This is a genomic window from Vibrio sp. 2017_1457_13 (assembly GCF_030851525.1).
GTDB classification, from domain to species: domain Bacteria; phylum Pseudomonadota; class Gammaproteobacteria; order Enterobacterales; family Vibrionaceae; genus Vibrio; species Vibrio metschnikovii.
In genome coordinates this window covers 1-115,343 of sequence record NZ_VHTA01000003.1, presented here as the reverse complement: position 1 = coordinate 115,343, position 115,343 = coordinate 1, and the positions used below count along the sequence as shown (strand labels likewise).

General features: G+C 42.6%; 96 protein-coding genes, 2 tRNA genes, 5 pseudogenes and 1 riboswitch (1 of these 104 running past the window's edge). Of the genes and pseudogenes, 41 read left to right on the top strand and 62 right to left on the bottom strand.

Annotated elements, in window-relative coordinates; genetic code table 11:
* Positions 1–1,285, bottom strand: the 5' portion of a protein-coding gene (locus tag FKN88_RS05000; protein WP_154167776.1) for a methyl-accepting chemotaxis protein. The gene continues 287 nt to the left of window position 1, outside the view; the window shows 1,285 of its 1,572 coding nt (coding positions 1–1,285); it begins with the start codon at positions 1,283–1,285; its stop codon lies off the left edge, out of view.
* A gap of 382 nt (positions 1,286–1,667) precedes the next feature.
* Here FKN88_RS05000 and FKN88_RS04995 point away from each other — a divergent pair, with 382 nt between their 5' ends.
* Positions 1,668–2,813 (top strand): DUF418 domain-containing protein, encoded by a 1,146-nt coding sequence (locus tag FKN88_RS04995; protein ID WP_154167773.1) that lies wholly within the window; start codon positions 1,668–1,670, stop codon positions 2,811–2,813.
* A gap of 164 nt (positions 2,814–2,977) precedes the next feature.
* Here the strand turns inward: FKN88_RS04995 and FKN88_RS04990 are convergent, their stop codons facing one another.
* A complete protein-coding gene (locus FKN88_RS04990; protein WP_004394993.1) occupies positions 2,978–3,100 on the bottom strand; it encodes a hypothetical protein in 123 nt (40 codons plus the stop codon).
* Positions 3,101–3,176: 76 nt separating this feature from the next.
* Here FKN88_RS04990 and FKN88_RS04985 point away from each other — a divergent pair, with 76 nt between their 5' ends.
* Together FKN88_RS04985 and FKN88_RS04980 are read left to right on the top strand one after the other, a co-directional pair.
* Positions 3,177–3,434, top strand: coding sequence for a helix-turn-helix domain-containing protein (locus FKN88_RS04985; protein ID WP_154167767.1), 258 nt, complete (start codon positions 3,177–3,179; stop codon positions 3,432–3,434).
* On the top strand, positions 3,431–3,640 hold the full coding sequence (locus FKN88_RS04980) for a winged helix-turn-helix domain-containing protein (protein ID WP_306690722.1): 210 nt from the start codon (positions 3,431–3,433) through the stop codon (positions 3,638–3,640). Before FKN88_RS04985 ends, FKN88_RS04980 begins: the two co-directional genes overlap by 4 nt.
* Before the next feature lie 320 nt (positions 3,641–3,960).
* Here FKN88_RS04980 and FKN88_RS04975 read toward each other — a convergent pair whose 3' ends face one another.
* From FKN88_RS04975 to FKN88_RS04960, 4 genes and pseudogenes are all read right to left on the bottom strand, one after another.
* Positions 3,961–4,875: an alpha/beta fold hydrolase gene (locus FKN88_RS04975; protein WP_154167765.1), complete on the bottom strand. Its 915-nt coding sequence runs from the start codon at positions 4,873–4,875 to the stop codon at positions 3,961–3,963.
* 64 nt (positions 4,876–4,939) lie between these two features.
* Positions 4,940–5,869 carry a DUF5692 family protein gene (locus FKN88_RS04970; RefSeq protein WP_004394991.1) on the bottom strand — a complete coding sequence of 310 codons (930 nt, stop codon included), beginning with the start codon at positions 5,867–5,869 and terminating at the stop codon, positions 4,940–4,942.
* A gap of 587 nt (positions 5,870–6,456) precedes the next feature.
* Positions 6,457–7,110 (bottom strand): TetR/AcrR family transcriptional regulator, encoded by a 654-nt coding sequence (locus tag FKN88_RS04965; protein WP_004394990.1) that lies wholly within the window; start codon positions 7,108–7,110, stop codon positions 6,457–6,459.
* Positions 7,111–7,415: 305 nt separating this feature from the next.
* A pseudogene (locus tag FKN88_RS04960) lies at positions 7,416–7,874 on the bottom strand (ISAs1 family transposase); the annotation flags it as partial.
* 138 nt (positions 7,875–8,012) lie between these two features.
* On the opposite strand from FKN88_RS04960, the pseudogene FKN88_RS04955 reads away from it, so the two are divergent.
* Positions 8,013–9,368 (top strand): annotated as a pseudogene (locus FKN88_RS04955) (IS66 family transposase).
* A gap of 85 nt (positions 9,369–9,453) precedes the next feature.
* Here FKN88_RS04955 and FKN88_RS04950 read toward each other — a convergent pair.
* Positions 9,454–9,910: pseudogene (locus FKN88_RS04950) on the bottom strand (ISAs1 family transposase); the annotation flags it as partial.
* Positions 9,911–10,605: 695 nt separating this feature from the next.
* Between FKN88_RS04950 and tnaA the strand changes: the two are divergent.
* The 3 genes from tnaA (at position 10,606) to FKN88_RS04935 (ending at position 13,697) form a co-directional block, all read left to right on the top strand.
* Positions 10,606–12,021: a tryptophanase gene (tnaA, locus tag FKN88_RS04945; RefSeq protein WP_004394987.1), complete on the top strand. Its 1,416-nt coding sequence runs from the start codon at positions 10,606–10,608 to the stop codon at positions 12,019–12,021.
* 185 nt (positions 12,022–12,206) lie between these two features.
* The gene (locus tag FKN88_RS04940; RefSeq protein ID WP_154167759.1) at positions 12,207–13,421 is read left to right on the top strand and encodes an aromatic amino acid transporter; all 1,215 of its coding nucleotides are present in this window, start codon (positions 12,207–12,209) and stop codon (positions 13,419–13,421) included.
* A 126-nt stretch (positions 13,422–13,547) separates the two neighbouring features.
* Complete coding sequence (locus tag FKN88_RS04935; RefSeq protein ID WP_238925760.1) at positions 13,548–13,697, top strand: RidA family protein; 150 nt, start codon at positions 13,548–13,550, stop codon at positions 13,695–13,697.
* Between the two features lie 1,216 nt (positions 13,698–14,913).
* Here FKN88_RS04935 and FKN88_RS04930 read toward each other — a convergent pair.
* Positions 14,914–15,753 carry a methyl-accepting chemotaxis protein gene (locus FKN88_RS04930; protein ID WP_154167756.1) on the bottom strand — a complete coding sequence of 280 codons (840 nt, stop codon included), beginning with the start codon at positions 15,751–15,753 and terminating at the stop codon, positions 14,914–14,916.
* Between the two features lie 813 nt (positions 15,754–16,566).
* Between FKN88_RS04930 and FKN88_RS04925 the strand changes: the two genes are divergently transcribed.
* On the top strand, positions 16,567–17,688 hold the full coding sequence (locus FKN88_RS04925) for an ISAs1 family transposase (RefSeq protein WP_154167753.1): 1,122 nt from the start codon (positions 16,567–16,569) through the stop codon (positions 17,686–17,688).
* 177 nt (positions 17,689–17,865) lie between these two features.
* On the opposite strand, the gene FKN88_RS04920 is transcribed toward FKN88_RS04925, so the two are convergent.
* From FKN88_RS04920 to FKN88_RS04905, 4 genes are all read right to left on the bottom strand, one after another.
* The gene (locus FKN88_RS04920) at positions 17,866–18,429 is read right to left on the bottom strand and encodes a chalcone isomerase family protein (protein ID WP_040904219.1); all 564 of its coding nucleotides are present in this window, start codon (positions 18,427–18,429) and stop codon (positions 17,866–17,868) included.
* A gap of 22 nt (positions 18,430–18,451) precedes the next feature.
* A complete protein-coding gene (locus FKN88_RS04915) occupies positions 18,452–19,276 on the bottom strand; it encodes a hypothetical protein (RefSeq protein WP_004394982.1) in 825 nt (274 codons plus the stop codon).
* 62 nt (positions 19,277–19,338) lie between these two features.
* Positions 19,339–20,499, bottom strand: a complete 1,161-nt coding sequence (locus tag FKN88_RS04910; RefSeq protein ID WP_154167748.1) for a DUF5692 family protein — start codon at positions 20,497–20,499, stop codon at positions 19,339–19,341.
* A 67-nt stretch (positions 20,500–20,566) separates the two neighbouring features.
* Positions 20,567–21,469, bottom strand: coding sequence for a hypothetical protein (locus FKN88_RS04905; RefSeq protein WP_154167745.1), 903 nt, complete (start codon positions 21,467–21,469; stop codon positions 20,567–20,569).
* Between the two features lie 422 nt (positions 21,470–21,891).
* Between FKN88_RS04905 and FKN88_RS04900 the strand changes: the two are divergent.
* A pseudogene (locus FKN88_RS04900) lies at positions 21,892–22,605 on the top strand (IS5 family transposase).
* A 271-nt stretch (positions 22,606–22,876) separates the two neighbouring features.
* On the opposite strand, the gene FKN88_RS04895 reads toward FKN88_RS04900, so the two are convergent.
* The 8 genes and pseudogenes from FKN88_RS04895 to FKN88_RS04860 form a co-directional block, all read right to left on the bottom strand.
* The gene (locus FKN88_RS04895) at positions 22,877–23,926 is read right to left on the bottom strand and encodes an iron ABC transporter permease (protein WP_238925759.1); all 1,050 of its coding nucleotides are present in this window, start codon (positions 23,924–23,926) and stop codon (positions 22,877–22,879) included.
* Complete coding sequence (locus FKN88_RS04890; protein ID WP_154167742.1) at positions 23,916–24,092, bottom strand: hypothetical protein; 177 nt, start codon at positions 24,090–24,092, stop codon at positions 23,916–23,918. The genes FKN88_RS04895 and FKN88_RS04890 overlap by 11 nt, the downstream gene beginning before the upstream one ends.
* 150 nt (positions 24,093–24,242) lie before the next feature.
* Positions 24,243–24,428: pseudogene (locus FKN88_RS04885) on the bottom strand (type I restriction endonuclease subunit S); the annotation flags it as partial.
* Between the two features lie 176 nt (positions 24,429–24,604).
* Positions 24,605–25,483, bottom strand: coding sequence for a DUF2220 family protein (locus FKN88_RS04880; protein WP_154167740.1), 879 nt, complete (start codon positions 25,481–25,483; stop codon positions 24,605–24,607).
* Positions 25,480–28,272: a hypothetical protein gene (locus FKN88_RS04875; RefSeq protein WP_154167737.1), complete on the bottom strand. Its 2,793-nt coding sequence runs from the start codon at positions 28,270–28,272 to the stop codon at positions 25,480–25,482. The genes FKN88_RS04880 and FKN88_RS04875 overlap by 4 nt, the downstream gene beginning before the upstream one ends.
* A complete protein-coding gene (locus FKN88_RS04870; protein WP_154167734.1) occupies positions 28,266–28,835 on the bottom strand; it encodes a hypothetical protein in 570 nt (189 codons plus the stop codon). The genes FKN88_RS04875 and FKN88_RS04870 overlap by 7 nt, the downstream gene beginning before the upstream one ends.
* Positions 28,825–30,102: a hypothetical protein gene (locus FKN88_RS04865; RefSeq protein ID WP_154167731.1), complete on the bottom strand. Its 1,278-nt coding sequence runs from the start codon at positions 30,100–30,102 to the stop codon at positions 28,825–28,827. The genes FKN88_RS04870 and FKN88_RS04865 overlap by 11 nt, the downstream gene beginning before the upstream one ends.
* Before the next feature lie 310 nt (positions 30,103–30,412).
* Positions 30,413–30,500 (bottom strand) — tRNA-Ser (locus tag FKN88_RS04860).
* A 218-nt stretch (positions 30,501–30,718) separates the two neighbouring features.
* On the opposite strand from FKN88_RS04860, the gene FKN88_RS04855 reads away from it, so the two are divergent.
* On the top strand, positions 30,719–31,291 hold the full coding sequence (locus FKN88_RS04855; RefSeq protein ID WP_306687346.1) for a UPF0149 family protein: 573 nt from the start codon (positions 30,719–30,721) through the stop codon (positions 31,289–31,291).
* Between the two features lie 75 nt (positions 31,292–31,366).
* Here FKN88_RS04855 and nadA read toward each other — a convergent pair whose 3' ends face one another.
* The 16 genes from nadA to cysS all read right to left on the bottom strand — a co-directional run bounded on the left by nadA (position 31,367) and on the right by cysS (position 46,027).
* Complete coding sequence (gene nadA, locus FKN88_RS04850) at positions 31,367–32,428, bottom strand: quinolinate synthase NadA (protein ID WP_154167728.1); 1,062 nt, start codon at positions 32,426–32,428, stop codon at positions 31,367–31,369.
* Between the two features lie 272 nt (positions 32,429–32,700).
* Complete coding sequence (ybgF, locus tag FKN88_RS04845) at positions 32,701–33,483, bottom strand: tol-pal system protein YbgF (protein WP_154167726.1); 783 nt, start codon at positions 33,481–33,483, stop codon at positions 32,701–32,703.
* 14 nt (positions 33,484–33,497) lie between these two features.
* Positions 33,498–34,037, bottom strand: coding sequence for a peptidoglycan-associated lipoprotein Pal (pal, locus tag FKN88_RS04840; protein WP_004394967.1), 540 nt, complete (start codon positions 34,035–34,037; stop codon positions 33,498–33,500).
* A 47-nt stretch (positions 34,038–34,084) separates the two neighbouring features.
* Complete coding sequence (gene tolB / locus FKN88_RS04835; protein ID WP_202598351.1) at positions 34,085–35,389, bottom strand: Tol-Pal system beta propeller repeat protein TolB; 1,305 nt, start codon at positions 35,387–35,389, stop codon at positions 34,085–34,087.
* 60 nt (positions 35,390–35,449) lie between these two features.
* Positions 35,450–36,529: a cell envelope integrity protein TolA gene (tolA, locus tag FKN88_RS04830; protein ID WP_154167720.1), complete on the bottom strand. Its 1,080-nt coding sequence runs from the start codon at positions 36,527–36,529 to the stop codon at positions 35,450–35,452.
* 17 nt (positions 36,530–36,546) lie between these two features.
* The gene (locus FKN88_RS04825; RefSeq protein WP_004394964.1) at positions 36,547–36,987 is read right to left on the bottom strand and encodes an ExbD/TolR family protein; all 441 of its coding nucleotides are present in this window, start codon (positions 36,985–36,987) and stop codon (positions 36,547–36,549) included.
* A 3-nt stretch (positions 36,988–36,990) separates the two neighbouring features.
* Positions 36,991–37,674 carry a protein TolQ gene (gene tolQ / locus FKN88_RS04820; protein ID WP_004394963.1) on the bottom strand — a complete coding sequence of 228 codons (684 nt, stop codon included), beginning with the start codon at positions 37,672–37,674 and terminating at the stop codon, positions 36,991–36,993.
* A complete protein-coding gene (gene ybgC, locus FKN88_RS04815) occupies positions 37,664–38,074 on the bottom strand; it encodes a tol-pal system-associated acyl-CoA thioesterase (protein WP_004394962.1) in 411 nt (136 codons plus the stop codon). Before ybgC ends, tolQ begins: the two co-directional genes overlap by 11 nt.
* A gap of 175 nt (positions 38,075–38,249) precedes the next feature.
* Positions 38,250–38,561: a cyd operon protein YbgE gene (ybgE, locus tag FKN88_RS04810; protein ID WP_154167717.1), complete on the bottom strand. Its 312-nt coding sequence runs from the start codon at positions 38,559–38,561 to the stop codon at positions 38,250–38,252.
* Positions 38,554–38,661 carry a cytochrome bd-I oxidase subunit CydX gene (gene cydX / locus FKN88_RS04805; RefSeq protein ID WP_010319196.1) on the bottom strand — a complete coding sequence of 36 codons (108 nt, stop codon included), beginning with the start codon at positions 38,659–38,661 and terminating at the stop codon, positions 38,554–38,556. Before cydX ends, ybgE begins: the two co-directional genes overlap by 8 nt.
* Before the next feature lie 11 nt (positions 38,662–38,672).
* Positions 38,673–39,809, bottom strand: a complete 1,137-nt coding sequence (gene cydB, locus FKN88_RS04800; RefSeq protein WP_004394961.1) for a cytochrome d ubiquinol oxidase subunit II — start codon at positions 39,807–39,809, stop codon at positions 38,673–38,675.
* A gap of 16 nt (positions 39,810–39,825) precedes the next feature.
* Positions 39,826–41,412 (bottom strand): cytochrome ubiquinol oxidase subunit I, encoded by a 1,587-nt coding sequence (cydA, locus tag FKN88_RS04795; protein WP_154167714.1) that lies wholly within the window; start codon positions 41,410–41,412, stop codon positions 39,826–39,828.
* A 704-nt stretch (positions 41,413–42,116) separates the two neighbouring features.
* A complete protein-coding gene (ruvB, locus tag FKN88_RS04790; protein ID WP_115152648.1) occupies positions 42,117–43,121 on the bottom strand; it encodes a Holliday junction branch migration DNA helicase RuvB in 1,005 nt (334 codons plus the stop codon).
* A gap of 111 nt (positions 43,122–43,232) precedes the next feature.
* Positions 43,233–43,850: a Holliday junction branch migration protein RuvA gene (ruvA, locus tag FKN88_RS04785; RefSeq protein WP_004394958.1), complete on the bottom strand. Its 618-nt coding sequence runs from the start codon at positions 43,848–43,850 to the stop codon at positions 43,233–43,235.
* A gap of 75 nt (positions 43,851–43,925) precedes the next feature.
* Positions 43,926–44,447, bottom strand: a complete 522-nt coding sequence (gene ruvC, locus FKN88_RS04780) for a crossover junction endodeoxyribonuclease RuvC (RefSeq protein WP_004394957.1) — start codon at positions 44,445–44,447, stop codon at positions 43,926–43,928.
* A gap of 197 nt (positions 44,448–44,644) precedes the next feature.
* On the bottom strand, positions 44,645–46,027 hold the full coding sequence (gene cysS, locus FKN88_RS04775; RefSeq protein WP_154167712.1) for a cysteine--tRNA ligase: 1,383 nt from the start codon (positions 46,025–46,027) through the stop codon (positions 44,645–44,647).
* A 146-nt stretch (positions 46,028–46,173) separates the two neighbouring features.
* Between cysS and FKN88_RS04770 the strand changes: the two genes are divergently transcribed.
* The 4 genes from FKN88_RS04770 to FKN88_RS04755 all read left to right on the top strand — a co-directional run bounded on the left by FKN88_RS04770 (position 46,174) and on the right by FKN88_RS04755 (position 49,294).
* Positions 46,174–46,668 carry a peptidylprolyl isomerase gene (locus tag FKN88_RS04770; protein WP_004394955.1) on the top strand — a complete coding sequence of 165 codons (495 nt, stop codon included), beginning with the start codon at positions 46,174–46,176 and terminating at the stop codon, positions 46,666–46,668.
* A 39-nt stretch (positions 46,669–46,707) separates the two neighbouring features.
* Positions 46,708–47,442, top strand: coding sequence for a UDP-2,3-diacylglucosamine diphosphatase (gene lpxH / locus FKN88_RS04765; protein WP_154170623.1), 735 nt, complete (start codon positions 46,708–46,710; stop codon positions 47,440–47,442).
* A 122-nt stretch (positions 47,443–47,564) separates the two neighbouring features.
* The gene (locus FKN88_RS04760) at positions 47,565–48,776 is read left to right on the top strand and encodes an EAL and HDOD domain-containing protein (RefSeq protein WP_154167709.1); all 1,212 of its coding nucleotides are present in this window, start codon (positions 47,565–47,567) and stop codon (positions 48,774–48,776) included.
* A gap of 59 nt (positions 48,777–48,835) precedes the next feature.
* On the top strand, positions 48,836–49,294 hold the full coding sequence (locus FKN88_RS04755; RefSeq protein ID WP_154167706.1) for a YchJ family protein: 459 nt from the start codon (positions 48,836–48,838) through the stop codon (positions 49,292–49,294).
* 21 nt (positions 49,295–49,315) lie between these two features.
* Here the strand turns inward: FKN88_RS04755 and FKN88_RS04750 are convergent, their stop codons facing one another.
* On the bottom strand, positions 49,316–49,984 hold the full coding sequence (locus FKN88_RS04750; RefSeq protein WP_187985091.1) for a DUF2057 family protein: 669 nt from the start codon (positions 49,982–49,984) through the stop codon (positions 49,316–49,318).
* Between the two features lie 75 nt (positions 49,985–50,059).
* On the bottom strand, positions 50,060–51,019 hold the full coding sequence (locus FKN88_RS04745; protein ID WP_154167701.1) for a porin: 960 nt from the start codon (positions 51,017–51,019) through the stop codon (positions 50,060–50,062).
* Positions 51,020–51,568: 549 nt separating this feature from the next.
* Between FKN88_RS04745 and dinG the strand changes: the two genes are divergently transcribed.
* From dinG to xthA, 4 genes are read left to right on the top strand one after another with little or no spacing between them, the layout of a single operon-like run.
* Positions 51,569–53,641, top strand: a complete 2,073-nt coding sequence (gene dinG / locus FKN88_RS04740) for an ATP-dependent DNA helicase DinG (RefSeq protein WP_187985092.1) — start codon at positions 51,569–51,571, stop codon at positions 53,639–53,641.
* A 2-nt stretch (positions 53,642–53,643) separates the two neighbouring features.
* Positions 53,644–54,276 carry a primosomal replication protein PriC gene (gene priC, locus FKN88_RS04735; RefSeq protein ID WP_154167698.1) on the top strand — a complete coding sequence of 211 codons (633 nt, stop codon included), beginning with the start codon at positions 53,644–53,646 and terminating at the stop codon, positions 54,274–54,276.
* 17 nt (positions 54,277–54,293) lie between these two features.
* Positions 54,294–54,455, top strand: a complete 162-nt coding sequence (gene rsmS / locus FKN88_RS04730) for a pleiotropic regulatory protein RsmS (protein ID WP_040904204.1) — start codon at positions 54,294–54,296, stop codon at positions 54,453–54,455.
* Positions 54,452–55,264 (top strand): exodeoxyribonuclease III, encoded by an 813-nt coding sequence (gene xthA / locus FKN88_RS04725; RefSeq protein WP_154167695.1) that lies wholly within the window; start codon positions 54,452–54,454, stop codon positions 55,262–55,264. The genes rsmS and xthA overlap by 4 nt, the downstream gene beginning before the upstream one ends.
* Positions 55,265–55,373: 109 nt before the next feature.
* On the opposite strand, the gene FKN88_RS04720 is transcribed toward xthA, so the two are convergent.
* From FKN88_RS04720 to FKN88_RS04705, 4 genes are all read right to left on the bottom strand, one after another.
* Positions 55,374–56,051, bottom strand: coding sequence for an ABC transporter permease (locus FKN88_RS04720; RefSeq protein ID WP_154167692.1), 678 nt, complete (start codon positions 56,049–56,051; stop codon positions 55,374–55,376).
* 2 nt (positions 56,052–56,053) lie between these two features.
* A complete protein-coding gene (locus tag FKN88_RS04715) occupies positions 56,054–56,794 on the bottom strand; it encodes an ABC transporter permease (protein ID WP_154167689.1) in 741 nt (246 codons plus the stop codon).
* 62 nt (positions 56,795–56,856) lie between these two features.
* Entirely contained in the window at positions 56,857–57,633 is a 777-nt protein-coding gene (locus FKN88_RS04710) for an ABC transporter substrate-binding protein (RefSeq protein WP_004394944.1), read from the bottom strand.
* A 148-nt stretch (positions 57,634–57,781) separates the two neighbouring features.
* Complete coding sequence (locus tag FKN88_RS04705) at positions 57,782–58,552, bottom strand: ABC transporter ATP-binding protein (RefSeq protein ID WP_004394943.1); 771 nt, start codon at positions 58,550–58,552, stop codon at positions 57,782–57,784.
* Between the two features lie 661 nt (positions 58,553–59,213).
* Here FKN88_RS04705 and FKN88_RS04700 point away from each other — a divergent pair.
* The 5 genes from FKN88_RS04700 (at position 59,214) to FKN88_RS04680 (ending at position 66,266) form a co-directional block, all read left to right on the top strand.
* Entirely contained in the window at positions 59,214–60,758 is a 1,545-nt protein-coding gene (locus FKN88_RS04700; protein ID WP_158138622.1) for a DUF3360 family protein, read from the top strand.
* A 313-nt stretch (positions 60,759–61,071) separates the two neighbouring features.
* Positions 61,072–63,348, top strand: a complete 2,277-nt coding sequence (pflB, locus tag FKN88_RS04695) for a formate C-acetyltransferase (RefSeq protein ID WP_154167686.1) — start codon at positions 61,072–61,074, stop codon at positions 63,346–63,348.
* 219 nt (positions 63,349–63,567) lie between these two features.
* A complete protein-coding gene (locus tag FKN88_RS04690) occupies positions 63,568–64,560 on the top strand; it encodes a lipid A deacylase LpxR family protein (RefSeq protein ID WP_154167683.1) in 993 nt (330 codons plus the stop codon).
* A gap of 190 nt (positions 64,561–64,750) precedes the next feature.
* Positions 64,751–65,491, top strand: a complete 741-nt coding sequence (gene pflA / locus FKN88_RS04685) for a pyruvate formate lyase 1-activating protein (protein WP_154167681.1) — start codon at positions 64,751–64,753, stop codon at positions 65,489–65,491.
* 274 nt (positions 65,492–65,765) lie between these two features.
* Positions 65,766–66,266 (top strand): YfbU family protein, encoded by a 501-nt coding sequence (locus FKN88_RS04680; RefSeq protein ID WP_004394938.1) that lies wholly within the window; start codon positions 65,766–65,768, stop codon positions 66,264–66,266.
* 160 nt (positions 66,267–66,426) lie between these two features.
* On the opposite strand, the gene FKN88_RS04675 is transcribed toward FKN88_RS04680, so the two are convergent.
* Positions 66,427–67,182 carry a MipA/OmpV family protein gene (locus FKN88_RS04675; RefSeq protein WP_154167678.1) on the bottom strand — a complete coding sequence of 252 codons (756 nt, stop codon included), beginning with the start codon at positions 67,180–67,182 and terminating at the stop codon, positions 66,427–66,429.
* A gap of 299 nt (positions 67,183–67,481) precedes the next feature.
* On the opposite strand from FKN88_RS04675, the gene FKN88_RS04670 reads away from it, so the two are divergent.
* From FKN88_RS04670 to FKN88_RS04660, 3 genes are all read left to right on the top strand, one after another.
* Entirely contained in the window at positions 67,482–69,416 is a 1,935-nt protein-coding gene (locus FKN88_RS04670; RefSeq protein WP_004394936.1) for a PrkA family serine protein kinase, read from the top strand.
* Between the two features lie 107 nt (positions 69,417–69,523).
* The gene (locus FKN88_RS04665) at positions 69,524–70,792 is read left to right on the top strand and encodes a YeaH/YhbH family protein (RefSeq protein WP_040904203.1); all 1,269 of its coding nucleotides are present in this window, start codon (positions 69,524–69,526) and stop codon (positions 70,790–70,792) included.
* A 12-nt stretch (positions 70,793–70,804) separates the two neighbouring features.
* The gene (locus FKN88_RS04660) at positions 70,805–72,337 is read left to right on the top strand and encodes a SpoVR family protein (protein WP_154167675.1); all 1,533 of its coding nucleotides are present in this window, start codon (positions 70,805–70,807) and stop codon (positions 72,335–72,337) included.
* A 143-nt stretch (positions 72,338–72,480) separates the two neighbouring features.
* Here the strand turns inward: FKN88_RS04660 and kdsB are convergent, their stop codons facing one another.
* The 5 genes from kdsB to FKN88_RS04635 are packed head-to-tail and all read right to left on the bottom strand — an operon-like array spanning position 72,481 to position 78,422.
* The gene (gene kdsB, locus FKN88_RS04655) at positions 72,481–73,227 is read right to left on the bottom strand and encodes a 3-deoxy-manno-octulosonate cytidylyltransferase (protein ID WP_154167672.1); all 747 of its coding nucleotides are present in this window, start codon (positions 73,225–73,227) and stop codon (positions 72,481–72,483) included.
* Positions 73,227–73,406, bottom strand: coding sequence for a Trm112 family protein (locus FKN88_RS04650; protein WP_154167670.1), 180 nt, complete (start codon positions 73,404–73,406; stop codon positions 73,227–73,229). The genes kdsB and FKN88_RS04650 overlap by 1 nt, the downstream gene beginning before the upstream one ends.
* Positions 73,387–74,394: a tetraacyldisaccharide 4'-kinase gene (lpxK, locus tag FKN88_RS04645; RefSeq protein WP_306687348.1), complete on the bottom strand. Its 1,008-nt coding sequence runs from the start codon at positions 74,392–74,394 to the stop codon at positions 73,387–73,389. The genes FKN88_RS04650 and lpxK overlap by 20 nt, the downstream gene beginning before the upstream one ends.
* Positions 74,395–74,397: 3 nt before the next feature.
* Complete coding sequence (gene msbA / locus FKN88_RS04640; protein WP_154167664.1) at positions 74,398–76,146, bottom strand: lipid A ABC transporter ATP-binding protein/permease MsbA; 1,749 nt, start codon at positions 76,144–76,146, stop codon at positions 74,398–74,400.
* Positions 76,147–76,178: 32 nt separating this feature from the next.
* Positions 76,179–78,422 (bottom strand): DNA internalization-related competence protein ComEC/Rec2, encoded by a 2,244-nt coding sequence (locus FKN88_RS04635; RefSeq protein ID WP_158138629.1) that lies wholly within the window; start codon positions 78,420–78,422, stop codon positions 76,179–76,181.
* A gap of 8 nt (positions 78,423–78,430) precedes the next feature.
* On the opposite strand from FKN88_RS04635, the gene FKN88_RS04630 reads away from it, so the two are divergent.
* Positions 78,431–78,952, top strand: coding sequence for a DUF2062 domain-containing protein (locus FKN88_RS04630; RefSeq protein ID WP_110166641.1), 522 nt, complete (start codon positions 78,431–78,433; stop codon positions 78,950–78,952).
* A 147-nt stretch (positions 78,953–79,099) separates the two neighbouring features.
* Here the strand turns inward: FKN88_RS04630 and lolE are convergent, their stop codons facing one another.
* The 3 genes from lolE to lolC are packed head-to-tail and all read right to left on the bottom strand — an operon-like array spanning position 79,100 to position 82,231.
* A complete protein-coding gene (gene lolE, locus FKN88_RS04625; RefSeq protein WP_158138630.1) occupies positions 79,100–80,344 on the bottom strand; it encodes a lipoprotein-releasing ABC transporter permease subunit LolE in 1,245 nt (414 codons plus the stop codon).
* On the bottom strand, positions 80,344–81,030 hold the full coding sequence (gene lolD / locus FKN88_RS04620) for a lipoprotein-releasing ABC transporter ATP-binding protein LolD (RefSeq protein WP_154167560.1): 687 nt from the start codon (positions 81,028–81,030) through the stop codon (positions 80,344–80,346). Before lolD ends, lolE begins: the two co-directional genes overlap by 1 nt.
* On the bottom strand, positions 81,023–82,231 hold the full coding sequence (gene lolC, locus FKN88_RS04615; RefSeq protein WP_161425121.1) for a lipoprotein-releasing ABC transporter permease subunit LolC: 1,209 nt from the start codon (positions 82,229–82,231) through the stop codon (positions 81,023–81,025). Before lolC ends, lolD begins: the two co-directional genes overlap by 8 nt.
* A gap of 218 nt (positions 82,232–82,449) precedes the next feature.
* On the opposite strand from lolC, the gene FKN88_RS04610 reads away from it, so the two are divergent.
* The 7 genes from FKN88_RS04610 (at position 82,450) to FKN88_RS04580 (ending at position 92,852) form a co-directional block, all read left to right on the top strand.
* Positions 82,450–83,019 carry a PilZ domain-containing protein gene (locus FKN88_RS04610; protein ID WP_040904201.1) on the top strand — a complete coding sequence of 190 codons (570 nt, stop codon included), beginning with the start codon at positions 82,450–82,452 and terminating at the stop codon, positions 83,017–83,019.
* Between the two features lie 14 nt (positions 83,020–83,033).
* A complete protein-coding gene (gene mfd / locus FKN88_RS04605; RefSeq protein ID WP_306687349.1) occupies positions 83,034–86,495 on the top strand; it encodes a transcription-repair coupling factor in 3,462 nt (1,153 codons plus the stop codon).
* A gap of 53 nt (positions 86,496–86,548) precedes the next feature.
* Positions 86,549–87,319 carry a peptidoglycan binding protein CsiV gene (locus FKN88_RS04600; RefSeq protein ID WP_154167555.1) on the top strand — a complete coding sequence of 257 codons (771 nt, stop codon included), beginning with the start codon at positions 86,549–86,551 and terminating at the stop codon, positions 87,317–87,319.
* A gap of 223 nt (positions 87,320–87,542) precedes the next feature.
* Positions 87,543–88,133, top strand: a complete 591-nt coding sequence (locus FKN88_RS04595) for a GNAT family N-acetyltransferase (protein ID WP_154167552.1) — start codon at positions 87,543–87,545, stop codon at positions 88,131–88,133.
* Positions 88,134–88,366: 233 nt separating this feature from the next.
* Positions 88,367–89,899: a nitric oxide reductase transcriptional regulator NorR gene (gene norR / locus FKN88_RS04590; RefSeq protein WP_154167549.1), complete on the top strand. Its 1,533-nt coding sequence runs from the start codon at positions 88,367–88,369 to the stop codon at positions 89,897–89,899.
* A 192-nt stretch (positions 89,900–90,091) separates the two neighbouring features.
* Complete coding sequence (gene hcp / locus FKN88_RS04585; RefSeq protein WP_154167546.1) at positions 90,092–91,753, top strand: hydroxylamine reductase; 1,662 nt, start codon at positions 90,092–90,094, stop codon at positions 91,751–91,753.
* 55 nt (positions 91,754–91,808) lie between these two features.
* Positions 91,809–92,852, top strand: coding sequence for a hybrid-cluster NAD(P)-dependent oxidoreductase (locus FKN88_RS04580; protein WP_154167543.1), 1,044 nt, complete (start codon positions 91,809–91,811; stop codon positions 92,850–92,852).
* Positions 92,853–93,005: 153 nt separating this feature from the next.
* On the opposite strand, the gene FKN88_RS04575 is transcribed toward FKN88_RS04580, so the two are convergent.
* Complete coding sequence (locus FKN88_RS04575; protein ID WP_154167540.1) at positions 93,006–94,295, bottom strand: NAD(P)/FAD-dependent oxidoreductase; 1,290 nt, start codon at positions 94,293–94,295, stop codon at positions 93,006–93,008.
* Between the two features lie 427 nt (positions 94,296–94,722).
* On the bottom strand, positions 94,723–97,395 hold the full coding sequence (gene adhE / locus FKN88_RS04570; protein ID WP_154167538.1) for a bifunctional acetaldehyde-CoA/alcohol dehydrogenase: 2,673 nt from the start codon (positions 97,393–97,395) through the stop codon (positions 94,723–94,725).
* A gap of 628 nt (positions 97,396–98,023) precedes the next feature.
* Between adhE and FKN88_RS04565 the strand changes: the two genes are divergently transcribed.
* Positions 98,024–98,659 carry a YchE family NAAT transporter gene (locus tag FKN88_RS04565; protein WP_158138637.1) on the top strand — a complete coding sequence of 212 codons (636 nt, stop codon included), beginning with the start codon at positions 98,024–98,026 and terminating at the stop codon, positions 98,657–98,659.
* A 96-nt stretch (positions 98,660–98,755) separates the two neighbouring features.
* On the opposite strand, the gene asd is transcribed toward FKN88_RS04565, so the two are convergent.
* Positions 98,756–99,871 carry an aspartate-semialdehyde dehydrogenase gene (gene asd, locus FKN88_RS04560; RefSeq protein WP_110166635.1) on the bottom strand — a complete coding sequence of 372 codons (1,116 nt, stop codon included), beginning with the start codon at positions 99,869–99,871 and terminating at the stop codon, positions 98,756–98,758.
* Positions 99,872–100,258: 387 nt separating this feature from the next.
* Here asd and nhaC point away from each other — a divergent pair, with 387 nt between their 5' ends.
* Complete coding sequence (nhaC, locus tag FKN88_RS04555; RefSeq protein ID WP_004394915.1) at positions 100,259–101,701, top strand: Na+/H+ antiporter NhaC; 1,443 nt, start codon at positions 100,259–100,261, stop codon at positions 101,699–101,701.
* Between the two features lie 116 nt (positions 101,702–101,817).
* On the opposite strand, the gene yejK is transcribed toward nhaC, so the two are convergent.
* On the bottom strand, positions 101,818–102,819 hold the full coding sequence (yejK, locus tag FKN88_RS04550) for a nucleoid-associated protein YejK (RefSeq protein WP_161425128.1): 1,002 nt from the start codon (positions 102,817–102,819) through the stop codon (positions 101,818–101,820).
* Between the two features lie 84 nt (positions 102,820–102,903).
* Here yejK and FKN88_RS04545 point away from each other — a divergent pair, with 84 nt between their 5' ends.
* The 5 genes from FKN88_RS04545 (at position 102,904) to FKN88_RS04525 (ending at position 107,542) form a co-directional block, all read left to right on the top strand.
* Positions 102,904–103,119 (top strand): YejL family protein, encoded by a 216-nt coding sequence (locus FKN88_RS04545; protein ID WP_004394913.1) that lies wholly within the window; start codon positions 102,904–102,906, stop codon positions 103,117–103,119.
* 32 nt (positions 103,120–103,151) lie between these two features.
* Positions 103,152–104,951, top strand: a complete 1,800-nt coding sequence (locus tag FKN88_RS04540; protein ID WP_154167529.1) for a DUF3413 domain-containing protein — start codon at positions 103,152–103,154, stop codon at positions 104,949–104,951.
* 62 nt (positions 104,952–105,013) lie between these two features.
* Positions 105,014–105,090, top strand: a tRNA-Pro gene (locus FKN88_RS04535).
* Between the two features lie 434 nt (positions 105,091–105,524).
* A complete protein-coding gene (locus FKN88_RS04530; protein ID WP_306687351.1) occupies positions 105,525–105,884 on the top strand; it encodes a diacylglycerol kinase in 360 nt (119 codons plus the stop codon).
* Between the two features lie 2 nt (positions 105,885–105,886).
* The gene (locus FKN88_RS04525; protein WP_306687352.1) at positions 105,887–107,542 is read left to right on the top strand and encodes a phosphoethanolamine transferase; all 1,656 of its coding nucleotides are present in this window, start codon (positions 105,887–105,889) and stop codon (positions 107,540–107,542) included.
* Between the two features lie 132 nt (positions 107,543–107,674).
* Here FKN88_RS04525 and mgtE read toward each other — a convergent pair whose 3' ends face one another.
* The 7 genes from mgtE to FKN88_RS04490 form a co-directional block, all read right to left on the bottom strand.
* Positions 107,675–109,033: a magnesium transporter gene (gene mgtE / locus FKN88_RS04520; protein ID WP_306687360.1), complete on the bottom strand. Its 1,359-nt coding sequence runs from the start codon at positions 109,031–109,033 to the stop codon at positions 107,675–107,677.
* Positions 109,034–109,130: 97 nt separating this feature from the next.
* A riboswitch (M-box (ykoK) riboswitch) is annotated at positions 109,131–109,300 on the bottom strand.
* 1,392 nt (positions 109,301–110,692) lie between these two features.
* Entirely contained in the window at positions 110,693–110,890 is a 198-nt protein-coding gene (locus FKN88_RS04515; RefSeq protein WP_306687353.1) for a hypothetical protein, read from the bottom strand.
* Complete coding sequence (locus FKN88_RS04510) at positions 110,890–112,482, bottom strand: hypothetical protein (RefSeq protein WP_306687354.1); 1,593 nt, start codon at positions 112,480–112,482, stop codon at positions 110,890–110,892. The genes FKN88_RS04515 and FKN88_RS04510 overlap by 1 nt, the downstream gene beginning before the upstream one ends.
* The gene (locus tag FKN88_RS04505; protein WP_187985104.1) at positions 112,479–112,952 is read right to left on the bottom strand and encodes a DNA-binding protein; all 474 of its coding nucleotides are present in this window, start codon (positions 112,950–112,952) and stop codon (positions 112,479–112,481) included. Before FKN88_RS04505 ends, FKN88_RS04510 begins: the two co-directional genes overlap by 4 nt.
* Complete coding sequence (locus FKN88_RS04500; RefSeq protein ID WP_306687355.1) at positions 112,940–113,836, bottom strand: hypothetical protein; 897 nt, start codon at positions 113,834–113,836, stop codon at positions 112,940–112,942. The genes FKN88_RS04505 and FKN88_RS04500 overlap by 13 nt, the downstream gene beginning before the upstream one ends.
* A gap of 3 nt (positions 113,837–113,839) precedes the next feature.
* Positions 113,840–114,322, bottom strand: coding sequence for a hypothetical protein (locus FKN88_RS04495; RefSeq protein ID WP_306687356.1), 483 nt, complete (start codon positions 114,320–114,322; stop codon positions 113,840–113,842).
* The coding region (locus FKN88_RS04490) for a hypothetical protein (protein ID WP_306687357.1) at positions 114,322–115,343 on the bottom strand (1,022 nt) is incomplete at its 5' end. The genes FKN88_RS04490 and FKN88_RS04495, both read right to left, overlap by 1 nt.

Genomic DNA, 115,343 nt, shown 5'->3' with positions numbered 1-115,343 from the left:
ACGCCTTACTGGTATCCATGGCATCAACCGCATTTTGGGCTTCTTTTTGCAGTAGATTGATAGTGGATTGAATCTCTTCCGTCGATTTTGACGTCTTAGTGGCAAGGCTACGTACTTCATCCGCAACAACGGCAAATCCTCGTCCGGCTTCACCAGCACGCGCGGCTTCGATAGCAGCGTTGAGCGCCAGTAAGTTAGTCTGCTCAGAGATACCACGAATCACATCCAGAATCGAAACAATAGACTGCGTACGTTCAGCGAGGGAAGTAATCACCGTCGACATATTGTCCATTTCCGTATCAAGTTGATTAATCGTCTGCGTCGCTTCGAGCAGAGTTTGCTTACCTGCTTCAGTTTCATCATTAGCCGACGATGCAGAATCTGCGGCATTCGAGGCACTGTGTGAGATCTCATTAATAGTCGCGATCATCTCATTCATCGAGGTCACCACCAGCAAGGCCTGCTCGCTTTGGGACTCTCCGCGTCTGAGCGATTGTGCCGCCTTATCACGTAAAGCCTCCGCCGACCGTCCAAGCTCTTCACCAGTTTCGACAACATTGCTAATGATGTGATCAATCTTCTCAACAAAAGTATTGAAAGCCACTGAGATACGGGTGATTTCATTGTTACCAGTCACGGGTAAGCGTACCGTCAAATCACCATCCCCTTTGGAAATATCGGCCAATGCATGTTCTAATCCTTTAAGTGGGGCGAATAAACGATCCAATACCCAGATCAGTACCAACATACAAACCACAAAAATCGAACCAATCGCGGTGAGCTGTGCAATCGCGATACCGTTTGCAGCGCTATCCACTTCTGTTATCGGAATACCAACATCAAATGCTCCCCATAAACGTCCGTCAACATAGATTGGCATCATGATGTCGTATACCCACACGTCTTGAACATCGGCGTACCAACGTGAATGTTGAGGCTGACCTCGTCCTGCTCCGGCAATCGTATAATCATCCGTATAAGCACGACCAATCCTCTCTCGGTCACTATGCGCCATTGCTTTAATATTTCTATCAATCACAACCGCGTAACTTATATCACTGCGCTTTCCTAATGATTCAACCATTGACTGCAAATCAGCTTCGGGATTCGTAGAGTGGGATAAAATATAACTGGCGTTTTCAGCCAGAAGTTCAGCCTGAGATTGAGAACGCTCAAGGATAATATGATCTATCTCGTCACGTGAGATAAAAGCGGTGGCGGCTATGCTTGCGATTGCTGCGATCGCAAACATGGCACATACCACGATTAAAATAAGTTTTTTCACTCCATTACCTTATCAATCATTTAAAGTGGATCCATGGTCAAATTGACCTTGCGTCAGCAGTTTACACCACTTAATTTGGTATGAAAGAAAATCACTAATCGAATTGAAACAAAGCTTGTTTTTTGGCACTTTCTGGCTCATTAAATAGTAGATAAACCTTAAAAACTTTAGGCCTATAAGAATATTCATATAGCAGAAAAGCTCGAACTTTAAACTAATATTGATTGGCGTTAACGAGCAAAAGCCGTGATTTAGATGACGATAATTAGGTACGTTTACTCGTATAATAAAAACGATTAAGACCAGTAAAACTTGTAGATTCAAGTAATTAAAATCTCGAAGCTCAGTGCTTTTTCTGTTGGTAGTAGCAAAGGGAAATACAATGGCTGAACGCATTGAAAGCCTAGATTTTATCCGAGGGGTTGCCGTTCTCGGTATACTGTTTATGAACATCATGGCGATGGCAACCCCTATTGAGGCCTATTACAGCCCATTTTGGCGCGAAGGCTTATCAGCATGGGAAGTGCCTGTGTATCATCTGCAAAGCCTGTTGTTTGAGAGCCGCTTTATGTCGATCTTCAGCCTGCTGTTTGGTGTGGGATTGTATATTCAGTATCAAAGTGCGCTAGCAAAAAACCTCCCAGCGCAGGCCAGATTGTCGTCACGGCTACGTTGGTTATTATTGTTTGGCCTTTTGCATGGTTTTTTACTTTTTGAGGGCGATATTTTAACGCTGTACGCCTGCTGTGGATTTTTGCTGATACGCTTACTCGATCTCAGCAGCAAAAAGCAATGGGTTCTGGCATTCGTACTGATGGGTTTAGGCCAACTGGTGATGCTGGGGTTCGTTGCCCTACTGATGTATCACGACATCCCAATTTTCACCGCAGAGCTACCCTTGAGTGGAACAGACCTCACAACACTGCAACAAACATGGACCAGTTACCCAGACCGATTATTGGCACAAACCATCAACTTTGCACAATTCTTACTATTTATTCCATTAACCGTGCTTTGGTATAACACCGGCTTAATGCTGATCGGTATTTTGCTGTACAAAAACGGTTTCTTTCAACAAAGTCGCTGGCTACCTTGGGGGCTTGGTTGCTTACTACTCGGATTAATTTCAGGATGGGGTGTACAGCAGCTACGGATAACATTCGGGCTGAGCTTAGACGTTGGCTTCTCGACGATACTTTTGATGATGTTGACCGGTTTGCTGTCAGCGATTGGCTACTGTTCGCTATTGATGTTATTTACCAACCATCATCATGTGTTGGTTCGCTTATTGAAGCAAGTGGGCAGAATGGCATTTACGCTCTATATATTACAAAGCGTCATGGTTTATCTGATCTTTGTTTGGCTTGCTCCGCAGTTATGGGGGCAACTTGGTAGACCAGAGCTGATGGTATTAGTGATTGTGTTAACCGTTTTTCAAATATGGTTTGCTGATTTCTGGCAACGTCACTATGGGCAAGGCCCGTTGGAAAGAGGCTGGCGATATTTAGCTTATCGACGGTTTAGATAGTAAAAAAACAGGTGGATGTTCAACTTCTCAAGCAAGTCTATAAAGAACATTTACCTAATCAAACGGTTAGACTCAGCGCTCTGTATCCATCACTCTATTTTTTCATCGCTTCGCTATGGCAATACAGGCAGACCTCGCGCGGCAAGAGATGTGCCTTAGTTACTTTATATTTCTTTTAGACGAGCGGTAAAATGACGCAACACTGACGGTTCATAGGTAAAATCTAACCCCTTCATGTTGTGCGCATTGTCTTTCAATTTTTCAAATTCTTCAATAACAAAGTCCATGGCTGTCTGTATGTAATAACAATCTAAATAAAAATATGACCTAATTAACTCCATTCAATATCAGGATGGATTAACCATGGATAGCTTACACAATATCGACTTCAAAAAACTGGAGAGCCAACAAAAATCCATTCAAATGAAAATGAGATTGCTCGCCCTCGCTCACTTTAAAGATGGCCACTCTCACACCCAAATTGCTAAATTTCTTAAAGTGAGCCGTACTAGTGTCAATAAGTGGGTGCAAACCTTCCTTGAGGAAGGACTGGAGGGACTTAAGGAAAAACCAAGAACGGGAAGACCTCCTTTATTAACCCCTGATAAAAAAATCAAATAGATCAATGCATTACAAATCCACAAGGTGGACGACTCATTGTTGCTGATATCCATGCTTATATTGTCAAAGAATTTGGTCAACATAATCATCCTGATTCTATTTATTATTTACTCGACCATATGGGATTCTCATGGATCACTTCTCGGTCAAAACACCCCAAACAATTACAGCAAATCCAAGACGATTTTAAAAAAATTAAAAATTGAAACGATCCTTAAGATCCCAGGCCACATGGGGCTGGAGAATGTCGATGTTTGGTTTCAAGATGAAGCTCGTTTTGGACAACAAAATACCACCACCCGACTTTGGGCAGCACGAGGTACAAGGCCTAGAGCCGTGAAACAACAGCAGTTTGAATACGCCTACTTATTTGGCTGGATATGCCCTGCAAGAGGCATTGGTGAAGCGATGGTCGTGCCTTGGGTCAATAAGAGATTCATTAATTTACCGCCAACCTGAAACACCAAGTAGTTTGTTTAAATGGTTTATCTTTTTGTAGGCAAAGACATGTAAAATTATTTTGAATCTATCTCGTATTTAACCAATTATAGATTTTTTGGTTCACTAATTCAGGATATGAATGCATAAACCAATGGCCACCGGGAACTACTTCAATTTGACCTTTGTTTTTATCAATTACTTCTTGTTCCCATGTTTTTGCATGAAACCAGATTGATTTGTCTTTGCCATAAATAAATAAAAATGGCGTTCCATAATCATCGACTATTACAGGTTGTGTCGTATTACTTGTCAGTACTTCTTTCCATAAATGCCAGTAAGGATAAGTCAATCTAGAATCTGGTCTTAAATCTTCAATAGATTTATGAGGATCAACACGTGGAACTTGTAAGATTTTATCAGCAGTGAAAAGCGCGAGCTTGGTACCAAGATAATCAGGTAGAGTCCACGCAACTGCTAAAGCTAACGTGTATTGAACATTTATTTTAGGTCGCGGCTCATCGGCAAAACTACCGATGTCAAGCAAGATAAGCCTATCAACGAGATCGTTTTGTTTTAGGTAATGAGAGGCATATACTGCTCCCCAGTCATGGGCAATAACGGTAATTGATTGTTGATCTAAATGTTCTATAAATTTATCAATAATGCTTCTCATCTGCTTGATACTGTAGTGTGGGCGTAACTCGCGATCTGTTTGTTCGAAACCTGGTAGAGTGAAACGGACGACTTGATAGTTTTCTTTAAAGAAATCGGCTTGTTTGTCCCACATTTCGAGACTATCAGGATAGCCATGGATAAAAACTAGGGTATGTTCACCTTTACCTTCGATTTTGGTTTCAAGATTATCGACAATACTGGTTAAATTTGCTGAGAATTCATCATCAGGTATAGGATTTTTGAAGATGAAAGTCGACATGACATAGATTGGCAAACTGAGTAGCAGAATGATAATTGTAACAACTATCAAGCGTGCTTTTTTCATAATAGATTCCTTTTTAATAAAGTGATGCCCACATGTAAGTTATTTATTGTGGGCATGTTAAAGATTATTGGCGATAAGCATTAATGGATTTATATTCTTCCTGATCTGAAAAAATTTCATCTCTCATTGGGTTTAAACGTTTTAGTAAAATTCGACGTAGCTGCCAGCTTGCCAAATACAGATTTAATACTAAAGAGAGTAGAGATATGCTCCAGTTAGCCATTGGGTTATAACTGGGAGCGACGTTAAATGTACTACCGATGGCAAAAAAGTAAGGGAAAGTCATTACCCACATCATCCAAAAACTGAGGGTCGCTGCTCGGTTTTGCATCCAAGTCCCTTTTGCCCAAAATAAAGCTGGAATAGTGGCTGAAATATTAAGTGCGACACCCGAATAAAATGCATTTCCGGGAGCACAAGAGTAAACGTAGGCAATATTCCAGATACCATAAGCGATTACCCACAGGCGAATTTGATCTGGCCAGAGCATGTCATAGCGAATTCCGCCAGTTCTTTGCCCTCTATACGCAAAGATGCCTGTCCATCCACAAATCAAGATAATATTTAGTATGCCTGCGAAAGCGTTCACATAGTTCCAGCCACCAGAAATATACTGCATTCCATCGACGATACCATTGAAACCAGCGATACCGACTTGAAATTCCCGCATTACAGCTTCAAAAATATTAATAGCGAGAATTACGGGCACTAAAATAAGATACCAGGGATGCTTTTTGTGAAAATCGGTAAAGCGAATAACTAAATATATAATACTACCGGCTAAAGCGGAATATACCTTTACCCAAGTAAACCAAGAGGTAACATCACTACCCATATATAGCCATATTGGAGTTAGAGCGATAGGCAAAGCAATAAAAATAGCCAAGCTTGCCCATTTGCTAGCACGAATAATTTCATTTAAACCCATTAATGTAACAAGTACAATCAACCACATTATCCAGTTATACCAAGGTATAGATTCAAAGAAAAACATTGGGACCTCACTTATACTGTTCAACAGCACCTAAGATTTAATTACTATCAAACTCATATTGTTAATCGATGAATTTTTGCTTATAGCCCCATTACTAATTAATGCAGAAATAAAGAACAAAATGAGTTTATGTTTGTAACACAACTTTATCGTTATTAGTTTTATCCCCTTCCTACTTGAAGCTGCAGGGGTGTTGGTTACATTCGTTCATCCCAATCACATAGTCTGTCTATGCTCATGGGGATGAACTCACTTGCCGCCTACCTGTAACTCTAAGTTGTTTGGTTATATAAACAGTAAGAGCACCCCCCTTTTTTTTAGAGTTAAAGCTCTTATTTAGAGCTTTAACTCTAGAGCAATGAATGACCAAATGATGTGCAATTAACCACACTTTTCAGATACTGTTTAATTCGACTGCATTTTTTATTAAAAAATGTGATGTGAAATGCAAGATCTAATGGGAGGTTTTTTGCGTATTGATAGTTGTAAAAAGTCAATGAGTCGATCGAATTGCTTGGTGTAGAGTTTAACGACATACCAAGCAATACCGTATCTGTTAAGGATAATTAAAAAGCTGAGTATGGGTATTAGGTAAGAGATTTTTTTGAGCGGGAGAGTTTTTGATATCGTACACGCAAAACTGACAGTCGCTGTTTACCTGTCGGTGTTGTATAAGGCCAAAGTAAATTGATGATTTTGAGAATACCTCGATAGAGTTCGGTTTTGGTTATCTTTCCGTTCAATTTATTGGCCATTAAGTAATTCATCCAAAAGCTACCCACCACTCGCATCAACTCAACAAGATCATCAATGTCTTGCTCATCAATATTAATGATTTGATCATTTTTAAGCCTGATAACTGAATACTTCGCTCTTTCACCTAATACACTGTGGACAGAAAGATAACGCTTATGTAACTCTTTGTCTCGAAGCACAATACCGGGCATGCTACTGTGAAAAAAGCGAAACTGCCAGAAGCTATTGAATACTTGATCACAGTACTGTTGGAGAAATACCTCGGCTGGAGTGTTTTCGTCATCAGCAATGAAGCTTTGTTGCGTATGTTCTATGTATTTTTCGAAGATAGATTTAATAATGTCCTCTTTGTTGCGGAAATGGTAATAGAGATTCCCAGGGCTAATGCCTAAATACTCAGCAATATGGTTTGTATTAACTGCACGTTCTCCTTTTTCATTAAATAATTTTAAGCTTGCGAGTATGATTTTATCATGAGTTTTCATAAGTATCCTGTATCAATGGAACTGCGGCTTTGTTAAATCTGATAGATTAGTTAAACAATTGTAAGATTTGCTCGCATTATATTGATTACTAGCAAAGAGACTATAACCAAATTGGGGTATGCTAAAATATTTCAGCAATTAACTATAGATATCAATATACGCACTCAATATCTTGTATTGATAGAAATAGCATGTGTACTTACGATGGTATGAAATCAATAAGTGTAAAACCAACAGTGCCCTTGAAAATTATCATATTTTTACTTAAAGTTCTCGAATAAAATCCAGGGCGTCCGCATGAATGGTTAGGATTTAGTCATTGACTTAAATCCAGCAACTAAGACATGCTCCAAGAAGCTGGGGGTCATCATGCAACGTTTCCGCTTCATTGGCACACTAATTTTGGTTGGCTCAGCTCTTAGCATGTTAAGCGCCATGTGTCTTAACCCTGCCAAATTTTCAGCCGCGTTTTGTCGATAAATCTGACAAGCATCTTCTCGCATGCCCACATCTAAAATCCAGTGCATCGACTCTATGCCCCAGTGGGCTCGAATGGCATTTCCTGCCTGCTCTGGGGTCAGGTTGTCAGTTGAACTTATGTAGAAGCGGTACTCCAACTCTGGCGCTTTACCTTTGGCTACTCGGTAATTTTCAACCATGACAATACTGGCTAGTCCGCTCCACGTTGAGAAGTCACCCTCTAACTCGCTAGCCTTGAGTACATGACAAGTACGTGCTTCTACGCGGCCCTTTTGTTTCTCGATTTGATAGGTGGTTTTGTCAATTGGGTTCGGCGGTGGTAACTCTTCACCCGCAATGCCTTGACACCAAAATTATGTGACTTAGTTCACTTGATCCCACATTCAACTTGAGTGATCTTTTTGTGGTGGCAATCTGGAGGTATGAATAAGAAAACATTACCTCCACCGCCAGATTTCGATTCGCCTGAAGAGGCGAAAGATATTATCCATTTTTTATGGAACAAACTGGCTGAACTTGAAGACCGCCTAAATCAAAATAGTCGGAATTCTTCTGTACCATCATCACAGCAGCCATTGCATAATAAAGCCAAAAATACTTCGCCGAATAGGAAGAAATCTGGAAAAAAGCAAGGGGCTCAACCAGGTCATAAAGGTCATCGCCGACTGCTTCATCCAATTGAAGACAGTGCCTCGGTTGAGCAATATTTACCAAATAAAACATGCCACTGCGGTGGTTGCGTTATTCCCAATAGAAAGCCTTTCAAACGACATCAAATCTTCGATTTACCTGACATCTCATACACATTAGTTGAGCATCAAGTCTTCAAAGGTGAGTGCTCATGGTGTGGTGATAAGCATCAAGCCGAGCTTCCAGAATATGTTCCTGATGTTCAGATGGGACCAAATCTACACAGCTTTATCGCAATCCAAGCGACACAGCATCATCAAAGCATAGGTAAAATACAATCAATGCTGAAAGATGTCTTTCAGTTGAGCTTCTCTACCGGTGCGATATCAGCGGCTCAAGAGCGAGTAACGGAACACTTAGCGAATACTCATAAGCAAATTCATGAAACAGTTAAAGCGGCTGAACTGATCATGGCTGATGAAACCTCACATCAACGCAATAATGATAAGCGCTGGATGTGGGCTGCACTCAGTAATGACGTTGCTTTTTTCCAAATCAACAGTGGTAGAAACCAACATGCTGCCAAGCGATTGCTTGGTGAGGCAGTTTCACATCTTTTAGTGACTGACCAATATTCAGCCTACAAATATATTGATAGCTCTAAGCGGCAGCTATGCTGGGCTCACATCTTAAGAAACGTTATCGCTATCGAGGAGAGCGTTTGCCCCGAAAACCAAAAAATCGGAGAAAAACTCGGTTTAATCGCTCATAGCGTATTCAGGTGCCACCATCGATATATCGAGAATAAAATTACGGAGGATCAATATTATCGTCGACTTAGGCGATTAAGAAAGAGCTGGCTTCATTAGCTGAAACTGGGTAGTTATCAATGTTCAAAACGATATCGAGGTCGATGCCGTAATCTCATCGCAGATGATGCTATGGTCTGGCGCTTTATGGATGACTCCAAATGTCCGCTAACGAACAACGCAGCGGAACGAGTTCTTCGTAATTACATATTGATGAGAAAGTGCTGTTACGTAACCCGTTCATATCGAGGAGACCTGTTCCGTGAACGGATGTTCTCACTTATCGAGACCGCTAAACTTCAACAGCTATCAACTTATAACTGGCTGCGTGAATCGTAGAGTATCATATGCTCAAAGTGGATTATCAGACGCCAGCGTTTTTAGCATAACCCGACGTCAATAGCTCGCGGGTGAATAGTTACCGGCGGTGTAGGGCGAAGGCTGTATGTATGGCTGCCGACAACTTGCCTTGATTACCCTTTACTACCAACAAGTAATCACCGCCCTTGCTACTGATCGCCTTGGCAATCTTGGTCTGGCAGGCCATCGCAGCAATCGTCACGATAGCTCCTCGCAAGTCAAGCATCTTAATCAGCTCTGGAATCGCGGTAATTTCACTACTTTTATTGTTGGTTTTGAGTTGACCCAGTACCAGTTGGTTAGCACTTGCATAGGCGCTCACCATATATGATGGTGCTTTGCCTGTCGTCTCTATCGTAGGAGTCGCGCAAAGTCTTGCCATCGTCAGTCCAGCCTTGACCTCCGGCTATCACGGCGCAGATAGACCCAAACAAAATATCAAACAGAGAATAGTCAACTTTTGCACACTATCGTTCGTCACGGATAATACTGAAATGCTTTTTGATGGTATTAATATCCATGGTCGCTCCCCAAAAGAAGAGCATAAGATCACAGCACGCGCGTCAGGTCAAATTTAACTTTACGTTATACAAGAAATGTTCATGATCTTACCCTGTCTATCCTCCAATGTTCTCTCACCGCCTGCCTGAAATTCCAAGTTGTTTGGATATAATAGTGTTATCCTTTTTTTGTATCAAAACGAAATTTGTGATTAAGAGTTTATTTTTCTGTTCTATATGTTGATGAAAGTCACATTTGGCGTTGTTTTAAATTTACTTAATTTTATTTTATCTAATAATGGATTTGTTAAATAATCTGCTGTAACTAACGATGGAATTAGATATGCATATTAATCTAAGAAGAATTGATAAGTTATGGTCAAGCTCATTGGCTTGGTATACAAACGACTACAAAATTTCTGTCCTCCCTGTTTTCCCGCACTGATAAATCCATACTGCTAGAGCCTATTTTTAGTTCTAGTTTTCTACTATTTTTCATAGTAAATCTAAAGATTAATTAAAACTATCAATGAGTCCTATTTTATTTTGGGTCTTATTTTTATTTTTAAATAAATACTAATTACACTATTTATTTAGTGCGATGGTTTTCGCTTAAAATAAATATGACGATACCTTTTCTTCTGAAGTTGCTTATAGTTTAGCTGAAACTTAAAGTCGTTTGGGTATGATAAAGATTAAATACAAAAGGATATATCATGCAAAAATTTAAACATTTACCAGAACCATTTCGTATCCGCGTTATTGAACCAGTTAAAACAACAACACGTGAATATCGTGAAGAGGCAATTCTTAAGGCCGGAATGAATCCGTTCTTATTAGACAGTGATGATGTATTTATCGATTTGCTCACTGATAGTGGAACTGGTGCCATAACCCAGAAAATGCAAGCAGCAATGTTGATGGGTGATGAAGCCTATAGTGGTAGTCGCAGTTATTATACATTGGCTAATGCAGTAAAAGATATTTTTGGTTATGAGCTGACTATCCCAACACACCAAGGGCGTGGCGCAGAGCAAATTTATATTCCTGTATTGATTAACAAGCGTGAAAAAGAAAAAGGCCTTGATCGTTCTAAGATGGTTGCATTGTCTAACTACTTCTTTGATACCACGCAAGGTCATACACAAGTAAACTGCTGTGTTGCTAAAAATGTCTACACTAAAGAAGCGTTTGATACATCGGTAAATGCTGACTTTAAAGGCAATTTTGACCTTGAGAAATTAGAGCTAGCGATTGAAGAAGCTGGTCCTGCAAACGTTCCCTATATTGTGAGTACGATTACTTGTAACTCAGCGGGCGGGCAACCGGTTTCTATTGCTAACTTAAAAGCAGTGTATGAGATTGCCAAGCGTTACGATATTCCAGTTATTATGGATTCAGCTCGTTACGCGGAAAATGCCTATTTCATTCAACAACGTGAGCCAGGATATAAAGACTGGACGATAGAAGAAATCACTCGTGAGTCTTACAAATATGCTGATGCACTTGCGATGTCAGCAAAGAAAGATGCGATGGTACAAATGGGTGGCTTGCTGTGTTTCAAAGACGAGACAATGACCGACGTTTATAACGAGTGTCGTACCCTGTGTGTGGTTCAAGAAGGGTTTCCGACCTATGGCGGCCTTGAAGGCGGCGCGATGGAGCGGCTAGCGGTTGGTTTGTATGATGGTATGCGTGAAGAGTGGTTAGAGTACCGCATTGGTCAAGTGCAGTATTTGGTCGATGGACTAGAAGCTATCGGGGTAGTTTGTCAGCAAGCTGGTGGTCATGCTGCTTTTGTTGACGCCGGTAAACTGCTTCCTCATATACCAGCACATCAATTCCCAGCTCATGCCTTGGCTTGTGAGCTTTACAAAGTTGCGGGTATTCGTGCGGTTGAAATCGGTTCGCTATTGTTGGGACGTGATCCTGCAACAGGTAAGCAGCTTGACTGTCCCGCTGAGCTATTGCGCCTAACCATTCCTCGTGCCACTTACACCCAAACACATATGGACTTTGTGATTGAGGCATTTGAAAAAGTGAAAGAAAATGCACACAACGTAAAAGGTTTAGATTTTACCTATGAACCACCAGTGTTACGTCATTTTACCGCTCGTCTAAAAGAAATATAAACTAACTAATGCACATCTCTTGCTAGCGGGAGGTGTGCCTTTACGTCTAAAGACTTACTTAATAATAGCTTATATAGAATTTCATTCTTATATAACTTTGTCAGATCATGATACATGAGGTGAAAGAAATACTTTAATGCTAATTAAATACCTAAAATATTAAACTATTATGGCGAGAAATAATTATGGAAAAAAGCCCATCTTTAATCGGCGGGGCTTGCATTATTGCAAGTGTATGTGTCGGCGCTGGAATGCTAGGGTTACCTAGTGCAGGGGCTGGAGCCTGGACATCGTGGTCACTGATAGCTATTTTATTAACTATGATCATGATGACAGTTTCTGGTTGGATGCTATTAGAAGCATTTAAAAGTTACGAATTAAAAGTCTCATTTAATACTGTAACTAAAGATATGCTAGGTAATAAAGTTAATGCTATTAACAACATTGCTGTATATTTTGTCGGTGGAATCTTACTCTACGCTTATATTACTTCTTCAGGGCTAATAATAGAGGGAGTAATTGGTGTTAATAATAAAATTGCTTCTATTCTATTTGTTGCTATATTTTCCCTTTTTGTCTGGCACTCTACACGAGCAGTAGATAGAATTTCTGTTGTCTTGATCGTATTTATGGCATTGAGTTTTATTTTTGGTGTTTCTGGTCTGGCTGCCAATATTGAGGCGACTGTGTTGTTTGATCGTATTAATGAAGAGTCAAGTTATGCCCCTTACGCTATGGCAATGCTCCCGGTTGCCTTGACCTCATTTGGTTATCATCATTCAGTGGCTAGCATGCGTTGTTATTACGGTTGTGAACATCGCGCCAAGAATGCAATTTTTGGCGGTACAGCGATTGCCCTTACACTTTATTTTCTATGGATAGTGAGTATCTACGGTAACTTGCCTCGCCACGAATTTGGTCCGGTGATTGAACAGGGTGGTAATGTTGAAGTGTTGCTAGCAGCGCTTGATAGTGCTATTGACTCAAATAAAGTGGCGAATGCGATTAATGCGTTCTCGATGGCGGCTATCTTGTCATCATTCATCGGGGTAGGTCTTGGAGTGTTCGATTTTTTAGCCGATCTTTTTAAATTTAAAGACAGTAAATCGGGCCGAACCAAAACCTGGTTAGTCACTTTTCTACCTCCTCTTACTATGTCACTACTTTTCCCATTTGGTTTTGTAATTGCGATTGGTTACGCGGGAGCGGCAGCAACTGTATGGGCATGTCTTATTCCTGCTCTATTAGCACGAAAATCTCGCCAACAAGAAGGTGGTCATGAGGGTTTTATGGCACCAGGAGGCAATATAATGATAGGCATGTTGATAATCTTTGGTCTGCTAACGGCTATTTTTCACTTCATGGCAATGTTGAATATGTTGCCGGCTTTTGGAAGATGATCACGACGCGAGCGATTTATTTATAATAGTTAAACTTGGGTAAATATCATGACAAAGATCCTTAATGCTTCAAAAGCTCCTATCGCCAGCGGTCCTTACGTTTAGGAAGCCAATTTGGGAGAGTTAATGATTACTGCTGGTCAATTACCGATTGACCTAAATACAAAAACAATGCCGGGAGACGTTGCGGAGCAAACTTTGCAAGCTGTCTCACGCGCTGGAGATTATTCAAAAACCTGGGCTAATAGCAAAAATATCGTCAAAACTACGGTATAGCAAAAAGGCCTTAATGATTTTCCAATTGTGAACCAAGTATATGGAGAGTTTTTTAAACTCGTGATGCAACTTTGCCTGCATATTCTTGTATTGAAGTCTCGCGTTTATCCATGGATGCGAAAGTAGAAATTTAAGTCATCGAAGCCGGCTAAGATCAATAAGTTAACTGATAAATCATCATTAAAAAATGAAAAGCACAGCAAGTAGGTCAACAGACGTTGTTTATTGTGCTTTCTTTTTTACAAAGCACCAGTTTTGGTGGCATCCATTCATCTATTCATTGTCATTCCATAGTTTGAATATACTCGGATTATGAGGACTTAGGCATTTTTTCAGCTAGCTGAACCACAAGTTGCTTAGAATACACAAATGCTTAACCTTTCGTACAAACGTGAGTGCTCTTGCATCAAAATTTGACTTAGCTCACAAATATAGTATAATTGTTATACATCTATAAAGTTTTAGCTTAAATAAACAGTCTACGGTGAAAAATGAACTCAGCATTTTTATCTATTTTGAATGGAAAAAATAACCTTAAATTAGGAAAAAAATTTACCCCCTCAATTATTACTGCCATAATGTCTATCGCGACACTGGCGGTAATTGGACTCTTGGCTTTAATTTCTTTGGTTTAATCTTTGCGTTACAGCCAAAGTGCTCGTCTAATTATAGTTTTTTGGCTATCACCGTTCTTTTAGTTATTTATTAATAGCAGATACGTTACAAAATATCGACAGGCCCAATTAACTATCATTAATGAATACTACTTTATTTAATTATATTAGATTTAACCCGTTATGAATTTCTCAGTAGTAATTTGAACGCCATAAAATTAACTATCTATTTTAACCGAAAAAATGGTGCAAGCTAGTTTCTTTCCCTTGAGTATAGCGCCCTTAATTAACAGATAAATAATATAAAAGGTAGGAAGATACTGATCTGTATTTTGATAGTATTCCTCAAATATTCTATAACTTCTAAAAAGAAACCAGGTTTGTTGGCAACATAAGCTTTAGCTAGCTTTAACCAAATATAGAAATGTTAATTTCCTCACACTCGTCGAGAAAAAAACTTTGCTAAAAAATTAGTGAACGCTATGAAGTTAAAATACTTTCTTTTCTTGTCTTTTTTTCGTTATCACTCTTATTTTAATTGCACATGTTTATTTAACCTCGACTAAATTGTATGAATATAACAGTGTACTTAATTGTATTAGTTAATAAGAATTTGCAATAATAGAGGTACGTTGAACAGCAGCATTATTTAATTCTATTACTTGTTCTCTTAAATGTTCTTCCTGTCCGGAGACTAATTCTGATACTATACTCATTTGGGTTACATTTTCCGCCAAATTATGGCTTGCCGAGCTGAGTTCTGATAATGTTGATACTTTTCGAGTCATTAAATGGGATAACTTATCTAATTGTGTCATAACATTACTGATCTCATCAATTATTTTTGTTATTTGGGCTTCAGTTGAATTAATTATTTGTTGACCAGATTCCACCTCTAAGCGACTAGAATTTAGTAGCTCTCGTATTTCGTGTGAGAATAAATTACTTTTACTTGACAATTCACGGACCTGATCAGCCACCACAGCTAAGCCGCGGCCATGTTCTCCAACTCTTGCGGCTTCAATAGCAGCATTCAATGCTAAAAGATTAGTCTGATCTGCGATGTTAGTTATCAAGTCAGCTACTGAAATAATTTTCTGATTAGCATTATGGATTTTATCCATTGCATTAGTTGAAGCATTTAAACAAGTTATACTTACGGTTGCTTGTTGATTAATAATATTGCTACGTTGTTTTAACTGCAAAATTGATTGATCTGAAAAATTAATATCTTCAGTTAATTGAGATAATCTTTCAGACAATTGTCCCGAAGCAATAGATTGTGAACCGCTGTTCTGGTTTAAAGTTATGATATGGTTACGTAAAGAATGGGATTGGTTATCAAGATTTTGTGTCACACAATTCAATTTATTGACGTTAAGATGAGCTTGTGATAAGAGCTTTTCTTGACCTTGTCGTGCTTGCTGTGCACTGTACTCCATCTTTTGTCTCGAGTTATAGCTGCTTGCTTAATGCTTGTTTTGCTTATGAGAGCTATAACTTTGTGCAATAACCAAAATAGCCAGTGGTACGAGTAAGCTAGACCATACTTCAAGACTATTTTGGCTCGTATTTAGTATAAAATTAGGTAACATTTGACCATATAAATCATTGAAGATCATTATACTACAGCAAGCTATCACTAAAATACTCCATACCCAAGCAATATAATGGCCCGCAGTAAGAAAAAAAAGCGACCAAAAGTACGCTGATCCAAAAGCTTTGTGGGGATGCAATAACTCCCCCAGTTTGGTAGATCAAGTTTAAAGCATGAAATACCATACCAGAGAAGCCGATATGTGTCGCAAATGTTTTTAATTTTAATTAACCCAGTAATGAGGCTTCCGTTATTTCTGAAATTATACAATAAATCGAGGTTATTACTAATGGAGTGTAGCCAACCGATGACCATTTTATTAAACTATATAATCCTGTTATAAATGAAATCATGGTGAAGTACATCAATGTTTCAGCATGTTTTTTAAATCAGGCCAATTATTAGCATCAAATACAAATATACGACACCAAAGCTTAAATAGCCTCATGGTTACTCCTAAATATTAATTAAGTGGTAGAATATGGAAGTTTATTCCCATTTATCTTTATTATGGGCAATGAAAAAAAATATTTTTAAATTCCTAATGAAAACATCGCCCAAGCAGGGTGAGATCGCGAACGTTTTTTAATCAAATTCATGATCGATTTGACGATCACATTTAGCTGTTATCTTATAATCCCTTTTTAGGGAAAGCATCATGCACATCGACCACTTCAAAGAACATTTTCAAACGATTACCGATCAACGCCAAAGCCCAATGGTCACTTATTGCCTGTTCGAAGTCCTTTTTGGCTCGCTATGTGCGGTGATTGCTGGTGCGAAAGGCTGGTTTGATATCCGTGAATACATTCTCGGTCATCATGATTGGTTTAAGCGCAATGACCTGTTTTTGCATGGTGTTCCTGCTGATGACACGATTGCTCGAATAATCTCTACGATTGAACCCGAGCAGTTTCATGAGTGCTTCATTAACTGGATGTCATCAATACACACCCTTACCGAAGGTCAAGTTATTGTAATTGATGGCAAAACACTTCGAGGCTCTTACAATCGTGAAGACAGAGCGAGCACCATTCACATTATCAGTGCTTATGCATCGTCAAACAAGCTCGTGTTGGGACAGCTGAAAACCGAAGAAAAAAGCAATGAAATTACCGCGATCCCTGAACTGATAAAGATGCTCGATATTAAGGGAGCCTTAGTCACCATTGATGCAATGGCCTGCCAAACCAAAATTGCCAAAACCATTGTAGAGCAAGGTGGGGACTACTTGCTTGCCGTAAAGAGCAACCAAGGGAAACTCCGTCAAGCAATAGAAAAGGCGTTCTCTTCTCAGCGCTCCAATGTGGTTGCTGACATTTCTCCAGAGCAAGGACACGGCCGTATAGAATCTCGTCAATGCTATGTTTTTGATAGTACGAAACTTGAAGGTAACTTCTCTCGCTGGAAAGGCTTACAGAGCATTATTATGGTTGAAAATTTTCGCCTTGAGAAAGGAAAATCTGTCGCTCTAGAGTACTGTTATTACACCAGTTCTAAAAAGCTTAGTGGAGAGCAAGCTGCGATGGCAGTCAGAGAACATTGGGGTATAGAATCAATGCACTGGGTGCTTGATGTAACCATGAATGAAGACGCGTGCCAGATATACAAAGATCACGGTGCAGAGAATCTATCATGCCTACGTCATATGAGTTTAAACATGCTCCGAGAAGAACCAACCAAGCTAAGCATTGTTGGTAAGCAAAAGCGCTGCATGATGAATACATCGATGCTAGAGGCAGTATTAAGTGCTGGTTTTAATAATGTGGTGAAAATATAGACACTCATGCGGTCGCCCTGATCGCCCAAGAGGATAACTATACTCTTCCTACTTGAAGCTGCAGGGGTGTTGACTACATTCGTTCACCCTAATCAAATAGCCTGGCTATTCTCAGGGGGATGAATTCGCTTGCCGCCTACCTGCAACTCCAAGTTGTTAGAGTATATGCTATTATACTCAACCCCCAAGCATCTGTTTTTTTAATTTTTTATCTGTTGGCTTATCTCCAAGCCAAACAGATAATAGCGCTTTACGGAAGGCGTCATCATTTCTATAATCTAGGAGAATTTCATTTTTGTAGCTGTAAAGTCCATCATTAGGAGCACTTACAAAAGTAAATTGATCCCCTTTTTTAACTTCTTCTCTAAATGTGGCCTCAATAAAATCATTTATACTTTCATCAATCATGGCTGTATTGCCATTGGTAGCAAGTTGGAACCCTTCATTTAATGCTTCAGTTAATTTACTAGCAGTGATCATTCCCGAAGTAATATTTAAACGGATGGCGGACGGATAATCACCATTGATCAGTAGTTGAGAAGATTGTGTTGGTTGCTCAGTAAATAATGAGCCGACGTAGAGGTCCATAAAAACTTTTGATCGGACACCTGCACCGTTTAGATTAAGACTAAAATTTTTAGCTTGGATCGTCTCTAAAACTTCTACACCACTGATATTTCTTGCTAATGATGATGTAGATATTGCGGCAATAGTTAAAGCTATGATTATTTTATTTTTCATGCTGTTCACCTATTCTAATTATTTAAAATGCGTAATTATATTCGACCCAAAAACGATCAGAGCCACCACTATCTGAATAAGATAAGAAATTAAATCTTAAGTTTTGTTTATTTGTTATCTGATATCCAAGAGTCAGTTCAATTTGTTGTGGACTTAGTTGTAATCCACCATCAAGTATGTCTTTATTCCAACTTTTACCATTTAATTCATCGGTATATGTCCAAGAGCCTAATAACCAGAATGAGTCATTAAATTTATAACGTCCGTAAAATTTAGCCGAGTAAATAGTCGATGCTAAATGAACACCACCACTAGATAAATTTGCCCCAGGATTCGATGTTAGATCAGCCATATTATCCTCCATCAGAACGCCACCAAATAGTATCACAGGCCATATATAAGCATTTTTACCAATTGGAATTGTTGCTACAGCTCCTGCCTGTACTACTGATGTAGTACCAAAGAAAGGGTGATCTTTAATTACGGCATCAACCATATGCCCTAAACCATTTAAAGTATTCAATGATCCATACCGAAAGCGATAATTAGTATTGGATATTTCTTTATTAAACTCAGGACCAGAACTACCCATGCCTGAGAATTTTGGGTTACCACCTTCTTTATCGGTGACATCATTAGCCTCAAAAATAAAACCTGACTTTCGTGATGCTCCTGCTTCAGAGAGCATGTACATCGCCTTTAAATTAAGCCCTTCGTTACCGTAACCTATTCCAAGGGCTGTGTAGGCTTCTGTGGGGCTAGACATATCAATCTCTTTGTCGTTTGCATAGCTATTTACTGAAATTATACTTGATGTGATTACTAGTGCTAAAAGTTGTTTTTTCATAAAATTAGTCCAATTAATATTATTTATTGTTAAATTTAAAAGATGCTATTGATGGATGTTTTTTATGCAACTGCTGAAGCAATACGCTGCTCTTTTGTTTTTCGAAAGAAAAAAATTGCATAAGCTAGGTTGACAATAAAACTAATTAATCCAGCAGCTAGCATCAATTCATCATTGCGAGGTAACGGAATCACGTGACTTTCGTACATTGATGGGAATGCGAAGTAATACATAAATGAACCAGCTAAAGTAAATGCTCTTGCTTGCAACCAAGTTCCTTTTTTAATTAGTAGAGATGGCAAAGTTGCTGCAATCAATACCATAGCTTGTGCCGTTGCAGAACCAGGGAAGTTTAGATAAACAAAAACGATATTCCAGATGTCATAGGCAATGATCCAAAATGTGGTCATTGCTGGCCATATCATATCTTTCTGTTTGGAATCATCGGCTTTAATTTGTGCCCAGCCTGCAAGAGTAATAATGCATAAAATGCCACCGACCGCATTAAGGATGTTGGCCAGATTACCCATACTGAAGTCTTGTAAAACAGCCTCTAAAATATTTAATGCAAGGAATGCAGCAGCAGAAAACTTAGCCCATTTCATACTACCAATTTTGGTAAATCGAATGAGAGTAAATAATACAGCAGCACCTACGACAGAATAAAGTTTCACCCATTTAAACCAGTAGGTTATCTCATGGCTTGCAAAAAGCGGAATTAAAGCAATTGGCAAGATAAACCAAAGTAAATAGTTAGCGTGTTTCCAATGACGGCATAATTCATTAAGTAGTATTAGACCGAATAAGACAAATAAAATATGTAAATATGAATTTGTTTTATGCCACTTATAAAAATTACTAGAACTATCATCTAAGGTATAACGCATTTGTTCACGTTCAGTATAGCGTAATGATGCATTATCAAAGTTAGTGATTTGGTCATCTGGGTTACTTTTAATCACGACATTTCCGCTGTCATTAATATGCCAATTCTGTATTTCGGTTTTATTGAAACCTCCAGATTGACGCATCACGCTGACTAGACCCTCGGAATGAAATTCCAGACGAAAAAACAAACTCCCTTCACCTGGTGCACCATCATGTGTTCCTTGCCAAATCTCGCCGATTAACTGATCGCTTGAGTATCCTTGATCTTGGGCGATAGCTATCGTACCTGTCATAGCTAATAGCATAACAAGTAAAGTTTTAATTAATAATTTCACATTGAACCTCGATGTTCCTTGTTAATTAATAATCTGCGACTTAGGCTTTGTAAGCCGCAGATAAACATTATTTTTCAATTGCAGTTTTTTCATTAGCTACATCGTATTCGTTAATGCAATCCTTTGTTAATGGTGGCGGATTATTACCAAAAGGTGGCTCTTTTTGTTCTTTTTTCTTACGGAAGTACCAAATAGCAAATGGAATATGAAGTAGTAGATTAATTGCGCCCCACCAATAAAGTACAGATTCATTTCTCCATGAACTGGAATCCATGATTGGTGTGAAAATATCTATATTGGCTCGAATGAAAATGTGGAAAGCTAGAGTATAAACTCGGGCTATGACATAAAGCTCGGGACGTTTTTTGATAACAGGATAAAGCTCAGCTGCAATTAATATACAAAATGAACTTGCAAAGAAAGCAGTATTTTCACCATAAACAAAGGCTAGATTCCAGGTAGTATATAAGAAGTTCCATGCTGCTGTAGAATAAAATAGTAGATCATTTGGTTTATCTTTAGATATTAACCAGTATTGACGAACTCCATTCTTGTAGCGAGGGAATGGGATTGTTATACAAAGAATAATACCGCATAGAAAGTTAAAATAATTTCCTATAACTAGGTCTTTTAAGGTGGCTTCTGCAATATTTAGAAAAAGAACCGCATATAATACTTTGAGTACCCAATCACCACGAAAGAACTTTAAAATGGTATTAGGATTGTCGCGGTAATACCAAGCAACTCTCGCAAATCCTACCACAAGCGCTGTCGGTAAAAGAACACTGATTGTTTTTACCCAGCGAAACCAACCATCGAGTTGATCGGCCCACAAGGGAAAAGTGCACAACGATGCGAGCCATAGGACGGCAGTTAACCGTGGTGTTCTTCTCATTCCTTCAACTAAAAGGAGCAAAAAAACAATATAGCAAGTCATTGAGATGACATATTGCCAAGTTGGTATTTCCATAACGCCCTCCATGTTAATTTAATCTTTAAATGTTTATTTAAATTTTTTAAAACAAGTAGTTAAGCTGGTGATCATGATTCATTTTAGAGTTAAAGCTCTATTTTAGAGTTTTAACTCTAATTGTTTTTGAGGGTTACTGCTGTGCGAGTAACCACACTTTTTATCTAATTATTTTTGACAAATAAGAATTTTGATAAATTTGTGACTTGAACAATCAATGAAAGAGAGAAAAGTTTAGATCCCTTGATGCCGCTCTTTCAGGGCGGGATCGCACTTTGTTCACTAGGGTCTGTTGATCTTTCGTGATAAGTTTTTGAGCAGCATGGTAAGGCGTTATAATTTGTTTCGCCAAAAATAAACTGTAGCTCCATACCATGCCGAGACTAATGCTAACTGATAAGCGGTAGAAAAAGCTACTTCAAGTGATGAAGAACACTGGCCGCATTTATAATAAATCTGAACATAGAATGACCTTTGAAGGAATCCTTTACCGCTTGCTAACAGGAATTCCATGGCGTGATCTACCAACCGAGTTTGGGGACTGGAACACGGTTTATCGCCGCTTTAACCTGTGGTCGAAGAAAGGCCTGTTATACATATTATTCAAACAGTTATCAAAACTCTCCGATTTTGACTGGGTGTTTGCAGACGACTCAATAGTCAAAACTCATCAACATAGCTCTGGAGCTGCGACCACAGATAATGAATGTATTGGAAAGAGTCGTGGTGGTAACTCAACGAAAATTCATCTGGTCGTGGATAGCGGTGGATTACCAATCTATTTCTAGCTATCAGAAGGCCAGAGAAATGATATTTCTCGTGCCGAAAGTCTTGTTGACCACCTTAAGGAGGTCAACGTATTTATCGCCGATAAAGGCTATGACAGCGACGCTTTAAGGACATATGTTGACTCTAAAGGTGGTGAAGCGATTATACCAAAGCGAAATTATGGACAAGATATCGACAAAGAAAGCATGGATTGGTGTCTCTACAAGTATCGACATTTGGTTGAAAATGCTTTCGCGAGGATTAAGCACTTCCGAGTGATATCAAAGAGATATGATAAGTTAGCAAGAAATTACGCCAGTATGGTATCGCTGGCGTTTACTATAATGTGGTTGCCGATGTATTGCTGAGCAAAATACATACAGCAAAGATCAACACGCCCTAGCGTTTTATTTTCATTCGATAGCGGTGTTTTCAAGTTGTGACTGAGATGAACTAACCTAGCTGTAGCCAAAATACTTATTAAGCCGGGTTGACAACGTTTACGTGATTTACAGCCAAACATTCATAGCCAAAAGAAGATATACACATCAATGAGCACGTCATACGACATAATAAAAATCCGTTCTTGCTGCTGTCATGGTGTAATAAGTATTGAATATAGCCGTGATCATGACATGTTTAGATCACCCCGCTGGGCAACTTCTTTCGAGCCAGAGTCGTGAGCAAAACCAATAGCCCTGTTGTTGAAAAGATGGCCATGACACTCATGGCCATCCCCACTCCCGGCAATCCCTGCTCAAACTGACCAAAAACGAAAGTAGACACGGTTGACATGCCCGCTGGTGCCACCATCAACGAAGCAACCAGCTCTCGTGACGCAATGGCAAACACCAATAGCATCGCAACCAGCAATGCGGGCATCATTATAGGAACAACAATTCGTACAAAACTGATCAGCAAACTAGCGCCTGATACTCGTGCCGCTGCCTCAAGATTGCTGCCTATCTGGCGTAAAGCCGCTGAGGCATAACGTACCGGATAAGGGAGCAGTAAACAGCTGTAGGCTAAAAGCAGCATCCAACCCGTATTGTAGATAGGCATTGACCAAACCGGCTGGTTCCAGACCAGAATCAAACCGACAGCCACCACGATACCCGGCAAGGTATTAGGCAATAAGGAAAGCAGATCGAGCAACCCCTTACCACTAATTGACGCTCGCACAACCAGATAAGCCACTAAAGCCCCCAAAACACCGGTAACCAAGGCAGTGCCGGTTGCTAAAGTAAGGCTATTCGTCAATGCTGCCATTGCGCCACTTTGATTGGCAAATAGGCTTTGATAATGATTAAAGGTAAGATTATCAATACTTAAACCGCCTGACAGGGTCGTACTCAAAGAAGTGGCCAATACGGAAAAAATCGGTACCCCAACGGAGATCACGCCTACCAAGGCAAACAGGATAGCAACCGGCCAGCGTGCTCGCCCTAGCTCTACTGGCTCAAAGCTTGCTGGCTTACTGCCTTGAGACACATAAGAACGCCGAGTCACTATCCAGTGCTGCAGATAAAAAGCAAGCATCGCCAAACCAACCAAAATTAGCGATAAAATCGCCGCACCGGGCATATCCAGCGGCCAGTCGGAAAAACGTTCATGAATGCCAGTTACCAGAACTTTAAACCCAGCCTGTGCTCCTAAAGTTGCCGGAGTACCAAATTCTTCAATACTCAAAGCAAATACCAAGAGTAGGCTCGCGGCCAAACCGGGAATCGATAAGCACCTTGAGGTGATTGGTTTGCGTCCGTTGATAAGTAAATGGCGTCTGAGCTCCCAAATATTCGCTCAGGAAGCGGATCACTCGTTTTTGATATTGAGTGTAGCTAACTTGCTTGGGCATGGCGGGCTCTCCTTGGCAATCTTGTTGCGAAAAGAGTAACCAAGCTTTGGCCGGATGGGGAGGATAATAAGCTTATGAAAGTAATATCACGAGTGGAAAGACTAGGATCGGCCACCCGATTAGGGCACCGATCTTAAACTTAGTGAACGATTATCGCTGACTTTTCACGGCTTTTTTCGCCGCTTTCGCCAGTTGCTCGGCATCACTACGCGCTTGGGCAATGTGCTCAAGCAGCTTATCGGCGGGCTCATCGTTTGGGTCTTGCGCCACCAGCTCACCGCGGAAGGCTTTGGCCAAAATACTTTGCGTGAGGTTATCCACCCGCGCTTGGGATTTTTCACTTGATGACTTAACAGGATGTTTTTTATAAATAGTCTGAAATCGAGTTTAACGCAGCTTATCGGCAATCTTGCTTATGTGCTAGGTTGCCGATCACGCTTGGGCGATTGCTGATAGAAATTGAGCGAATTACTTGTTATCCGTTTGCTGTAGAAAAGTCTTTTTCTAACCAGTTAATCACTTAACCAAAACGCTTCCTGCTCCAAAGCTAAACCTTGTTTCTTCATTTCAGTCACCAGAGCTTGTAATTGAGGCGACTGATCTAAAAGACGTTGGCTATTTCGCTCGAAAATAGCAAAGTCACGAAAGGTATCCACCCATAACCGATTTTGTCCATAGCGCGCTAATCTCGACTGCCAGTTTGGCATTAGCCAAAAAGTGGCTCTTTCTCCAAGCTGATCTTTCAATCGGCGGTAATTATTTAGCCCAATGCCATCATAGTCAGCAAAAAGATAAACCAGCGGAGACCTTTCAGGCAGAGATAACCAGGTGATTAATTTATTATCTAACTGCCCTCGATACCAAATAACAGTACAAGGCTCATTGTTTGGTAGCCAATCTAGTCGATCAAATAGGGCTTGATTCTCCACTAACCAAATAGCGTGATGACTGTGAAGATTGCGGTTTCTTTCTTGACCGAGTTCCAGCGCCATTACGCCAAACGATTGTGTCGCTGTATGCAAATCTTGAGTGGGTACACCACACATTTCCCAGTATGGATTGGCTGACGTTTTTGCTAAAACATAGCTAATATCGTGGGTCACTCTACCCTGTTTACTGCTTCGGGCACTGGCTATATTGATGGCTCTTTGTGGCACAGATAGCGGCAGATCTTGGTGTGGTGAGAGTTGCTCTAGAGTAACTTTAACAATGGTCAGATCTTGAATACTGTAAGCGACACCTCGGCCACTGAGTGAGATACGTATGCTGTGAGTCTTTCGGCAAAATTCGTCGAGTTGTCGCCTCTGCGCAGTCGTCATTGTACTCGCTGCAATCGCGTCTGGATGTGCGTTAATGAGCCGTTTTAACGCAGCAATCAATGGCTGACTCATTGTGTTTTCTCCACTATTGGCCGAGTCACGATACCGCTTTCGATGGACGACAATAACTGCCAGCTATTACGGCTAATGACGTTTTTACCATTCACTTGGTGAATCGGCACACAATAACGAGCGGTGGTTAACGGTGCCGGCGAGGCAAAAATTAACGCGAAACCAAATTGCTCGGCTATCTCAATTAAGTTGGCTTGGTTCTTGGTATCCAATGCCAACGCCTCGTCCAAATAACAGACCGCTTTCATTTGGTGACGTTTGTCTTGCATTAGGTGCAGCATGGCAAGGCCGGTAACTAATTTTGCCATCAATACCGTGCCGTTAGACGCGGCGCTATCAATATCTTCAAATGACTCTTGCTGCTGCCCCTGCTTGGCTACGACAAATTCAAGCCGGAATAAATCGGCTACTCTTAATCCTTGGCGAGCATTGCCCTCTTCAATTAACGTATTTTTCGCCCGCTCTAGATCAGCATCATCTAAAATGCTCGCTTGATCGAACAAATCGAAACTCTGACCACTCTCTGTCTGTTCAGCTTGATGTATCAACACATTCATCGCTGCCACTAGCTGACTTTCCTCAACCGGTTCAATTTTAAACGTTTTTAAATCCGAGAGTTGGCGATGACTAATTAACCGATTGAACTCTTTCATTTTACTTTGCAAAGCAAGCAGACCACTACGTAACTCCCTTAAGCTCGCTGTCACATTAACCACCGCAGAACGCGCTTTTCTCTCTAACGCTTGCTTTTCATCATCTAAACAGTGGCTAAATTGAATAATGCCTTTTAGCTCTTCATCTTGAGTGGACGCCATGTGAAACTTCGTCAGCCCTTTTTGAACTAACTCATTTTTTATTTGGCGTAATTCTTTAGCTAGTTTATCTAGTTCTCGGCAATCTTCGATATACTGTTCAAGACGAATGGGCAATAACTCTAGACTCCATTCTTCAGTCGCTATCCATGGGGTATGAGGTTGCTCCACTAATGCCGTAAATAAAGCTTGGTCATCGATTCTCTGTTTCTTCAGCTTCTCGACACTAGCATTATCTAAAGTTAATTGACTCAGCTGCTCAGATACTTGATTAATTTGATCCGTCAGCGCTTGATAGTTGTCCTTGGCGCTATTTAAGGCAGCATTTATCGCCGAGAGATCTTGCTCGAACTTGATTTTTTGTTCTAAACGTTGTGGCTGATTGGCCGTTAATTGCTCAAGCTGCCGGTAATCGGCGATCGCCTGTTCACACTCTCTCACAACTCGATGCAGTTCGTTCTTCTTCTTTTCAGCCGCTTCTCTTTGCTGACTGATCTCTAACAGTTCTGTAAGGCTATTTATCTGCTGGTTAACGCTATCTAGCTCTTCCACCAGCTCTTGTTCGGTCTTTTGAATATGTTGAGGAATGAGCTCATCAAGAGATAAGGTTAAACCAGAAACAGTGATCGATGAGGCCGTTTCACCACTCAGTATTTCGCGCAGTTGATTAATATCGAGTAGATAGTGTGAGGGTGAACGCTGCATCACTTGCTGACTCAGCACTTTGTTCAATTTTTCCAGCTCATGTGCTTGGAGCAATTTGGAGAGATGAAGATATAAGTTATCATCTAACGTTTGCCGTTGCGTTTCCAACCTTTGGCGCTTTTCTGTCCGTTCTTTTAATTGTCTGGCTAAATCTGATGAAGAAGAACGTTGTGATTGAATACACAAGGCGGTCTGTTCTTCATAATGTTGTTTGGCTAGGTTGAGTTGGCTCTCTAAATAGGCTGGATTCGGAATCAACGCAAAGCGAGTTTGAAGCTCTTGATGCTGTTCTTCAGTACGTTTTAGGTTAGTGAGCTTGTTGTTTAATTCACTGCGAGCTTCAGCACGAGCGATATCCTGATTTCGTAATTCATTTTGTGTATTTTCAAGCCGATTTTTTTGTTTGGATAACTTTTCGGTCATCGTTTGCACGTGACCATGCCAATCCTGTAACAGTTGATTCACTTTGGATTGTGACGAAGCGATTTTACCTCTGAGCGACAATGTACGCTGAAATTTATGCTCCAGCTCTTCGATGGCCGCAAGATTATTCACCGCCGCTAGATACTGCTCCCGCTCTAAGTTGATATCTTGAAATGCCTTCTCCCATTCTTGCTTAAAATCGATACTCGCATTGGGCAGCTCACGGCTAAATATCTTGAGCAAGTAGTCTTTTACATCGCTGGAATTGAGCTTATCCAACCTGAGCGTTTTGGTGAGCACTTGCTGGAAAGAACGCGCATCACTGACGTGTTCAAGTTTGAATACCGTAAAATCAATATCACTGCTCCTCTTACTTTTTGCACCACCGTAAATCAAATGACGAAAATCTCTGTCATTGTATAGATTGACTCTATGCTGATGGCTAGCCAGATGGTTGACCAGTTTGTTTTGAGAAACAATATGACCATCTGCCAAACGATAATCATCCAGGTTCAATTCACCTTGGTAGGCAAAGTATTCATACTCGTGACCGACGCCTTTACCAACGCAGCCGAAAACAACGGTTCCGGTTTGAGGAAGTATAACTTCGAGCAGAATGTAAGCGCTGTTGTTTGGAAAATAGAAACGACGTGCCTTTTCAACGCTATGAGACCCAAAGTCCATTCTTCTTTGGTCAATGATCAATAGAAACTGGAGAGCGTTGATTAGACTGGTTTTACCGTGATTATTTGGTGCGATTAATGACACAGAATCATCCAGTGGCAGCTCTGCTCGCTGATATCCAGCGCTGCCAATTAATGCTAGTCGTTGAAAACCGTAATTTAGCATGATTCATCCTCCTTAGCAGTGAGTCCATCGCTGACAGAGGCTTGCTCGGTAATCGCCTCAAAGTGGTCTAAGTAACGATATACCGAAGGCAATAAGCGCCAGTGGTTGTTTTCTTGAATCGCAAAGCCTTTTCGCACCGCATTTTCGAGTATTTTTACCAATGCACCCTGATCTAACTCTTCTGCATCCAACAATCCTTGATGCTTTTCATAGACCTCATGCAGCACTTTATTGTCAATGTTCCACTGGTAAAACTGACTCAAAGAACGACCATTATCCGCTTGGTAATCAAAAATCACCATCAGCAGCAAAGCCAACTGACGCGATTGCTTATTGATGCTTTGATTCCCCTCATCGTCATGAAACCAAGCAAAACCACGCCCATCGATACGTAGCTCAAACCCTAGGTTAGAAAATAGATGTCGATACTGCTCTGATTGCTGCTCGAGTTCATACCACAGGGCCGCATCTGTCGAACGGTTCAGGTGCCGACCTGAATTGAATAAGCCGAACAGTTCTGTGAGATGTGTCAGTTCAGTTAAGTCGAGTTTGCTATTTTGCATTATCCATACCCTTTGTACTTTTTGGGAGAGTCAAGGTCGTTAGTTGATGAGGATGATAAGTGACAGAGACGGTGCTGAGCGTTGTGGTGCAAAGATTTGATCCCAACAGGCTTTGCCATTGTGGTTCTCGCACCAGCTCATGATAGAGACGGAGTAATTCTGTATCAGGTAAATAGCGATAGTGTGTCGTTAACCAAGTCATGAGATTCTCAACCGGCAATGCTTCTGAAAGTTGTTCACGCAATCGCTGTTCATCGATCCAATTCACTAAGAGGTTATCCGGCAGCGATACTTCATCCGGAAAAACAATAGAACTCGGTTCGAAATTCAAAAATTCCGCCATCAATTGCCGCACTTCGTTACCTATTTGGATTTTACTGGTACGACTGGTTTTCCATATTGGTAAGCCGATTGCATTTAGCCCTCGAACTAGCCCCTTCTTACGAACTTGGCTTATTTGCTTGCTAATCACAGCAGAAAGCTGGTTATGTAACCGCGCTTCCTCTCTCAGTGGTAACAAGGTATCTGCACATTGTTGAGCGATAATTCGTCCTTGGTATCGTAGATCTTTAACTTGATAAGCTATCTGACGCATTGCCAAGCGTTGTTGATATAACGAACCACGAATTGCCAGAGTATCCACCGCTTTATCGAGCGCTTCTTCCGCTTTTTCCAACAATGGATAAAAACTACCACCAAGACCGCTATCCATCATTTCATTCATGGGTTCAACGTACTTGTCATACACTTCAAGAACTTCACGATAGCGCCGTTCAATTGGCACACTGGTGTCTGCTGATTTAGCCGCTTCAGCAATGTCAAAAATGGCTTGCTTGTCTTGTGTTAATTGTTGGGTAATTTTTCTCGTCAGCTCTGATAATTGGTTAGCGCCTGTACGCAGTAAATCATTATCGGTGTCTTCAAGTCCCTTTAATACTTGACTAGTCGCGTTTTTGATTGCTTCAACGCGAGCTTTGAGCACTGCTGACAAACCAAGCTCATGCTCCTGAGTCAAACCACGTACAAAATCCACCACCAACGTGTTGATCTGATAATCACTACTTCGGCTGATAGGCTGCAAAATGTCCGCGTTGATAAGACTCGTCAGCACGGTGTTAGTATCTGCATCTTTGTTTTTATACTGGTTTATCACTTGTTCGAGGATGCGGAGCTGAAATGCAGGGAACTCTCGAGAAAGACGAGTTAGCTGCTCGACCACTTCCCAATGGCGATGCAATTGATAGGTGAGACTTTTGGGCGCAACCATTGCACTTCCTTATCCAAAAAGTGATATCTTTGATTCACCAATACTAGGCATAAATTGAAACTGAACTCATAATGTCTAGTTAATGGCAACAGGTAAATAGTGCATCCATAAACATGTCAAATAACTAGACAAAGGTCTTAAAATGGGTAAGAGGCCAATACGTTGGGATCTACTGATGGAGGTAGATAAAATCCCATGTGACAATAACGCTGGTGATTTATGATCAGCAAGATGTGGAAACCCTAACCCATTAATTTTAATGATCTTAAGGCGTAAAAAAAGACGCCCTAGGACGTCTTTTTTTATAATATGGCGGTGAGTGAGAGATTCGAACTCTCGGTACGTTGCCGTACACACACTTTCCAGGCGTGCTCCTTCAGCCACTCGGACAACTCACCGTAATGGGCTAGCATCTTGTGCTAACGAGGCGCTAATTTAATGATATTCATTAATAGGGTCAAGCAGAAATCTTAAAAAAACTCACATCTTGGCTTGTTTGGCTAATTATTACCTCATTTGTTCAAAAACCCTTCATCAGTTCCCTGGATGCTCGCATTGATCGTACGTTTAGAGTTAAGATAACTTCACTTTTTGCTGTTGACTATGAGGCTTTACTTTGACCTTAAACGATATTCTAAGCGCTGCAGATTTAGAAGATAAACTTCTTAATGAAGCGAAAACCCAGGGCTTTATTACTGCCATGGCCCTCGCGCCGAATGTTCTTCCTCCTTCAGAATGGTTGCCATTTTTGTGGGGTGGTGATGATACGGCTCCCTTTAGTGATGCAAAGCAGATGGAAAGCTATTTTGGGTTGATTATCCGTTTATGGAATGAATATCGCCCTGCTCTTTTAGACGGCAGTTGGTCTTGGCCTGAAGGATGTGAACTGGATGAAGAAGATATCGTCACACAGAATACTCGTGATTTCTGTGAAGGGGTTTTACAGGGCTGGCAATTAACGCGTGATGATTGGGAAGTGCTGATGCCAGAAAATAGTCAAGAGAATGCCCTGATGGGGGGGGTGTTGTTATCGTTGAGCATGTTGTACGATCCAGAAACGTCTTTGGCCACCTTAGCTGAACAAGGCATGAACGATTTAGATCAGTTTACTGAAATCTATAACGCGATTCCTGTGATGCTATGTGGTTTAACTCAGCGTGCCGCCGATTTAGCGGAGTCTGACTCTTAATAACCACGCCAGCGATCACAACCATCTAAAGCATCAACTCAAAAAAACCGTCAGTCGCAACTGACGGTTTTTTCATTAAGCGTTCCCTTGTACTTGGAGATTGAGCTGCTCAGCAAAATCCAACATGCGATTTAAAGGCACCAAGGATTTCACTCGTGTCGCTTCATCAACAAACACCTCATGCTCTTCACCGCCATCGCGTAGTGCTTGTTCTATGGCTTTCAATCCATTCATTGCCATCCACGGACAATGAGCACAGCTGCGGCAGGTGGCTCCTGCACCAGCCGTGGGCGCTTCAATTAATTGTTTCTCTGGCACCATTTGCTGCATTTTAAAGAAAATGCCTTTGTCCGTTGCCACAATCATGGTTGATTGAGGGAGTGTTTTGGCTGCCTTGATTAATTGACTGGTCGAGCCAACCGCATCAGCCAGTTCAACGACGCTGGCCGGAGATTCAGGGTGAACGAGAATCGCAGCATCTGGATACAACCCTTTCATTTTGCGTAAGGCATCGGCAGAAAACTCATCATGTACTACGCACTCGCCTTGCCACAAGAGCATTTCTGCTCCGGTCTTTTTAGCAATATAAGCGCCAAGGTGACGGTCTGGTCCCCAGATAATCTTTTTATCTTGTGAATCAAGATGCTCAACAATATCTAAGGCAATGCTTGAGGTAACTACCCAATCTGCGCGCGCTTTAACTGCGGCTGAGGTATTGGCATAAACAACAACGGTGTGCTCGGGATGGGCATCACAAAATTCGGTGAACTTATCAGCAGGACAACCTAAATCAAGCGAACACTCGGCTTTTAAGGTTGGCATCAGAATCCGCTTTTCTGGAGTCAGTATTTTCGCTGATTCCCCCATAAAACGTACACCAGCAATAATTAGTGTGGTTGCAGAATGACGATTACCAAATTTAGCCATTTCTAGTGAATCGCCGACAAAGCCGCCCGTCTCTTCAGCTAAGGCTTGAATTTCTGGGTCAGTATAGTAATGGGCGATCAGTACAGCATCTTTCTCTTTTAGTAACCGCTTAATGCTTGCTAAATAGGTAGTTTTCTCCATCTCACTAAGAGGAATAGGCTTAGCTGGGAAAGGGTAAACGGTGTCTATTTTATCCAGTATATGACTCATTGCTCTGCTCTATGGATCATTATAATAATTCGCATATTGTACACTGTATCGGTCATCGTACACAAAAAAACCAGACTGAAATCAACATACCCTCCCTATTTGAAGCTGCAGCGGTGTTGGCTCCGTTCGTTCACTCCAATCGCATAGTTTCTATGCTCATGGGAATTCACTCACTTGCCGCCTACTTGCAACTCAACGTAGTTGAGGTATAGAACACTTAATAAAAAGCCACTCATAAGAGTGGCTCAGCATTATCCATTTATATCAATTCGTTACTTTAATTTATCCTGAGCGGCTTTCGCCGAAGCACTATTCGGATATTCATTAATTACTTGCTGATAATATTTCTTTGCTTGCGCCGCATTATTATTACGCGCAGCGATATCACCGAGCTTGACTAAAGCATCAGCGCGTTTATTCGAATCGGAATAACTTAATACCGCCGCAAAGCTTTTCGCTGACTGCTGATCTTGTCGCTTAGCGAAATGTAACTGACCAAGCCAGTAGTGGGCATTTGCCGCAAAACTAGAATCCGGATAATCAGCTTGGAATTTTTCAAATGCTGCTATCGCACCAGCGTAATCACGCTTTTTTAAAATTAAATCCACGGCATTCTGATAAGCCGCTTGCTCGTTTACATCGCTACTAAAAGTACCGAGTGGTAACTCATCACTTTGATTGCTAGCTGTGACATCTGCTACAGATGGCGATTGTTTAGCTGCACTACGTAGATTATCGAGTTCAACAAACAGTTCACGCTGGCGCTGCAACATTTGCTGCATATCGTAGGTATTTCTTTCTAGTTGGCCACGGAGCTCATTAATTTCTAGTGCCATTTCGTCGAGTTGCTGCTGCATTTGCAACTGCATACGGTTGCGATTTTCAAGCAATCGTTCTAAACGGGCAACATCACCTTCATTTGACACGGCGCGGTTAGCCGACGTTGAGACTGAACGCTGACTAAGATCGGATACTGGAGCTGGTGCAGCGAGCGTAATGCTCGCTGCACTTGCCAGTAACGTAAGCGTAAAAACTTGCTTTAAGTTACTGAACATGAGGGATACCTCAATTAGTAAACAAGAACAGCTCGGCGGTTCTTCGCGTAAGCTTCTTCAGTTTGACCTAGAACCAGTGGTTTTTCTTCACCATAGCTCACGATCGAAATTTGATTGGCTTGTACACCCAGAGCCTCTAAATATTTGGCTACAGCGTTAGCACGACGCTCACCAAGCGCAATGTTGTACTCTGGTGTACCGCGCTCATCAGCGTGGCCTTCTACTGTCACTTTTAGACTCGGGTTTTTGCTTAGGTAAGCAGCATGGGCAGCAAGCATTTCTTCGTAACTACGTGCGATAGTGGCATTGTCAAATGCAAAGTAAATGGTTTGCGTTTCACGAAGTGCTTGCTCTTTAAGCTCTTGCTCTGACAACTGACCATATTCACCGATTGGAGAAACAACGGTAGTATCAACACCACCCGCGCTACCAGACGTAGTTTGGTTAGTCTGTGAACCTGACGCTGATGCGGCGTCATCACTTGAGCTACATGCAGTAATAGCTAAAACAGGTAGCGCAATTAGGAGTCCCTTGAGAACTTTATTAAGTTGCATCTTATTTTCCTTACTATGAAATAGTTAGTTGCTAAATTATATGTTGGCTATAAAAACGGAGACCACGCTGGCGATCTAACTCGTCCATTGGTTGCCGGTAACCTTGCTTTAAATCGCCCATCAATAGAAACCATCGATAAGACGTTGGCCTGATTATACATCGAACTATAAATAACCATGCCACCATTTGGAGCAATACTTGGAGACTCATCTAACAAAGTTTGTGTTAATACTTGTAATGCACCGGTCTCAAGATCTTGTTTGGCTATATGAAAGCCTGAATTACTTCGATTCACCATGATCATGAATCGGCCATCCGGGGTAATCTGCCCACCGAGATTCTGCCGTCCTTGCCATGTTAATCGGTCCACCGCCTGATTTGCCAAATTTACTCGATAAATCTGCGGGTTACCACCCCTATCTGAGGTAAATATGAGCGACTTACCATCAGGATGCCAAAATGGTTCGGTATTATTTGAACGGCCATGGGTGATTTGTGTGAGTTTACGAGAAGCTAAATCAAGCGTATAGACTTGCAGCGTCCCAGTTTTCGACAGAACTAATGCCAGTGTTTTACCATCTGGAGAAAACCTCGGTGCACCATTATGTCTTGGGTATGAGGTTAATTTTTCACGTTCCCCAGTGTAGATATCCATAATAAATATCTCAGCTTGGCCATTTTGAAAACTGACATAAGCCAACTGACGACCGTCTGGTGACCACGCTGGAGACATCAATGGCTGTTTAGAACGCAGCACCAAGCGCTCATTATAACCATCGTAGTCAGCAACACGTAATTGATAAGGGAAAGCGTCTTTATCATTAACGACAACATAAGCGATACGCGTTAGAAAAGCGCCTTTTTCACCTGTTAGTTCTTCATAAACTAGATCAGAGATACGATGCGCATATTCACGCATTCGTGGCGCAGGTACCGTAGCGACTTTGTTAAATAACACATGATCTTTAGACAGCACAAGCTGCCCATCAGCACTTAACGCTCGGCTTTGCCCTTGGGTCAACTGACCACGAACCACGTCAACCAACTGATAATTAATAACATAATTGCCTTGTTGATTGAGAGTAATTGAACCGGTCAGTAATGCATCAACGCCAATTCGAGTCCATGCATCAAACGTAACCTCAGTTTCACTGTAAGGCGTTTGTGGCATTCTATCGGTGGCAATGGGACTAAACTTGCCACTGCGTTGTAAATCGGAAGCAATCACCGCCGAAATATCTTCCGGTAGTGGTGTTTTTCCTTCCCATTTAAAAGGAACAATGGCAATTGGACGAGCAGAATTAATACCGTCGGTAATCACCAACTCTAGTGCCCCATAGGCAAGTTGCATACTACTGGTGAAAACCAGTAACCATCCTATTATTAATCGCTTTAACACAAACGGTTCCTTTTACTCAGGTGCTACAGTTAAATTAATGTTTTTCAGCCTTTCAATAAGATCCTTTTCATCGGCGGTAGGAAGAGGGAAACTACCAACTTTTGCTATCGCTCTCTTAGTCGCTGCGCATAGCCGATTATCGCCATTGAGTACTTGAACGTCACCTACTATAGCATCTGTGCCAGTAGGGATGAGACGTAAATTAACTCGACACTGTCGTCCTCGAAAACTATCCTCAAGCAGCAAGTTTTGTTGGATCATTTGGGTATAGATAGCTCCCCAACGCTGCGCTTCATTGGCAAGATGCTGTGATCGCGCTGCGGAAATGCTTTGCGCTTCACTTTCCAGACCAGAAAAAATGCTGTTCATCGCCGCTTCTTGCTCTTTGCGTTCACGCTCTAGTCGAGCCAAACGTTGCTGCTCTTGTCGAGCTTTTTCTGCCGCCTCTTTAGCGGCTTTTTCTTTCGCAATTCGTTCTTGTTCAGCACGCTTTGCTGCTTCTTGTTCTTGACGCGCCTTTTCTTGCGCGGCCTGAGCTGCTTTCTCACGAGCAATACGCTCTTGTTCTGCTTTCGCTGCCGCGGCTTCTCTTGCTACTCGCTCCGCTTCGGCTTTTTTGGCTGCTTGCTCCGTAGCTTTACGTTGCGCTTCAGCTTTTGCAGCACGTTCTTGCTCTTGACGCGCTTTTTCTTCAGCCACTTGACGCTGTTGTTCTTGCTGTTGGCGAACCCGCTCAGCTTCTCGAGCCGCTTGTGCCTCTCGCGCTTGCTGCTCTTTCAGTTGACGAATGCGCTCTTCTTCGGCTTTTCGGTTACGTTCGAGCTGTTCGGTTTCACGACGCAGCTTATCTAATCGCTCTTGCTCTTGTTTTGCCGCAGCCTCACGCTGATTACGTATCTGCTGTGCTTGTTGTTGAATCAAGCTAGGATCAATCACGACCGCTTGCATCATCGCTCCAGCAGAAGGCGTTTCTGGTTTTGACTGTGTAAAATCCGCACCCCAAAAAAGCACCACAACTAAAAGAACATGAAGGGCAACCGAAATCAACCATGGTTTGTTATCGGCACGTTGCAATGTTTTTTTTGCTTTCATTAGCAATGGCAAACCTATTATTTTATGTCTGTTAATAGACCGACTTTTGCAACACCGGCTCGACTCAATTCATCTAAAACTAAGACAATTTCCGCATACGGTGTCGCAGCATCTCCCCCAACGGCAACGGGTGAATCCGGTTTTAATGATAACTCAGCTTTTACTCGAACAATCAAATCTTGCAATGAGAGTCCACGTTGCATCTCTTCATCATTGACGCTTAGTCCTAAGTTACCCGCTTGATCAACCTCAACAATGATAAAGCTTGCTTCACTGTCTCCAGCAAGCTCTGCCGTTGATTGAGCGATGGTCGTTCTCGGCAACTCAACCTCTACCCCTTGAGTAATGAAAGGTGAGGTCACCATAAAGATGATCAACAGCACCAACATGACATCGATATAGGGTACGACATTGATCTCTGCTGTCATCTTCCGTTTCTTCGGTTGATAGCCAGTCATGCGTTATTCCCTACCCGCCATCGCTTGGCGGTGTAAAATACTATGAAACTCTTCGGAAAAAGTAGCGTAAATATGTTCTAGCTTAGTCACTTTACTGCTGAATCGATTATAAGCAATGACGGCTGGAATGGCAGCAAACAGACCCATTGCTGTTGCGACCAAAGCTTCGGCAATACCAGGAGCTACCATGGCTAACGTAGCCTGCTTAACAGCACCTAAGGCGATAAAGGCATGCATAATCCCCCAGACCGTTCCAAATAGGCCGATATATGGAGTAATTGAGCCAACTGTCGCTAAAAAAGGCAAATGCGCTTCTAGCTCATCAACTTCACGAGCGACGGTCACTCTCATCGTCCGCCCGGTACCTTCCATAATATAATCAGGTGCATTGGCGTTACTTTTGTGTAAACGAGCAAACTCGGTAAAACCGCTGTAGAAAATCTCTTCGGTACCTTCTAGCGTGTCTTTACGCTTTTTGACCTCTTGATACAAAATAGACAGGTCGGTGCCTGACCAAAATTTATCTTCAAATTCTTCGGCTTGACGTTCCGCTTGTGCCAATGCTTTATGACGTTTAATAATCACTGCCCAAGAAGCAACTGACATAGCTAAAAGAATTAACATCACCAATTTAACCAGTAAACTGGCTTGTAAAAATAGATCGAGCATTGAAATATCAGCAGTCACTATGAGTAAACTCCAAAATCATTGATTGAGGCAATCCAATCGGCCTCATTTTCTGGTTATCGATACATGCTACCTTAACTAAGGCTTTACACAATAGCTGTCCGTTAGGATTGACCAGCTCTTGACAGAAAGTTAAAGAGACTTTTTTAAGTTCAACGACCGAGGTTTTCACGGTTAATTGATCATCCAAACGTGCAGCACGGATGAAATCAACACTCGCACTTCGGACCACGAAACCGATATTTTGTTCCAATAATTGCTGTTGAGAAAAACCCAACGAACGCAATATTTCGGTACGCGCACGTTCAAAGAACTTCAGATAATTGGCATGATAAACCACACCACCCGCGTCGGTGTCTTCATAATAGACCGTTATCGGCCAATCAAAAATTTGCCCCATAATGCCAAGTCGCCTCAGTCATGGTTAAGATGAGTTGATTACTATACCGCATCTCGGCAGCGCGAGTACAAGAAGAAGCGTAAGATTTTGTTGGAATGTGCTAAAAAAATAGCGCTATCTGATTAAAAGATAGCGCTATCGTTACTTTGCTGTCGTGTCAGTCTTATGAATGACTTTACGATGCTCCTGAAAAACGCAAGAACAAGAACCCAACGAGGATTGGCAGTGAAAAGTAAGGACTAAAAACGCCTTGCCATAACCAATAACGTGGCTTGAAACCAACCCCGTAAACCATACTTGAACACATTGCCCAAATCAGTAATGGACCAATAATGGCATTGAACCCACCAATACTCACTGCATAGGCTTCAGGATCCCACATGACCATTGCAACATGGTAAAACCCTAACACCATAACTAATGCTCTAAGAGCACCTTTATCTAATGGTTGATGCAGTCTAGTGAGTCGTTCAGACCAATCACTCACGGTCTTTATCCATCATTTCAGAGTGCTCTAACCAAAGAGCATTGATGATGCCAAACGCACAAGCCAGCAATACACCAAGAATCCATGCAAAATACCACATTGTTTCGCTCCTTAGTAAAGTGAGTTGTTGTTATCTTCGATGTACTTGTTATCCAAGCGACCGAACATTTTATAGTAAGACCATACCGTGTAACTCAAGATAATAGGGACCATAACAAAAGCTACCCCAGTCATTAAGTTCAGAGTTAACTCACTCGATGTTGCATCCCACATGGTTAGGCTATGACTTGGTACTAAGTCTGAAGGCATGACAAATGGGAACATCGCAAAACCAGCGGTTAAGATGATCCCAGCATTACCAAGACTTGATACTAAAAACGCCAAAGCGCATTTTTCAAAACGTGACGCTAAAACAGCCAGTAGCGGCATAACCACCCCAAGCGCAGGAGCCAACCACAAGATAGGATACTGTTGGAAATTATGCATCCAAGCACCCGCTTCACGAATTACTTCTTTATTTAGCGGATTAGAGGCAGCCGAAGTATCAATTGCACTGACAATCACATAACCATCAATATGTTGAATCCAAAAACCACCCAACACAAACAAGACAAAGGTTAACAAACCGGCTAATTGTGCGGTATTGCGTGCACGAGTATGCAAATCGCTGGTGGTTTTCATTTGTAACCACGTGGCACCTTGCATCAAGATCATAAACAAGCTAACTAATCCGCACACTAAAGCAAAAGGATTGAGCAAGCCAAAGAATGAACCGTGATAACTTGGCATCATCAGTTCGTTCAATTGGAAAGGAACGCCCTGTAACAAGTTACCAAACGCGACACCGAAAATGATTGGTGGCACAAAACCACTGATCGAGATACAAATGTCCCAGGTATTACGCCATTTTGGATCTTCTATCTTAGAGCGATAGTCTAAGCCCAGAGGGCGTAACCAAAGCGCAGCAAGAGTGACCATCATCGCCAGATAAAATCCAGAGAATGATGTGGCATAAACCAAAGGCCAAGCGGCAAATAGTGCACCACCAGCGGTAATGAGCCACACCTGGTTACCATCCCAGTGAGGGGCAATCGAGTTAATCATCACTCGACGCTCAGAGTCGTTTTTACCCAAAATGGGGACTAATGCTCCAACCCCCATATCAAAGCCATCGGTGATGGCAAAACCGATAAGTAGGACACCAATCAGTACCCACCAAATCAGTCGTAAGATCTCGTAATCAAACATATTGCTTTCTCCTTGCCTAGGCTTCGACTTGACGGTTGACTTTGTCTTCCAACGAGCTGCCATTTTGTTCGAAATGGTAGCGGCCAGTTTTCAAGCTACTTGGGCCTTTACGAATGAACTTCAGCATTAAATACACTTCAGCAATAAGGAATAACGTATACAGCGCTAAGATCGCAATCAGTGATGTCCAAATTTGTCCCGCCGTCAATGCGGATGCCGCAACGTTAACCGGAAGTATTTCACCTACCGCCCAAGGCTGACGACCGTATTCAGCGACAAACCAACCCGCCTCAGCAGCAATCCATGGTAATGGAATACTCCATAGTGCCGCTTTGAGCACCCACTTTTTCTGCTCGATTTTTTGGCGACAAGTTTGAACAAACGCCGCGCCGAACACAAACAACATAATAAAGCCACAGACCACCATGATACGGAAAGACCAGAATAGCGGCCATACCGTAGGGATAGAATCGTCTGCTGCGGCTTGGATTTGCGCCTCTGTAGCATCAACAACATTCTCAGTGTATCGTTTTAGCAGTAAGCCATAACCGAGATCTTGCTTAACCTCATTAAAGGCCAGCATGTTCTCTTCCGATTTATCACCAGCACGAAGTTGCTGTAATAGGTCGTAGGCATACATACCATTACGGATACGATCTAAATGCTCTTCACGTAGATCACGTAAACCGGTGACTTCTTTATCTAATGAACGAGTCGCGATAATCCCCATCAGATAAGGAATTTTGACCGCATAATCCGTTTGCATCGTTTCTTGGTTAGGAATACCAAATAGGGTAAACGCAGCAGGAGCAGGTTCAGTGTGCCACTCAGACTCGATAGCCGCTAGTTTTACCTTTTGTACATCACCCAGCTCATAACCTGATTCATCACCCAGTACAATTACAGACAGAACTGCGGCAATACCAAAAGAGGCAGCGATAGCAAATGAGCGACGAGCGAACGCAACATCACGTCCCTTCAGTAGGTAGTAAGCGCTGATACCAAGAATAAACATCGCCCCGGTGGTGTATCCAGCTGCCACTGTATGAACGAATTTAACTTGTGCGACCGGGTTGAGTACCACATCAGCAAAGCTAACCATCTCCATACGCATGGTTTCAAAATTGAACTCAGCACCTACAGGGTTTTGCATCCAACCGTTAGCAACAAGAATCCACAAGGCAGAGAAACTAGAGCCTAAAGCAACCAGCCAAGTTACGGTAAGGTGTTGGCGTTTAGAAAGCCTATCCCATCCAAAGAAGAACAAACCGACAAAGGTTGATTCTAAAAAGAAAGCGACCAGCGCTTCAATGGCGAGCGGCGCACCAAAAATATCGCCGACGTAGTGGGAATAGTAAGACCAGTTAGTTCCGAACTGGAACTCCATGGTCAAGCCAGTCGCCACACCCAGTGCAAAGTTAATCCCGAAAAGCTTACCCCAGAACTTTGTCATGTCCTTATAGATTTGCTTATCGGTCATTACATAAAGTGACTCCATAATGGCGAGTAAAAACGCCATGCCCAAAGTCAATGGAACGAATAAGAAGTGATACATCGCTGTCAGTGCAAACTGCAACCGCGATAGCTCCACTACATCAATCATGGTAACTCCTTTGTGTCGGCTGAATGACACTTATGACATAACGCCCAACGTATACGTGAATTAAACGTAAGATCACCGCTTAATTTCTTGTAATGAATTGTTGCAATTATGTGCCGTTGTGGTTAGTAAATCGTTAAGCTCTAGCTAATATAGCTGCGACTAATACTACTGCCAAAGACCCTGAGTTTCAAAGGGTTTGTTTGGGAAAGCGCTTTGATTTAAATCAATTTCCGTGACACATCAATGCGCAAAAAAACAACAAAATGATACAAATCAAGAAAAGGTCAGATTGGGTGTTTTAATAAGGTAAAAAAAAGCAGAGTGGATACGGATATTAAACACAATCAGTTAACAATAAACTCAATTAGTCTATTTTTCGTCATTTTAAGTAATGTGTAAAAATGTGACCAAAATAAAAATATTTTGAGCTTATTCCGCTTTTTCTATCGTGGAGTATTAAGCACTCTCCTCACGTCGCTTCATGTCGCCACTCAATAGCCAGCTAGGCTCTGACATAAACACACATAAATCATATAGAGCACGTATGACATGGTCATAAAGGAATCACAGGAGATATTTTGCAGATAAGGTAACCTCAATACTGCCGATAGTTGAAGCATTCGGCAGTATTGAGGTTATTGATCAGAAAAGCGAAGCTTTACCTCGATTAATGATGAAATAGCGTATCGAATTGAAATCAGAGACTACTTTTCTATTCCAAAATGCAGATAAGCTCGATCGGTTGCAATACGTCCACGAGGGGTACGCTGCAAATAACCTTGCTGAATAAGGAAAGGTTCTAATACATCCTCAATGGTATCTTTCTCTTCGCCAATCGCCGCGGCCAAGTTATCAAGCCCAACCGGGCCACCAGAGAATTTTTCCATGATCGCCAACAGTAGCTTTCTGTCCATATAATCAAAACCGAGATGATCGACATCAAGCATATCGAGCGCTTTACCCGCCGTATCCAGACAGATATGTCCATTTCCTTTCACTTCTGCATAATCTCGCACTCGGCGCAATAAGCGGTTAGCAATCCGTGGTGTACCTCGCGCGCGGCGCGCGACCTCTAATGCCCCATCCGCATCCATTGATAGTCCAAGGCATTGCGCGCTGCGCTGCACAATATTCTGTAAATCAGCGACATTGTAATATTCTAGACGTTGGACAATACCAAAGCGGTCGCGTAATGGTGAAGTGAGCGATCCAGCGCGGGTGGTAGCTCCAATCAGGGTAAAAGGCGGCAAATCGATTTTAATTGACCGAGCAGCAGGACCTTCACCGATCATAATATCTAATTGGTAATCTTCCATAGCAGGATAGAGTACTTCTTCGATCATTGGACTCAGACGATGAATTTCATCAATAAATAGAACATCATTTTCATCCAAATTGGTCAGCAACGCGGCAAGATCACCGGCTTTTTCCAATACTGGACCTGAGGTAGTACGAATATTCACGTCCATTTCGTTAGCGACAATATTAGCTAACGTAGTTTTCCCCAGTCCAGGAGGACCAAAAATTAATAAGTGATCGAGAGGTTCACTGCGTTTTTGTGCCGCTTGGATAAAAATTTCCATTTGATCACGAACATGATCTTGTCCTTGATAGTCGGCAAGTTTTTTCGGTCGAATAGCCCGATCAATCACTTCTTCCTCTTTAAAAGCAGGACTGATTGGGGCAATAAGGCGATCGGCTTCGATCATAACAGAGATTCCCATGGTGTAATGATAAGGGCGACAGAGTCAGTCTTAATTAGCATAGTTCAAGGTGGTAAGTGAGACGCTGCAGCCACGCAGACAATAAACCTATCATCATCAGACCATTGATTTTAATGCTTCTCTAATTAATTGCTCACTGGTCATTCCCGGTTTTGCCATTTGAGAAACCACTTTAGAGGCTTGGACGGGTTTATAACCTAAAGAAAGTAAGGCACTGATCGCCTCTTCTTGAGCATTTTGCTCTGCAGTTACAGGGGAATGATCTAATGGTGCAGCATCCGTCGCTGGGGTAAATAAGTCGCCACTTCCCCAGCCTTTAAGACGGTCTTTCATCTCAACTAATAATCGTTCGGCGGTTTTTTTACCTACTCCAGGCAGTTTAATCAAGGTTGAGATATCCTCACGTTCAACGCAAGCCACAAACTGGCTTGCCGTCATACCGGATAAAATCCCCAGTCCCATCTTCGGACCAACCCCATTGGCTTTGATCACTTCTCGAAATAAAGCCCGCTCGCTCACCGTATTAAAACCATACAAAAGTTGGGCATCTTCGCGGACCACAAAATGCGTGTAGATGATCGCTTCTTCATTAATGTTCGGCAGTTCATAAAAACAACTCATCGGCATTTGTACTTCATAACCAACGCCATTGACTTCAATCACGATTTGCGGAGGTTGTTTTTCTATTAATAGGCCACGCAGACGTCCAATCACTGGAATTTCCTTGCTGATAACTAGGAGAGAATGAGTTAGATAATAATAAATAACTGGATGGATAGCCAGTTAAACTCAGCGATAACGTCCACGCCGAGCATGAGTGGCTTTACCAGCTAAAGCCAATAACGTTTTATTGGTGTTGGCATGGCAGATAGCAACCCCTAACGCATCCGCGGCATCCGCTTGAGGCTTTGCTGGTAATTTTAACATTTGTTGCACCATATGCTGGACCTGAGTTTTATCCGCCCCCCCTGTCCCAACTACCGCTTGTTTAATCAAGCGTGCCGCGTATTCATAAACGGGTAAATCAGCATTCACGGCGGCGACAATGGCACTACCACGAGCTTGACCCAGTTTTAACGCTGAATCGGCATTTTTCGCCATAAATACTTGTTCAATAGCAAAAGCATCTGGCTGAAATTGAGTGATGATTTCACTTACCCCAGCGTAAATTTGTTTGAGTCGTAAAGGAAACTCCTGCTCTGAGGTACGAATACAACCACTACCAAGATAAATAAGCTGACGGCCTTGTTGACGAATAACGCCATAACCAGTAATGCGTGATCCGGGATCGATGCCCAGAATTATTGACATGTTTTATTCCTAGTTGAACGACCTAAACAACATCTGATTATCACCAGTCCGTGAACGCAAGCTATTAACATAGCTAAAAATATCGTGGACAAGGCATAAAGCGTCATTCATCACTCGCCACGTTAGATAAAAAGATAATACTCAGCAGAAAAGAACACAGCGGGCCATAAACCCGCTGTGTCGTAGACATGGTTGGCTTATTTGCGTCGCCAAGTGGTTCCGTTCGGACCATCCTCTAAAATAATGCCCATCTCTGTCAGCTTGTGACGAGCAAGATCCGCATTAGCCCAATCTTTATTCGCGCGTGAGTCATTACGCAGTTTGATCAACGCTTCGATTTCCTCGGCTTGGTCATCATTTGCAACCGAACTTTGCAAAAAGCGTTCTGGCTCTTGGTATAGAATACCAATCACATCCGCTAACTCGCGCATTAATGCCCCTAAAGCACTCGCCTGAAGCATATCTTCTGTTTTAAGTCGGTTAACTTCACGTGCCATATCAAATAAGACCGAGTAGGCCTCTGGGGTATTAAAATCATCATTCATCGCGCTGGTAAAGCGGCTGACATACTCTTCACCACCAGCCGCTGCGACCGTCATATCCAAACCACGCAAGGCAGTATAGAGACGCTCTAAAGACGCTCGAGCTTGAGTGAGGTTTTCTTCACTGTAATTTAATTGGCTACGATAATGCCCAGACATTAAGAAATAACGTACGGTTTCTGGGTCATAATGTTGCAACACATCACGAATGGTAAAGAAATTACCCAGCGATTTTGACATTTTTTCTCTGTCTACCATCACCATGCCACTGTGCATCCAAGTATTCACATACTGGGTATCATGAGCGCAGCAAGATTGGGCAATTTCATTTTCATGATGAGGAAACTGTAGATCCGAGCCACCACCATGGATATCAAAGTGATTACCCAAGATAGAAGAATTCATCGCTGAACACTCAATATGCCAACCAGGACGTCCAGGCCCCCATGGGGATTGCCACGTGGGTTCGCCCGGCTTAGACATCTTCCATAATACAAAATCGAGTGGGCTACGTTTTGCAGTCTCAATATCAACGCGAGCACCGGCCTGCAGTTGGGTTAAATCTTGCTTGGAGAGTCGGCCATACTCTTTAAATTTGCTGACCTCAAACATAACATCGCCATTGTCTGCAACATAAGCAAAACCGCGATCAATTAGCCGTTCTACCAAAGCAATGATTTCTTCAATATAAGCCGTGGCACGTGGTTCTACATCAGGACGCAATATATTGAGCGCATCAAAATCGGTGTACATCTCTTGAATAAGTCGTTCCGTCAACGAGTCACAAGATTCTTCATTCTCAGCGGCACGTTTAATGATTTTGTCATCAATATCAGTAATGTTGCGCACGAAAGTTAAATCATAACCCAAATAGCGTAAGTAGCGTGATACCACATCAAAAGAGACAAAGGTACGACCGTGACCAATATGACAGAGATCGTATATGGTGACTCCACAGACATACATGCCAACTTTTCCGGCTGTAATGGGTTTGAATTCCTCTTTCTGTCTTGTGAGTGAGTTATAAATCTTCAGCATGATCTCTATCTACTTACCGTTAATTACTAAAATGATGAACGAGTATAACAACTCTATTATCACTAGGTCATCCATTTGGTGTTTTGAATGCGCAAAAAGTTAGGCTAAAATCAGCCATTCATACAAAACAAGTAAAGGTAATAGCTATGATCACCCTACATACCAATTTTGGTGACGTAAAAATTCAACTGAATACCGAGAAAGCCCCTGAAACCAGTGCTAACTTTTTGCAATACTGTCGTGATGGTTTTTACGATAACACGCTTTTTCATCGTGTGATTGATGGCTTTATGATCCAAGGTGGTGGTATGACTTCTGGTCTCCGAGAAAAAGCCACTCGTGCGCCAATCCGTAATGAAGCAAACAATGGGTTAAGCAATAAAACAGGCACACTGGCAATGGCACGTACCATGGATCCACATTCAGCCAGCTCGCAATTCTTTATCAACGTCAATGACAACACTTTCCTTGATTTTAAATCTGAAAGTCGTGACGGCTGGGGATACTGCGTCTTTGGTGAAGTGATTGAAGGTATGGATATTGTTAATAAGATCAAAACCGTTAGTACCGGTTCTTATGGCATGCATCAAGACGTCCCACTGGATGAAGTAGTGATTACTCATACCACTATCGCAGAATAATCAATGGATGGAGCGCGGCTGCGCTCCATTAACGGCCTTATGCACACACTGTTTATCTCAGATCTTCATCTGACCCCTTCGCGCCCCGATATTACGGATTGTTTCATTCAGTTTATGCGCAAGGACGCCATACAAGCCGATGCTCTCTACGTATTGGGGGATTTATTCGACTTTTGGATCGGAGATGATGATCCCACCCCTTTTAGTCAGCAAATTAAACAAGAGTTTCAACAACTGACGTCTGCTGGTGTACCGTGTTACTTCATCCATGGTAATCGCGACTTTTTAGTGGGTAAACGTTTTGCTAAAGACACTGGCGTGACCTTACTTGAGCAAGAGGCACGGATCAACTTGTACGGCACATCCGCGGTGGTATTACATGGTGATACCTTATGCACCGAAGATGTTCGTTATTTAGCCTACCGTGAAAAAGTCCATCAACCTTGGCTACAATGGGTATTTAACCGACTCCCTTATTGCTTAAAAAAACGTATTGTTCGCCGTGTACAAACCGATATTCGCAGCGATAAAGTTCATAAAGCCATGGAGATCATGGATGTCACCCCTAGCGAGGTGGTCAATGTAATGAACAAACATCAAGTGGCGCTGATGATCCATGGTCATACCCATCGACCAGCCATTCATCATATCGATAAAGATGGGACAAAAATCCGGATCGTTCTTGGCGATTGGCATCATCAAGGATCGGTACTGCGCTATTCTCCACAAGGCTACGCTTTAGAAACGCTCCCTTTCATCACAAGGGTTGATTAGCTTTCAATAATCAAAGACTCTTTTCAAGAGCATCCATTGGGTTAGCTTAACAGACGTACTACTATTAATGGTGGTACGTTAAGACGATAGACAACGGATAGATAATAAAGAAGGGCACGCTATTGAAGTATTCCTATATTGCTAGGCAACCGATTTTAGATCGAGATCGTAACACCGTCGGTTATGAACTACTGTTTCGTGATGGTCCTAACAATACCTTCCCACAAATCGATGCTGAACTTGCCACCAGCCGATTGTTATCAGACCACTTTTGGTCAGTACAATATCGTGCCGGGAAATTATGGGAATTTGTTAATTTTCCTTATCAAAGCTTAATTAACCTCGTACCAACCCTATTTCCTTCCAGTAACTTAGTTATCGAGGTACTGGAAGGCTGTACACCCACCGAGGAACTCCTTAATGCGATCATTGAGCTCAAAAAGCTCGGTTATACTATTGCCCTCGATGATTTTGTACCCAGTAAAGAGTGGGCAGCTTTTTTACCTCATGTCCACATTATAAAATTTGATATTCATACTGTTCCTATTGAAAAAGCACGCCTATTTATTAAAAAAAATCAAAAATATAATATTCAATTTTTAGCCGAGAAAGTTGAAACTTATCAAGAGTTTGAGCTAGCAAAACAAGCAGGGTTTTGTTACTTCCAAGGTTATTTCTTTAGTCAGCCAGCGTTAATTCAACGAAAAGCACTGGAACCCGCATTTTTAACCATCGTGCAACTATGCAAAGAAATTGCCAAGGAAGAGATTAACTATCAAGAGTTAGGAAGATTAATCAGTAAAGATTTGACGCTCTCGTATAAATTGCTGACCTTTGTCAATTCTTCGGTCATGGTGAGCTCAAAAATACGCTCCTTTAAACAAGCCCTAGTTTATCTGGGTGAGACAAGATTACGTCGCTTTGTCTCTTTAGTCGCGATTGCCTCCACTCATAAAGATAAGCCTGATGCACTGTATGGTTTATCCATTCAGCGAGCTCGTTATTGTGAATTATTGTCTCTCAATATTGCAAATGCCGACCAATCAGGTAATGCTTTCCTAACAGGAATGTTTTCACTGATTGATGGCTTACTCGATCAACCCTTGGCAGATATTATTGAAGAGATGCCGATTGAACAGCAAGTCAAAGACGCGATTGTTTCAGGGTCCGGTCAGTTAGGTAAGGTATTGCAACTGATTAAAGCGTATGAACAAGCCGAGTGGCAAACCGTGAACGACCTTGCTCACCAGCTCTCATTACCTGAACAAACCATCAGTGATTGTTATCATCAAGCGGTTCATTGGACTGCAGATTTGTTCAATAGCCATCAGTAGACAGCTATCTCCATTATCCTTAAACTTCGTTGATTATTTTTCTATGATGATTTTATTTTATGGATATCTGCTATTGTCAACGCCAAGTTGAATATGCCAAATGCTGCCAACCGATTCATTCTGATCCTACTAATGCACAGACTCCAGAGCAATTAATGCGAGCTCGCTATAGTGCCCATGTATTAGGTTTAGTCGATTTTGTCATCAATACTTATCACCCCTCTTGTGACGCCGAGCTTCAGCGAGATGCCATCGCAGATTCAATCAATAGCCAATGGACAGGATTAGAAGTCGTACGAACGTGGTTGGGGAATAATCCCAACGAAGGCTTTGTACACTTTAAAGCCTTCTTTATTGATCAGCAGCAAACGCTTTGCCTAGAAGAACAATCACGTTTTGTGAGGGAAAAGAAGCAGTGGTTCTACATTGACGGCACCTTTCCAAAGCACAATAAAGTCGGACGTAATGAGCCATGTCCCTGTGGGAGCGGTAAAAAATTCAAGCAATGCTGTGGGTAAATTGTTTTTCAGTCTTCCCAATTACTCTTGCTGATTGATCCATTGACGAAAGACGGCTTTCTGCTGCTGATTCGCTTGCAAATAGAGCTGTTGCAGTTGACTGACAAGAGAGTCTTCATCGGCAGTCGGAAGCGGCTGAGAGTGACTAGGTATCGATTTAGCGTGATTATCCACCGTCAGATAGCTCATGCTAATTGACGCTTTGCCGGATTGTTTATTGTATTCTATCACATTATCAATAAAATTTTGTCCGAGTACAAAGCCGCTGATGGCGATAATGTCACTGGTCTGTTCAACTGGCCGTTGGTTGGTAGTATCAATCAATTGCCAAGTAAAGTGATCAATCTCTCTTCGCGCTTGCTGAGCGTTGCGATAATCGGGTAACTGAAAAGTTAGCTTTTGATTTTCAGCATTAAACTTCAATATGACTAATTCACTGCTGACCGTCTCTATCGTATCGCGATTCACAAATGGCTGGGAGTAACGAAAAGCGATTTGATGCGTCCCATTAGGCAAAATCAACGTTTTATTGCTGCTAAATAGCCCACCTTCGAGCCGCGGTTTTTCTAAATTGACTACGGATAAGTTAATCGCCTCAGGCACCACCAATTGCACTTGTGCGTGAGCCAGACTAACCATACTGCAAACCAGTAAGCATCCACGCCAGATTAGATTGATATAAGTCGTCATTACAATCGTTTCTCCCATAAAAAACATTAAAAAAGCCCAGCATTGCTGGGCTTATAGTAACAATAACGTTATGAATTACCAGTAAACACGAGCACCGATAGCAAGGCTGCTTACGTTTTTCTCGTTGTCAGTATCGTTGAAACCGTATTCAACATAAGTACGTGCCCATTTAGCAAACATATACTCAGCACCTAGGTATAGGTTAGTAATGTCGGCCGCATCGTTCTTACCGTCGATAAATTGTGCACCACCGTAAAGCGACGTTTTTGGAGCAACTTCGTACTTAGCACCTAGGTGGAAACCATTAGATTTCACTTTACCATCAGTCAGTTTGTTCTTATCTTCGTTATAAGCATAAGTAAAACCAACCATACCTTTACCTAATAAGTACTCAGCTGTCGCTTCAAAGTAAGTTGACTCAACATTTTTCACGCCAACTTTGTCAGTCATTGAAGCGCCACCAATATGTAGAGCCCATGAATCATAAGTGGTACCAGCATAGATCTCGAACAACTCAGCATTGGTGTTGTTCTCAGCTAGGTTGTATTGTGCTTTCACCCAGCTATTGTCTAGATCCAATTGGTATTTAATTGCACTGCTTTGCCAAAAGTTTTCTTTAGTATCCAGACCACCACGATATGGCGCCAAACCATAATGGTACGAATATTCCGCACCGTAAACATCATCATAGATTGGGATCTGTTTACCGTAGGTCATTACACCGTACTCTGAACTCATACCGATGTAGTGCTGACGCAATTCCCAGCTTTCACCAACACGGTACTCAACTTTAGCAACAACGTCCAAACCTTCTTCAAGAGCTTTGTAAGTTAGGTTTACCCCAACACGTGAAGAGCCTTGCTCGATTTTAGGATCAACACTGTTACCGTTTGCATCTTTTTCGTTTGTAAACTCAACGTGCTGACGAAGTTGACCGTAGAAATCAACAGTCACGTCGTCCGATTTGTAGATATCTGCTGCGTTTACTGACGTTGCTGCTGAGGCAACCAGTAGTGCGACTAGAGTTTTTTTCATAATAATCCACTGCCTTTTCTTAGTATGGGAATTCCGTTTCGGTTCCCTTAGTTTTAGAAGATGGTCGGCTAACTCTGCGGTTAGTTACCATCGCCACTAAATTCGAGCTTTAGATTGCAAAAGAATACGGCACATGTCAAATATGAAAAAAAATATTTATAAAAACAACATAAATCATTAAATAACAACAACTTAAATAAAAATTTTGTTCTATTGATAAGCGTTAAAGCTGCAAAACATAATTAATAATAAATGTTAAATAGTTTAACATTACACCAATAACCAGAACTTAAATCTAAATTAAAGGCATTTTTCAGACTAGTAAACCAAAACTAAGAAAATAAAAAGGCTTAAAAACCAAAATGCATCTTGAACATCTTAAGTGTATGAAGGTTCAGTTTTTTTTTGTGAGCAAGATCTAGAATTGATTTAAAAGCAGGCAATTATCGAGCTTATGGCTCCAAAATTTTCGATTTCATCCGACAAAATTCCCCACCGCTCATCTAAAAAGCTGTGTTACTATCCGGCTCCTGCTACTTAGGTCCCGTTATGTTAACCACAAAAATTCAACAATCGATTCGTACCAGTTACCAAAATCTGCACCATCAGTTGGATAATTTTATCCCTCGTCGTGCACAAAATTTTCTGGTCGCAGAAATTGCTAAAACTCTCTGTGGTCAATATCACGCTTCAACCCGCATGATCGTAGCAGAAGCAGGAACCGGGATTGGTAAATCACTCGCTTATCTAATGGCCGTCATACCCGTTGCACTGCTTAATCAACGTAAGGTGGTGATATCCACCGCAACCGTGGCTTTGCAAGAACAGTTAATGCACAAAGATTTGCCGCTGTATCGCCGTATCACCGATCAAAACTTTTCTTTACTGATCGCCAAAGGCCGACAACGTTATTGCTGCACTGAAAAATTAGCGGCAGCTTGTGGTAACGATGACAACCAGTTAGCGATGTTTGAAACCAAACCTGCAGCAAAAGAGATTGAACAATTACAAACACTTTATCTGCAGCTAAAAAACGGTCAGTGGGATGGCGATAGAGACAGTTGGCCAAGTCCTATCTCTGATTTGGCGTGGTCAACCATTGTCAGTGATAAACACAGTTGTAATGGTAGCTTCGCCGCTCATCGAGATTGCCCTTTTCAAAAAGCTCGATCAGCAATGGATAAAGCCGATGTCATTATTGCCAATCACAGCTTGGTGATGGCCGATGCCGACTTAGGTGGAGGCGTAATTCTTCCTGAACCTGAAAATACCATTTATGTGTTTGACGAAGCGCACCATCTGCCTCATGTGGCCCGTGAACATGCCTCAGCCTCAGCCAGTATGAAAGGCAGCGTTAGTTGGTTAGAAAAGCTCAATCAAGCGCTCGCGCGCGCAATATCGCTAGCGGATGCCAAACGAGTCGCACGCTTTGAAAATGAAGCGCGTAACGCCTTACAACAACTGATCCCGCTACTCAATCAACTACCAAATCAGTTTGATTCCAGCGCTTTTGAAGAGAATGTGCTGCGTTTTGAACATGGTGAGCTGCCTAACTGGCTTGAAGAACAAGCTAAAGAGCTTAAGCTGCATTCTCAAAAAGCCAACCAAGCCGTGAGCAAAATTACCGATTTAATCGCCGAACGTGTCAAAGACGGTGAACTGGCCAGCCGTTTAGCTGAGCCTGTTCTCGCCGAATTAGGTTTCTTCTTACAACGTTTAGAAAAACTCGCCCAAGTCTGGCAATTAATGGCTGAGCCTAAACGAGAAAAAGGAGCCCCACTCGCACGCTGGTTAGCAATCCATAGCGAACGAGAAGGCGACTATATTGTTAATGTCTCTCCTCTTGAAATTGGTTGGCAGTTGGATCAACAAATTTGGAGTCGCTGTGTGGGGGCGATTTTGGTCTCTGCGACGATGCGAGCCTTAAATTCATTCAGTTTCTTTTGTCGTCAGGCTGGGATCAGTGAAAAACCAGAAGATGGCGTACGATTTTTAGCCTTATCCTCTCCGTTTGATTATCAAAACCAAGCCAAGCTATTGATCCCTAAGATGGATTATGAGCCGCAAGCGGCACAATATACCGATCATCTCGTCGAAAAGATTCATCAGTACATTGTCCCCAATCAAGCCAATTTGGTCCTGTTTGCTTCTTACTGGCAAATGAAAGAAGTTGAACAAAAAATCAGCAAAAAATTTCTAAAAAAAGCTTGGGATTGGCAAATGCAAGGTACAACATCCAGAACTGAGCTGCTCAATAAACATAAAATGCTCGTGCAATGCGGCAAAACAAGCATCCTTTTTGGTACTGGTAGCTTTTCGGAAGGGCTCGATCTTCCGGGGGAACTTTTACAAAACGTCATCATAACCAAAATTCCTTTTGCTGTGCCTAGCTCCCCCGTTGAACAAGCCCATGCTGAATATATTCAGCAACGCGGTGGTAATCCCTTCTTGCAAATTAGTGTCCCTGAGGCGAGTAAAAAATTAATTCAAGCCGTGGGGCGATTATTGCGTAAAGAAAGTGATTCTGGCCGAGTAGTGCTGCTTGACCGACGTATCGTCTCTAAACGCTACGGTAAAGCTCTTTTGGATGCGCTTCCCCCTTTTCAACGAATTATTGAATAATCATGGTGAAACCGTTATTCCCCGCTCGCTCTAAACGATTGACTCACAGTAAACCTATCACTAACGATGACCGGTTCGGATCAGCGACTAAACGGCTGCAACGCTTAATGCGTCACGCCGAGCTTATCGACACACAATATCGTCATCACACTAGGCGCTGGTTTGATAATCAATTGTTCAAAAAAAATGTCTTCTCATTAAAGTCGTGTGCGCATGAAGCGGAACAGACGCTCTCTCAATTACACCACATTTGTCATGCCTCCAGCCCCTGTCTGGTGCAAGTCGAACACCTAAGCGATCGTTTATGTACTCAATTAGAGGCGTTGCAACGCGTGGTTGACGAATGGGAGAATAGTTTGCAACGCGATGGGCTAGATAGCGAACATCCTACTTTAGCTAAGGATATGAGTGAATCTCAATTAGCCGAACAGTTAATCCAGCATCAACGATGGGAGCAGCGTCTATTGACGTTGGTGCTTAACCGACAATATCAACTTGAACAAACCTCAGCACGCTACTATCCACAGGCACAACAAGCGCTATTTTTAGCCAAACAGCGTCTTAACCGTTGCCAACAAGCGAAAGCGATCATTGAAGCACAACTGATTAACCTGCAGAATAACGGCTCACAATAGAACGATGAGAACAAGATATGTCCCCTCTCCCAACTTTAGATGATGCGCCCGATGAAATTAAGTTGGCCGTCGATCTTATCTATCTTCTCGAATCGAATCAGGTGGATCCACGCACTGCCTTACTCGCTCTCGATTACGTAAAACGCGACCTTGAAAGCAAATTAAAGGAAGATAAATGAAAATTGTCAGTTTTAATATCAATGGATTACGAGCAAGACTGCATCAGCTGCAAGCCCTAATTGATAAACATCAACCCGATATTATCGGCTTGCAAGAAATCAAAGTGCACGATGAAGCATTTCCTGTCCAAGCGGTGGAAGCGATGGGTTATCACGTCTATTTTCACGGCCAAAAAGCCCATTACGGCGTGGCATTGCTATGTAAAAAAGCGCCACTGGAAGTGCAAAAAGGCTTTCCAACGGATAATGACGACCACCAGAAACGAATGATTATCGGCACATTTCTTGATGAGAATGGCGATAAAGTAACGGTATTGAACGGTTATTTCCCACAAGGAGATAATATTCATCACGAAACCAAGTTCCCTTATAAGCGTCAATTTTATCAAGATTTAATGAATTATCTCACTGACTATCACACACCAGATGAAGCGATCGTTGTGATGGGTGACATTAACATCAGCCCTATCGATTTAGACATTGGTATTGGTGAAGTGAACCGTCAACGTTGGCTAAAAACAGGGAAATGCTCCTTCCAACCGGAAGAGCGTCAATGGCTACAACGCTTACTGGACTGGGGATTAGAAGATACTTTCCGTAAACTTCATCCCAGCGTTGAAGACAAATTTTCGTGGTTTGATTACCGCTCTAAAGGATTTGATGATAACCGTGGCCTGCGTATTGATACCATTCTCGCGACACCTTCACTCGCTGTAGACTGCGTTGAATCCGATATTGATTACCCACTGCGAGCGATTGAAAAGCCCTCTGATCATGCGCCGATTTGGGCAGTATTTAAGCGTAATTAATCATTTACTCGGTGATTTGCTATTAGCTATTAACAGTCACCGAGTACATTCTCCTCTGAACAGTAGAGCATCTGATCGACGAAAAGCCTATATCAACATTTATTTAGTGCTAACTGATCGGCCTTAAATAAGCCAAGAAACGTTTTTCGGCACGCTTGAAGCACCATAGAATCAAAAATGTCAGCGATAAATAAAACAGTCCAGCGACTAAAAACGCTTCAAAAGGCGCATAGTAGCGAGAGCTGACTAAACGAGCCGTCCCCGTAAGATCAAGTATCGTCACAATACCGGCCACTGCGCTGCCGTGTAGCATAAAAATGACCTCATTACTGTACGCAGGGAGCGCCCGACGTAATGCACTGGGTAAAACAATCCGCCGATAGGTCAACCATGGACTCATGCCATAAGCTTTTGCCGCTTCAATTTCCCCTTTCGATAGACCATTAATCGCGCCACGGATAATCTCGGCAGTATAAGCGGAAGTGTTTAAAATAAAGGCCACCAAAGCACAGAACCAAGCATGTTCCCACCAGGTATCCTTCACTGGGAAGAATTGATCCATACCGTAATAGATCAAATACAGCTGCACTAACAGTGGAGTGCCACGAAAGAAATAGATGTAACACCAAGCAGGTAGCCATATCACCCACAGTGAGCTATTACGAGCAATCGCTAAGGGAATAGCCACAGCTAAGCCGATCACTAAAGATAACCCCACCAACCAAACGGTGGTCCATAACCCAGAAAAATACAGAGGTAAGCTTTGTAAAATGACTGAAAAATCCATCGCTACCTCGTTTGAATAGTAAATTTACGCTCAACCCACTTCAGTAATCCGGTGGAAACGCTGGTGAAAAATAGGAAAATCAAGGCAACAGATAAATAGAAAGTAAAAGGCATTTGCGTTGAACCGGCGGCTAATGAACTGACTCGAACCATGTCTTCTAAACCAATAATCGAGACCAATGCAGTGGTTTTTAACAACACTAACCAGTTATTACCAAAACCAGGCAGTGCATGTCGTATCATCTGCGGCAACAGAATTCGGCGAAAAGTGAGCAACCCGCTCATACCATACGCTTTAGCCGCTTCTAGCTGACCTTTATCAACCGCCATCATCGCGCCGCGAAAGGTCTCTGCCATGTAAGCTCCAAAGATAAATCCTATCGTCAACACTCCTGCAATAAATGGACTGACATTGATATAGTCCGGTAGGTAAGAGACCCACTGATGATCGGGATTGCGTGATAATAAGAGTGAATTAAGCCATTCATTGATGGCAAATAAACTGTTATTTAATAAGATTTGCCCACCAAAGAAAATCAGCATCATTAAGACTAAATCAGGGATACCTCTGACTACCGTGGTGTACAACGTGGCAATACTTCTTGCAAAACGGTATGGCGCTAACTTAGCTAATGCACCGAGCATGCCCAGTATCATCGCTAATAACAGTGACCATAATGCCACTTGAATCGTCAGCCACGCACCTTGCAAAATAGCCGTTTCATATCCTTGAAGATCGAGCATTTACGCCTTCCTTGCTCAAAATATGGGGGCGAATTCACCCCCAATTACGTAGGTTTTCGTGGTTACTCACCATACACATCATAACTAAAGTATTGTGCCGCGATTTGTTGATAAATGCCTTTTTCTCGCAGCGACGCTATCGCACGGTTAAGTTGTTCGGTTAGGGCTTTATCTTGTTTACGAACTGCAATCCCCATCCCTTCTCCAAACCATTTAGGATCGGTTAATGAAGGTCCGACAAACTCATAACCGTCGCCTCCTGGTCGATTAAGCATCCCTTCTTCTAGCGCAGAGGCATCACCCAATACCGCTGCGATTCGCCCATTCGCTAAATCAAGATACGCATCATCAAATGATCCATATCGAACGATATTGACTGAACGACCATAGTTATCGGTTAGGTATTTATCATGCGTGGTGGCTCGTTGGACACCGATACGTACCCCTTTTAGGCCTTCTGGCGTAAAATCAAGATTAGCGTCCTTTTTAGCAATGAAACGATTCGGGATTTGTGCGTATTTCTTTGTAAAATCAACACGTTTTTTACGCTCTTCAGTAATGGACATCGCCGCAATAATGGCATCGTAACGACGAGCTAATAGTGACGGAATGATGCCATCCCAATCTTGTGGAATAATCACGCATTCGACTTGCATTTCAGCACAAAGCGCATTAGCCATGTCCACATCAAACCCACGCAGTGAGCCATCCGCCTCTGTCCAACTAAAAGGAGGATAAGCGCCTTCGATACCAAAACGCACCGTTTTCCATTCTTTCGCTTGCGCAATACCCGACAATGCTGAGGCTGCTATCGCTACGATTAATAACCACTTTTTCATTTCCCTACTCCTGTGATGGTATGGTTGCCCTGCTCTTTTTCTCCTCAAGGAGGATTAAGAAACAGTGACGATATAACACTTTGAAATCCCTATCTGAGTTACCGTTAAAACCAAGGGGTTAACCAAGGTAGCGCGATACCCTCAGCGTTTAATAAATCGATGAGATAAATTGCTTTAACCGAGGAGAGTTTGGCTGAGTAAACAATTGGCGAGGATCGCCTTGCTCTTCAACCACACCTTGATGCAAAAACAGCACATGATTAGAAACATCTCGCGCAAAGGCCATTTCATGGGTGACAACCAACATGGTTCTGCCTTCTTGCGCTAAATCTTTCATCACCCCAAGCACTTCGCCGACAAGCTCCGGATCCAATGCCGATGTGGGTTCATCAAACAGTAATACTTCTGGTTCAACGGCTAAAGCTCGAGCAATCGCTGCGCGTTGCTGCTGACCGCCAGATAAATGACCGGGGTAATAATCACGGCGTTCATATAACCCGACTTTTTTGAGCAGTTTTTCTGCACTCGCGATGGCTTGATCTTTACCGAACCCCAGAACATGAATGGGAGCTTCAATCACATTTTCTAATACCGTCATATGTGACCAGAGATTAAAGCCTTGAAACACCATGGCAAGGCGCGAACGAATTCGTTGCACTTGCTTTTCACTAACGGGTAATGATGCGCCTTGTCGGTTAGTTTTCATTTGGATTAATTCATTGTTCACCCAAATTTCACCGGAAGTCGGTATTTCCAGAAGATTGATACAGCGTAGAAAGGTACTTTTTCCTGATCCCGATGAGCCAATAATCGAGATCACATCCCCTTTGTGAGCTTGTAATGAAATGCCTTTTAACACCTCATTCTGTCCAAAGGCTTTGTGGAGATTTTTTATATCCAGCGCGGGTACATCATTCATGCGCTTTCGCTCCCTGTCATGAATCAACACTGAGCAATCCTGCTCATTTTTGGTACAAACTAGCATTCAAATTGCGAGCACGCAACAAATTGTTAACCATAGGTAATTTGGATTTTTATTTTATTTACATGCATTTAAAGTCAAATAAAGCCATTAAAAAATCACATTGGGGAATAAAAAACCACCAGCGGTGAAAATCACCCATCTGGATAAGTGTGTTTTTTGTTAACAGAGACCGCTTTTTTGTGTCCTGAGTCCCTCTTTGTTAACAGGTTTCATTTAATGATAAGCGCATTTTCAATACTATCTCTCAACCCACAGGCCGTATCGAAGCATCACACCCATGATTTTAAGCGATGTTGCAAATTCTATTTTGTGTAAAAACATTTCAAACAAGTAGGCACTATGTGGCTGATTTTTGGGATTTTATGTAGTTTTATTTCATATAATATCTTAAAGTGATCAAGATCAATCATCCTAGTCGATTAGCACGTTAAACTCGCCAACAAATAAAAAGATTAATAATGCTCTATAGTCATAATGTTAGTTAACACAATGGCATAACAAAACTAACGTTATCACTACGCAAATAATCGCTTTCCCAATCGCCAGTTACATTGAATTCAACCAGAATTATTAACTTTATTAATATGAGGAATCTATGTCAGACGTCATCAATCAAGAGCGTTCAGACATCGAGACGAAGAGTTATCAAGAACTGCATCGTCCATCATCTGAGTTTGCTAGCCGCTCCGATTATCTAGACCATGAACTGCAAATCATGAAGCCTCGTCGCTTCGCGTTGAACCTTCCTGGTCGTGACTTCCGCTTTGAATGGGAAGATTTGGTCCCAGCTCTCGCTGGAACCATTGGTATTATTGCCATGTACTCTGCGGTAATGATGTCTTGGGCCGAAGGATTAACCGCCGCTTGGGATCATATCGAACTGGGTAAAGAGTTTGCGATTGAGGTCGCTCGGGTTGAAATGCTGATCCCCGCGCTTTTGTTCTGTATTCTTTCTTCTGGATTTTTTAATCCGCGCGCTAACCTTGCTGGCAACCACGGACCAATGATCCCCCTCATTGCTACCATCGCCCTAGCAGGTGCTCACCCACTTGCTTTAGCTATTTTATTGGGGGTATTTGGTCTATTACTCAGCTACTTTAAAGGTGGCTCTAAGCTGGTAAACCTGACATCGGAAGGCACCGCTGGCGGACTATTAATCTTCCTCGGTTTTACCGGTGCGATGAGTCAAATTGGCTCCATTCAGACCTGGGCAACCGGTTTGGAATCTGCGACTATCGAAGCGGGTAGCCTTGGTTATATCGGTTTAATCGTATTGGGCATTAACATTGTTATCTATGCACTTTTAGCTAAATACGGTAAACGCTGGTTAGCCATTCCTATCTGTGCTTTTTCTGGTTTACTGATTGCTTTGGCACTTGGTGCTGGCTTTGATTTAACCTTTCAAACTGAAATGGGGCTACCAAATTTAAGTCCAGTTTACTGGTGGGGCTCAACCGAACAAGGTTGGATGCTTGGTTTACCTAACTTAGAGCACTTTATTGCTTCGCTACCTTTCGCCATCCTTGCTGTGGCAATGTGGTCACCGGACTTCTTAGGCCATCGAATTTTCCAAGAGCTTAACTATCCGCGTAAAACAGAAAAAGTCTTGATGGATGTGGATGACACGATGACCATGTGCTCGGTTCGTCAAATGGTCGGTACAGCCGTTGGTGGTGGTAACATTACATCGTCTTGGGGAACCTATATGATCCCGGCAGCCATCGCGAAACGTCCGATCCCAGCAGGCGCGATTTTATTGGGTTCATTGTGTATTATCGTCGCGATTCTTGGCTTCCCAATGGATGTTGCGGTATGGCCACCCGTTATGCGTATTGCACTATTAGTCGGCGTGTTTCTTCCACTACTAGAAGCAGGCATGCAAATGGTCAGAAATACCAAAGATGCACAGGCAGCGGGGATCTGTATCTTTGGTTCTGCGGTCGTCAATCCGGTATTGGCTTGGGCATTAACCATGTTTTTGGATAATAATGGTTTCATCGGTGATAAAGAACGCGCCTCACGCTTATCTTTCATCGATAAAATTATCATTCCTTGTGGGGTATTAATTATCTGTTTAGTCGCTATGCTAGCGGTCGGTATGCTTGAGAGCCAATACGGTCTTAAGGCATGGCTACATTAAGCAAGATACCAAAATTGAGTCTACAATGATTCACAAGTCTTGGTAGTACCTTGGGTAGTGTTTAAACACTACCCAAACTTTATCTGAATTTTTGAAGTTTTATTGATTTAGTTTAAGGTTTGCAATTTTTTTTTAGCTTACATTGGTTATTAAAGGGAACGAGTAATCCTATTTATACTCAAACAGATGAGTATATCGGTTTAACGATAAATAAGGTTATTCATAGAGTGTACTGCCTCTTGTGTGACACAAGATAGCTGGCTCAACGGCGAAACAGTACGTGTTTTTTCTACTATATAAAGGTAGGTATGTCATGGCAGAGCAATTTGCTAAAGCTTGGGAAGGTTTTGCTGCAGGTAACTGGCAAAATGAAGTTAACGTTCGTGATTTTATTCAAAAGAACTACACACCGTATGAAGGTGATGAATCTTTCCTAGTTTCTGAAGGTACTGAAGCAACCAATAAGCTTTGGGCACAAGTAATGGAAGGCATTAAACAGGAAAACGCAACTCATGCGCCTGTTGATTTTGACACTTCTGTTATCTCTACCATCACTGCTCACGATGCAGGTTACATTAACAAAGATCTAGAGACTATCGTTGGTCTTCAAACTGAGAAGCCTCTTAAGCGTGCGCTGATCCCTAACGGTGGTATCCGTATGGTTGAAAGCTCATGCAAAGCCTACGATCGTGAGCTTGATCCTCAAGTTAAAAAAATCTATACCGAATACCGCAAAACGCACAATGCTGGCGTGTTCGATATTTACACTCCAGAAATCTTAGCCTGCCGTAAATCAGGGGTATTGACTGGTCTTCCTGATGCTTATGGCCGTGGTCGTATTATCGGTGACTATCGCCGCGTTGCGTTGTACGGTATTGACTTCTTAATGCAAGATAAACTGGCTCAGTTCACTTCGCTGCAAGAGAAATTTGAAAACGGCGAAGATCTGCATATGACCATGCAACTTCGTGAAGAAATTGCAGAGCAACACCGTGCGCTTGGCCAGATGAAAAAAATGGCAGCAAAATATGGTTTCGATATCTCTCGCCCAGCAGAGACCGCGCAAGAAGCCATTCAGTGGACTTACTTCGGCTACCTTGCCGCTGTTAAATCTCAAAACGGCGCAGCGATGTCTCTAGGTCGTACCTCTACGTTCCTTGACGTCTATATCGAACGCGATATGAAAGCAGGTAAAATCACTGAAGCTCAAGCTCAAGAGATGATTGACCATTTCGTGATGAAACTACGTATGGTTCGCTTCCTTCGTACCCCTGAATACGATGAACTCTTCTCTGGCGACCCAATTTGGGCAACCGAATCTATGGGTGGTATGGGTCTTGACGGCCGTACGCTAGTCACTCGTACTAACTTCCGTTTCCTAAACAGCCTATACACCATGGGGCCATCTCCAGAGCCAAACATCACTGTGCTTTGGTCTGAAAAACTGCCTGATGGTTTCAAACGTTTCTGCGCCAAAGTATCTATTGATACATCGTCGATTCAGTACGAAAACGATGACTTGATGCGCCCAGACATGGACTCTGATGATTACGCAATCGCTTGTTGTGTATCGCCAATGATCGTCGGTAAACAAATGCAATTCTTTGGTGCTCGCGCTAACTTAGCGAAAACCATGCTTTACACCATTAACGGTGGTGTCGATGAGAAGCTGAAAATCCAAGTCGGTCCTAAAATGGACAAGATCACTGGTGAGTATCTTGACTATGATGAGCTATGGGACAAGATGGACCACTTCATGGATTGGTTAGCTAAACAATATGTCACCTCATTGAACGCTATCCACTACATGCACGATAAGTACAGCTATGAAGCGGCACTTATGGCGCTGCATGACCGCGATGTACGCCGTACTATGGCTTGTGGTATTGCTGGTCTATCTGTTGCTGCCGACTCATTGTCTGCCGTGAAATACGCGAAAGTGAAGCCAGTTCGTGATGAAGATGGTATTGCTATCGACTTCGAAATCGAGGGTGACTACCCTAAATTTGGTAACAATGACTCACGCGTTGATGATATTGCTTGCGAACTCGTTTCTGTGTTTATGAACAAAATTCGTAAACTAAAAACTTACCGTGATGCGATCCCAACTCAGTCTATCTTAACCATCACCTCTAACGTGGTTTATGGTAAGAAAACGGGTAACACACCTGATGGTCGTCGTGCTGGCGCACCATTCGCTCCAGGTGCTAACCCAATGCACGGCCGTGATGAAAAAGGGGCGGTTGCTTCATTGACTTCGGTTGGTAAACTGCCGTTTGCTGATGCAAAAGATGGGATTTCTTATACTTTCTCTATCGTGCCAAATGCACTAGGTAAAGATCAGGATTCACAACGTGCCAACCTCGCTGGTTTGATGGATGGTTACTTCCATCACGAATCAGGCATTGAAGGCGGTCAGCATTTGAACGTTAACGTGCTTAACCGTGACACGTTACTTGATGCGGTTAAACACCCAGAGAAATACCCACAGTTGACTATTCGTGTGTCTGGCTATGCGGTACGTTTCAACTCGTTAACGACAGAGCAACAACAAGACGTTATCGCGCGTACGTTTACTGAATCACTGTAAGTTATTCGGACCATCGATATTGATCAAAAACCTCGCTCTCTGAGCGAGGTTTTCTTTTGCATGGCATAAATCGTTGCAATATCACATCATCTATCGCTACATGAAAAAATCTGCTTACCTACTGAAAAATAAGCGTTACACTAGGGTCTAATGGATCTGAATGATAGGCATGCCCATCTCTGACCTACTCTTGTATTTACTACGGACAACGAAAAACGTATGGCTTTAACATTATTACGTGTACTCCCGCTGATTCTTTTTGCTCCATTTGTGTGGTCATCCACCCAATCGACCCTTTCCCTCAAAGTCGATAATGACGGTGTTTATGGCATGGATAGGGAATACACCAGTGGGCTTTTTCTTTCCTACACCTCAAGACCGATTACCCCCTATTGGTTTGCCAAGCCATTCAGTCTTTCACTCTGGGGAGCCTCAAGTATCGATAAATGGGAGGTGATGATTGGTCATAAAATGTGGACGCCTTCTGATATTGAGCAATATATCCCTGCCCCGAATGAACGCCCTTATGCGGGATTTTTACACAGCGAGTTTAATTACATCAGTTTACATCCCCAGCAAGCACAACGATTTAATCTCACGATAGGTACCACTGGAGATAGCGCGTTATCCGAACAAGCGCAAAAAATCGTTCACAGCATCACTAAGTCTGGCGATCCTAACGGCTGGGATTACCAAATAGACGATAAAATCGCCGGTAGTATTGGTTATCTTAGTCACTTCAATCTCTATCGCACCGCCTACGATCCATATTATGCTTGGGAACTGTCTGCGATTGGCGAAGTGAACGTTGGTAATTTTCGCAGCGATATTTCCTCAGGTATGATGCTGCGCTGGGGGACTGATTTAGCGGCTAACTTTGGCAGTGCGCAAATTGATAGTGAAACTCCTTTTCGCGCAGGGATGATCGGGGCTTCGCGCTCCGCTTGGTTCGTTTTCGCAGGCCTCGAAGCACGTTATCGATTTAATGATTTAACCATTGAAGGAGACAGGCCATTAGATGGATTACCTCTACAGCCCAGTGACTATCAGGTGACGCTAGAACCTTTGCAAGCGACCGCGGTACTTGGCGTGGTATGGTATGGACCTCATGTCGGCGCAAGTTTTACTTTAACCACCAGTAATGCCGAGTATAAAGAAAGTAAACACCGCACCCACGGCACTGGAGCACTGTCTTTATTTGCCTTTTTCTAAATTAAGATAGAGACTCTTACTGATTGAGGATTAAGCTTCACCTTACTGATCTTAATCCTCTTTGGTACTTTAACACCCCGTCCTCAGTACAAAACTCATCCAACAACACTTAACTTACCCGAAGAAATCCTATTTAAACCCTACCTTTTGTAATAAAATAGTCGGTAAATTCAGCAAATGAGAGCAACTTATGTCTACTACTGGTCGTATCCATTCATTTGAGTCTTGCGGTACAGTTGATGGCCCTGGTATTCGATTTATCCTCTTTCTGCAAGGTTGCTTATTTCGTTGTAAGTATTGCCATAACCGAGATACATGGGATACCCATTCCGGTAAAGAAGTCTCTGTTGAAGAGATCATCAAAGAAGCGAAATCTTATCGACATTTTATGAATGCTTCAGGCGGCGGGATCACCTGCTCCGGTGGTGAATCGATGCTCCAACCTGAATTTGTACGAGATGTCTTTCGCGCGGCTAAAGCCGAAGGGATCCACACTTGCCTTGATACCAACGGTTATATCCGTAAATACACCCCGGTGATTGATGAAGTCTTGGACGTCACTGATTTAGTGCTACTGGATATTAAACAAATTAAAGATGATGTTCATCAAGACTTAATCGGGGTATCCAATAAACGTACGTTAGATTTTGCACGCTATCTACACACGATTGGCAAAGTAACTTGGCTGCGTTATGTGGTCGTTCCGGGTTATACAGATGATGAAGAATCAGCCCATCTACTCGGACAATTTATTCAAGATATGGATAATATTGAAAAAATTGAGTTATTGCCTTACCACAAGTTAGGCGCTCATAAATGGGAAGCGATGGGAGAAACTTATCCTTTAGAAGGTGTGAATCCGCCCAGTAAAGAAACCATGGATAAGATTGTTGATGTGCTAATGCAATATCATCACAACGTAAAATACTAAGCTTCCCTTCTGCAAATCCAACACCAGCACATGGCTGGTGTTTTACTTTTGATTGACTCATTCACCTATCGGCTATAACACCCAGAAGCTAACGACACAGAAATAAACGTGCTAGAATTGTCGATAATTTACTCGGTTAAGATTAAATCTGTGTTGAGATCATGTTTCACAATCACCCATTGCTGTTAACCTAATCTTAAGCAAATTTATACCCAAAATACTTGGCAGTTCAGGTAGGAAGGGGATACCAACATCGATTACAGTGAGGTCAATAATGGAAATGACTAATGCACAACGTCTGATCCTATCTAATCAATACGTTTTAATGTCCCAACTTGATCCGGCCAACGCCGAACAATATAAACGGCTACAAACGATTATTGAACGGGGTTATGAATTACAAATGACTGAGCTCAATAAAGAATTTGGAGCAATTTCTGAAGCGCAATGCCGAGAAGTGATCGATGTCATGGAAATGTATCATGCCATGCAAGAGTCATACAAAATGCTCGATAGCAAATTGAGTAGTGACGTTGATGCTCGTCGCTTGAATTTTCTTGGTTATGATAGTGCCTCTGAAGCTCAACTGGTCAACTACGTGCGTTTTCTAATCAATACTGAAGGTTTATATCCTCAATTTGAACGGGGTGAGCACCACTTCAACAGCCAAGTGGCTATGGGTGAAAAATACCGACGCATGTTAACCACATGGCGAAATTGCCCAAGGCAATATCACTTATCAGCCAACGAACTCAACAAAATTATTAACGCTTAGTCCTGATACAAAAATAGAGAGGGTTTATAAGCTCTCTCTATATCAATATATATCAATCCTTGTATACCAATCCTTATTACTGTCCATTACGTCATACCTTTCGATGCTGATATAATTTGAGATAACATCATTTTAAGCGCAGCAAAAACTCACTCTACGATTAAAATAGGTAAACCACACCAAGGGTGCCCACGGTTGATGAATCACGGCCAATCACTGGGCTTGACGAAATATCACTATCGAGATTGGTATAGCGAAGACCGCCTGATATTCTAACATGCTGAGAAACCGACCAATAAGCCATCGCGCCAATAAAGTACTGCCCACTCCAACCAGCGTTGTATTGTTCTAAACCACTACTCAGCGACTCTTGAGCTGACACACCATAAAAATGGTTATTGAGCTTATCAGAATTATAAGCATAACCCACCGAAGGCGTGATGCCCCAACGTTCAAAACGCAATGGGAAACGCCAAGCCACTTCTGCATAAACACCATCATGTCGCCCTGCGATATCCGAGCCAATCGTTGCCTCCCATAATCCCACTGCCGTACGGTGTTGATAACTCACTCCACCTAAAATCGTTGACCTACGTTTATTGAGCTGACGTATCTGTAGATCATCAGAATCATTAGGCTGTAGTGTGCGAGGATCATAAGCCAACCGCAAGATTAGGTTCTGCTGAGAGCGAATCGGCAACAGGCGATATCCCGCATCAAAACCACGAAAAAAGAGATGCTCGCCTTCATAACCAATGATGGGGATCACGGTACGGTTAGAGGGCGTATCTTTATAAACGGCAGGCGAATAGGCGGCAGCGACACCCACTGACCATTGAGACATTTCAGCGTTAACATACCAAGGTGTCAATAGCATCGTTAACCCACTCATGGTTTTGACTATCGCATCTCTCATTCCGCACCTATTTATCGATTATGTTGCAAAGATAACCATCATAGAAGTTCCCCTTAAGAGAAACAATCTTTGTTGTTCAATCACTTCTTGCCACTTTGCTTTGTTAATAATCATAAGACTGATAGCAACAATTCATCAGCACAATACTTCTTAGCCAGAGACGTAATTTACGTCACGATTTGTAAATAAATACATAATCTTTAAGCAAAATCATCAATTGCGATCTAGGCTTAACGTATTAGGGATTTGTGTGTTTAAGCGGTTGTATGTCGAAGAGACATTTTTAGAGGGGAACTACCATGAGTATTTTTAACCACTTTCAGGCACGCTATGAAGCAGCCAAGGATGAAGAGATATCGATTCAAACGTTTTTGGATCTCTGTAAGGAAGACAAAAGCGCTTATGCTAACGCGGCAGAACGCTTATTGCTGGCAATTGGCCAACCTGAATTGGTCGATACTGGCAAAGATCCTCGTTTGAGTCGGCTCTTTTCTAACCGAGTCATTTCTCGTTATAAACCGTTCCAAGACTTCTATGGCATGGAAGAAGCGATTGAACAAATTGTTTCTTATCTTAAGCATGCAGCGCAAGGCTTAGAAGAACGGAAACAGATTCTTTATCTACTCGGCCCTGTCGGTGGTGGGAAGTCATCGATTGCTGAAAAACTCAAAGCATTAATGCAGCAATGCCCGATCTACGTATTATCAGCGAATGGTCAGCGCAGCCCGGTCAATGACCACCCATTCTGCTTGTTTGATGTCAATGAAGATGGCGACTTGCTCAAGCAAGAATACGGGATTGAAAAGCGCTATTTGCGCTCCATCATGTCACCTTGGGCAGCAAAACGTCTGCATGAATTTGGTGGCGATATCACGAAGTTTAAAGTCGTTAAAGTCCGGCCTTCTATCTTAGACCAAATTGCGATTGCCAAAACAGAACCGGGCGATGAAAACAACCAAGATATCTCATCGCTGGTCGGTAAAGTGGATATCCGTAAACTAGAGCACTATTCACAAGATGACCCCGATGCCTACAGCTACTCTGGGGCACTCTGTCGAGCCAACCAAGGCTTAATGGAGTTCGTCGAGATGTTTAAAGCACCGATCAAAGTGCTTCACCCACTGCTTACTGCGACTCAGGAAGGCAACTACAACGGTACCGAAGGGCTCTCCGCCCTACCCTTTGACGGCATGATCCTCGCTCACTCCAACGAATCAGAGTGGCAGACATTCCGCAATAATAAAAACAATGAAGCGTTTTTAGATCGAGTTTATATCGTGAAGGTGCCTTATTGCTTACGCGTCTCTGAAGAAGTTAAAATTTACGAAAAACTGCTTGAGCACAGTGAACTGACCAAAGCGCCACGTGCACCAAGTACACTTGAGTTACTGGCTCAATTTAGTGTGCTATCGCGACTAAAAGTGCCAGAAAACTCGTCCATTTTCTCTAAAATGCGCGTTTATGATGGTGAAACGCTGAAAGATACTGATCCGAAAGCGAAAAGCTATCAAGAATACCGTGATTACGCTGGCGTTGATGAAGGCATGTCCGGTCTCTCGACTCGTTTTGCCTTTAAAATACTCTCACGAGTATTCAACTTTGACCAATCAGAAGTCGCTGCAAACCCCGTACACCTGTTTTATGTTATCGAACAACAGATTGAACGCGAGCAGTTCCCGCAAGAGGTTGCTGAGCGTTACCTAGAATTTGTCAAAGGCTATCTGGTTCCGCGTTATGTCGAGTTTATTGGCAAAGAAATTCAAACCGCTTATTTAGAATCTTATTCTGAATACGGTCAGAATATTTTCGACCGTTACGTCACTTACGCTGATTTCTGGATTCAAGATCAAGAGTATCGTGATCCAGAAACTGGCCAACTGTTTGATCGCTCAGCGCTTAACAGTGAGCTAGAGAAGATCGAAAAAACGGCAGGGATCAGCAATCCGAAAGATTTCCGTAACGAAATCGTTAACTTTGTACTTCGAGCTCGGGCTAACAATAGTGGTAAAAACCCAGTTTGGACGAGCTATGAAAAACTGCGCACGGTTATTGAGAAGAAAATGTTCTCCAATACTGAAGAATTACTGCCAGTTATCTCTTTCAATGCCAAAACCTCATCGGAAGATCAGAAAAAACACGACGATTTTGTCGCCCGCATGATGGAGAAAGGTTATACCGAGAAACAAGTTCGATTACTGTCTGAATGGTATTTACGCGTGCGTAAATCCTCTTAGCAAGCCCTTGGTTGCGACTCTGACCCAGAGATTCTGGGTCAGAAGCTAACTTGCCAAAGCGTATGAGTAGTTAGAACTCATCGAGTGACGTTTAGAGGGAGAATCTCATGGCGCAATTTATCGACAGAAGGTTGAACGGCAAGAATAAAAGCGCCGTTAATCGGCAGCGCTTCTTACGCCGTTATAAAGAACAAATTAAAGAGTCCGTTGCGGATGCGGTTAATCGCCGATCCATCACCAATACGGAGTCAGGTGAAGATGTGGCGATTCCACATCGAGATATTAAAGAACCCATTTTCCATCAAGGTAAAGGCGGCGTTCGCGAACGCGTTCACCCTGGTAATGATCAATACATACGTGGTGATAAAGTAGAACGGCCAAAAGGTGGTCAAGGTGGTGGTTCAGGCGAAGGGGATGCCAGTCAAGACGGTGAAGGCGAAGACGATTTTGTATTTCAAATATCTAAAGATGAATATTTGGATATCTTGTTTGAAGATTTAGCATTACCTAACCTGAAGAAAAATCAAGTCAACAAAATTAAAGAGTGGAAAACCCATCGCGCAGGCTTCCAAACTGCTGGCGTTCCCGCCAACATTGCGATTGTCCGCTCTTTACAACAATCGCTTGCCCGACGCACGGCGATGACATCAGGCAAGCGACGCCTTATGCATGAGCTTGAGCAAGAGCTGGAAAATATTCGCAACTCTGAGCCAGCGCAACTACTCGAAGAGAGACGTTTAAAAGAAGAAATAGCTGAACTACGCCGGAAAATAGACAGTGTACCGTTTATCGATACGTTTGATTTACGTTTTAAAAATTACGAAAAACGCCCGATCCCTTCTAGCCAAGCGGTAATGTTTTGCTTAATGGATGTGTCAGGGTCGATGGATCAGCCCACTAAAGATATCGCAAAACGATTTTATGTCTTGCTCTATCTGTTTTTAACTCGCACCTATGAAAATGTTGAAGTGGTGTTTATTCGCCACCACACCCAAGCCAAAGAAGTGGACGAACACGAATTTTTCTATTCACAGGAAACTGGCGGAACGATTGTCTCTAGTGCATTAAAATTAATGCATGACATTATTCAACAACGTTACCCTCTCGGTGAGTGGAATATTTATGGCGCACAAGCCTCCGATGGCGATAACTGGGCTGACGACTCGCCTCGCTGTAAAGAGTTACTGGCGAACAAACTGCTGCCTGAATGCCAGTATTATGCTTACATCGAAATTACGCGTCGTTCTCATCAAACCTTATGGCATGAGTATGAAAAACTATCTGAAAGCTTTGATCACTTCGCCATGAAGAATATTCGTAGTGTGGACGATATTTTCCCTGTGTTTAGGGAGCTATTCCATAAGGAAACGGCATAAGGGGATAAGACTATGACAGTCAAAACAGCCACCACGCAAAAGCGTAAGAAAAAAAACAAACGTCTGGCTGATGGTCCAGATTGGACTTTTGATCTTTTGCATCAATACCACCAAGAAATTAAACGTGTTGCCGAGCATTATCGTTTAGATACCTACCCTAATCAGATTGAGGTGATCACTTCTGAACAGATGATGGACGCCTACTCCAGTATTGGTATGCCGATCAATTATAACCATTGGTCATTTGGTAAAAAGTTTATTCATACTGAGAAAAACTATAAGCACGGTCAAATGGGGTTAGCCTATGAAATTGTGATTAATTCAGATCCCTGTATTGCTTACTTGATGGAAGAAAATACCGTCACTATGCAGGCTTTGGTCATGGCTCATGCCTGTTACGGACATAACTCTTTTTTTAAAGGCAACTATTTATTTCAAACCTGGACTGACGCCAGCTCTATTATCGATTATCTACTGTTTGCTAAAAACTACTTAGCTAAATGTGAAGAAAAATATGGAGTGACCGAAGTCGAGCAATTATTGGACTCATGCCATGCGTTAATGAACTATGGCGTCGATCGTTATAAACGCCCAGAAAAGATTTCGATTGCTGAAGAAAAAGCACGCCAAGAAGAACGCGAAGCTTATTTACAATCACAGGTGAATGCCTTGTGGCGAACCGTGCCTAAAAAAGCCAAGGAAGCCGAGTTACAACGACGTTTTCCTTCTGAACCACAAGAAAACATTTTGTATTTCATTGAAAAACATGCACCTCTTCTAGAGTCTTGGCAGCGTGAAGTCGTGCGTATCGTGCGTAAAATCAGCCAATATTTTTACCCACAAAAACAAACGCAAGTCATGAATGAAGGTTGGGCCACTTTCTGGCATTACACAATTCTGAATCATCTTTACGATGAAGGGTTACTGTCCGATAAATTTATGCTCGAATTTTTACATAGCCACAGTAGTGTGGTGATGCAGCCTGCGTATAACAGCCGTTACTACAGTGGTATTAACCCGTACGCGCTTGGGTTTGCGATGTTTCGAGACATAAAGCGCATTTGTGAAGAGCCAACGGATGAAGATAGACACTGGTTCCCTGAATTAGTCGATACCAATTGGCTGGATGCCGTACACTTCGCAATGCGCAACTTTAAAGACGAAAGCTTTATTAGCCAATATTTGTCACCAAAACTTATCCGTGATTTTAAATTGTTCGCCATTTCTGACGATGATCATAAAAACTTTATTGAAATCAGTGCGATTCATGATGAGTTGGGATATCGCCAAATTCGTGAAAAACTTGCGTCACAATATAACTTGAGCAATTTAGAACCCAACATTCAAGTTTACAATGTCGACGTTCGAGGTGATCGCTCATTGACACTGCAATATGTGCCTCACGATCGAATTCCACTCGATCCAAGCTACGATGAGGTGCTCAAACATATGCATCGTCTGTGGGGCTTTGAAGTGAAATTAGAAGAACGTAAAGATAACGGTAAACACGAGCTACTTGCCACTTGTCCAAAGAAAAACGATTAATATCACGCTTTACATAACGTTAAACAGAGTATCAATAAATAAGCCCCATCAACCGATGGGGCTTACTGTTTAATACGGCTAATATATCTCAATCTCTTGGAGCTACGACTTACAATGGGGAAAAGTGCACCCATGTTCGACATTTATTCGATAAGTTTACGCACCGCTGCTAAATCCTCAGGCGTATCAACACCGGCTGGCGGCGCTTCGAGCGCAACAGCCACATGAATTTTTTCGCCGTACCACAGTACACGCAGTTGCTCTAGATTTTCGATTTTCTCTAACACACTTGGCGACCAGTGTATGTAGGTATTGATAAACCCGGCTCGGTAAGCATAAATACCAATATGGCGCATTAATGGCTGAGTAATCGCCTTCGGTTCAAGAATAAAGTTATCGCGGTCCCATGGAATACTCGCGCGACTAAAGTACAACGCATAACCTTGTTGATCAGTCACCACTTTAACGGCGTTAGGATTGAATACCTCTTGTGGATCATCAATTTCAACCGCTAAAGTCGCCATTGGCGCTTGGCTTGATGCTAAGTTTTCCGCAACTTGACGAATAATCACTGGCGGGATAAGGGGTTCATCCCCTTGTACATTGACGATGATATGATCATCGTCAATCCCCATTAAAGCAATCACTTCGGCTAAACGTTCCGTACCAGATTGATGTTCGATTGACGTCATGCATACTGATCCGCCAAAACTGAGGACCGCTTGCTCGACTCGACTATCATCGGTAGCAACAATTACCCGCTCAGCGCCTGCTTGCTGCGCTTGCTCATAAACCCACTGAATCATTGGCTTACCGCCAATATCAGCCAACGGCTTACCTGGCAAGCGACTTGATTGGTAGCGGGCCGGAATGATAACCGTAAAAGACATTAGCGTCCCTCATCCATGGTCATACTTCTCGCTTCAGGTTCGAGCAGTACTGGAATACCTTCTTTTATTGGATAAGCCAGACGATCTAATTTACAAATCAGCTCTTGGTTACCTTTATCGTAAGTCAACTTCCCCTTGCATACGGGACAAGCCACAATTTCAAGCAGACGGTGGTCCATAATGTTCCATAACCTCTTTAATTTTATCTAATATGCACTGTTGATCAGTTGGTGAAATCTCGGCCGATACGGGTAAATACCACCAGTTTTTTGCTGCAAAATCTGTACACTTAACGGCATCTTTCTCTGTCATGATCACGTTATCACCTTGGCTGGCTAATTCGCGCAATATCGTTTCATCAAATGCTTGATGATCAGCAAAATCATGGGTAAGAATCAGTGATGCACCAAGTTGATGTAACGTATTAAAAAAGCGAGCCGGATGGCCAATGCCAGCCCAAGCCACTAAACGGCTCAGGGCAGCAACATCAATGCGCTCTCCGCTGATGACATTAACCGCTAAGCTGGGTTTGAGTGTCATGGCAAGTTCACCCATAACCGGCTCTCCGCCATTATTGATCACAAAGTCGACTTGCTGTAAACGTTCGACAGGTTCGCGCAATGGCCCCAACGGAAGCAGTTGTTGGTTACCAAAGCGACGAACTCCATCAACAACCGCAAATTCGATATCTCGTTCCAACGCATAGTGCTGTAAACCATCATCGGTAACAATAAGATCAACCCCTTGGCTGAGCAATGCTTGAACCGCATGCGCACGTATTGGGTCAACGGCCACTGGGGCACCTGTACGTTGATAAATCAGCTTAGGCTCATCACCACATTCGGTCGGTAAGGTATGGTCAGTAACCAATAACGGATATTGAGCCGCCTTACCTCCGTATCCTCTTGAAACCACGCCCGGTCGATAGCCTTGACGTTGCAGTAACTCCACTAACCAAACTACAACGGGGGTCTTACCATTACCACCAGCGGTAATGTTACCGACAACAATCACTGGCAATGGCGCTCGATAACGCGCTTTTTTACCAGACAAAAAGGCATGCCGGCGACGAGTACTGATCACATAAAACAGTCGACTCAATGGCCACAAAAGTGGCCAAAGCAAAAAATAGAGCGGATGGCGTCCAAACCACAATTTGTCTATCACGGATTAATCGCCAAACTGAATACGATGCAATTGCGCATAAGCGCCATTTTGTTTGATGAGATCAGCATGATTCCCACGCTCAATGATCTCACCGTCATCAACCACTAAAATTTGATCAGCTTGTTCAATCGTTGAAAGTCGGTGAGCAATCACTAATACCGTTTTATTTTTCTGTAATTCGTCAAGCGCGGCTTGAATAGCTCTTTCTGATTCAGTATCCAATGCTGAAGTGGCTTCATCCAAAATAAGCACAGGAGCATCACGCAGCAGAGCGCGAGCAATCGCAATACGCTGACGTTGGCCACCAGAGAGACTGGCTCCGTTCTCACCAATTATCGTATCTAAGCCTTGTGGTAAATGTTGTATAAAGTCCATCGCATGGGCTAAGCGGGCAGCCTCTTCTATTTGCTCACGGCTGTATTGCTCTTGTGCCGCGTAAGCGATGTTATTGGCGATGGTGTCATTAAATAAATGAACATTTTGCGAGACTAAAGCAAAATGTTGCCGCAAATTGCTCAGCGTGTAATCACGAATATCGTGGTCATCAAGGTAGATGGCACCGGAATCGACGTCATAAAAACGGGTAAACAAATTAGCAATGGTTGACTTACCCGATCCGGAACGTCCGACGAGTGCAACGGTTTTGCCTTGAGGAATGGTAAAACTTACATGCGATAATGCCGGTTTTTCTTTACCTTGATAAGTAAAAGAGACATCTTTTACGGCAATATCACCACGCACTTTATCTGTCACAAACTTACCATTATCGCGCTCGGTTTCCAGGTCCATTAACGCAAATAACGTTTGTGTTGCGGCCATACCTCGTTGAAACTCTGAAGTTACGTTGGTCAAAGCCTTTAAAGGGCGCATCAAACCAAACATCGCCGAGAAAATAACCGTGAAGGTACCAGGCGTTAAATCTGCACGAATAGAATCAACGCTAGCTAAGAATAAGACCGTCACCAAGGCTAATGAAGCAATCATTTGAATCACAGGATCGGCTACTGCTTGAGCCGAGACTAACTTCATGGTCTGTTGGCGCATTTGATTGCTAACTTTATCAAAGCGTTTACGCTCAACCTCTTGTCCACCATAGCTTAAAACCACTTTATGGCCTTTAAGCATCTGTTCTGCCGACGAAGTGACATGGCCCATGGTTGTTTGCATATTTTTGGAGATTTTTCGAAAGCGTTTAGAGACCACTCGAATGCCAATCGCAACAACTGGAGCAACCACAATTAAAACTAGAGAGAGTTGCCAGCTGTTCCAGAACATCAAGGTTAATAAACCAATGATACTGGCCCCTTCACGAACAATACTGACCATTGCTCGACTCGTGGCTCCTGCAACCTGTTCAGAATCATAAGTAATTCGCGATAATAAACCACCGGTTGACTCACGATCGAAAAAACTGACTGGCATATGCATAAACTGATTAAAAATCCGCCTACGCATCAGCATCACTACATTGCCAGATACCCAACTTAAACAGTAAGCAGAAACAAAACCGCTACAGCCACGAATAAACATCAGACCAAGAATAAGAAAAGGTAAGATCTGCAAAAAATTAGAGTCTGTACCACCAAAACCTTCATCTAATAGCGGCTTTAGTAAGGAGATCATGTAGGTATCAGAGATCGCATTGATCACTAAAGCGATGGTCGCCAGCACCAATCCGACTTTATAAAGACGGATGTAAGTCCAAAGACGCTTAAAGGTTTGCCAAGTTGTTTCGTCAGAATTGAGTGACATAAAGCTGCTTTATCGATATTACAAAATTGACCTCATTCTACCTCTTTACGTAGCATCTGCCTATACCAAGGCGTGATTCGCCCACCGCGTAAGGTGAAAAGCTGACGTTGAGATCCTTGGTAACGGAGTGTTATTTGTCCGACCTCTCCCGTATCAAGCCACGGAATGCCTAAAGATTGATAACGCGCGAGAACGTCTGGGTGAGGTAATCGCCATCGATGACCTTTCGCCAATGAAGCAATCGCCAACTGTGGATTGACCTTTTCTATAAACGCTTGTGTAGAAGACGTTTGACTTCCATGATGAGGAACCACTAACACATCACTGTCTAATAACGCGTCACGACTGAGTAACCACTCACCAATCGCCGTCACATCACCGGTCAACAACACACTATGCCCATATTGCTTATCAACCATACGCACCACACAAGAATGAGGGTTATCCGCTCTATCAACCAAACGAGGTGGCCACACGACTTCAAAAGTCAATTCTTGCCATTGCCAGAATTCACCTTGAATACACGGAGAGAAATGTTCATTACGGTAACTAGCGCGAATCCAAGCTGGTTTTAGCCGTGATTGAATATCGGCTAATCCTCCCGCGTGATCATTATCACTATGGCTAATGATCACGCCATCAAGGGCATCTAGTCCTCCGCGTCGAGTTAATAATGGAATAATCAGTGATGTCGCCACGCTGCCTTCATGCCAACTACTCCCTGTATCGTATAAAACATAACGTCCGTTACGCTCAATAACCATCGCCAAGCCATGTCCAACATCCAACATATCCACTTGCCAGTAGACCTTCGGTTGTATTGTTAACCAAGTCGCGCTAAAAAGTAACCCAATCGCAATAAGAGATCGCGCGGTCAAAAGTGGCCGTAACATCATCACTAAAAATAAAGCCAACAAACTATATTGCCACGTTTGGTTAACCGGTAACCAGCTATGTTCTGCAAAGCCTAACGACCAGCTAAACGGCATTAAAGCCGCCTCAACCCAAGTCCAAAGCCACTGGACTTGATCGGCGATCAACACATTGCCACACAAGACAATAAACAGTAAGGGAACAACCACAAAGCTGAACCAAGGAATAAACACGAGATTATAAAGCGCGGAATAAAGGCTAACGCCAGAGAAGAAGTAAGCCGTCACCGGAGCCATTAACATCACTAATAATAGATGACCAGCAAACACTTTCTTCCATAGCGGCCATCGGCTATCGATGACGGAGACTTGGTAAATAACAAAACTGACCGCTAAAAAAGATAACCAGAAACTTGTGCTTAATGAAGCAAAAGGGTCCAAAGCCAATACCGCAGCTAACGTTAATAATACCCGTTGAATAGCGGTCACTCGAACATTAAACATGACTAATAGAATATTTAACCAACACATCATCAATGCTCGCTGAGTCGGTAGCGTAAAACCTGCCAGCCAAGCATAACCAAGTGCAAACAATCCACCGCAAACAAAAGGTAGCCATAAGCCTTTTCTCAAAAGGCGGCTACACATACCCCCTAACAAATAGCCAAAACCAAATGCCATACCAATGTGCAACCCTGAGATCGCCGTGAGATGGATTAAACCGCTATTGCGTAATTCCAACCACTGCTGTTCGGTAATCCCGCTACGCTCACCAAAAGTGAGGGCTAAAATAAAGCCTTGAACCTTGCTGGATCGCGTTCGTTGCTCAATCTGTTGAAAAAATATCGCCCGCAAACTTGAACTGGGGATGATTTGATAAGCTGTATTGGGACGAACGGTCGCTTGTGCGCTCCAGCCTTGACTCAGAAAAAAGGCTTCTTGATCAAACCCGACTTCATTCAATCGCCCATAAATCGGCTTCGCCTGTACCACAAATTGAGCATGATCACCCAATTGTAAGGCGATCGGGGAATTTAAACGTACCGTGGGAGACAAAAATCGGGGTAAAGATTGACCATTAATTGATCTCACCACAAAAGAGCCACTAAAACCGTAACGATTTGCAGTAAAAAAGCTGTCAGCGACACCTTTTATGGTAATATCTGTCGCAAATTGTAAGATATTATTGGACTGTGCGGTTACTTTATTTCCGTGTGTTATTATCAACACTAAGGCCAGTGCAATTCCGATGCATCCCCTGCCTCGGCGTGTCACGAGACTCATCATCAACACAACAATAACGCCAATGATAATAGGCCATTTGGGCATCCAAGGCCAAAATGGGGCAGAGAGTATCGTTAACGAGAACGAAGCCAACGTCCAGTAATTCGATAAGAGAGCCATGTTTCCTTATGCCAAGAAAGTTTATTAAACGTTTTATGCCTGATCACGCTGTTATTAAGCGTCAAAAGGCATTACAAATTTTTGGCTCCGTCCTCTACAACCCGAATCTGTGGTGTTTAAATCGACGCTCTGCTGCTGGTGCGTTTGCAGTCGGTTTATTTATGGCCTTCGTGCCGCTACCTAGCCAAATGATCATGTCTGCTGGCGTAGCGATTATTTGTGGTGTGAACTTACCCCTCGCTGTTGCCTTGGTGTGGATAACCAATCCGATCACTATGCCATTTATCTTTTATTTCTCTTATAAAGTTGGCGCTTGGTTAATGAATACTCCGCCGCAACCTTTTCATTTTGAATTAACGTGGGAATTTCTTCACCATCAGATGCACACCATTGGTCCACCCTTTTTGTTGGGCAGTTTAGTCTGTGGTATTGTCGCTGGCTTATTAGGTTACTTTGGTATTCGAGGTTTATGGCGCTATTCCGTTGTACGCAGCTGGCAAAAACGTCGCGTGACCAATACGATAAAATAAACCATATTGATTTTGTTAGTGACTGTGCAGCTCTAGCGAATCATCGTGCGAGTGATACAACATTTTTCTGAGTAACCAGCAGTATACAAAAGATGAAAAAGGACCAATAGGTCCTTTTTCTTTTTATTAACGAAGAGAATAACGGGGTTATTTACTGCTTAGAACCGCCGCAGGATGCAAACGGCTGGCTCGAGAAGCTGGATACCAAGTCGCCAATAAACTTAAGATAATCGCGGTACTCGAAACCAGTAATACATCTGACCATTCAAGTTGAGAAGGAAGGAAATCGACAAAATAAATATCCCCTGAAAGAAATTGATGACCTAACAAGGTTTCTAAACTCTGAATAATCGGTGTCAAATTTAGCGCCATAAACACCCCAACCATGCTGCCCACAACGCTACCCATAACGCCAGAAAATACCCCTTGCCAGACGAAAATGCGTTTAATTAAGCGATCATTCGCGCCCATCGTGCGCAAAATGGCAATATCGGCAGCGCGATCTTTCACTGCCATCATTAAGGTAGAAACAATATTAAAGCTCGCGACCCCAATCACCAATACCATGACTAGATACATGATGGTTCGCACCATTTCAATATCACGATATAAAAAGCCATATTTTTGCTGCCAACTACGCAAATAGACATACTCTTCTAGTGTATTACCCACTTCACGAACAATTTGATTGGCTTTGAGGACATCGGAAACTTTAATCGACACCCCCGTGACTTTGTCGTTTAAATTGCTGTATTGCTGAGCGTCTTCTAAAGGCAACAACGCGAGGTTATGATCAATTTGACCATTTAATTCCAGTAAACCGGCCACCTTTACTCGGACTCTTTTCGGTGCTTGAACCGCTTGCCCAGTATGACTACTTGGGATCAGCAAAGTGATCCAATCCCCCACTGCGGCTTGCAGTTGATCGGCAACACCTTTGCCTAAAATGACTTGCTGTTGAGCCGGAACAAAAGCTTCCCATACACCGGGGGTAACATAGTCGGCAAGCCGCGATACGGCACGCTCCCTTTGTGTATCGACCCCTCGTACTTCTATGGCTTTTAACTGCACCCCTCGCTCAACTAATGCGGTAAACTTCACGTATGGTGCCGCCGCTTGAACCTGAGGATGTAGCGTTGATTTTTGGACAATGTCTGGCCAATGTTCGATTGGTCCACGTACCCCTTCAAACTCACCATGAGGAATAACCGACAATACACGTTGCTGCAGCTCTCTCTCAAAGCCATTCATCGCCGATAAACCAATAATGATCACCGCAACCCCAACGGCAATACCGAGTGTCGAAGATAAAGAGATAAACGACACCAGCTTATTACGCTGCTTAGCACGACTAAAACGCGCGCCAATCACTAGCGCCAAATCTGCAAACATTATGCCTCCGCAACGTTGAGCAATAGGCCATCTTGCATATGCAGTTGTCGATCCATTTTTGCTGCCAATTCGCCATCATGAGTCACCACTAAAAAAGCCGTATTAAACTCACGATTCAATTCACGCATCAAATCATAAATCGCCAATGCCGTGGTGTGGTCTAAATTGCCAGTAGGCTCATCTGCTAGCACTAAATCCGGTCGATTGACCAACGCTCTAGCAATCGCAACACGCTGCCGCTCTCCGCCCGATAACTCTGAAGGACGATGTTGCAAACGGTGACCGAGGCCGACTCGCGCCAACAAAGCCTGAGCCGAGCGTTTTGCTTCGCTGGCTTTTTTACCGCCAATTAATAGTGGCATCGCTACGTTTTCGAGCGCGGTAAAATCAGCCAGTAAATGATGAAACTGATACACGAAACCAAGATGTTGATTACGCATCTTGGCCTGTTTATTCGAACTCAGTTGATGTAATGGCTGGCCAAGAAATTCAACATCGCCGCTGCTCGCTTCATCCAGCGCACCAAGGATATGCAGTAAAGTGCTTTTTCCTGAGCCAGAAGAACCAATGATCGAGACCAGATCACCGCGTTGCATCGAAAAACTCACCCCTTTCAAAACTTGAGTCTGCAACTCACCTTCTTGATAGATTTTATAAAGCTGCTGACAGCGTAAAAGATCATTCATAACGTAAAGCCTCAGCGGGTTTAACTCTAGATGCGCGATAAGAAGGAAATAAGGTGGCTAAAAAGCTAAGCAATATTGCCAGCAATACCACCACCGCAATTTGTATCGGGTTGATCACCACGGGCAACTCTCCGCCTAATGAAAATAGCGCGACGCCTAACGTGTTCATGATGCTATTCAAGTTCGCTGCTAGCAGAGCGCCCAACACTCCACCGACAACCGCTCCAATCACCCCACTGCTCGCGCCTTGCACCATAAAAATGGCTAAAACTTGTTGATCGGTCATACCTTGGGTTTTTAAAATCGCCACTTCCGCCTGCTTTTCCATCACCACCATGATTAGGGCGGCGATAATATTAAACGCCGCGACTCCAACAATCAGTCCCAGCATTAGGCCCATGATGTTTTTTTCCATTCTGACTGCTTGAAATAACTCACCACGTTGTTCACGCCAATCGCTCCAATACCAACCATCCGGCAAAGAGGTCGTTGACAACGTCGCCACATCAAAAGGATCGGCCATAAAGAGTCGCCAGCCAGAAATCGTCTGATCGTCGAAACGCAGTAAGCGACCCGCATCTCGTAGATGAGTGATCATCAGTTGCCCATCAACATCAGAGCCAGTATTAAACAGTCCGGCCACCGTGAAATTGCGTTGGCTAGGAATACGTCCTAAAGGCGTAAATTGACTGGCGCGAGTCACCATTAAGCGAACCGTATCGCCAACGGAAACATTGAGATCACGAGCCAGAGTGTGACCTAAGAAAATATGATAGGCACCGGGTTGTAAATCAGTTAATCGACCAGCAATCAGATAATCGGCGATCGGGTCGTCAGCTTGCGGCGCAATACCGACCAATAAACCCGCCGATAATTGCCACGAGCTTTGCACCACCGCTTCGCTTCTTACCATCGGTTGTGGCGCTTTGTAAGTGGATAACTCTCTAATAAAATCGGGGGCTTGTGCTTGCCATTGGGTTTTTTCCTGCGCTTGTCCGATCACCGCTTGCGGCAAAACCCCCAAAATACGGTTTTTCAACTGCGATTCAAAACCATTCATCACCGACAATACCGTCACTAAGGCCATCACACCAATCGTGATCCCAGCGGTCGACATATAAGAGACAAATCGACTAAACCGATCACCTGAACGTCCGCGTAAATAACGTAAACCGATAAATATCGAAATAGGATGAAACATAATACAAACCAAAGCCATAATAGGCCGCTACTGTAACGAGAATCGGTCCAAGGTTGTAGTTTTTCTTTGCCAAATCTTTGTTAAACGCCGTTATCACAACAAAAATGGCGGTAAGATTTATTTGCCATCACGCTGATTGATTTACAACAAAACTCTCACTTTGCTTGATTACTGATTCTTTATGACGATAATCAACAAAGGTGAGAAGGAAACCCAATATGACTGACCAAGACTTTTTTTCGGTATACCACGCACTGACAATTAACATCGAGCCGTTAGCGGCTAACTTTCGTTTGCCTTCTCAGATCGATTTTGAGGCGGAAATCCCCGCACCTTTTGTTGTGGCCAGTGAGTTTAGTCAACTTGATCAATTAAATGATGCTGCGCGGCTCGAACTCAAAAACAGCGATTTTAAACACGTTATCCAACTGCTGGAAACGCAGAATTCTAAGCTGAATCTATTGCTGAGCTTTATGCTCGCCCAACAAGATGATCCCGCTCAACGTGCCTCAACCTTGTCGTTCGGTGCCAGTCAATTTACTTATCGAGCCAGAGACGCGCTCGTACTAGGTACACCACTACGCATTAAATTATTCCTAGAGCATCCCGCAGCAGCGATTTATTGTTATGGCGAAGTTATCGATTGTGAAACGGATCCCGACTCCACGATTATTAGCGTCAGATACACTCTCCTGCGTGATAATGACCAAGACCTACTCATTAAAGCTGCGCTTCATTGCCAACAGAAACTGTTGCGTCAACGCTCTTTAGATCGAGAAAAACCATAACGACCCACTCAATAATGATGACAAAAACTGTATTAACACTCCCACATCTGCGTGGTGCTGGGGATAAGAAGCAACTGGGCAATTTACCCGGTGTCAGTCTCGCGCTAACTATCGCTGAATTCGCTAATCGTCACTCAAGCCACACCTTGTTGGCAGTACCCGATCCACAGACAGCATTAAAACTGGTTCAAGAGCTAGAGCAATTCAGTCAAGCCCCGGTCGGCTTATTTCCTGATTGGGAAACCTTACCCTACGATAATTTTTCACCTCATCAAGAGATTATTTCTGATCGCATCGCTCGCTTATATCAGTTGCCCTCTTTAGGAACTGGGATCACTGTTGTCCCGGTCAGTACCTTGTTACAACGCCAGACGCCACGTGATTTCTTACTTCAACACACCTTGATGGTCAAACAAGGGGATCGGTTCTCTTTAGCCAAATTACGCGTTCAGTTAGAAAACTCCGGTTATCGTCATGTAGATCAGGTTTTTGGGCCGGGGGAATACGCCAGTCGTGGGTCGATCCTGGATCTCTTCCCTATGGGCAGTGATTCCCCTTATCGAATTGATTTTTTTGATGATGAAATTGACACGATTCGAATTTTTGACCCAGAAAATCAACGTTCTATTCAGCAAATCGATCAAATTCGCCTACTTCCTGCTCATGAATTTCCGACCACCGAGCAAGCCATAGAAGCATTTCGTGCCCGTTTTCGGCAACGATTTGATGCCCGTCGTGAGCCTGAATCTATCTATATGCAGGTTTCTAAAGGCACATGGCCTGCGGGGATTGAATATTGGCAACCGCTATTTTTTGAACATACCGAAACACTGTTTGATTATCTCCCGGATCATAGTCAATTAATTTTATTAGGTCAGGTTGAAAGCGCCATTGACCAATTTCTCGCTGATGTCGCGTATCGTTATGATCAACGGAATATAGATCCGTTACGCCCATTGCTAGCGCCTGACGAATTGTGGTTAAAAAAAGACGATTTATTCGCGCGCGCCAAAGATTTTGCTCAGTTACAACTGTCCATCGACCCGATTCCAGAAAAGGCCGGTAGAAGTAACTTAGCCATTACCGCACTGCCTGATTTAGCGATTCAACAGCAAAATAAAGAACCCCTCGCCGCCTTACGTCAATTTAGCGAGCAATTTACCGGTAAGATTATTTTCTCGGTTGAGTCTGAAGGACGACGCGAAGCGCTACTCGAGCTATTACAGCGAATTAAGTTACGCCCTACCGCATTCGCTTCTTTTGATGACGCTTGGCAAAGTTCAGAGCGATTGGCTTTGGTGATCGGCGCTGCCGAACGTGGTGCGATTTTCACTGATCCATCTCTCGCCTTGATTTGTGAAGCCGATTTACTCGGAGCACGGGTGGTTCAACGTCGAAAGAAAGAACGTAAATCCACCAATAGTGATGCGGTGATCCGCCATCTTGCCGAGTTAAAACCGGGACAGCCCGTAGTGCATATCGACCATGGTATTGGACGTTACTTAGGCTTACAAACCCTCGAAGCAGGAGGCATTACTACCGAATACGTTACGCTTGAATATCAAAATGAAGCCAAGCTGTATGTTCCCGTTTCATCACTGAACTTAATTAGCCGTTATTCCGGAGGTGCAGAAGAATCCGCGCCACTCCATAAACTGGGAGGAGAAAGCTGGGTTAAAGCACGCAAGAAAGCGGCGGAAAAAGTCCGCGATGTCGCTGCCGAACTGCTTGATGTCTACGCTAAACGCGAACTGAAACCAGGGTATCCCTTCCGTTTGGATCGTGACCAATACGCCACCTTTAAAGCCACCTTTCCCTTTGAAGAAACCGACGATCAAGCCATGGCGATCAATGCGGTACTGTCAGACATGTGTCAAGCCAAAGCGATGGATCGACTCGTCTGCGGCGATGTTGGTTTCGGTAAAACTGAGGTCGCGATGCGCGCCGCTTTTGTTTGTACCGATAACAATAAACAAGTGGCTATTTTAGTACCCACAACTTTATTGGCTCAGCAACATTTTGAAAATTTCCGCGACCGTTTTGCCAATTTACCGATCCGTGTCGAGGTGCTATCACGCTTTAAATCAGCCAAAGAACAAAAGCAGATCATGCAAGATGTCGCCGAAGGCAAAGTCGATATTATCGTGGGAACACACAAGCTCCTCTCCAGTGATCTCATCTTTGCCGATTTAGGGCTATTAATCGTTGATGAAGAACACCGCTTTGGGGTTCGTCAGAAAGAAAAAGTCAAAGCCATGCGTGCCGATGTAGATATTTTAACGTTAACGGCCACACCGATTCCACGCACACTGAATATGGCAATGAGTGGTATGCGCGATTTATCGATCATTGCAACACCGCCTGCTCGTCGCTTGGCGATTAAAACCTTTGTCCGTCAACATGAGGACAGTGTTGTTCGAGAATCGGTTCTAAGGGAGATCATGCGTGGTGGTCAAGTTTACTTTTTACACAACCAAGTCGAAAGCATCGAGAAAGTTGCTGCCGATTTGGAAGCGCTTATCCCTGAAGCTCGTGTCACCGTCGCCCACGGACAATTACGTGAGCGTGAACTCGAACAAATCATGAATGATTTTTATCATCAGCGTTACAACGTACTGGTGTGTACCACTATCATTGAAACGGGGATAGATGTACCCACCGCCAATACCATTATCATTAATCGCGCCGATACTCTTGGATTGGCTCAATTACACCAATTACGCGGACGAGTAGGTCGCTCTCACCACCAGGCGTATGCTTATTTATTAACACCGCATCCCAAAGCGATGACCAAAGATGCGATTAAACGCTTAGAGGCCATTGCTTCGCTTGAAGATCTCGGCGCAGGATTTACCTTAGCAACCCACGACTTAGAAATTCGCGGAGCGGGTGAGTTACTCGGCGATGAGCAGAGTGGTCAGATCCAATCGATTGGTTTTAGCTTATACATGGAGATGCTAGAACAAGCGGTTGAAGCCTTAAAATCGGGTAAAGAGCCATCATTGGATGATCTACTGCGTGAACAAAGTGAAGTCGAGCTACGAATCCCAGCTCTGCTGCCTGATGATTATATCCCTGATATCAACAGCCGTTTATCACTCTATAAACAAATCGCCAGTGTCGCCGATGATACTGAATTGGCTGAACTTAAAGTCGAATTAATCGATCGATTTGGTAAACTGCCGGATGCAGCCTTGAATCTGTTGACTATTGCCCAACTGAAGCTCAACGCCGCCGCACTGAAAATTCGTAAAATCGAAGCGCATGAAAAAGGCGGGTATATTGAGTTCTACCCTAACGCTGACATTAACCCGATGTTTTTGGTTAAACTACTTCATGCACAACCGAAACAATTTGCGATGGAAGGTCCGACTAAATTGAAGTTTATCCTTCCACTGGTTGATAGAAGAGAAAGAATTCAATTTGTTACAGACATGCTGCAAGAATTCCAGCACAATCTACTACCTGCTGCCTAATATGGTAGGCTCAATAGAATCAAATACGTGCCCAGCACATTGACGGAGTCATAATGAAAAAACTGATCCCACTACTGCTTTTGCTCGTTGCCATGCCCAGCCTAGCGCAGCGACAATTCGATATTGAAGTGATCATCTTCCAACGTGCAATTGACGCGGAGAAAACGCAAGAGTCATGGCCAGATACGTTGCCTGAGATTAATCTCTCGCGTGCAGGCAACCTAAGTGATGCCCAATATCGACAAAGTAAAGGCGTACGTATGCTCTCTCAATCGGACTATCAATTGACCGAGCAAGCTCAGCGTTTACGCAATCATGCCGGCTTTCAAGTATTATTACATACTGCTTGGCGTCAAGGGGATCAAGGACGAGCATCCGCTCCCGTTTTTCATATTCAAGCGGGGAAAGACTACTCAACCCAGTTTAATCCTGACGGCAGTGAACGAGTCGCACAAACTGAGCAATACCGCCCAATTGATGACGTAGTTGAACGGACCATCACCCCACCGCTGTATGAGCTTGATGGCACCTTACAAATTTATGTCCAGCACTTTCTGTTTGCCGAAGCTAATTTTGACTTAAAAAAACCGAGTGTGCGTGAAGTTATCCTTCAAGATCCCTCGCTGGACTTAGATGAACTCGACCAAGATACACGCACCAATGTACAAGATGGGCACCTCATTGCCATATCGCCAACGATGGAAAAACAATCTTTTTTGAAAAGTTATCGCCTCGATCAAAAACGCCGCATGCGCAGTGGCGAAACCCATTATTTGGACCACCCTCTTATGGGCATGATTATCCAAGTTCGCCGAGTTCAATAATCCTATCCAACGCCCTATATGGGCGTTGGGTCTTTATATGGTCTGATATTATACGCAAACAACTTGGAGTTGAAGGTAGGCGGCAAGTGAGTGAGGCCCTATGAGTATAGACCGGTTATGTGATTGGGATGAACGAACGTAGCCAACGCCCCTGCAGCTTCAAATAGGAAGGGTATAGATTGTTAAATCATCAGGAAACGAAGCGAGAATAGGACCGTCTCCCATGAACCCAGAATTTGTGATCAATACTCAGCGTTTGCAATTACGCCTTTTATCGGTTGATGAAGCGGTCGAATTTGCAAGACTTATTCAACACTCGCCCTCCTTACATCGATGGATTGATTGGTGTCATGCCCACTTTAACCAACAAGAGGCTGAACGATTTATTCTGGCAACACGATTAAACTGGATAAAAGCTGACGCCTATGGCTTTGCGGTGATCGATAAAGCAACGCAGCAAATCGTTGGTATGGTCGCGATTAATGAATTTTCTACCACGTTTAATATGGCGAGTTTAGGCTATTGGATAGGAGACTATCATCAACAACAAGGGTTCGGGAAAGAAGCACTAGCTGCGTTGATAGAGTGGAGTTTTGCCCAGCTCAAACTGACTCGCTTAGAAATTATCTGTGATCCTAGCAATATTCCTAGTCAACAGCTCGCTCAAGCGTGCGAAGCGAAGCAAGAATGCCTTGCCCAAAATCGGTTTATTTTTCATGGTCAACCAAAAACAGGACTGGTTTTTTCAATTATTCCAGAGCCAATCTCAAGTGGTTCACATCAGTACAGTAATCAATATCAGTTAAAACAATAAAATAAGTCCTGCTAAGCATACTCTCTATCTCAATGATATAGATTGACTCTGTAGCATAAGCCACCGATCACCAGATACTTTAAAAGCACCAACGTAATCAACATGACTGACTCAGTTATAATGTTATTGAAAATTGATCGATGTCAATCACACATCAATAAAAATAACCATGCGATGTTAATATGACATCTAACTGTTAGCATATTGAGCTCGATGATTAAACAGAGCCACTTATGTCCAAAGCGATCGATCAAGTTGTGCTTAACATAGCATTGAACTTAAGTTCCAACCTATCTAGTCAGCAACAATATCAATGTATGATTGATGGCGTCGCTTGCGTTTTTCCTTGCGACGCGGCCGCACTATTTGTTTTTGATCACGATGGATTTTTAACACCTGTCGCGGTAAAAGGCTTATCAACGAGTGTCTTGGGTCAACGCTATTTTCCTAAAGTGCACCCTCGTTTAGAACAAATTCTACATAGCCAACAAACCGTCCGCTTTGATGCCAATTGTCCATTACCCGATCCTTTTGATGGTGCTTTACTCAATGAACAGCCCTCACTCGCCGTGCATGATTGCTTAGGGCGTAGCCTTTATGTTGATGGCCAGTTAGTCGGAGCGTTAACGATGGACTCACTGACCATCGGCGCTTTTGATCATCTTGACCCTATAATGATCGACACCTTCGCGGCACTGACCGCGGCCACCTTACGCAACATCGCTCAATTAAAAGCACTTAAAGCACAGAATAAAAAACAAAGCACCATCACCCAAACGTTGATTCAGCAAGCCCGCTCACAACAAGGTGAGATGGTCGGTCTTAGCCCACAAATCCAGCAACTTCGTCAGCAAATCGCTATCGTCGCCCCCTCAGACTATGCAGTATTGATTTTGGGTGAGACAGGAACCGGTAAAGAATTAGTCGCCCATCAAGTGCACGCTCAATCTCATCGTCGTGACCATCCGATGATTTATGTCAATTGCGCAGCATTACCCGAAAGCCTAGCGGAAAGTGAGTTGTTTGGTCATGTCAAAGGCGCCTTCACTGGTGCAAATCAGCACCGAGCGGGTAAATTTGAACTTGCAGATGGGGGAACACTGTTTCTCGACGAAGTCGGCGAATTGCCGTTAATCCTGCAAGCCAAATTGCTCCGTGTGATTCAGCAAGGAGAACTACAACGTGTTGGCAGTGATAAACACCTTTTGGTTAATGTCCGGATCATTGCAGCCAGCAACCGTAATTTAGCTCAAGAAGTCGCAGAGGGGCATTTTCGTGCGGATTTATTTCACCGCCTCAATGTTTTTCCCATAACGGTCCCCCCATTGAGAATACGTGAAGGGGATATTCCTGTACTGGCTGGTTACTTACTCGAAAAAGTACGTCACCAATTCAATACCCCAAATTTACATGTTCACCCCAGGCTGCTCAGTCAATTAGAAAGCTTGCCTTGGTATGGTAACGTGCGTGAACTGGAACATGCACTAACGCGAGCAGCACTTCATGCTATTCAGCAAGCTCATACGACGATTAATATCGACCATTTTGATATTTTACCCCACCGTTCGGATGTGAAAACAACATCAAGCTTTTTTCCTCTCCATCCAAAATCGATGCGCGAGCTGGTAGAAGTGTATCAAAAGCTCTTAATTGAACATGCATTAAGACAATCGGATGGAGTTTGGTCAAAGGCCGCCGATTTTCTGCATATGGATCGCGGTAATCTGTACCGAATGGGGAAAAAACTCGGTGTAGGCTCAAAATAGACCACTAAGCAGATGTCAATATCACATCCTGTCGGTGTCTTTTTTACATCAACCACAGTCCACTAGTTTGATTTTCCACTTTAAAATCAACAAATTACAAGTTGGCATAAATTCTGCTCTTCGGTAAAGGATTCTACCTTTAGCCCTTCCCTAGACATGAACTGTTTAGGGTTAACACACCGGAGATTTATTATGTTCTGTATTCAATGTGAACAGACTATCCAGACGCCAACCATAAAAGGCTGCTCATTTACGCAAGGTATGTGTGGCAAGACCGCGGAAGTTTCTGACTTACAAGACATCTTGGTCTATACATTGCAAGGCGTTTCATTTTGGGCAAACCAAGCCTACTCGTTCAATATCATTGACGATGAGATCAATCAATGGGCTCCTAAAGCTTTCTTTGCTACCTTAACCAATGTCAATTTCGATCCACAGCGTATTCTTGAGCTGACTCATCTAGCTGCAGAATATCAAGTGCGCTTAAAGGCACAAGTGCTGGCGGCCAGCCAACTCACTAACCAACCTATCACACCTCTACCCGCCGTTGCCCAATTTGAATTACCTGATTCGGTTGAGGCAATTTTAACTCTCGCACCACAAGTGGCGGTTAATCGGGGTAAAGAGATGCTTCACGAGGATGTGATTGGCTTACGTTTATTGTGTTTATATGGCTTAAAAGGCGCAGCTGCCTACATGGAGCATGCGCGTGTACTTGGTCAAACCAGCAACGATATCTACGCCCAATATCATGACATTATGGCTTGGCTTGGTACCGAACCTGACGACCTCTCAGAGCTACTCGATTGTTCAATGAAGATTGGCTTGATGAATTATAAAGTCATGGAGATGCTTGATCTCGGTGAAACGGACACATTCGGCCATCCACAGCCAACCGCTGTTAATGTTAAACCTATCAAGGGGAAGTGTATTCTAGTCTCTGGTCACGATTTACATGATCTAGAAAAAATCCTGCAACAAACGGTCGGTAAAGGCATTAATATTTATACCAATGGTGAAATGCTGCCTGCCCACGGCTACCCTGAGCTTAATAAACACCCTCACTTGGTTGGCAACTATGGCAGTGCTTGGCAAAACCAACAAAAAGAATTCGCTAATTTCCCTGGAGCGATTGTTATGACCTCCAACTGTTTACTCAACCCAAATGTAGGCCAATACGCTGAGCGCTTATTCACCCGCAGTATCGTTGGCTGGCCGGATGTTGCACATATCGAAGGTGACGATTTTAATCAGGTAATTGAGTGTGCATTAAACCAATCTGGTTTCCTGCATGACGAGATAGAGCAGATGATCACCGTTGGCTTTGGTCGCAATGCGCTCATGAATGCGGCTCCAGCCGTCATCGATCAAGTTAAACAGGGTAATATCAAACACTTTTTCCTAGTCGGTGGTTGTGATGGCGATAAAGCTGAACGCAGCTACTATAGCGACTTCACCGCTGCAGCGCCTGACGATACTTTAATCCTCACTCTTGCCTGCGGTAAATTCCGTTTTAATAAAAACCAGTTTGGCGACATCAATGGTATCCCTCGTTTATTGGATGTGGGCCAATGTAATGATGCTTACTCAGCCATTCAGTTGGCCTTGGCACTGGCAAAAGAGTTTGATTGCGATATCAACGAACTGCCTCTAACACTCGTGCTTTCTTGGTTTGAGCAAAAAGCGATAGTGATCCTATTGACCTTGTTCGCACTCGGTGTGAAAGGGATCTACACCGGTCCAACAGCTCCTGCATTTTTAACCGATAATCTACTCACTATTCTTCAAGATAAGTTCGATATGCGTAGCATTGGCAACGTAGCAGAAGACTTAAAAACGATTTTGGCCGCTTAAAATTTAATGCCCTCTTATGAGGGCATTAAATTTGATGATAGTAGGAGAGAATATTATGTATTTTAAATGGCAGGGTCAAACGCCAGTCACACTGCACTGCATCGATAAATTCTTTGAAACTGAAGATACGGTTTCTCTTCGCTTCGGTGAACCGAGCGAATCGTTACTGTTTGATTTTAAACCGGGACAATTTATCAATCTTGGAGTTAAGATAGCAGGAAAGATGGAATTTAGAGCTTATTCAATCAGTTCGTTGAACGCAGAGAATTACCTCCAAATTACCGTTAAACGTGTAGATGGCGGTAAAGTATCGAATTTTTTGATTGATCAATTACAGGTGACAGGTACTGTCCAAGCACTTCCTCCGACAGGTGATTTTAATTGTATTGATCATCCACCGAAAATTCACGATGGGCAAAGTAAAGTGCTACTTATCAGTGCAGGATGTGGGATCACCCCTGTCATGGCTATGATAAAATATTGGCTTCATCATGCAATGGAGATTGATATTGAGTTTTTGCACATTGCTCGTTCCCCCGAACAAACCCTCTACTTTGATACATTGGCAACCTATCACACCTTGTACGACAATTTTCATCTGAAATTGTTGTTAAAAGACGCAAAGAACAGTGGCTATCCGCAAGGAAAAATTGATATACACTGGCTGAAAACCCTAGTGCCAGATATGCATTCACGTAATATCTATTTGTGTGGCCCCGATAAATTCATGCGAGATATTGAAGGTTACTTACTCAAACTCGGCTTTGATATGGCTAATTTTTATCAAGAAAGTTTTAGTCCAATTCAAACTCAAAAACTTCTGATCTCAGACACCGAGGTCAAGGTTGGCGTGGCTAACTTTGCTCAAACCATAAAGGCTCAGAAAGGACAATTGCTTGCTGATGTACTTGAAAATGCAGGAGTCCCTCTGCTCATCGCTTGCCGCAGCGGTATTTGTGGCTCTTGTAAATGTAAAATTAGTAAAGGTCGTGTAACGACTTTGAATCAAACTGCATTAACCGCGAAAGAAATCGAGGAAGGTTATATTTTGACTTGTTCTTCTACCATAGAGTCAGATATAGAAATCAATCTTAATTAAAAATAAATGATTCATAACTGAAGTGAAAAAAGTCGCGTACTTAGCCATATCAATGGCAGATAAATCACCTAAATGTTCTTATCCTTATAAAAACAAACCGCTCACGGTTAAGTGAGCGGTATTCAGAGTTTTATGCTTCGGTTTTTTATTTAATTAGTGCAGTTTAAGATTCGGCCTAAGCACTCTGTTGATTCGTCCAACCAACATCATTAGCCCAGTTTTAAAAATACCATGCAAGGCCATTTGATGCATACGGTATAAAGAAATGTACACCACACGCGCAATACGCCCTTCAACCATCATTGAGCCTTTGGTTAAGTTGCCCATTAAGCTGCCTACAGTAGAAAAACGGCTTAGTGACACTAAAGAGCCATGATCTTTGTAGATGTAAGGCTTTAATTCTCGGCCATTCAGTTTAGCAACAATATTTTTGAACGCTTGTGACGCCATTTGATGGGCGGCTTGAGCGCGTGGCGGAACAAACTTACCATCCGCCTGTGTACACTGGGCCAAATCACCAATCACAAAAATATCATCATCACGAGTCGTCTGAAGGGTATCCTTGACGACTAACTGGTTAATACGGTTGGTTTCTAAGCCTGCGATGTCTTTCATAAAATCAGGCGCTTTAATGCCTGCAGCCCAAACCATGATCGTCGCCAAGATTTTTTCGCCCTCTTTGGTGGTTAAGCCATCTTTCTCAGCTTTAGTAACCATCGTCGTGGTGCGAACATTGACCCCTAATTTAGTCAGCTCGCTATGCGCGGCGGCAGAAATGCGCGGTGGCAATGCAGGCAAAATACGCTCGCCCGCTTCGATTAAATTAACATTGAGCTTGCTCGAGTCTAAATCACCAAAGCCGTAGCTGTGTAACTCTTTCACCGCATTATGCAATTCAGCGGATAATTCTACACCTGTCGCTCCAGCCCCCACAATCGCAATATCAACCGTTCCCTGACCATTTTTAGCATGTAGCTTTAAAAATTCATTATTCATTTCGGTACGGAAACGATGTGCTTGCTCTGGGCTATCTAGGAAAATACAGTGTTCTTTTACTCCAGGCGTGTTGAAATCATTAGATTTAGAGCCAATCGCTAAGACTAGAAGATCATATTCCAGTTCTCGTTTTGGCATCAATAACTCATCATGTTCATCTCTCAGTTCACTCAGCGTGATCCGCTTTGTCTCACGGTCAATTGCTTCTAGACTACCAAGTTGAAACTCAAAACAGTGATTTTTAGCATGGGCACGGTAACTCAATGCATCAACGCCTTCATCTAAAGAGCCAGTGGCGACTTCATGGAGCAATGGCTTCCATAGATGACTAGAATTACGATCCACTAAGGTGATGTTAGCGCGATTCTTTCGCCCTAACGTTCGACCGAGCTTAGTGGCTAGCTCTAGTCCACCGGCACCTCCACCGACAACAATAATACGTGTCACAATAACTATCCTCAAACAAATGGTAATAATCAGGGATCAGCACGACGAGTCACACTGAGAAAATTAGTCATACAGTTGTAAAGTCTATAGAGGTTTGCTGTTTATCACTTTTGAATAAAGGCGATGAATCAAATTGAGCTCTATTGGCAAGTTATTTATCTTGCTCTTCGTTTTTTGATGCTCATCAAGCTTTCTGAGCTGAAGGCCATTATATAGCGCTAAAATGGTGACGCAACCCTAGATTTTCATCGTTGTCGTCACCGCTATCGCTCAGTTAATCAGTCGCTATCTTGATTATTGATCGGAGTAATCATTTACAAAATTTCCCAACATAGCCATCAAAAAAAAGACCCTACCATAACTTATGGTAGGGTCTCGATTCGATTAGAGAAGCATCGTGCTAGCGAAAACCTCTCATTAATTCAGCTTACTTTTTCTTTGCTGGCTTTTGGTCATCTTTTTTCTTGATAACGGTCGTCCCTTCGAAGGTTTCACCTTCAACGAAAGCTTTACCGTAATAAGCACAAAGAAGGACTTCTTTAAGCTCAGAAATCAGTGGGTAACGTGGGTTCGCGCCTGTACATTGGTCATCGAACGAACGAACTGACAAATCATCAATTTTAGCTAGGAAGTCAGCTTCATTAACGCCCGCAGCTTGAATCGATAATGGAATATCGAGTTCTTTCTTCAGCTCTTCTAACCAAGTTAATAAACGCTCAATTTTCTGTGCTGTACGGTCGCCTGCTTGGCTTAAACCAAGATGGTCAGCAACTTCTGCGTAACGACGGCGAGCCTGTGGACGGTCGTATTGAGAGAATGCTGTTTGCTTAGTTGGGTTATCGTTCGCGTTATAACGTACAACGTTAGAAATCAATAGCGCGTTAGCAAGGCCATGTGGTAAATGGAACTCAGCACCGATATTGTGTGCCATTGAGTGACATACCCCAAGGAAGGCGTTCGCAAATGCGATACCTGCGATGGTTGCCGCATTGTGTACTTTCTCACGTGCAATTGGGTCTGCTGCGCCATTTTTGTAGCTTGAAGGTAGGTACTCTTTCAGCATCTTCAGTGCTTGCAGAGCTTGACCGTCTGAGTACTCATTCGCCAATACAGAAACATAAGCTTCTAGAGCGTGAGTCACCGCATCGTAACCACCAAAGGCTGTTAGTGATTTTGGCATATTCATCACTAGGTTAGCATCAACGATCGCCATGTGAGGGGTCAATTCGTAGTCAGCAAGTGGGTACTTAGCACCCGTTTTGTCGTCGGTTACTACCGCAAATGGTGTAACTTCTGAACCTGTACCAGATGTTGTGGTGATGCACACTAGCTCTGCTTTTTGACCCATTTTCGGGAACTTGTAAATACGTTTACGGATGTCCATAAAGCGCATTGCGAGCTCTTCGAAGTGAGTTTCAGGGTGCTCGTACATTACCCACATGATCTTCGCAGCATCCATCGGTGAACCACCACCAAGGGCAATAATCACATCAGGCTGGAAGCTCTTCATCGCTTCAGCACCCTTCTCTACTACCGATAGCGTCGGATCAGCTTCAACATCAAAGAATGTTTGTACTTCCATACCCAATGCTTTGAGCATGCTAACCAATTCGTCAGTGTAACCGTTATTGAATAGGAAACGGTCTGTTACTAAGAAGGCACGTTTTTTACCTTCAAGATCGCTCAGTGCGATTGGCAAGCTACCACGACGGAAGTAGATTGATTTAGGGAGTTTGTGCCACAACATATTTTCAGCTCGCTTAGCAACAGTTTTCTTGTTGATTAGGTGCTTAGGACCCACGTTCTCAGAGATAGAGTTACCACCCCAAGAACCACAGCCCAGAGTCAAAGACGGTGCTACGTTAAAGTTATACAAGTCACCAATACCACCGTGAGTGGTTGGAATATTGATCAAAATACGAGCCGTTTTCATTTTGTCACCGAAGTAACGAATACGGTCTGCATTAATATCTTGGTTGGTGTATAAACCTGAGGTATGACCGATACCACCAATCTCAACCATTCGAACCGCTTGCTCTACGGCATTTTCGAAAGAAGAAGCACGGAACATGCCTAGTGTTGGCGATAGTTTCTCATGAGCAAACTCGTCATCGTAAGACACTTCACCGATACCTTCACCGACTAGAATTTTGGTATCCGCTGGTACTTTAACACCCGCCATTTCAGCAATCGCTGTCGCTGGTTGACCAACGATTTTCGCGTTTAACGCACCATCGATCAGGAGGACTTTGCGTACTTTATCTGCATCGGCTTTACTTAATACGTGAGCTTTATGAGTCGCGAAACGCTCTTTCACTTCATCATAAACTTCATCCATAACGATAACCGCTTGCTCAGAAGCACAAACCACACCGTTATCAAACGTTTTTGACATTAAAACTGAAGCGACTGCGCGTTTAATATCCGCAGTTTCATCGATTACAACCGGTACGTTACCGGCACCAACACCGATAGCTGGTTTACCAGAAGAGTAAGCCGCTTTCACCATGCCTGGACCACCAGTAGCAAGGATTAGCGCAATACCATCGTGCTTCATTAAGGCGTTAGAAAGCTCAACTGAAGGTTGGTCAATCCAACCGATAATGTCTTTCGGTGCACCAGCAGCTACCGCTGCATCAAGAACGAGTTTCGCTGCGTCATTGGTTGAATTTTTCGCACGTGGGTGTGGCGAGAAGATAATACCGTTACGCGTTTTTAAAGAGATGAGTGATTTAAAAATCGCGGTTGAAGTCGGGTTAGTCGTTGGGACAATACCACAGATGATACCAACAGGCTCAGCAATCGTCATCGTGCCTAGACTTTCGTCTTCTTCAAGGACACCACAGGTTTTTTCATCTTTGTATTTGTTATAGATAAACTCTGAAGCAAAGTGGTTTTTAATCACTTTATCTTCAACAATACCCATGCCTGATTCTGCTACCGCTTGTTGCGCGAGAGGAATACGGGCTTGGTTTGCGGCTAAAGATGCTGCACGGAAAATTTTATCAACTTGCTCTTGAGAGTAAGTTGCAAATTCTGCTTGTGCCGCTTTAACGCGAGCCACAAGAGCATCAAGTTCAGCCAAATTAGTTACCGGCATAGTGAATCTCCTAAAATAGAAAAATGTTAAAAACTCTTTATTAAGCTTGCTGTCTCTCAGTTTTATTTTGGTCTCACAATAGCTTAAGTAACGACAGACTTAGTAAATTGCTTTCAGAACTGAGTATAATCTTTCACGGTTTGAAAAAAATTGACTCAGATCAGTTCTCAAAAACTAAATAGCACCGCCCAAGAAACACAGCCAGAAAAAAACACATAAGAAGTTGAATTAACAAAGAAAAACAACAAATTAACACATGATTAAAAAAGAGGCTATCAAACACAATAAACTAGAAAAAGTACAACATTTTGTAAAAAAGTTTCATTTTTGTACAACATTACCATTTGTAGCCAATGTTTTATGTGCCAGTTTGAGTATATAGACTCTTCAGCAACTCTCCAACCCCTGGACTTTTTTTTACAGAAACTGTGTGGATGTTAACAAATCACCATTAAAAACCGATTTCAACCACATCATTTGTAACAGTGCATTATCACAATGATCCCATGATTAGTTTTTCTTAATCATGATCAGAGCCATGAACTAGTTTTTTTCATTCGTGATTTTGTTTCGATTAACATACATTATCTTAGCCTATCTACTTTACTGATCGTCAGAGACTGTTTTCATGCATTTTGAACTCGCCATTTTCCTGCAATTTTTTCTAGGACTGGTTGCCGCGGTTAACCCGGTTGGCATCATGCCTATTTTTGTGTCTTTAACCAGCCATATGACATTGGAAGAAAAGAACAAAACTGCAGCCACGGCCAATATTGCTGTCGCCGTGATCTTGATTACCGCGTTACTTGCAGGGCAAGTTCTACTCGATATGTTCAGTATCTCACTGGATTCATTCCGAGTGGCAGGTGGTTTGCTGTTACTGAGCATTGCTTTTTCAATGATGAGCGGAAAACTGGGTGAGGATAAACAAAACAAGCAAGAAAAATCAGAATACATCAGTCGAGAACAGATTGGTGTTGTTCCACTGGCGATGCCTTTAATGGCGGGACCTGGTGCAATCAGTTCAACCATCGTCTATAGCTCACGCTATCCAAGTATGTTTGATACAGTGGGCATAGCCTTGACTATTGTGGTTTTTAGTCTCGGTTCTTGGTTGCTGTTTCGCTCCGCTCCTTACATCGTGCGTTTACTCGGCCAAACGGGTATTAACGTCATTACTCGGATCATGGGACTGATTCTTGGCGCACTTGGTATAGAGTTTATTGCTAACGGTTTGCGTAATTTATTCCCTGGTTTGGCCTAACGGGAATCACTGAACATCAATCAAAAAACATAAAAAAAGCGAAAGCACATAGGCGCTTTCGCTTGACGAAGTATGGTTTGATGACTTAACGCTGGCTTATTGTTTCTCTGCCAGAATAATTCGTAATGTACGACGAAGTGGCTCGGCCGCTCCCCATAACAACTGATCGCCAACGGTAAAGGCATTCAAGAAATCATCCCCCATCGACATTTTGCGCAAACGTCCAACCGGGATCGATAGCGTTCCGGTGACTTTCGCCGGGCTCAAATCACGCGCAGTGATATCGCGTTCATTAGGAACAACTTTCACCCATTGGTTATGAGAGGCAATAATCTCTTCAATTTCATCAAGTGGGATATTTTGTTTCAATTTAATCGTCAGCGCTTGTGAGTGACAACGCATCGCACCAATGCGCACACAAGTACCATCAATTGGGATCGGAGTATTCTGTAAGCCCAAAATTTTGTTGGCTTCAACGCCAGCTTTCCACTCTTCTTTACTTTGTCCGTTGTCACGTTTGACATCAATCCATGGAATCAATGAACCCGCAAGAGGTACACCAAATTGATCGGTGGGAAACGACGCTGAACGCATGGTTTCTGCTACTTTTTGATCAATATCTAGAATCGAGCTCGAAGGATTGGCTAATTCCGAACTAACCGCATCGTTAATCACACCCATTTGTGAAATTAATTCACGCATGTTTTGTGCACCTGCCCCAGAGGCTGCCTGATAAGTCATTGCACTGGTCCATTCAACCAAGCCTTTTTCATACAAGCCACCCAATCCCATGAGCATTAAACTAACCGTACAGTTACCACCCACAAACGTGGTTGTACCTTGATGAATACCTTGCTGAATCTGCGCTAAATTGACAGGATCGAGGGTGATAATCGCTTCAGGATCCATTCGTAGCGTAGAAGCCGCATCAATCCAATACCCTTTCCATCCCGCTTGGCGCAAAGCAGGATAAACCTTTTCCGTATAGGCACCACCTTGACAAGTGATGATGGCATCTAACTGCTTCAAACTGTCAATATCATAGGCATCTTGCAGCATTCCAGCGTCTTTCCCCAAGTTAGGGGCTGCAATACCAATTTGTGACGTACTGTAGAATACTGGCTCAATGACATCGAAATCTCTTTCTTCGACCATGCGCTGCATTAATACAGAGCCAACCATGCCACGCCAACCGACTAAACCTACTCTCATCGCACTACTTCTCCGTGTGTTCAAATAAAAACCTCATCTATCACCCCTAGCGGCAATGATAGAATGTCATGTTATCTACTGTGCTTTATCGTCGATTTAAGTTCAACCCCTGAAAAAGTCTAACTTGGCGTTTTTTAGTGTTTATTAATTAAAACTTCACTTAATCACTCACACCTTGCAACACAATAATTTCATGCTACAAACTGTTTCATTTCATTAATTTTTCGAAAAAACAACATTTAACACTACAGTAATGTTTTTAACTGATACAAATCACAACAACTCGCTTTAAGTTCGATATGTGACAACATTTCATGTAAAGTCGCAGCCAAATAATAAGGATGCTTACCTCTCCTTGGTAATATCATCGAACTCGAGGTTCTAAACATGACACAAGCCCCCACACGCTTACCCAGTTTGTTACAAGTTATTGTCGCACTGGGGCTGTTTTTATTATTAGCATTTTCTTTTACCGCTCAACTTGATTTACCCATTCAACTAGCACTTTATATTGGCTGGTTTATCATTATGGGATTAGGGGTTCGCCTAGGACACCAATATAAAGAGCTAGAAAAAGCCGCGTTGACCGGTATCTCTAACGGCTTAGGAGCGGTATTAATTCTGCTTGCCGTCGGCGCTTTAGTCGGTACTTGGATTGCTGGCGGCATCGTACCAACCATTATCTATTATGGCCTACAAGCCATTCATCCTTCTATTTTCCTGCTTGCCACGATGGTGATCTGCTCTTTAACAGCATTGGCTACAGGGACATCTTGGGGGGCAGCGGGTACAGCTGGGATTGCGATGATGGGCATTGGCCAAGGTCTTGGCGTTCCTGCTCCCGTCACCGCTGGCGCAGTATTATCGGGCTGTTATTTTGGCGATAAAATGTCGCCACTGTCTGATTCGGTGATTCTGGCGTCTTCAATGTCGAACGTCGAAGTGATGGAACACATTAAAGGCATGCTACCGATTGCTCTGATCAGTTATGTGATTACCGGCATCATGTTTACCCTATTTGGTTTTCATTACGCGGGTAACGTCGATATGTCACAAGTGCAGTCGGTCATCACCGCAATGGAAACCCAGTTTTATATTACCCCTTACTCTTTCATTCCTGTACTGATCGTCCTTGGTTTACTCGCCTTGCGTATGCCTTCGTTTCCTGTGATTAGCTTTGGTTCATTGTTAGGTATTATCTGGGCAGTCATGATCCAAGAAGTCGATTTCTTACCCGCCTTTAATACTGCTTGGGCTCCATTTAGCATTACCTCGGGGGTTGATTTTATTGACTCTATCCTCAACCGAGGCGGTATGTCTTCGATGTTAGGATCGGTTGCAGTGATCATCTTTGGTCTCGGTTTTGGTGGTCTACTGGATAAAGTCGGTGTACTCGAAACGATTGCTAAATTGTTTGAGCGCCGCGTCACCAATAGCGGTTCATTAGCAACCAGTACCATTGGTACGGCTTTTATGGGTAACGTATTTGGTTCCGCGATGTATGTTTCACTTATCCTGACACCAAAAATTTGTGCTAAAAATTATGACCGATTAGGCTATCAACGTAAGAATTTGTCACGCAATGCCGAGTTTGGTGGCACGCTAACGTCTGGAATGGTGCCTTGGAGTGATAATGGTATTTATATGGCCAGTATCTTGGGCGTCGCAACCTTATCTTATGCGCCATTCATGTGGCTAAGCTTTGTTTGCATTATTGTCACGATTTTTACCTCTTATATGGGGTGGTTCGTCGATAAATGTGAGCCAACTGCAACAGCGAATGAAGAGTTAACTGACGAAGAAGTGGTGGTTCAACGTCAATCGGTTTAATGTCACTGTCGCTTATGCCAAAAAAAACACAAGGAGCACATCATGTGCTCCTTGTGTTTAGCGCTCTCGACTGCTCATTCTATCAATACATGAGCAAACCAATACTCATCAGATGGTTAACCTTTTCGGGTTAGCTGATCGCGTAAATTTGGTGGCGTACCTTTAATCGTCAATGTGTCCGTTTCCGGATCATAAAAGACACGTTCCCCCATTAACAAACTATCAAAGCTGATGTTCAATCCACCACCCGCTCCTACATACTTGGTGAGTTTGCGCACCGTTGCGCGATCACCAGGAAAGCTTTCTTCCAGTTGGTAACCATGCTCACGAGTAAATTCCAAGAAGCTGGTCCCTTCATGACTGGCAGGTAATTCACTGGATAGCTCTTTAACTTGAACTTCATCGCCGGATTTGATCTGATCATTGCAGTAGTCATAAACCTGTTTTTTGTAGCTAATCGCTTCTTCTTTTTCAAGTTTGGCATCACTACAAAAGTCTTCTACCGCTTGCATTAATACTTGGTTTTGCTGTTTCGGATCAAGCCCGACCTCAGCTTGTAAAAAATCCAAGAAAAAGTCAGACACTTTACGCCCGACTCGCCCCTTAATATAAGACAGGTAGCGATTAGAGGATTTATCCGTTTCAAAACTCGACAGATCGACCCGCGCGGCAATATCCATTTTATTGATATCAAGATAATCGGTAGCGCTAATGTCTAACCCCTCGGTCACTTTTAAGCTTTGATTAAGCGGTAATAAACCAATAAACAAATAGTGAGTCGCTAAAGATTGGTATTCCGCCAACACCAAAATACCTTCGTCAGCAAAAGGATACTTAATCAACTCTTGTTTAAGACGCTCGGCGCTTTGTTGTGAGAAAGTGTAAAAGTCTTGTTCTCCTTTTCGTAACGCTTGTAACCAGCGTTGTACATCACTGTCCGCTTTAAAAGAGCCAAAGCCCTTTCCTGCTTTTGCATTAAACACGCGATGTAACTCAGAAACTAAGTTTTCGGTTGAGGTATCATTATCAAGCGATTGAGTCCGGTAATTAACCATTAACTCATCGTTATCGTTTTTGCATAATTGATGCAAAATGACATTGGAAAGGTGCAAACTCATAGTGAAATAATCATCGTACTGGTTTCAGTTGTCAGGCATAGTAGGTTATCATAAGCCGCTTTTACTATCATCTATAGAGTCTTTATGCCTATTACATCGAAATACAGTAACGAACAAGTTGAAACTATCCTAACCGAAATCGCTGCCGTGCTTGATAAACATAATGCGTCTTCGGAACTCACGTTAATGATTGCCGGCAATATGGCGACTAATGTGCTTAACCAACATGTGGCGGCTGCCCAACGTAAAGTGATCGCAGAGAAGTTTGCTCAAGCTTTGACCTCTTCTCTAGAAAAATAATTTTACTGACCGAGCGGATAATAGAAAAATTCATGGTAGATAGCGGAAATACATATGGTGAACGAGTCTCACGTTTAGTGAGCTGGGGGCATTGGTTTGCTTTCTTCAATATCATTGCAGCGATGCTGATTGGTACTCGTTACATCACTCAAACACCTTGGCCAGATACTTTTTTGGGACAACTCTATTTAACTGTCTCTTGGGTAGGTCATTTCAGTTTTCTGGTTTTTGCTCTCTATTTATTGATTCTTTTTCCGCTCACCTTTTTAATCCCATCACGGCGACTGTTTCGTTTTTTTGCGGTCTGTTTTGCTACCTTGGGATTAACCGTACTATTGATCGACACTCAGACTTATCAAACCATTAATCTACACCTAACGCCCGTTGTCTGGGAGCTAATGTTCAGTGACGAAAGTACGGTGAGCGCAGATCTACAACATCTTTTTGTCGTGCTACCCCTAATTTTTCTCGTGCAATTGGCGCTCTCTGAATGGGTATGGCGTAAACAACGTAAACTGTCGCATAAACGAATTGGTCGCCCAATTGCAGCCGTCTTCTTTTTCAGCTTTATTGCTAGCCATTTAATTTATGTCTGGTCGGACGCTTATTTCTATTCTCCGGTCACCAGCCAAAAGTCAAACTTCCCTCTTTCTTATCCGATGACAGCAAAGTCATTCATGGAAAAACATGGCCTGTTGGATAGAGACGAATATTTAAAACGGCTACAAGAAAGCCAATACAACGTCGATTTAGTGCGCTATCCATTAGAAAAAATTGAGTTTGGTCGTCGTCCTAATCAACTCAATATCCTAGTAGTGAGTGTCGATAACTTACGTGCCGATGTGCTAAATGAATCGCTGATGCCAAACACTCATCAGTTTGCGGAAAAAGCATTAACCTTTAGCAATCATTACAGCTCAAGTAACGACATGTATGGTATTTTTGGGCTCTTTTATGGTCTACCAAGCAGTTATGCCAGTAGCATTAAAGTGCAAGGCACCTTACCAGTACTGATTGATGTATTAAAAAATCAAAACTATCAGTTTGGTCTATTTAGTAGCGATAACTTCTCTGAACCTCTGTTTCAAGAGTCGGTTTTCCGTGGACTCCCGTTAGTGAAAATACCGTTTGCAGAGACACCAAGCGTTGATCAACAAACGATTAGTCATTGGTCTCAATGGGCGCAGCAAACTCATTCACCTTGGTTTAGCTTCATTGAACTGACCACGGTTGATAAATTTAATCAGTTGCTTCCGCACGATAAACAAGCCACTACAACGGATAGATTTCGTCACAGCTACCATCATTCGGTGACTCAAGCTGATCTTGAGTTGGCTACTTTGTTTGATGAGCTGAAAACCTTAGCTTTACTCGATAATACTATTGTGGTCATCACTTCTAATCACGGCACCGAGTTTAATGAGACCAGAAGTAACAGCTGGGGCGCTAACAGCAATTTCAGTCGTTACCAACTTCAAGTACCCATGGTTATCTATTGGCCTGGTAAAGTTCCGGCTGTCTTTACTCATCGTACTAGCCACTTGGATTTTTCCGTCACTTTACTGCAAGATCTACTCGGGGTATCGTCTAATCCCAGTGATTTTAGTAGCGGCAAAAACTTGTTTAACGAGAATAAAAGACGTTGGATTTTAGCCGGAGATACTCGCGAACTTGCTCTCATTTCTGATCAGCAAACGACGGTCATCGATAAATTCGGTAACTTTAAACTCTATGATGAACACTATCAAAGACTGACTAACGAGAATCCTACGCTACCCATTTTGATGCAAGGTTTAACCGAATTGCAGCGTTTTTATTCAAAAGATAATTAAATCATGGCGTTAAACGTTTTTATGCTTGACGCTGTAAAGAAAAGTCAGTAAATTACGCGCATCGGACTGTAGCGCAGCTTGGTAGCGCACCGTCATGGGGTGTCGGGGGTCGGAGGTTCAAATCCTCTCAGTCCGACCAAACACCTAGAAAAAGAGAGCTTCGGCTCTCTTTTTTGTTTTTACTGCTGAATACACCTGAGTTTAAGATCCTCCCTCAATTTTAGACCTTATCCGCATCCTACATTATCTATTTTATCCGCCTATTGATTCACCGACATATCTGCCTCTTCTCATCGTTGCAATCACTAAAAGCTATCCAAGATAAATAACTGACCGACTAAAAAACCTGCTTTTCATACATATCCATACAAACGATGACGCATTCAGACGGTGTCTGATCATAAAAACCTGTAGATTCCACTATTGATAAAACAAATGGCAAAACAACAACCATTTGTGAATCATTTCAACTTTTCTCATCAATTCGCAAGACTTGATCGGCATTAGAGCCGTCTTAAGGCTTGTCAAAAACTCTTTATCCTTAATGAGTTAACTTTATATAGGCTGCTTATTGTGAAACCTGGAAAAACTGGCCTCTCACGCCTCATTGACGCGACGGGCTATTCGATAAAAGGGCTAAAAGCCGCATGGCTTTACGAAGCAGCTTTTCGTCAAGAACTACTCGCCTGTGTTGTATTGATAATGAGCACTTTCTTCATGTCTGTTTCAAATATTGAACGAATCTTACTTATTTCTAGCTTACTTCTGGTACTGACAGTTGAGCTGGTAAATTCAGCAATTGAAGCTGTCGTTGATCGTATTGGAGATGAGTGGCATGAATTAAGCGGACGAGCCAAAGATATTGGTTCTGCTGCCGTCTTTATCAGTTTATTACTGGCTGGTTTCGTCTGGCTTTCTATTTTAGTGAAATAATCATGAATAACATCAAGTCTCTGCTTAAAAAACAAATCTCGTACCATACTTTTACTTTATTTATTGCACTTTACTTTGCAACGATAATTAATCTTCCAGTTTATAAATCGTTATTTACTATCATTAATAATCTTGAAAGCGTTAAAATAGGTTTTATTCTTTCTATTCCACTGTTTTTCTTGGCAGTTTTAAATTTTCTCTTTCAATTTTTTAGTTGGCCTTGGTTGAGTAAACCTTTTTTCATCATTCTATTATTGCTGTCATCGCTAGTCAGCTATGCAGGATACAATTACGGCACCATATTTGATACAACGATGATCGCCAATATTATAGAAACAGATAGCAGTGAAGCAGGATCTTATCTTAGTGGTTACTCTATCTTATGGACACTAATTATTGGCGTAATACCAGCCATTATTATTGCCAAAATCCGCTTAACGCTAGGCGGCTCATTCTTTAATCTGATAATAAAGAAACTAATCAGTTTATTAGTTTCGCTTTGTATTATTTCTCTTATCGCTGTATTTTATTATCAAGATTATGTTTCTGTTGGTAGAAACAATTCCTATCTCAATAAAATTATTATTCCGACACATTTTATTTATAGTACAGTAAAGTATTTAAATAATAATTACTTTATTACCCCCCTACCGTATCGAGAAATAGGCCAAGATGCGCAACAATCTGCACAGGCTATAAAAAGTGCCGAGACTAAACCTACTCTTGTTGTTTTCATCATGGGTGAAACGGCGCGATCACAAAACTATCAATTAAATGGTTATCCACGAAAAACCAACGCCTATACCGATGAACTGCCTATCGTTTCATTCCAAGATGTTAGTTCATGCGGTACTGCGACCGCTGTATCTGTTCCTTGTTTATTCTCTTCAATGACACGCTCCAATTTTGATCGTCAAAAAGCGGATAACCAAGATAATGCTCTCGATATTTTAAAACGTGCAGGCATATCATTATTATGGAAAGAGAATGATGGTGGTGATAAAGAGGTGGCTAAAAATATTGATATAATCACTATTGATAGAACAGAAAACAACGAACTCTGTAATGGTAAAACCTGCTACGATATGGCACTTCTGGAAAACTTTGAACAAGATGTAGAAAACATGCAGGGTAATCGATTAATCGCATTACATCTCATTGGAAGTCATGGACCAACTTATTTTCAACGCTATCCTGAAGACAAAACGGCATTTATGCCTGACTGCCCACGCGCTGATATTGAAAACTGTTCAGTAGAGCAAATCGTTAATTCTTATGATAATACGATTTTATACACCGATTATGTTTTACGCCAAACCATTGATAAGCTTAAAGCATTAGAAAAAAGCTATCATACTGCATTAATCTATGTTTCTGATCATGGTGAATCATTAGGAGAAAATGGGATATTTTTACATGGAATGCCTTATCGTTTAGCGCCTGAATATCAAACTAAAGTTCCACTAATGGTATGGATGTCACCTAGTTTTCAAAAAATTAAAAATATTAATTATGATTGTCTTCAAGAATCAGCAAATAAAATTGGAATGTACTCTCATGATAATATATTCCATTCTCTATTAGGAATTATGGATGTTAACACCGAAGTCTATCAGCCAGAACTCGACATATTTGAATCATGTAGAACATCACTTTGAATAATTTAATAAACAATAATATTCATATTCAAACTACTGGTTTTTTAACTGGCGATTTAATCGAAAGATATTAAATTTTCATACAAACCCCTATCATCATATCTATGACTAGATGATAGGGGTTTTTAATAATTAAGCTAACTGAGGCAAAGTTAATTTTGCAATTTCAAAATAGATAATCAAACCAGTTCCATCCACTAATGTTGCAATAAAAGGGGCAGATACAACCGCTGGATCAATATTCAAGCGACGTAATACCATTGGAATAATTGAAGAAACTAAAGCACTCCATAGTACAATCGCTAAAATAGTTAGCGTTACAACTAAACCTATTTCAAAACCGACACCAAGTGACCAAGCACGGATCCAAGCGGCAACGGCCATTGCTGCGGCAATTAAAGTTCCTGTTGATAATTCTTTCCGTAATACTGTCCCTAAATTACGTAAACTGACTTCACCAACCGCCATTGCGCGAATAATAGTTGTAGTAATTTGTGTTCCACTATTACCACCAGTACCAATTAATAATGGAATAAAAAAGGCTAACGCAATTGCCGCTTCAAGTTGTTCTTCAAACGCTCGTAGCACCGTTCCAGTATAGGCTTCAGCAACAAAAAGTACTAATAACCATACAATACGTTTTTTCCATAACTCCCAAGGTGTAGTGTCTAAATAGCTACCATCAAGAGGAATCGTACCGCCTTGCATTTCAGCATCTTCTGTTGTTTCTTTTTCCAGAATCGCAGCGGCATCTTCTAGATAGAAAAAACCAACTAATTTTCCTTCATAAACGACAGGAAGTACTGGAACATTATGTTCAAGAAGCAAACGGGCTGCATTCTCTTGATCAACCATCGCATCAATCACGAGCTTATTTTGTTCAACCATCGTCATTAACGACTGTTCTGATGAAGCAACCAATAATGCTTTAGGACTAATTTCTCCTAATAATGCCCCTTGTTCGTTCACAACGTACATGTTGTGTAATAAGTTTGGCATATCCCAAGCTTCATAAAGGGTTTGCTTGGCTTGCTCTACCGTTTGAGTAATTTGTAAAGTGATGACATCTGAACGCATATGTCGGCCAACCGATTCATCAGGCCAAAACAAGGCTTCACGATGGTATTTTAAATCGTCTATTGGCATCGCTTCGAGCACAATCTCACGCTTCTGCTCATCGAGGGTACGCATTGCATTCTCAATAAACTTTGGTGCAACTAAAGGCAGTATTTCTTTTAGTTGCTGTGGTGTAATGCACAGTAGTAATTCTCCTGTGGCATTGGCCGAAATCGTACTAAATAATTCAGAAACTTCATGATTAGATAATGATTCTAATACAAATTTAATTTCTGAATCAGAAAGTTTAACGAGTTTCTCAACCCATTTTTCACGGTAATGTGGTTGAATTAATTTTCTTGAAAATTCATTCAGTTGCTTAACTTGTGCGGTCTCAATAATTGAGTGGGTGTTTTTCATTACATTTACATTCATCACATTAACCTCATGTGACTCAGGAATATCCTGAATTGATTGATCTATGATGTAAGAAAACAGCCGTTATTTGACGAGCGAAAGGAAATGGTAGGATAATTCATCCCCGAGTCCCAGCTTCAGCACTATACAACGTATTCGCAAACGCGAAAGCCACTTGGGTTAACACCTTAATCCGATGAAAACTGTCCTGATCTTGGGCATCTCTGGATGTCGTGAGATCAGTGGCCTATGTTTGTACAGGAGCCTCGCCTAACGAGATGCTGTAATTACACAGTCTGTTCATTAACTGAACGGCGCGGATTATAGGAGGGTTAGTTAAAAAAGGTCAATGTAAATATGCTTAATCTTCAATAAAAAATAAAACATAGGACAATAAATATTTTTTATTAAAAATCAAAAATACAAATTATGAATACATTAAAAATACAGAAAAAGGAAAATATATTAGTTTTGCTTTGAATACTTATATTATTGATGCCTATAGGAAATAACTAATCCAGACTAGAACACATGATTCATTAACTATTAAAATAATAAAACCAATAAAAACACATCGACAATAACTAACTAAGTGCATATTTTAAAGATATCAATGATGATTGTTAACAGCTCTTAATCTATTTCGATTTGGTGTTATTAAGCCGTCAGTGTAGCCTATATAAAAATCCTAACCGCCGCTAACAATAGTGGCAAAGCAGCGATTAATAAGATAAGAGATTGAAAAATCTTAATACCGCTAGTTTCTGTTAGGATGGTTTATAATGTGATCTTATTAACCTGAAAATAAAAACGCTTTAAATACAAAGCATTAAATAAAACAAAAATCATGATTGGCGATGAAGTGGCGACAGCTACTTCGCTAACATTCTCATGGCTTGCTTTAGTGATACTAGCTTCCCATCGATATCAAACGCTTTTAATGCAGACCCTAGGCGCTTTACTGCTAGGGTTGGCTCTAGTGCTTTGGCTTCTAGTTCTCGGTGTCTTTTCACAATTTGTTCAGCATCAAGTGAGTTGTTTACCACCATTATTGATAACTCGTATCTCTCTGACAAAATCCGGTTTTTCGTCATTATCGTATCGGCTATTTTTGGGTTGATAATTGAGTTTAACGCATGAAGAAAATTGAAAAAATGTTTTAGCAATGAAATTAGGCTCAAGCCATTGCGGTGCTTGGGTTTAACTACTTTACACCTGATCGTTAAAATGATCATTAGATCATTAAAATTTGTCACGGAATCTAGGCGCGTCATATAAATATCAAAGAGTTAGCATTTTATAACCGATCTTATCAGATCATCATAATTGCAATTTACTGAAAATAATTTCAATTTTTGAAATTTTAAAATGGTCTTTTTTAGGTGTTTTTACGCACCCTTACAACTCTGCAAGCCCCTTGGTATATAAGGCTTGGCGATATAGTTTGCCCTCTTCGCTTGGCCTTGGTTTTTCAGTAAAACAAAACTGCAAAAAAATCGCCCCAAAAAGCGCGCAGGCGGGTGTAGAGGAGCGCGGATTACGTCCGCGAAAGACTCCTTTACGTGGTACTGAGCTGCCTATTTCGGATGGGGAGGCGTGTTAAGCGTTTTGGGTTAGTGCGGACATAAAGAAACGCAGCCGATTGGCTGCGTGTGTTGTGGTTAGTTTTGTGGGTGGTTAACTGACTTGGTAGGTACCTGCGGAGCTGCCACTGGTGACCGCCACCTCTGCATTTTGGGTTATCTCATCAATAACAGCATTGGCAATGGCTTCGGCCATTTTTGCGGCCATAGCGTATTGGCCTTGCGTTTCGAAGCCTTGCGCCTGCAGTTCGCTGACTAACTTACTTTTTAATGAGGATTTACTCAGTGCCATTATTTACCTGCCTTAACTGTGCTTGATAAGTCAGTATGCGGTAAGCCAGTGAATGAACAGATGCAATCCCCTTGCACTACACCTTTACCGCCGTTCATTGTGATTAAGTCTGCGGTAAAGCGCATGTTCTTTGCCGATGCTTCCCAGTCTTTCTCTATCACTTCTAACCTGTTACCCATTACTTTTAGTTTATCGTCTTGGGCTATGACGATGTTTCTCAACTTACCGATCACTGTGACCAAATCGCCAGCAGTAGCAATGTGCATATTACCAAGGCTACCAAGTTCAAGATTATCTCCGGCTAATAATTCTATGGCACCCAACGCCTCAATGACTTTTTTGCCTATGATGTTCTCAACACTATGATCATCGACATTTAACTCGTGACTACCAAGATCAGCTTTGTAGTGAGTTGCTTTTTCAACTCGTTCAAATGATTCGGTTGTTAATGTTTGGTCTGTCTTATCGGTTATGTTTCCTGCTGCATCAATGCGGCGGCTGACTTCTTCACGCTGTTGCTGCAGTTGTTCACCTGGTGCAATTTCCGGCAACGCATAATCACGGCCATAAATACCACGAATTAACGGCCTATCACTACGGCCATAAGCGAAAGCGATTTCTACTATCGTTCCCTCAAGTGGGTAAGCTAATAACCCTGATTCGCTGCCGCTCATGTGTACGGGCATAGGGACGGAGCGATAAACAGGCACGGATAAATCCGGCTGCATGTTTTCATTGAGTAGTTGTATATCAATGGCATAGCGGGGGCGAAATGGGTCTGCTACTTGGCCTGTGCTGGCATTATCGCGCACGGCTTCTACTCTGCCAAAGCGCGGCAAGTGATAACCTGCTGTTAGTTCTGGGAACAGGTCTAGAATTTCTCTTTGCGATGGTGATACTTCTTTCTCTGATGATTTCCAATGCGCTGTCATTTCGTCATCGATTAAATCGAGTCGATTGATGCGGTAGCCGTTTACGACATGACCGGGGCGTATCATCGGGAACGGTACAAAGCTGATGCTGTTTGCTAGTTGTTTGATACTGAAATGCGCGGGGACTTCAACGTTCTTATTATAAAAACGGCTGTCTTTGTATGAGCCGACAAATACCCGTTGGTCTAAGTCTTGGTACCAACAAAAACCATCGATTTCGAACGCTCGGCCAATAGCGTTTAATGCTTGGTAGCCGTCGCCATCATGCACAAAGTTGGGAATGATTTTTCTACTGTAATCGGCATCTGGCAGTGAAAAGGTTAACCCTGTTTGCTCGGTTAGCCGCGCAAGTATTTGCTCGATGCTTGGATGTTCAATACTAATCGTCCATCGGTGACTTAAAATGCCGGCATACTCTTTTACAACGATTTTTTGAAATCCGTTTGGCGCTGGCTGAACTTTCTCGATGTAGCCCTCAAACCAGACATTCGGCTGCTCTTTATAGCCAATGTCAAAGCGCACCGATTCATGGGGTTTTACTTCCCTTTCGTTCTTAAACGTAAAAATGGCTTTACCGCCGAGTGATAGCTTTAGGCTTACTTTATTGCTTGCCAAGTGCACTTCTTGATTACTGATTAATAAACGCTTGGTTAGCTTCATTGGGTCGCCTCGTCTGCGTTTTCTAAAGCTGACTGCAACTGGCCGTTTTCAGCTTGCTGTGGTTTTGTTTGTGCGCGTTGGCGCTGCTCTTTTTGCTCAGCAACAGAGCGTTGTTCTACTAAACGGAATGACACATTCCACGCCATGAGTTTGTCGTGCTCTGTGGCTGAAAATTTGCCGTTAAATTTGGCTTCACGGATGTTAAAAGCGTTGGCGAGTTCATTCACGATTCGATAGAGCTTGCGATCACCATTTTCGTCTTTATCGCTGCTCATGCTTTGCAGGTCAGCGAGTTGATTAATGTCTTTAAATGCGATTAATCCGGTGACTTGTAAAGAGGCAGGTTTATCGCCTTGCTCTGATAACATGGCAAAAGAAGACATACCGGACATGTCTTCACTTTTAAAATCGCGGTCAAAATGGACTTGCAGATTTTTGATATTGAATGTTTTACCGTCTAGTGCGAACACAATAACCCCTCCCAAAATATCAATGGTTCATTGCTTATCATTAGGCTTGCTATCGTTAGCGGCTCGTTATTGGGTAACGCTGCTTGTTTTAATTGTGTTGCAATGCTTTCTGGTGTTCCGCTTATCACCATGCTGTACACGCTGCCATTCAACGCTTTAAGGGCATTAATGCTTTGTGATATTTCGTTCAGCTTCTGGCTGCGTTTGCTTGCTAAATTCGCCATCTTTGCGATCACATTGGTTTTGTCACTGGCTAGTGATTCAAGGGTGGCGACTTGCGCCCCTTGCGCGGCAAAGTAGTCTGTTAATGGGTTAGCGGTTAAATGCGCAGCGGGTTTAAAGCGTGGCTGAACTATCGACGTTGGCTGCTGTAGTTTGTCTTTTTCGTTGGTGACTAATGCTGTCGTTTGTCTGGCGCATTGACACCAATCCGGCAAAGACAACACTGAACAAAGTGTATTTAACTTGGTTGCAAATTCAGTAACGGATTGCGCGGTGAGCATGATAGCAATGACATTGATTTGAGCTTTTGGCCTATGGTGATCTGAAAGGTCACGCAATTTGGCGGCTAATGCTTTCACTGCATTGGCTGGACTAAGGTAGCAACCAGATTCTAACCGCTCTCCGACCTGAAACTGATATGGCGTAGCGCTGATCACTGTACCTTGAACGAGCAAGCTGTTTAACTCGCTGCGCAGGTTGAGTAATGCCTCGGCCTCGCTGCTTAAAGGATGGCGAGTAAAGTTAGCGTCACTTTGCAGCGCGGTTAGTCGGCCAGTAGCAGCACTCATGGTGCTGCCGACTTGGTTAGTGACGGACTCGGCAGCGGTCTGAATGCCAGCCGCTGCCGTTGGCCATGTTAATTTCGTTTGCAGCCAGTTCATGGTTTATTCCGTTGGCCGCAGAGGGCGAGTTTCTCCCTCTCTTATTTGTGGGTTGCCGTTTTCGTCGGTAGTTGTGTAGTTACGCAAATCACGCGCGTATTGCTTCCACTCTTCTTCTGTTGATGATGCGCGTTCATCGTCTGTCCAGTGATACATGAGTTCCACTTGTACATTATCAAGCTCGGATTTTACCCATGCATGTTCTGATTCAATGAACTGACGCTCAATCTCTGCTGCGCTTGGCGCTGTCAACTGCTGCATTTCTTGTTCAGTGATAGCGATTAGCTGATCTGATATGCGAATAGTGGAACGAAGCTTGTTAATGATTGCATCGTAATCTTTGGCTTCTTCGCCTTCTTCAATCATCGGCGGGTTTAGCTTTTCGGCTTCTAGTTCAGCTATACGAAGTTTGACTTGCTCGTCATGTTCTAAATCAGCGATTTCGTATGCGTAGACTTCGTTTTGTGTGTTTTTGAAGTATTTCATTAGCGTAGTTCACTCCATGAAGCTAGATTCATATTGCCGATCAGGTTCGCGCGGTAAGTACCGTCTTTCGGCACGATAAGGGAGAACGAATTAACAAATCCGTTAGAACTTGGATTATGCGCAGCTACGATTACACTATTAACAATTATCTCAATACCCCCACTACCATTGGATGATGTCCCAGTAGTGACCACTATCATAAGCGGCCTGCCTGTGTTGTTTGTGTATGTAATACCGGATGAACGTGATGATGTGACATTTAACCAAGATTGATTTGTACCAATCACATCAGCATCGGTCATTAGTTTGTAAAGTGGGCGGAACTCTCCTCCATCTGTGATGCGGTTTATCCAAGCATTTCCATCATTGTTTTGATCGATAAATAAATTTGTCGCACGTTTACCTGCGCCGTTCATTCTAATCATGCCGCCGAACGTGGCTATTCCAGAGGGATCGCTGGAAGTAAAACCATACATGCCTGATTGCAACTCCACAGAGACATCATTAAGAAATTCTTGCGACCAAACCCCCAACCCGTATTTATTAATTGCTTGTCTGACTCGCTGCGCAGTCCACTTCCGCGGTGTTGCTGATTGTCCCGCTTCGGCTTCGGCTTGGGATACTGTATTAGCTAGCCACTCTCTCGCATCGCTTAGGCGAGAATCATTACCAGGGCAAACGGTGCCTGCGGTTGAACCAAAGTTCTTATTAAAAGCCGTGCCTTTGGGGATAGAATCCCACCATGCAATAATCGCTTGCCTCACTCTCTGCGCAGTCCACTTTCTTGCTGTCGTTGCTGCTCCCACTTCGGCTTCGGTCTGTGAGACAACGTCTGCAGTCCATTCTCTAGCATTACTCAAACGAGAGTCATTATGTACAACAAGCTTATACAGAGGGCGGAACTCTCCTCCATCTGTGATGCGGTTTATCCAAGCATTTCCATCATTGTTTTGATCGATAAATAAATTTGTCGCACGTTTACCTGCGCCGTTCATTCTAATCATGCCGCCGAACGTGGCTA

Bases quoted from the DNA above. Each gene is read 5' to 3' on its own strand.
- FKN88_RS04995 (WP_154167773.1), top strand. From the start codon at position 1,668: ATGGCTGAACGCATTGAAAGCCTAGATTTTATCCGAGGGGTTGCCGTT.
- FKN88_RS04990 (WP_004394993.1), bottom strand. From the start codon at position 3,100: ATGGACTTTGTTATTGAAGAATTTGAAAAATTGAAAGACAATGCGCAC.
- FKN88_RS04985 (WP_154167767.1), top strand. From the start codon at position 3,177: ATGGATAGCTTACACAATATCGACTTCAAAAAACTGGAGAGCCAACAA.
- FKN88_RS04975 (WP_154167765.1), bottom strand. From the start codon at position 4,875: ATGAAAAAAGCACGCTTGATAGTTGTTACAATTATCATTCTGCTACTC.
- FKN88_RS04970 (WP_004394991.1), bottom strand. From the start codon at position 5,869: ATGTTTTTCTTTGAATCTATACCTTGGTATAACTGGATAATGTGGTTG.
- FKN88_RS04965 (WP_004394990.1), bottom strand. From the start codon at position 7,110: ATGAAAACTCATGATAAAATCATACTCGCAAGCTTAAAATTATTTAAT.
- tnaA (WP_004394987.1), top strand. From the start codon at position 10,606: ATGCAAAAATTTAAACATTTACCAGAACCATTTCGTATCCGCGTTATT.
- FKN88_RS04940 (WP_154167759.1), top strand. From the start codon at position 12,207: ATGGAAAAAAGCCCATCTTTAATCGGCGGGGCTTGCATTATTGCAAGT.
- FKN88_RS04935 (WP_238925760.1), top strand. From the start codon at position 13,548: ATGATTACTGCTGGTCAATTACCGATTGACCTAAATACAAAAACAATG.
- FKN88_RS04930 (WP_154167756.1), bottom strand. From the start codon at position 15,753: ATGGAGTACAGTGCACAGCAAGCACGACAAGGTCAAGAAAAGCTCTTA.
- FKN88_RS04925 (WP_154167753.1), top strand. From the start codon at position 16,567: ATGCACATCGACCACTTCAAAGAACATTTTCAAACGATTACCGATCAA.
- FKN88_RS04920 (WP_040904219.1), bottom strand. From the start codon at position 18,429: ATGAAAAATAAAATAATCATAGCTTTAACTATTGCCGCAATATCTACA.
- FKN88_RS04915 (WP_004394982.1), bottom strand. From the start codon at position 19,276: ATGAAAAAACAACTTTTAGCACTAGTAATCACATCAAGTATAATTTCA.
- FKN88_RS04905 (WP_154167745.1), bottom strand. From the start codon at position 21,469: ATGGAAATACCAACTTGGCAATATGTCATCTCAATGACTTGCTATATT.
- FKN88_RS04890 (WP_154167742.1), bottom strand. From the start codon at position 24,092: ATGCCCAAGCAAGTTAGCTACACTCAATATCAAAAACGAGTGATCCGC.
- FKN88_RS04880 (WP_154167740.1), bottom strand. From the start codon at position 25,483: ATGAGTCAGCCATTGATTGCTGCGTTAAAACGGCTCATTAACGCACAT.
- FKN88_RS04875 (WP_154167737.1), bottom strand. From the start codon at position 28,272: ATGCTAAATTACGGTTTTCAACGACTAGCATTAATTGGCAGCGCTGGA.
- FKN88_RS04870 (WP_154167734.1), bottom strand. From the start codon at position 28,835: ATGCAAAATAGCAAACTCGACTTAACTGAACTGACACATCTCACAGAA.
- FKN88_RS04865 (WP_154167731.1), bottom strand. From the start codon at position 30,102: ATGGTTGCGCCCAAAAGTCTCACCTATCAATTGCATCGCCATTGGGAA.
- nadA (WP_154167728.1), bottom strand. From the start codon at position 32,428: ATGAGTCATATACTGGATAAAATAGACACCGTTTACCCTTTCCCAGCT.
- ybgF (WP_154167726.1), bottom strand. From the start codon at position 33,483: ATGTTCAGTAACTTAAAGCAAGTTTTTACGCTTACGTTACTGGCAAGT.
- pal (WP_004394967.1), bottom strand. From the start codon at position 34,037: ATGCAACTTAATAAAGTTCTCAAGGGACTCCTAATTGCGCTACCTGTT.
- tolB (WP_202598351.1), bottom strand. From the start codon at position 35,389: ATGCAACTTGCCTATGGGGCACTAGAGTTGGTGATTACCGACGGTATT.
- tolA (WP_154167720.1), bottom strand. From the start codon at position 36,529: ATGAAAGCAAAAAAAACATTGCAACGTGCCGATAACAAACCATGGTTG.
- FKN88_RS04825 (WP_004394964.1), bottom strand. From the start codon at position 36,987: ATGACTGGCTATCAACCGAAGAAACGGAAGATGACAGCAGAGATCAAT.
- ybgC (WP_004394962.1), bottom strand. From the start codon at position 38,074: ATGGGGCAAATTTTTGATTGGCCGATAACGGTCTATTATGAAGACACC.
- cydX (WP_010319196.1), bottom strand. From the start codon at position 38,661: ATGTGGTATTTTGCATGGATTCTTGGTGTATTGCTGGCTTGTGCGTTT.
- cydB (WP_004394961.1), bottom strand. From the start codon at position 39,809: ATGTTTGATTACGAGATCTTACGACTGATTTGGTGGGTACTGATTGGT.
- cydA (WP_154167714.1), bottom strand. From the start codon at position 41,412: ATGATTGATGTAGTGGAGCTATCGCGGTTGCAGTTTGCACTGACAGCG.
- ruvB (WP_115152648.1), bottom strand. From the start codon at position 43,121: ATGATCGAAGCCGATCGCCTTATTGCCCCAATCAGTCCTGCTTTTAAA.
- ruvC (WP_004394957.1), bottom strand. From the start codon at position 44,447: ATGTCAATAATTCTGGGCATCGATCCCGGATCACGCATTACTGGTTAT.
- cysS (WP_154167712.1), bottom strand. From the start codon at position 46,027: ATGCTGAAGATTTATAACTCACTCACAAGACAGAAAGAGGAATTCAAA.
- FKN88_RS04770 (WP_004394955.1), top strand. From the start codon at position 46,174: ATGATCACCCTACATACCAATTTTGGTGACGTAAAAATTCAACTGAAT.
- lpxH (WP_154170623.1), top strand. From the start codon at position 46,708: ATGCACACACTGTTTATCTCAGATCTTCATCTGACCCCTTCGCGCCCC.
- FKN88_RS04755 (WP_154167706.1), top strand. From the start codon at position 48,836: ATGGATATCTGCTATTGTCAACGCCAAGTTGAATATGCCAAATGCTGC.
- FKN88_RS04750 (WP_187985091.1), bottom strand. From the start codon at position 49,984: ATGACGACTTATATCAATCTAATCTGGCGTGGATGCTTACTGGTTTGC.
- FKN88_RS04745 (WP_154167701.1), bottom strand. From the start codon at position 51,019: ATGAAAAAAACTCTAGTCGCACTACTGGTTGCCTCAGCAGCAACGTCA.
- dinG (WP_187985092.1), top strand. From the start codon at position 51,569: ATGTTAACCACAAAAATTCAACAATCGATTCGTACCAGTTACCAAAAT.
- priC (WP_154167698.1), top strand. From the start codon at position 53,644: ATGGTGAAACCGTTATTCCCCGCTCGCTCTAAACGATTGACTCACAGT.
- rsmS (WP_040904204.1), top strand. From the start codon at position 54,294: ATGTCCCCTCTCCCAACTTTAGATGATGCGCCCGATGAAATTAAGTTG.
- xthA (WP_154167695.1), top strand. From the start codon at position 54,452: ATGAAAATTGTCAGTTTTAATATCAATGGATTACGAGCAAGACTGCAT.
- FKN88_RS04720 (WP_154167692.1), bottom strand. From the start codon at position 56,051: ATGGATTTTTCAGTCATTTTACAAAGCTTACCTCTGTATTTTTCTGGG.
- FKN88_RS04715 (WP_154167689.1), bottom strand. From the start codon at position 56,794: ATGCTCGATCTTCAAGGATATGAAACGGCTATTTTGCAAGGTGCGTGG.
- FKN88_RS04710 (WP_004394944.1), bottom strand. From the start codon at position 57,633: ATGAAAAAGTGGTTATTAATCGTAGCGATAGCAGCCTCAGCATTGTCG.
- FKN88_RS04705 (WP_004394943.1), bottom strand. From the start codon at position 58,552: ATGAATGATGTACCCGCGCTGGATATAAAAAATCTCCACAAAGCCTTT.
- FKN88_RS04700 (WP_158138622.1), top strand. From the start codon at position 59,214: ATGTCAGACGTCATCAATCAAGAGCGTTCAGACATCGAGACGAAGAGT.
- pflB (WP_154167686.1), top strand. From the start codon at position 61,072: ATGGCAGAGCAATTTGCTAAAGCTTGGGAAGGTTTTGCTGCAGGTAAC.
- FKN88_RS04690 (WP_154167683.1), top strand. From the start codon at position 63,568: ATGGCTTTAACATTATTACGTGTACTCCCGCTGATTCTTTTTGCTCCA.
- pflA (WP_154167681.1), top strand. From the start codon at position 64,751: ATGTCTACTACTGGTCGTATCCATTCATTTGAGTCTTGCGGTACAGTT.
- FKN88_RS04680 (WP_004394938.1), top strand. From the start codon at position 65,766: ATGGAAATGACTAATGCACAACGTCTGATCCTATCTAATCAATACGTT.
- FKN88_RS04675 (WP_154167678.1), bottom strand. From the start codon at position 67,182: ATGAGAGATGCGATAGTCAAAACCATGAGTGGGTTAACGATGCTATTG.
- FKN88_RS04670 (WP_004394936.1), top strand. From the start codon at position 67,482: ATGAGTATTTTTAACCACTTTCAGGCACGCTATGAAGCAGCCAAGGAT.
- FKN88_RS04665 (WP_040904203.1), top strand. From the start codon at position 69,524: ATGGCGCAATTTATCGACAGAAGGTTGAACGGCAAGAATAAAAGCGCC.
- FKN88_RS04660 (WP_154167675.1), top strand. From the start codon at position 70,805: ATGACAGTCAAAACAGCCACCACGCAAAAGCGTAAGAAAAAAAACAAA.
- kdsB (WP_154167672.1), bottom strand. From the start codon at position 73,227: ATGTCTTTTACGGTTATCATTCCGGCCCGCTACCAATCAAGTCGCTTG.
- FKN88_RS04650 (WP_154167670.1), bottom strand. From the start codon at position 73,406: ATGGACCACCGTCTGCTTGAAATTGTGGCTTGTCCCGTATGCAAGGGG.
- msbA (WP_154167664.1), bottom strand. From the start codon at position 76,146: ATGTCACTCAATTCTGACGAAACAACTTGGCAAACCTTTAAGCGTCTT.
- FKN88_RS04635 (WP_158138629.1), bottom strand. From the start codon at position 78,422: ATGGCTCTCTTATCGAATTACTGGACGTTGGCTTCGTTCTCGTTAACG.
- FKN88_RS04630 (WP_110166641.1), top strand. From the start codon at position 78,431: ATGCCAAGAAAGTTTATTAAACGTTTTATGCCTGATCACGCTGTTATT.
- lolE (WP_158138630.1), bottom strand. From the start codon at position 80,344: ATGTTTGCAGATTTGGCGCTAGTGATTGGCGCGCGTTTTAGTCGTGCT.
- lolD (WP_154167560.1), bottom strand. From the start codon at position 81,030: ATGAATGATCTTTTACGCTGTCAGCAGCTTTATAAAATCTATCAAGAA.
- lolC (WP_161425121.1), bottom strand. From the start codon at position 82,231: ATGTTTCATCCTATTTCGATATTTATCGGTTTACGTTATTTACGCGGA.
- FKN88_RS04610 (WP_040904201.1), top strand. From the start codon at position 82,450: ATGACTGACCAAGACTTTTTTTCGGTATACCACGCACTGACAATTAAC.
- mfd (WP_306687349.1), top strand. From the start codon at position 83,034: ATGATGACAAAAACTGTATTAACACTCCCACATCTGCGTGGTGCTGGG.
- FKN88_RS04600 (WP_154167555.1), top strand. From the start codon at position 86,549: ATGAAAAAACTGATCCCACTACTGCTTTTGCTCGTTGCCATGCCCAGC.
- FKN88_RS04595 (WP_154167552.1), top strand. From the start codon at position 87,543: ATGAACCCAGAATTTGTGATCAATACTCAGCGTTTGCAATTACGCCTT.
- norR (WP_154167549.1), top strand. From the start codon at position 88,367: ATGTCCAAAGCGATCGATCAAGTTGTGCTTAACATAGCATTGAACTTA.
- hcp (WP_154167546.1), top strand. From the start codon at position 90,092: ATGTTCTGTATTCAATGTGAACAGACTATCCAGACGCCAACCATAAAA.
- FKN88_RS04580 (WP_154167543.1), top strand. From the start codon at position 91,809: ATGTATTTTAAATGGCAGGGTCAAACGCCAGTCACACTGCACTGCATC.
- adhE (WP_154167538.1), bottom strand. From the start codon at position 97,395: ATGCCGGTAACTAATTTGGCTGAACTTGATGCTCTTGTGGCTCGCGTT.
- FKN88_RS04565 (WP_158138637.1), top strand. From the start codon at position 98,024: ATGCATTTTGAACTCGCCATTTTCCTGCAATTTTTTCTAGGACTGGTT.
- asd (WP_110166635.1), bottom strand. From the start codon at position 99,871: ATGAGAGTAGGTTTAGTCGGTTGGCGTGGCATGGTTGGCTCTGTATTA.
- nhaC (WP_004394915.1), top strand. From the start codon at position 100,259: ATGACACAAGCCCCCACACGCTTACCCAGTTTGTTACAAGTTATTGTC.
- yejK (WP_161425128.1), bottom strand. From the start codon at position 102,819: ATGAGTTTGCACCTTTCCAATGTCATTTTGCATCAATTATGCAAAAAC.
- FKN88_RS04545 (WP_004394913.1), top strand. From the start codon at position 102,904: ATGCCTATTACATCGAAATACAGTAACGAACAAGTTGAAACTATCCTA.
- FKN88_RS04540 (WP_154167529.1), top strand. From the start codon at position 103,152: ATGGTAGATAGCGGAAATACATATGGTGAACGAGTCTCACGTTTAGTG.
- FKN88_RS04525 (WP_306687352.1), top strand. From the start codon at position 105,887: ATGAATAACATCAAGTCTCTGCTTAAAAAACAAATCTCGTACCATACT.
- mgtE (WP_306687360.1), bottom strand. From the start codon at position 109,033: ATGAATGTAAATGTAATGAAAAACACCCACTCAATTATTGAGACCGCA.
- FKN88_RS04515 (WP_306687353.1), bottom strand. From the start codon at position 110,890: ATGGCACTGAGTAAATCCTCATTAAAAAGTAAGTTAGTCAGCGAACTG.
- FKN88_RS04510 (WP_306687354.1), bottom strand. From the start codon at position 112,482: ATGAAGCTAACCAAGCGTTTATTAATCAGTAATCAAGAAGTGCACTTG.
- FKN88_RS04500 (WP_306687355.1), bottom strand. From the start codon at position 113,836: ATGAACTGGCTGCAAACGAAATTAACATGGCCAACGGCAGCGGCTGGC.
- FKN88_RS04495 (WP_306687356.1), bottom strand. From the start codon at position 114,322: ATGAAATACTTCAAAAACACACAAAACGAAGTCTACGCATACGAAATC.